95 protein-coding genes, 3 tRNA genes and 2 pseudogenes (2 of these 100 cut by a window edge) are annotated in these 114,062 nt (G+C 71.8%); 40 read left to right on the top strand and 60 right to left on the bottom strand.

Going from position 1 to position 114,062, the window contains the following annotated elements; translation table 11 throughout:
* Positions 1–1,077, top strand: partial view of an alpha/beta hydrolase family protein gene (locus IH26_RS55320; RefSeq protein ID WP_030434215.1) — the 3' portion only. Its footprint begins 33 nt before the window's first position; 1,077 of the gene's 1,110 nt are visible here — the last part of the coding sequence; the start codon falls outside the window, past its left edge; its stop codon occupies positions 1,075–1,077.
* 232 nt (positions 1,078–1,309) lie between these two features.
* On the opposite strand, the gene IH26_RS0101315 is transcribed toward IH26_RS55320, so the two are convergent.
* From IH26_RS0101315 to IH26_RS0101300, 4 genes are all read right to left on the bottom strand, one after another.
* A complete protein-coding gene (locus tag IH26_RS0101315; protein WP_030434214.1) occupies positions 1,310–2,365 on the bottom strand; it encodes a LacI family DNA-binding transcriptional regulator in 1,056 nt (351 codons plus the stop codon).
* 97 nt (positions 2,366–2,462) lie between these two features.
* A complete protein-coding gene (locus tag IH26_RS0101310; RefSeq protein ID WP_034213185.1) occupies positions 2,463–4,631 on the bottom strand; it encodes a carbohydrate-binding module family 20 domain-containing protein in 2,169 nt (722 codons plus the stop codon).
* Positions 4,632–4,787: 156 nt separating this feature from the next.
* Entirely contained in the window at positions 4,788–5,837 is a 1,050-nt protein-coding gene (locus IH26_RS55315; RefSeq protein ID WP_030434212.1) for a CU044_5270 family protein, read from the bottom strand.
* Positions 5,834–6,364, bottom strand: coding sequence for an RNA polymerase sigma factor (locus tag IH26_RS0101300; protein ID WP_030434211.1), 531 nt, complete (start codon positions 6,362–6,364; stop codon positions 5,834–5,836). The genes IH26_RS55315 and IH26_RS0101300 overlap by 4 nt, the downstream gene beginning before the upstream one ends.
* 114 nt (positions 6,365–6,478) lie before the next feature.
* On the opposite strand from IH26_RS0101300, the gene IH26_RS0101295 reads away from it, so the two are divergent.
* Both IH26_RS0101295 and IH26_RS0101290 read left to right on the top strand, forming a co-directional pair.
* Positions 6,479–8,020 carry a GGDEF domain-containing protein gene (locus IH26_RS0101295; protein WP_030434210.1) on the top strand — a complete coding sequence of 514 codons (1,542 nt, stop codon included), beginning with the start codon at positions 6,479–6,481 and terminating at the stop codon, positions 8,018–8,020.
* A gap of 19 nt (positions 8,021–8,039) precedes the next feature.
* Positions 8,040–9,332: an acyltransferase family protein gene (locus IH26_RS0101290; protein ID WP_084598536.1), complete on the top strand. Its 1,293-nt coding sequence runs from the start codon at positions 8,040–8,042 to the stop codon at positions 9,330–9,332.
* Between the two features lie 1,300 nt (positions 9,333–10,632).
* Here IH26_RS0101290 and IH26_RS0101280 read toward each other — a convergent pair.
* Genes IH26_RS0101280 through IH26_RS0101270 form a run of 3 tightly spaced genes read right to left on the bottom strand, consistent with a single transcriptional unit; the run spans position 10,633 to position 13,195 of the window.
* On the bottom strand, positions 10,633–11,298 hold the full coding sequence (locus IH26_RS0101280) for a response regulator (protein WP_030434207.1): 666 nt from the start codon (positions 11,296–11,298) through the stop codon (positions 10,633–10,635).
* Positions 11,295–12,398, bottom strand: a complete 1,104-nt coding sequence (locus IH26_RS0101275; protein WP_030434206.1) for a sensor histidine kinase — start codon at positions 12,396–12,398, stop codon at positions 11,295–11,297. Before IH26_RS0101275 ends, IH26_RS0101280 begins: the two co-directional genes overlap by 4 nt.
* A gap of 11 nt (positions 12,399–12,409) precedes the next feature.
* Positions 12,410–13,195: a DeoR/GlpR family DNA-binding transcription regulator gene (locus IH26_RS0101270; protein ID WP_030434205.1), complete on the bottom strand. Its 786-nt coding sequence runs from the start codon at positions 13,193–13,195 to the stop codon at positions 12,410–12,412.
* Between the two features lie 107 nt (positions 13,196–13,302).
* Here IH26_RS0101270 and melA point away from each other — a divergent pair, with 107 nt between their 5' ends.
* From melA to IH26_RS0101245, 5 genes are all read left to right on the top strand, one after another.
* Positions 13,303–14,595 carry an alpha-glucosidase/alpha-galactosidase gene (gene melA, locus IH26_RS0101265; protein WP_030434204.1) on the top strand — a complete coding sequence of 431 codons (1,293 nt, stop codon included), beginning with the start codon at positions 13,303–13,305 and terminating at the stop codon, positions 14,593–14,595.
* A gap of 82 nt (positions 14,596–14,677) precedes the next feature.
* On the top strand, positions 14,678–15,559 hold the full coding sequence (locus IH26_RS0101260; protein WP_030434203.1) for an SIS domain-containing protein: 882 nt from the start codon (positions 14,678–14,680) through the stop codon (positions 15,557–15,559).
* A gap of 31 nt (positions 15,560–15,590) precedes the next feature.
* Positions 15,591–16,913 (top strand): ABC transporter substrate-binding protein, encoded by a 1,323-nt coding sequence (locus tag IH26_RS0101255; protein ID WP_030434202.1) that lies wholly within the window; start codon positions 15,591–15,593, stop codon positions 16,911–16,913.
* Positions 16,913–17,857: a carbohydrate ABC transporter permease gene (locus IH26_RS0101250; RefSeq protein ID WP_030434201.1), complete on the top strand. Its 945-nt coding sequence runs from the start codon at positions 16,913–16,915 to the stop codon at positions 17,855–17,857. The genes IH26_RS0101255 and IH26_RS0101250 overlap by 1 nt, the downstream gene beginning before the upstream one ends.
* Positions 17,857–18,684 carry a carbohydrate ABC transporter permease gene (locus tag IH26_RS0101245; protein ID WP_030434200.1) on the top strand — a complete coding sequence of 276 codons (828 nt, stop codon included), beginning with the start codon at positions 17,857–17,859 and terminating at the stop codon, positions 18,682–18,684. Before IH26_RS0101250 ends, IH26_RS0101245 begins: the two co-directional genes overlap by 1 nt.
* 24 nt (positions 18,685–18,708) lie before the next feature.
* On the opposite strand, the gene IH26_RS0101240 is transcribed toward IH26_RS0101245, so the two are convergent.
* Entirely contained in the window at positions 18,709–19,614 is a 906-nt protein-coding gene (locus IH26_RS0101240) for a carbohydrate kinase family protein (RefSeq protein ID WP_245664863.1), read from the bottom strand.
* Between the two features lie 192 nt (positions 19,615–19,806).
* On the opposite strand from IH26_RS0101240, the gene IH26_RS0101235 reads away from it, so the two are divergent.
* The 3 genes from IH26_RS0101235 (at position 19,807) to IH26_RS0101225 (ending at position 23,820) form a co-directional block, all read left to right on the top strand.
* Positions 19,807–20,739 carry a 1-phosphofructokinase family hexose kinase gene (locus tag IH26_RS0101235; protein ID WP_030434198.1) on the top strand — a complete coding sequence of 311 codons (933 nt, stop codon included), beginning with the start codon at positions 19,807–19,809 and terminating at the stop codon, positions 20,737–20,739.
* Entirely contained in the window at positions 20,720–21,568 is an 849-nt protein-coding gene (locus IH26_RS0101230) for a class II fructose-bisphosphate aldolase (protein WP_030434197.1), read from the top strand. Before IH26_RS0101235 ends, IH26_RS0101230 begins: the two co-directional genes overlap by 20 nt.
* Positions 21,569–21,642: 74 nt before the next feature.
* Positions 21,643–23,820 carry an ArnT family glycosyltransferase gene (locus tag IH26_RS0101225; RefSeq protein ID WP_030434196.1) on the top strand — a complete coding sequence of 726 codons (2,178 nt, stop codon included), beginning with the start codon at positions 21,643–21,645 and terminating at the stop codon, positions 23,818–23,820.
* 193 nt (positions 23,821–24,013) lie between these two features.
* On the opposite strand, the gene IH26_RS0101220 is transcribed toward IH26_RS0101225, so the two are convergent.
* The 5 genes from IH26_RS0101220 to IH26_RS52920 form a co-directional block, all read right to left on the bottom strand.
* Positions 24,014–25,129: an aminopeptidase P family protein gene (locus tag IH26_RS0101220; RefSeq protein WP_030434195.1), complete on the bottom strand. Its 1,116-nt coding sequence runs from the start codon at positions 25,127–25,129 to the stop codon at positions 24,014–24,016.
* A 95-nt stretch (positions 25,130–25,224) separates the two neighbouring features.
* Positions 25,225–25,494, bottom strand: a complete 270-nt coding sequence (locus IH26_RS0101215) for a YggT family protein (protein ID WP_030434194.1) — start codon at positions 25,492–25,494, stop codon at positions 25,225–25,227.
* An 80-nt stretch (positions 25,495–25,574) separates the two neighbouring features.
* Positions 25,575–26,834 (bottom strand): hypothetical protein, encoded by a 1,260-nt coding sequence (locus IH26_RS0101210; RefSeq protein WP_030434193.1) that lies wholly within the window; start codon positions 26,832–26,834, stop codon positions 25,575–25,577.
* 87 nt (positions 26,835–26,921) lie between these two features.
* Complete coding sequence (locus IH26_RS0101205) at positions 26,922–27,455, bottom strand: SigE family RNA polymerase sigma factor (RefSeq protein WP_034213180.1); 534 nt, start codon at positions 27,453–27,455, stop codon at positions 26,922–26,924.
* Between the two features lie 80 nt (positions 27,456–27,535).
* Complete coding sequence (locus IH26_RS52920; protein ID WP_245664862.1) at positions 27,536–28,516, bottom strand: NAD(P)H-dependent flavin oxidoreductase; 981 nt, start codon at positions 28,514–28,516, stop codon at positions 27,536–27,538.
* Positions 28,517–28,552: 36 nt separating this feature from the next.
* Here IH26_RS52920 and IH26_RS0101195 point away from each other — a divergent pair, with 36 nt between their 5' ends.
* Positions 28,553–29,146 (top strand): hypothetical protein, encoded by a 594-nt coding sequence (locus IH26_RS0101195; RefSeq protein WP_030434191.1) that lies wholly within the window; start codon positions 28,553–28,555, stop codon positions 29,144–29,146.
* 119 nt (positions 29,147–29,265) lie between these two features.
* Here the strand turns inward: IH26_RS0101195 and IH26_RS0101190 are convergent, their stop codons facing one another.
* Together IH26_RS0101190 and IH26_RS0101185 are read right to left on the bottom strand one after the other, a co-directional pair.
* Entirely contained in the window at positions 29,266–32,379 is a 3,114-nt protein-coding gene (locus IH26_RS0101190; protein ID WP_051807196.1) for an ATP-binding protein, read from the bottom strand.
* Between the two features lie 76 nt (positions 32,380–32,455).
* Complete coding sequence (locus IH26_RS0101185) at positions 32,456–35,578, bottom strand: ATP-binding protein (protein ID WP_030434189.1); 3,123 nt, start codon at positions 35,576–35,578, stop codon at positions 32,456–32,458.
* A 221-nt stretch (positions 35,579–35,799) separates the two neighbouring features.
* On the opposite strand from IH26_RS0101185, the gene IH26_RS0101180 reads away from it, so the two are divergent.
* Complete coding sequence (locus IH26_RS0101180) at positions 35,800–37,407, top strand: AfsR/SARP family transcriptional regulator (protein WP_051807194.1); 1,608 nt, start codon at positions 35,800–35,802, stop codon at positions 37,405–37,407.
* On the opposite strand, the gene IH26_RS0101175 is transcribed toward IH26_RS0101180, so the two are convergent.
* The 7 genes from IH26_RS0101175 to IH26_RS55305 all read right to left on the bottom strand — a co-directional run bounded on the left by IH26_RS0101175 (position 37,394) and on the right by IH26_RS55305 (position 45,007).
* Positions 37,394–38,215 (bottom strand): alpha/beta fold hydrolase, encoded by an 822-nt coding sequence (locus tag IH26_RS0101175; protein WP_030434187.1) that lies wholly within the window; start codon positions 38,213–38,215, stop codon positions 37,394–37,396. The genes IH26_RS0101180 and IH26_RS0101175 overlap by 14 nt on opposite strands.
* 48 nt (positions 38,216–38,263) lie before the next feature.
* The gene (locus tag IH26_RS0101170; RefSeq protein ID WP_051807193.1) at positions 38,264–39,049 is read right to left on the bottom strand and encodes a tetratricopeptide repeat protein; all 786 of its coding nucleotides are present in this window, start codon (positions 39,047–39,049) and stop codon (positions 38,264–38,266) included.
* Positions 39,050–39,160: 111 nt separating this feature from the next.
* Complete coding sequence (locus IH26_RS0101165) at positions 39,161–40,396, bottom strand: RNA polymerase sigma factor (RefSeq protein ID WP_030434185.1); 1,236 nt, start codon at positions 40,394–40,396, stop codon at positions 39,161–39,163.
* Between the two features lie 15 nt (positions 40,397–40,411).
* The gene (locus IH26_RS0101160; protein WP_030434184.1) at positions 40,412–40,768 is read right to left on the bottom strand and encodes a YciI family protein; all 357 of its coding nucleotides are present in this window, start codon (positions 40,766–40,768) and stop codon (positions 40,412–40,414) included.
* A 96-nt stretch (positions 40,769–40,864) separates the two neighbouring features.
* Entirely contained in the window at positions 40,865–41,566 is a 702-nt protein-coding gene (locus tag IH26_RS57415; RefSeq protein WP_034213175.1) for a hypothetical protein, read from the bottom strand.
* Positions 41,567–41,610: 44 nt separating this feature from the next.
* On the bottom strand, positions 41,611–41,826 hold the full coding sequence (locus tag IH26_RS0101150) for a hypothetical protein (protein WP_030434182.1): 216 nt from the start codon (positions 41,824–41,826) through the stop codon (positions 41,611–41,613).
* Between the two features lie 16 nt (positions 41,827–41,842).
* The gene (locus IH26_RS55305) at positions 41,843–45,007 is read right to left on the bottom strand and encodes a cyclic nucleotide-binding protein (protein WP_030434181.1); all 3,165 of its coding nucleotides are present in this window, start codon (positions 45,005–45,007) and stop codon (positions 41,843–41,845) included.
* 468 nt (positions 45,008–45,475) lie between these two features.
* Between IH26_RS55305 and IH26_RS0101140 the strand changes: the two genes are divergently transcribed.
* Positions 45,476–45,952, top strand: coding sequence for an RDD family protein (locus tag IH26_RS0101140; protein ID WP_030434180.1), 477 nt, complete (start codon positions 45,476–45,478; stop codon positions 45,950–45,952).
* Positions 45,953–46,035: 83 nt separating this feature from the next.
* Here IH26_RS0101140 and IH26_RS52905 read toward each other — a convergent pair whose 3' ends face one another.
* From IH26_RS52905 to IH26_RS52900, 4 genes are all read right to left on the bottom strand, one after another.
* Positions 46,036–46,851: an ATP-binding cassette domain-containing protein gene (locus IH26_RS52905; protein WP_245664861.1), complete on the bottom strand. Its 816-nt coding sequence runs from the start codon at positions 46,849–46,851 to the stop codon at positions 46,036–46,038.
* Positions 46,852–46,936: 85 nt separating this feature from the next.
* Complete coding sequence (locus tag IH26_RS0101130) at positions 46,937–47,344, bottom strand: GntR family transcriptional regulator (protein WP_030434179.1); 408 nt, start codon at positions 47,342–47,344, stop codon at positions 46,937–46,939.
* Between the two features lie 53 nt (positions 47,345–47,397).
* Positions 47,398–47,781 carry a hypothetical protein gene (locus IH26_RS0101125; RefSeq protein ID WP_030434178.1) on the bottom strand — a complete coding sequence of 128 codons (384 nt, stop codon included), beginning with the start codon at positions 47,779–47,781 and terminating at the stop codon, positions 47,398–47,400.
* Positions 47,778–48,659, bottom strand: coding sequence for an ABC transporter permease subunit (locus IH26_RS52900; RefSeq protein ID WP_034213172.1), 882 nt, complete (start codon positions 48,657–48,659; stop codon positions 47,778–47,780). Before IH26_RS52900 ends, IH26_RS0101125 begins: the two co-directional genes overlap by 4 nt.
* A gap of 176 nt (positions 48,660–48,835) precedes the next feature.
* Here IH26_RS52900 and IH26_RS0101115 point away from each other — a divergent pair, with 176 nt between their 5' ends.
* Positions 48,836–49,609, top strand: a complete 774-nt coding sequence (locus IH26_RS0101115) for a YhjD/YihY/BrkB family envelope integrity protein (RefSeq protein ID WP_342668242.1) — start codon at positions 48,836–48,838, stop codon at positions 49,607–49,609.
* Positions 49,610–50,649: 1,040 nt separating this feature from the next.
* On the opposite strand, the gene IH26_RS0101110 is transcribed toward IH26_RS0101115, so the two are convergent.
* The 4 genes from IH26_RS0101110 to IH26_RS0101095 form a co-directional block, all read right to left on the bottom strand.
* Positions 50,650–51,327: an HNH endonuclease gene (locus tag IH26_RS0101110; RefSeq protein WP_211268540.1), complete on the bottom strand. Its 678-nt coding sequence runs from the start codon at positions 51,325–51,327 to the stop codon at positions 50,650–50,652.
* Between the two features lie 606 nt (positions 51,328–51,933).
* Positions 51,934–52,008, bottom strand: a tRNA-Val gene (locus tag IH26_RS0101105).
* A gap of 13 nt (positions 52,009–52,021) precedes the next feature.
* Positions 52,022–52,092, bottom strand: a tRNA-Cys gene (locus tag IH26_RS0101100).
* 36 nt (positions 52,093–52,128) lie between these two features.
* Positions 52,129–52,201 (bottom strand) — tRNA-Gly (locus IH26_RS0101095).
* A gap of 162 nt (positions 52,202–52,363) precedes the next feature.
* Between IH26_RS0101095 and IH26_RS0101090 the strand changes: the two genes are divergently transcribed.
* Positions 52,364–53,539 carry a GNAT family N-acetyltransferase gene (locus IH26_RS0101090; RefSeq protein WP_030434175.1) on the top strand — a complete coding sequence of 392 codons (1,176 nt, stop codon included), beginning with the start codon at positions 52,364–52,366 and terminating at the stop codon, positions 53,537–53,539.
* A gap of 17 nt (positions 53,540–53,556) precedes the next feature.
* Here IH26_RS0101090 and IH26_RS0101085 read toward each other — a convergent pair whose 3' ends face one another.
* Positions 53,557–54,219 (bottom strand): SanA/YdcF family protein, encoded by a 663-nt coding sequence (locus IH26_RS0101085; protein ID WP_030434174.1) that lies wholly within the window; start codon positions 54,217–54,219, stop codon positions 53,557–53,559.
* A 470-nt stretch (positions 54,220–54,689) separates the two neighbouring features.
* Positions 54,690–55,832 carry an ArsR/SmtB family transcription factor gene (locus tag IH26_RS0101080; protein ID WP_063763627.1) on the bottom strand — a complete coding sequence of 381 codons (1,143 nt, stop codon included), beginning with the start codon at positions 55,830–55,832 and terminating at the stop codon, positions 54,690–54,692.
* 365 nt (positions 55,833–56,197) lie between these two features.
* On the opposite strand from IH26_RS0101080, the gene IH26_RS0101075 reads away from it, so the two are divergent.
* The 3 genes from IH26_RS0101075 to IH26_RS0101065 all read left to right on the top strand — a co-directional run bounded on the left by IH26_RS0101075 (position 56,198) and on the right by IH26_RS0101065 (position 60,220).
* Complete coding sequence (locus IH26_RS0101075) at positions 56,198–57,130, top strand: DUF2332 domain-containing protein (RefSeq protein ID WP_030434172.1); 933 nt, start codon at positions 56,198–56,200, stop codon at positions 57,128–57,130.
* Between the two features lie 81 nt (positions 57,131–57,211).
* A complete protein-coding gene (locus IH26_RS0101070) occupies positions 57,212–58,354 on the top strand; it encodes an oxygenase MpaB family protein (RefSeq protein WP_051807191.1) in 1,143 nt (380 codons plus the stop codon).
* 168 nt (positions 58,355–58,522) lie between these two features.
* Positions 58,523–60,220, top strand: a complete 1,698-nt coding sequence (locus IH26_RS0101065) for a GMC oxidoreductase (RefSeq protein ID WP_030434170.1) — start codon at positions 58,523–58,525, stop codon at positions 60,218–60,220.
* 4 nt (positions 60,221–60,224) lie between these two features.
* Here IH26_RS0101065 and IH26_RS0101060 read toward each other — a convergent pair whose 3' ends face one another.
* Positions 60,225–62,975, bottom strand: coding sequence for an AAA family ATPase (locus tag IH26_RS0101060; RefSeq protein ID WP_051807189.1), 2,751 nt, complete (start codon positions 62,973–62,975; stop codon positions 60,225–60,227).
* A complete protein-coding gene (locus tag IH26_RS0101055) occupies positions 62,972–64,366 on the bottom strand; it encodes a patatin-like phospholipase family protein (protein ID WP_030434168.1) in 1,395 nt (464 codons plus the stop codon). Before IH26_RS0101055 ends, IH26_RS0101060 begins: the two co-directional genes overlap by 4 nt.
* A 158-nt stretch (positions 64,367–64,524) precedes the next feature.
* Between IH26_RS0101055 and IH26_RS0101050 the strand changes: the two genes are divergently transcribed.
* Both IH26_RS0101050 and IH26_RS0101045 read left to right on the top strand, forming a co-directional pair.
* On the top strand, positions 64,525–64,923 hold the full coding sequence (locus IH26_RS0101050; protein ID WP_030434167.1) for a hypothetical protein: 399 nt from the start codon (positions 64,525–64,527) through the stop codon (positions 64,921–64,923).
* A 16-nt stretch (positions 64,924–64,939) separates the two neighbouring features.
* Positions 64,940–65,467 (top strand): adenylate/guanylate cyclase domain-containing protein, encoded by a 528-nt coding sequence (locus tag IH26_RS0101045; protein WP_169789697.1) that lies wholly within the window; start codon positions 64,940–64,942, stop codon positions 65,465–65,467.
* Positions 65,468–65,473: 6 nt separating this feature from the next.
* On the opposite strand, the gene IH26_RS0101040 is transcribed toward IH26_RS0101045, so the two are convergent.
* The 3 genes from IH26_RS0101040 to IH26_RS56965 are packed head-to-tail and all read right to left on the bottom strand — an operon-like array spanning position 65,474 to position 68,626.
* Entirely contained in the window at positions 65,474–67,084 is a 1,611-nt protein-coding gene (locus IH26_RS0101040) for a thiamine pyrophosphate-binding protein (RefSeq protein ID WP_030434165.1), read from the bottom strand.
* 16 nt (positions 67,085–67,100) lie between these two features.
* Positions 67,101–67,874, bottom strand: a complete 774-nt coding sequence (locus IH26_RS0101035) for a cyclase family protein (protein ID WP_030434164.1) — start codon at positions 67,872–67,874, stop codon at positions 67,101–67,103.
* Complete coding sequence (locus IH26_RS56965) at positions 67,874–68,626, bottom strand: alpha/beta fold hydrolase (RefSeq protein ID WP_211268539.1); 753 nt, start codon at positions 68,624–68,626, stop codon at positions 67,874–67,876. Before IH26_RS56965 ends, IH26_RS0101035 begins: the two co-directional genes overlap by 1 nt.
* 78 nt (positions 68,627–68,704) lie before the next feature.
* Between IH26_RS56965 and IH26_RS0101025 the strand changes: the two genes are divergently transcribed.
* From IH26_RS0101025 to IH26_RS0101010, 4 genes are read left to right on the top strand one after another with little or no spacing between them, the layout of a single operon-like run.
* The gene (locus IH26_RS0101025) at positions 68,705–69,499 is read left to right on the top strand and encodes a PaaX family transcriptional regulator (RefSeq protein ID WP_030434163.1); all 795 of its coding nucleotides are present in this window, start codon (positions 68,705–68,707) and stop codon (positions 69,497–69,499) included.
* Positions 69,500–69,548: 49 nt separating this feature from the next.
* Positions 69,549–71,129, top strand: coding sequence for an FAD-dependent monooxygenase (locus IH26_RS0101020; RefSeq protein WP_030434162.1), 1,581 nt, complete (start codon positions 69,549–69,551; stop codon positions 71,127–71,129).
* On the top strand, positions 71,126–73,342 hold the full coding sequence (locus IH26_RS61930) for an acetate--CoA ligase family protein (RefSeq protein WP_030434161.1): 2,217 nt from the start codon (positions 71,126–71,128) through the stop codon (positions 73,340–73,342). The genes IH26_RS0101020 and IH26_RS61930 overlap by 4 nt, the downstream gene beginning before the upstream one ends.
* Complete coding sequence (locus tag IH26_RS0101010; protein ID WP_030434160.1) at positions 73,323–74,972, top strand: (2,3-dihydroxybenzoyl)adenylate synthase; 1,650 nt, start codon at positions 73,323–73,325, stop codon at positions 74,970–74,972. The genes IH26_RS61930 and IH26_RS0101010 overlap by 20 nt, the downstream gene beginning before the upstream one ends.
* Positions 74,973–74,975: 3 nt before the next feature.
* On the opposite strand, the gene IH26_RS59375 is transcribed toward IH26_RS0101010, so the two are convergent.
* Positions 74,976–77,033, bottom strand: coding sequence for a serine/threonine-protein kinase (locus tag IH26_RS59375; RefSeq protein WP_245664860.1), 2,058 nt, complete (start codon positions 77,031–77,033; stop codon positions 74,976–74,978).
* A gap of 160 nt (positions 77,034–77,193) precedes the next feature.
* Here IH26_RS59375 and IH26_RS0101000 point away from each other — a divergent pair, with 160 nt between their 5' ends.
* Positions 77,194–77,409 (top strand): hypothetical protein, encoded by a 216-nt coding sequence (locus IH26_RS0101000; RefSeq protein WP_030434158.1) that lies wholly within the window; start codon positions 77,194–77,196, stop codon positions 77,407–77,409.
* A 45-nt stretch (positions 77,410–77,454) separates the two neighbouring features.
* Here IH26_RS0101000 and IH26_RS0100995 read toward each other — a convergent pair whose 3' ends face one another.
* Genes IH26_RS0100995 through IH26_RS52885 form a run of 3 tightly spaced genes read right to left on the bottom strand, consistent with a single transcriptional unit; the run spans position 77,455 to position 80,522 of the window.
* A complete protein-coding gene (locus tag IH26_RS0100995; RefSeq protein WP_034213290.1) occupies positions 77,455–78,183 on the bottom strand; it encodes an FAD:protein FMN transferase in 729 nt (242 codons plus the stop codon).
* Between the two features lie 32 nt (positions 78,184–78,215).
* Positions 78,216–78,710 (bottom strand): FMN-binding protein, encoded by a 495-nt coding sequence (locus IH26_RS0100990; RefSeq protein ID WP_030434156.1) that lies wholly within the window; start codon positions 78,708–78,710, stop codon positions 78,216–78,218.
* An 18-nt stretch (positions 78,711–78,728) separates the two neighbouring features.
* Positions 78,729–80,522: a ferredoxin reductase family protein gene (locus IH26_RS52885; RefSeq protein ID WP_030434155.1), complete on the bottom strand. Its 1,794-nt coding sequence runs from the start codon at positions 80,520–80,522 to the stop codon at positions 78,729–78,731.
* A 184-nt stretch (positions 80,523–80,706) separates the two neighbouring features.
* On the opposite strand from IH26_RS52885, the gene IH26_RS0100980 reads away from it, so the two are divergent.
* The 4 genes from IH26_RS0100980 (at position 80,707) to IH26_RS52880 (ending at position 85,041) form a co-directional block, all read left to right on the top strand.
* Positions 80,707–81,915 carry a bifunctional cobalt-precorrin-7 (C(5))-methyltransferase/cobalt-precorrin-6B (C(15))-methyltransferase gene (locus IH26_RS0100980; protein ID WP_030434154.1) on the top strand — a complete coding sequence of 403 codons (1,209 nt, stop codon included), beginning with the start codon at positions 80,707–80,709 and terminating at the stop codon, positions 81,913–81,915.
* The gene (gene cobM, locus IH26_RS0100975; RefSeq protein ID WP_245664859.1) at positions 81,870–82,655 is read left to right on the top strand and encodes a precorrin-4 C(11)-methyltransferase; all 786 of its coding nucleotides are present in this window, start codon (positions 81,870–81,872) and stop codon (positions 82,653–82,655) included. Before IH26_RS0100980 ends, cobM begins: the two co-directional genes overlap by 46 nt.
* Positions 82,643–83,380, top strand: coding sequence for a cobalt-precorrin-6A reductase (locus tag IH26_RS0100970; protein WP_030434152.1), 738 nt, complete (start codon positions 82,643–82,645; stop codon positions 83,378–83,380). The genes cobM and IH26_RS0100970 overlap by 13 nt, the downstream gene beginning before the upstream one ends.
* A gap of 155 nt (positions 83,381–83,535) precedes the next feature.
* A complete protein-coding gene (locus IH26_RS52880; RefSeq protein WP_169789696.1) occupies positions 83,536–85,041 on the top strand; it encodes a glycosyltransferase family 39 protein in 1,506 nt (501 codons plus the stop codon).
* Positions 85,042–85,047: 6 nt separating this feature from the next.
* Here IH26_RS52880 and IH26_RS0100960 read toward each other — a convergent pair whose 3' ends face one another.
* From IH26_RS0100960 to IH26_RS0100950, 3 genes are read right to left on the bottom strand one after another with little or no spacing between them, the layout of a single operon-like run.
* The gene (locus IH26_RS0100960; RefSeq protein ID WP_030434151.1) at positions 85,048–86,406 is read right to left on the bottom strand and encodes an MFS transporter; all 1,359 of its coding nucleotides are present in this window, start codon (positions 86,404–86,406) and stop codon (positions 85,048–85,050) included.
* A complete protein-coding gene (locus IH26_RS0100955) occupies positions 86,403–87,770 on the bottom strand; it encodes a glucose-6-phosphate dehydrogenase (protein WP_030434150.1) in 1,368 nt (455 codons plus the stop codon). The genes IH26_RS0100960 and IH26_RS0100955 overlap by 4 nt, the downstream gene beginning before the upstream one ends.
* 29 nt (positions 87,771–87,799) lie before the next feature.
* On the bottom strand, positions 87,800–88,756 hold the full coding sequence (locus tag IH26_RS0100950) for a GlxA family transcriptional regulator (RefSeq protein WP_030434149.1): 957 nt from the start codon (positions 88,754–88,756) through the stop codon (positions 87,800–87,802).
* A gap of 93 nt (positions 88,757–88,849) precedes the next feature.
* On the opposite strand from IH26_RS0100950, the gene IH26_RS63760 reads away from it, so the two are divergent.
* Complete coding sequence (locus IH26_RS63760; protein ID WP_281179671.1) at positions 88,850–88,975, top strand: hypothetical protein; 126 nt, start codon at positions 88,850–88,852, stop codon at positions 88,973–88,975.
* A 20-nt stretch (positions 88,976–88,995) separates the two neighbouring features.
* On the opposite strand, the gene IH26_RS62570 is transcribed toward IH26_RS63760, so the two are convergent.
* The 5 genes from IH26_RS62570 to IH26_RS0100915 form a co-directional block, all read right to left on the bottom strand.
* Complete coding sequence (locus tag IH26_RS62570; RefSeq protein ID WP_245664858.1) at positions 88,996–89,862, bottom strand: STAS domain-containing protein; 867 nt, start codon at positions 89,860–89,862, stop codon at positions 88,996–88,998.
* Between the two features lie 534 nt (positions 89,863–90,396).
* Positions 90,397–90,834 (bottom strand): YdeI/OmpD-associated family protein, encoded by a 438-nt coding sequence (locus tag IH26_RS0100930; protein WP_030434147.1) that lies wholly within the window; start codon positions 90,832–90,834, stop codon positions 90,397–90,399.
* On the bottom strand, positions 90,831–91,778 hold the full coding sequence (ligD, locus tag IH26_RS0100925; RefSeq protein ID WP_030434146.1) for a non-homologous end-joining DNA ligase: 948 nt from the start codon (positions 91,776–91,778) through the stop codon (positions 90,831–90,833). Before ligD ends, IH26_RS0100930 begins: the two co-directional genes overlap by 4 nt.
* A gap of 9 nt (positions 91,779–91,787) precedes the next feature.
* Positions 91,788–93,512 carry an acyl-CoA dehydrogenase gene (locus IH26_RS0100920; RefSeq protein WP_030434145.1) on the bottom strand — a complete coding sequence of 575 codons (1,725 nt, stop codon included), beginning with the start codon at positions 93,510–93,512 and terminating at the stop codon, positions 91,788–91,790.
* Positions 93,513–93,563: 51 nt separating this feature from the next.
* On the bottom strand, positions 93,564–95,342 hold the full coding sequence (locus IH26_RS0100915; RefSeq protein ID WP_030434144.1) for a sensor domain-containing diguanylate cyclase: 1,779 nt from the start codon (positions 95,340–95,342) through the stop codon (positions 93,564–93,566).
* Between the two features lie 378 nt (positions 95,343–95,720).
* Here IH26_RS0100915 and IH26_RS0100910 point away from each other — a divergent pair, with 378 nt between their 5' ends.
* The 3 genes from IH26_RS0100910 to IH26_RS0100900 are packed head-to-tail and all read left to right on the top strand — an operon-like array spanning position 95,721 to position 99,259.
* Entirely contained in the window at positions 95,721–97,304 is a 1,584-nt protein-coding gene (locus tag IH26_RS0100910; protein ID WP_245664857.1) for an alpha/beta hydrolase, read from the top strand.
* A gap of 15 nt (positions 97,305–97,319) precedes the next feature.
* A complete protein-coding gene (locus tag IH26_RS0100905) occupies positions 97,320–98,360 on the top strand; it encodes a YCF48-related protein (protein WP_030434142.1) in 1,041 nt (346 codons plus the stop codon).
* 17 nt (positions 98,361–98,377) lie between these two features.
* On the top strand, positions 98,378–99,259 hold the full coding sequence (locus tag IH26_RS0100900) for a fructose bisphosphate aldolase (RefSeq protein WP_030434141.1): 882 nt from the start codon (positions 98,378–98,380) through the stop codon (positions 99,257–99,259).
* Between the two features lie 38 nt (positions 99,260–99,297).
* Here IH26_RS0100900 and IH26_RS0100895 read toward each other — a convergent pair whose 3' ends face one another.
* Complete coding sequence (locus IH26_RS0100895; RefSeq protein ID WP_030434140.1) at positions 99,298–99,801, bottom strand: hemerythrin domain-containing protein; 504 nt, start codon at positions 99,799–99,801, stop codon at positions 99,298–99,300.
* A gap of 538 nt (positions 99,802–100,339) precedes the next feature.
* On the opposite strand from IH26_RS0100895, the gene IH26_RS0100890 reads away from it, so the two are divergent.
* Together IH26_RS0100890 and IH26_RS52875 are read left to right on the top strand one after the other, a co-directional pair.
* Complete coding sequence (locus tag IH26_RS0100890) at positions 100,340–100,897, top strand: DUF1345 domain-containing protein (protein WP_211268538.1); 558 nt, start codon at positions 100,340–100,342, stop codon at positions 100,895–100,897.
* Positions 100,898–101,189: 292 nt separating this feature from the next.
* Positions 101,190–101,783, top strand: a complete 594-nt coding sequence (locus tag IH26_RS52875) for an MFS transporter (protein WP_051807177.1) — start codon at positions 101,190–101,192, stop codon at positions 101,781–101,783.
* Positions 101,784–101,905: 122 nt separating this feature from the next.
* Here IH26_RS52875 and IH26_RS55290 read toward each other — a convergent pair.
* The 4 genes and pseudogenes from IH26_RS55290 to IH26_RS0100865 all read right to left on the bottom strand — a co-directional run.
* Positions 101,906–102,262: pseudogene (locus IH26_RS55290) on the bottom strand (nuclear transport factor 2 family protein); the annotation flags it as partial.
* Between the two features lie 500 nt (positions 102,263–102,762).
* A complete protein-coding gene (locus IH26_RS0100875) occupies positions 102,763–103,542 on the bottom strand; it encodes an ABC transporter ATP-binding protein (RefSeq protein ID WP_030434137.1) in 780 nt (259 codons plus the stop codon).
* A 14-nt stretch (positions 103,543–103,556) separates the two neighbouring features.
* Positions 103,557–104,324, bottom strand: a complete 768-nt coding sequence (locus IH26_RS0100870) for an ABC transporter permease (RefSeq protein ID WP_030434136.1) — start codon at positions 104,322–104,324, stop codon at positions 103,557–103,559.
* Positions 104,325–104,380: 56 nt separating this feature from the next.
* Complete coding sequence (locus IH26_RS0100865) at positions 104,381–105,403, bottom strand: ABC transporter substrate-binding protein (RefSeq protein ID WP_030434135.1); 1,023 nt, start codon at positions 105,401–105,403, stop codon at positions 104,381–104,383.
* Between the two features lie 215 nt (positions 105,404–105,618).
* On the opposite strand from IH26_RS0100865, the gene IH26_RS0100860 reads away from it, so the two are divergent.
* Both IH26_RS0100860 and IH26_RS0100855 read left to right on the top strand, forming a co-directional pair.
* Positions 105,619–106,530, top strand: coding sequence for a DUF6282 family protein (locus tag IH26_RS0100860; protein WP_030434134.1), 912 nt, complete (start codon positions 105,619–105,621; stop codon positions 106,528–106,530).
* A 109-nt stretch (positions 106,531–106,639) separates the two neighbouring features.
* Positions 106,640–107,719 carry a glycoside hydrolase family 11 protein gene (locus IH26_RS0100855; RefSeq protein ID WP_034213158.1) on the top strand — a complete coding sequence of 360 codons (1,080 nt, stop codon included), beginning with the start codon at positions 106,640–106,642 and terminating at the stop codon, positions 107,717–107,719.
* Positions 107,720–107,866: 147 nt separating this feature from the next.
* On the opposite strand, the gene IH26_RS0100850 is transcribed toward IH26_RS0100855, so the two are convergent.
* A complete protein-coding gene (locus IH26_RS0100850) occupies positions 107,867–108,055 on the bottom strand; it encodes a hypothetical protein (RefSeq protein ID WP_030434132.1) in 189 nt (62 codons plus the stop codon).
* 54 nt (positions 108,056–108,109) lie between these two features.
* Here IH26_RS0100850 and IH26_RS55285 point away from each other — a divergent pair, with 54 nt between their 5' ends.
* A complete protein-coding gene (locus tag IH26_RS55285) occupies positions 108,110–109,645 on the top strand; it encodes an ankyrin repeat domain-containing protein (protein ID WP_051807175.1) in 1,536 nt (511 codons plus the stop codon).
* Positions 109,646–109,693: 48 nt separating this feature from the next.
* Here IH26_RS55285 and IH26_RS62565 read toward each other — a convergent pair whose 3' ends face one another.
* From IH26_RS62565 to IH26_RS0100835, 3 genes and pseudogenes are all read right to left on the bottom strand, one after another.
* Entirely contained in the window at positions 109,694–111,010 is a 1,317-nt protein-coding gene (locus tag IH26_RS62565; RefSeq protein WP_425394356.1) for a phytoene desaturase family protein, read from the bottom strand.
* An 82-nt stretch (positions 111,011–111,092) separates the two neighbouring features.
* A pseudogene (locus IH26_RS64390) lies at positions 111,093–111,254 on the bottom strand (FAD-dependent oxidoreductase); the annotation flags it as partial.
* Between the two features lie 31 nt (positions 111,255–111,285).
* Entirely contained in the window at positions 111,286–111,897 is a 612-nt protein-coding gene (locus tag IH26_RS0100835; RefSeq protein ID WP_030434130.1) for a TetR/AcrR family transcriptional regulator, read from the bottom strand.
* A gap of 70 nt (positions 111,898–111,967) precedes the next feature.
* Here IH26_RS0100835 and IH26_RS0100830 point away from each other — a divergent pair, with 70 nt between their 5' ends.
* Entirely contained in the window at positions 111,968–112,429 is a 462-nt protein-coding gene (locus IH26_RS0100830; RefSeq protein WP_030434129.1) for a DUF2834 domain-containing protein, read from the top strand.
* A gap of 34 nt (positions 112,430–112,463) precedes the next feature.
* Here the strand turns inward: IH26_RS0100830 and IH26_RS0100825 are convergent, their stop codons facing one another.
* Positions 112,464–113,099, bottom strand: coding sequence for a response regulator transcription factor (locus IH26_RS0100825; protein ID WP_030434128.1), 636 nt, complete (start codon positions 113,097–113,099; stop codon positions 112,464–112,466).
* Positions 113,051–114,062: the 3' portion of a sensor histidine kinase gene (locus IH26_RS0100820; protein WP_034213282.1), read on the bottom strand. It continues 275 nt past the right edge of the window; 1,012 of the gene's 1,287 nt are visible here — the last part of the coding sequence; its start codon lies beyond the right edge, outside the window; it ends in the stop codon at positions 113,051–113,053. Before IH26_RS0100820 ends, IH26_RS0100825 begins: the two co-directional genes overlap by 49 nt.

The following is a 114,062-nucleotide window of genomic DNA, read 5'->3' as shown; positions in this document are numbered from 1 at the left end:
CTGGTGGCCGCCCTGCTCGCGGTCGGCGCGGCCCTGGTCGCCCCGGCCGGCCCGGCCTCCGCCGCGTCGATTCCCGGCATGGTGCTGACCTCGGCGACGGCGACCCTGCCGCCGGAACTCACCCCGCTGGCCACCGGCAAGCGCATCACCTACGTGACCACCGACGTCAACGGAAACCTGATCACGGCGACCGGCCTGATCATGACCCCGAAGACCAACAAGGCGAGCCGGGTGGCGGCCTGGGCGCACGGCACGACCGGCCTGGCCGACCAGTGCACGCCCTCGACCAACCAGAACGTCTTCTGGCCCGAGGCGCGCACCGCGATCGCCGCGCTGCTCGGCAAAGGCTTCACGGTCGCCGCGCCCGACTATCCCGGGCTGGGCACGTCGCAGTCGCACCCGTACCTGATCGGTCCCAGCGAGGCGCGCTCGATCATCGACGCCGTCAAGGCCGCCCGCAACCTCGACGGCTACCTCTCCACCAGCTACGTGATCGACGGCCACTCGCAGGGCGGCCAGGGCTCGCTGTTCGCCAACCAGATGGCCACCGCGTACGACGGCAACCTGGTCCTCAAGGGCTCCGCGAGCATCGCCCCGGTCTCCAACGCCGCCACGCTCGCCCCGCTGATCCCCGGCACGCCGAACCAGGGTTACCTGGTCATGGGCCTCTACGGGCTGCAGACGGTGGACTCGTCGTTCAGCGCCAACTCGGCGCTGGCCCCCACGGCGAAGACGAAGACCTCGGTCCTCAACACCGGCTGCCTCAACGAGATCCTGGCCGCCTACCAGAACCTCACCGCATCGCAGCTGCTGGTCGGCGGCGCGCTCCCCGACTCGGTGATCGCCAAGCTGGACCACTGGGACAGCCCCGCCCAGACCACGCCGACCGCGCCCATCCTGCTGATCCAGGGCACGGCCGACGAATCGGTCCCGGCCTTCCTCACCGAGATGCTGGTCGACGAGCTGCACGCCTATTCCCAGCCGGTCACCTACCAGGAGATCGACGGCGCAACCCACGACTCAGCCGTGATCGATTCGGCGGATACGGTCGCTACCTGGCTGGCGGGTCGTTTCTGAATTCACCACCACCCGCACGTACGCGTGGCGAGTCCCACGCGGAACAGCGGCCGCCCCGCCTCTTCAACGCGACCACCTGCATCCCAGGCCGTAGCGCGCGTCTCGCGTGTCTGCGTTCCCCAAGACCTCACGCGAAAGTCGCGTCACGGCCTTGTTTTGCAGGCGATCGCGGGGAGAGGCGGGGGCGGCCGCTGTTCCGCGTGGGAGCCGTGACGCGTACGCCCAGAAGGTTTTAGGCGGCCGGGATGTGGGTGGGCTTGGTCAAGCGCCGGCTGGGGGCGGCTGCGGTTGAGCCGCGGACCACGAGCTCGGCCGGGAAGATGTACTCGGAGCGGGGGGCGGCGTGGCCGTTGATCTCGTCTACCAGGGCTCGGACCGCGGCGTTGCCCATGGCGGCCACCGGCTGACGCAAGGTCGTGAGGGGCGGGTCGGTGAAGGCGATCAAGGGGGAGTCGTCGAAGCCGACCACCGAGAGGTCGCGGGGGACGGTGAGGCCGCGGCGGTGGGCGGCCCGGATCGCGCCGAGGGCCATCAGGTCGGAGCCGCAGACCAGGCCCGTCACCTGGCGGTCGAGCAGCTGGCCGGCGGCCACCTCGCCGCCCTCGACGCCGAACAGGGTCAGCGCGACGAACTCCTCGGGGGAACGGTGATCGTAGCCGGGGACGTGCCGGCGCATCGCGTTGTGGTAGCCCTCGAGCTTGCGCTGGACGGCCCGGAAACGCTCGGGGCCGGAGACGAAACCGATCCGCTCGTGGCCCAGCGCGGCCAGATGCGCGACCGCGGACTCGGCGGACTGTTTGTCGTCGCAGGAGATGAACGGGGCCGCGATGCCCTCGGCGAAGCCGTTGACGAAGACGATCGGCATCGGGCGGTCGATCAGCCGCTGGTAGCGCTCGTGGTCGGCGGTGGTGTCGGCGTGCAGGCCGGCCACGAAGACGATGCCGCTGACCTGGCGGTCGAGAAGCATCTCGAGGTACTCGTCCTCGGTGACGCCGCCGGGGGTCTGGGTGCACAGCACGGGCGTGTAACCGGTCTGGGCGAGAGCGCTCTCGATGATCTGCGCGAAGGCCGGGAAGATCGGATTTTCCAGCTCGGGGACGATCAGGCCGACCAGGCCGGCGCTGCGCTTGTGCAGGCGCTCGGGACGCTCGTAGCCGAGCACGTCGAGCGCGGTGAGAACGGCCTGGCGGGTGTCGGCCGAGACCCCGGGGCGGTCGTTGAGGACGCGCGAAACCGTCGCCTCGCTGACGCCCGCCTGCCGGGCGATATCCGAGAGGCGTGCACGCATGCGGTCACAATAACCCTTCGCCTATGCCGATGCGCTCGGCTGAGCCGCAGGCCACGCCGGTCGTGGCCACAGATGCCACGACCGGCGTGTCGCGCTCCTACTTCCAGGTGTCGCTGGTGCTGTACGCGGAGGAGGTGCCGGTGGAATATGTCCGGTTGCTCCCGGACTCCCAGGTGACGTTCCCGGACGCGTCCTTCTTGATGTACTTGTACTCGAAGCTGGTGCTCTGCGGAACGATCACGAGCCGGCTCCAGGTCGGGTAGGCGGCCGACGAGAGCGGGATCGCCGCCGAGGTGTCCCAGCTGCCGAGGGCGGCGATCGAGCCGACCACGTAGACGTTGGTGCCGGTCGTGGTGGTGGCGGTCTCGTCGAAGGTGACCGAGGTGGCCGACGCGTTGGCGACGTTCCAGCTGTTGTTGCAGGTCACCGCCGCGGTGCCGGTCGTGGTGGTGCGGTTGGCGTTGCTCTCCCAGGTGACGTTGCCGGACGAGTCCTTCTTTATGTACTTGTACTCGATCGCGGTGTTGGCGGGCAGGTTCACCGAGCCGGACCAGATCGGGTAGCCGGCCGAGGAGAGGGCCACCGCGTTTCCGGTGTCCCAGCTGCCGAGGGCGGAGACGTTTCCGACGACGTAGACGTTGGTGCCGGAGGTGGTCGTCGCGTACTCGTTGAAGGTGGCCGCCACGGTGGCGGGGGTGGTCGTGGGGGCCGTGGTCGGCGTGGTCGTCGGGGCCGTCGTCGTCGAGCCGCCGCCGGAGATCGCGTTGACGTCGAGGCCGACCGCGCTGTTCGCCGGGATGGTCACCGAGGCGGTGCCGCCGGAGACCGTCACCGCGGTGCCGGCGCAGCCGGTCGAAGTCGCGCCGCCGGTGATCACGTCGCAGTAGGTGCCGTTGGCCAGGCCGGTGGTGTACGTGGCGGTCGACGCGCTGCCGGAGGCGTTGATCCCGATCCAGCCGAGCGACCCGCGGTGGAACCCGATGATGTTCGCGGCGGTCGCGGTGAAGTCGGCGACCGTGGTGACCGACTGGGTCGCGTTGTGCCAGGCGACCATGCCCTTGATCCCGGTCGACTGGGTCTGGCACTGCCACGCGCCGCTGGTGCAGCTGGTGTCGGTGACGAAGCCGTTGGAGTCGGCCGGCGGGGACTGCCCGGTGCTCGAGGTGGAGAAGGTGAAGCCGTCGTAGATGAACGGCTTGCCGTACGGGTAGGCGAGCAGGAAGTAGTTGGCCAGCGTGTACTTCGTGCCGTCCTGGTACCGCAGGGTGGTGCCGTCCCGCTCGAGGTCGTGGTTGGTGACCATGGCCGCGGTCTGGGCGCTGGTCGCGTCCAGGCTCCAGGACGGGATGCCCGACAGGTTGTTCAGCGTGCCGTTGGCGAACTGCGTCTTGAGGCCGTACGCGTACGAGAAACCAAGCACGTCGCCGTTCGCGGTGAAGGCGGCCGGCTGCAGCTGGCTGTTGGTCGACCCGGTGAAGATCTCCTGCGCGATGTACGGCGTCCTGCCCTCGGCCGTGGTGGTGTTGAGCAGCGCCTTGATCGCGGCGAAGTCGGCCTGCGCGATGTGCTTGGCGGCGTCCACCCGGAAGCCGTCGACGCCGAGCCCGATCAGATCGTTCAGGTACGCGGCGATCTTGGCGCGGACCGTGGTGCTCTGCGTCTTCAGGTCGGAGAGCGAGAGGAGCATGCAGTTCTGCACTTCGGAGACGTCGTTGTAGTCGTCGATGACGCCGTCGGAGTCGTTGCAGTAGCCGTCGCCCGGGTGGTGGAAGTCGTCATAGGTATAAGGCACCGCCGGGTATGTGTAGCCGGTCGGGTTGAAGGTCGAGCCGCCGTACGTGGTGGTCAGGGTGTTGTTGGAGCCGGCCGTGTGGTTGACCACGGCGTCCACATAGACCCGGACGCCGGCGTTGTGGCAGGCGGTGACCATCGCGGAGAACTGCGCCCGGGTGCCGAAGCGGCTGGTCAGGTTGTAGGAGACCGGCTGGTAGACCTCCCACCACGGGTGCGCTCCGCTGTCGCTGGTGGCGAGGCTGACCGACTCGGCCGGCGGGGCGACCTGGACGGCGCCGTATCCGGCCGGGCCGAGCTGCGTGGCGCAGGCGGTGGCGACCGAGTTCCAGTTCCACTCCCACAGGTTGGCGGTCACATCGGAGTTGTTGAGGGTGACGGCGGCGCTCGCGGTCATGGTCTGCGCGGTGAACGCGAACAGCGCGCTCGCCGCCAGCACGACCGCGGCGCCGGCCGCGCGGAGGCTTCGTTTCATGGCGCTCCCTTGGGGACCCTGCTGAGGGGAGGACGGTTACGACGAGGATGCTCGATTGTTTCAAATGCGTCAATAAGTTTCTGAAAGATCTTGCAGAGCCTGTACGTCCCCTGTGGAACCGTCCTGGTGGATACCCCTGGAAGGAGCTTGCAAAGATCACCGCATGGGCGGCGCCTCGTTCGTGTAGCCGGTCGACTCGAACACCTGGTAGCTCAGCAGCGTGTCGCCGTGCCAGGACTCCTGGGCCAGCGCCTGCCCGTCGGCACCGTCCACGATCAGCCGGGTCTCGCTGCCGTTGCGGAGATAGCCGACCGCCGTGCCGGCCCGGCCGTGCTGATCCAGCACCGCGCCGAACAGCCGGACCTCGGGCAGGTCCGCGAGCATCCGATAGGTCGCCGCCCGCACCGCCGGGCGCACCGGGAGTTCGGTGACCAGGGCCTGCCCGGCGACGAACAGCAGATAGTCGGCCGGCCCCTCGGCGGCGGTGTCGAGCCGGGCGAGCAGCCACTTCCGCAACGCCGCCGGGTCGCTCGGCAGCGCGGCCAACTGCTTCATCGTGACCGGGGCACCGGCCAGCCACAGCCCGACGGCGCCGGCCGGCGCCATCTTGACCCCGCGCGGGCCGCCGGCCATCGTGATCACGACGTCGCCCTGCCGCCACTGCCGGGGCGACCCGTCGGCCTTCCAGGCCTCCTCGTCGGCGGCGCCGACCGGTCGCGCGCCGAGCATCCGGGCGACGACGGCCCCCGCGGCGGCCTGCTGGCCGGTGGGCAGCCAGCGCTCCTCGGAGATCTTTCGCAGGATGGCGTACGGACGGGAGGCCGGGCCCACTTCGAGGCGTTCGCCCTGTTCGATGACGATACGCCAGTATCGGCCGTTCGAGCTGTCCTGCGTGGTTTGCTCGGCCGCGGCGAGGAGCAGAGCGCGGGCGGTGGCCGGCGCGGGCGTGCCGGTCCTCGTGCCGGTAGTCGTCCCGGTCGCGGACGGGGTCGAGCCCGGCTCGTTCGTCCGCGCAGCGACGCCCCCGACGATCACCGCACCGGCGACGGCGAGCGCGGTCGCCGCCACGAGCCGGCGACGCGACGCCGGCCGGGCGACCGGCCGTTGCGGGTGGGCCATGATCGAGGCGGGGTCGGGGCGGGTGTCCTCGTTCTCGTCGAGGCGGGCCGGGCGGCTGGACGCCACCATGCGGATCAGGTCGTTCATCGGGTGTGCTCCTGGAGGGGAAGGGTGATCTCGACTTGACGGGCGTCCAGGGCCTCGCGCAATCGCTTGCGGGCCCGATGCAGCCGGACGAAATAGGTGGCCACCGAGCAGCCGACCACCTGGGCGGCCTGCCGGGGCCGCAACCCCTGCCAGGCGACCAGCGTGATCAGCTCACGGTCGTGCTCGGTGAGGGCGCCGAGGGCGGCGAGCACCGCCACCCGCTCGGCCACCCCGTCGGCCGGGTCGTCGCCCGCCTCGGTCACCCAGGCGCGCAGCTCGGCGGCCAGGCTCGCCTGCCGGGCCTCGTCGCGATACCGCTCGCGGATGACATTGCGGGCGACGCCGAGCAGCCACGGCAGCGGCCGCGGCGGCACCACGTCGAGCCGGCGCCACGCCACGAGGAACGTGTCGCCGACGATGTCGTCCGCGAACTGGCGGCCGGCCCGGCTCACCGCGTACGCGTACACCTGGGCCCGGTGCTCGTCGTAGATCGCGGTGAACCTTCGTTCCGGGTCGGATTCGGTCACGTGCTCCTGCTCCTTGGTCCTGGAAGGTACGCCGTCACGAGGTAGTGCGCGGGGGGCCCGGTTTCTTACCGCCGCTTCCTCAGGACCGGCGGCGGGCGGTCGATACGAAGGCTCGTGGACTCACCCGGGCGCCTGCGGCAATGGCCTTCGCTGGGCCGTGACCCGTTGCTGCTCGCTTCGTCGGCCCTGACCCTGGTGGCGGCGGTCCTCTTCGTCGCGCTGGCCGGCCCCTCGGAGACCAGCACGCTCTGGCAGGTCCGTACCTTCTGGGTCGCCCAGCTGCCGCTGGACGCGCTGCTCGCGTACTCGTCGTGGCGGGTCCTGCCGGTCGCCACCGGCGCGACCCGGCGATTCTGGCGGATCCTCGCCGGGGTGGGCTTCCTGTTCCTGACCGGCGACACGACCCAGACCTTCCTGACCTTTTTGTCCCCGCCCGGCACCTGGTCGACGAACGGCGGGATGGTGCAGACCGCGTGCTTCGGCTCCGGCCTGCTGGTGATCGTGGTGGCGATGCTGGTCCATCCCCATCCGGGCCGGTCCGGGCGGGAACGGCTCGCGTTCTGGCTGGACTCCGCGACCGTGCTGGTCGGCGGGGCGGTGATCGCCTGGTGCTTCGCGGTGCAGCCGGGGCAGTCGGACCGGGCCGCCGTGCTCGGGACGCTGGCCGCCGCCGGGGTGGCGATGACCGCCGGGTTCGCCGCGGTCAAGATGATCCTCAGCGGGAACGCGCCGATGCGGAAGTCCGCCGCGATCCCGATGATCACGGCGGCCGCGTTCACCGCGATCGGCCAGTTCGTGGCGCCACCCACGGTCGGTCGCCTGCCGGCCGCGGTCTACCTGATCCGGCTCATGCCGTCGCTGCTGATCGCGCTCGGGCCGCGGATCCAGGAGCTGATCGCCCGCTTCGACCCGGAGCCGTTCGGCGAGCGCCGCCGCAAGCCCTACAGCCTGCTGCCGTACGGCTCGATGGTGATCGCCTTCATCGCCCTGATCGTGGTCATGCCCGGCGGCGTGGACGCCCGGCTGTGGGGCGTGGTGGCCGGGCTCGGCGCGATCTGCCTGCTGGTGGCCGGGCGGCAGTTGGCGGCGTTCCACGACAACAAGGACCTGATCAGCCGGCTCGATTCGACCCTGGCGGAGATGTCCTACCAGGCGCACACCGACGGGCTGACCGCGCTGGCCAACCGCACGCACTTCTACGAGCAGCTGGAGGCCGCGCTGGAGCGTACGTCCGGGGTGTCGGTGTTGCTTGTGGATCTTGACGGCTTCAAGGCGGTGAACGACACGCTCGGCCACGCGGCCGGCGACACGCTGCTGATCTCGGTGGCCGACAAGATGCGGGCGGCGCTGCGGGCCGGCGACGTGGCGGCGCGGCTGGGCGGCGACGAGTTCGCGGTGCTGCTGCGCGACTGCGCCGGCCCGGAGGCGGAGGACACCGCGCGCCGGATCCTCGAGGCCCTCGCGGTACCGGTGGAGATCGACGGGTCGGCGGTGCGGGCGAACGCGAGCATCGGCGCCGCCGCGGCCGAGCCGGGCGAGGGCGCGGGCGCGCTGATCCGGCGGGCGGACGTGGCGATGTACGCGGCCAAGTCGGCGGGCAAGGGCACGTGGAAGCGCTACCACGCGGAGATGGAAGCGCCGCTCCCGATCCCTTGATCGCGGGTACCCTTCCCGGATGCCGCAGCGGAGGATGGCCTGGCTCGACGCGTTGCGGGCCGTCGCGGCCCTGCTCGTCGTCTACGCGCACCTGAGCCACTACCTGCTGCGCGGCGCCCGGGACGTGTCGGCCGAGTGGCTGCACGCCGGGCCCGCCGGGGTGATGCTGTTCTTCCTGGTCAGCGGCTACATCATTCCGGCGTCCCTGGAACGGCACGGCGACCTGCGCCGATTCTGGATCGGCCGGCTGGCCCGGCTCTACCCGCTCTACCTGGTGGTCTGCGCGCTGATGGCGGTGAGCGTGCCGCTGACCGTGGCCGGCGCGGTCGCCCACCTGACGATGCTGCCGCAGTTGCTGGGCGCGCCGCTGCTCACGCCGGTGGTCTGGACGCTCAGCTTCGAGATGGCGTTCTACCTGATCGTGGCGGCCCTCTTCGCCCTGCGCGTGCACAAGGCGAGCGCGGCGGCGGCGATCGCCTTCGCGGTGGCCGGGGTGGCCACCGCTCCCCTGTCGCCGAGCCGCCTGGCCGGCCCGGCCCTGCCCTTCCTGGTGGCGGCGGTGCTGGCGCTCGGCCTGGCCGCGCTGACTGCCCGCCGCCGCCCGGCGGTCCTGACCGGCGCGATCCTGCTGCTGGCGCTGGCGCTCACCCTGCTGCTGGCCGACCAGGACGCGTCGCACGTCTGGGACGGCCTGCTCATCCCGGCCGTGATGTTCACCGGCACCACGATCTACCGAGCCCAGCACGGCCAGATCCCCAGGTGGCATGCCGCCCTGACGATCGCCGTGGTGGCCGCGGCCCTGCTCACCAACTGGTTCGCCGAGCTGGTCGCGCTGCATGCCTTGATCCCCCGATACCTGGCCCGCTCGGTGATCACGCTGACCGTGATCGGCGGCGCCTTCGCGATCGGGCTGGCCTGCCGGAACCGCCGGGTGCCCCGCTTCCTGGCCTGGCTCGGACTGGTCAGCTACTCGATCTACCTGATCCACGTGCCGCTGATCGGGCTGCTGGCGCCCTTACTGACGACGCTCGGCGAACGCTTGCACGGACCGGTCGAACTGCTCGCGGTGGCCGGGTTCCTGGGCCTGCTCCTCGGGCTTTCCTGGTTCGCCCACCGCTTCATCGAGGTGCCGGGGCAGCGCCTTGGCCGCCTGCTGGCCCAGCGCGGCGGTAAGCACCATGACGGCGCCGAGGAACAGCCGGTCGGCCGTGCTGTCGGCGTTGCTGACCAGCCCGAAGGCGCTGTGCGCAACGAGCGCGCCGCAGCAGAGAGCGACGAGGTGGCGCGGGGTCAGCTGCCGGCCGCGCAGTAGCAGCAGCGCGCTCACGGCGATCAGCGCGGCGGCGGCCATCCGGAACAACGGCCACCAACCGTGCCGCTCGGTGTCGTCGAACGGCCAAAGCAGGGCAAGGAAACCCAACGTGGCGACGGCCGCGCCGACCGCGAGGATCGCCGGCCGGGTGGGGGCGGAGCGGGCTGCGGCCGGGCGAGCCGCAGCCCGGCGAGCCGCAACCCAGCGGGCGCCAGCCGAGCGGGCGCCAGCCGAGCGGGGCGTCGGGCGCAGTCGGAGGCGCAGGCCGAGCACCAGGAAGGCGATGGCCAGCGCCGCGACGATCGCTATGGCCAGTGGCGGCATGGTGTAGCCGGGGTCTTCCGAGGGCGGGACGGCGACCCGGATCAGGGCCGCGCCGAGCAGGGCGAGCACCCCGCTCGCGATCAGGCCGCCGCGGCGCAGGTAGGGCCGTGGGCCGTGCCGGCGGAAGAGCAGCTCGACCAGGACGACTGGGATCGTGATGCTGAAGACCGCGTGGTAGACCAGGTTGAGCTCCGTGTAATCCGTGTTCACGCCGAGGAGCCGGGGCGCCCAGCCGGCCGCGCCGTACAGGTGGGGGCTGGTCAGGCTCTGCAGGGCCAGGCCCTCCTCGACCAGGCCGTAGGCGACGCCGAGCAGCAGCAGGTTGAGATGCCCGCCGCCGGTGCGCCGCCACGCCTCGCGCAGGAACAGCGCGCCGCCGGCGTAGACCGGCGCGAAGACCAGCAGCGCCCAGAACATCCGCAGTGGCACCGTGCCCAGCGTCGCCTCGGCGACCACCGGCGCCAGCACGGCCAGCGTCAGCGCGGCCCGCCGGTTGCGCGGCCGCGGGTCGGGCACCCGTGGAAAGGCGGCCCGCATGACCGGCCGGTTGACCGCGACGACCAGCGCGGCGAGCAGCGCCAGCTGACCGGCCTCGAGCGGGCGCAGCCACACCGGATACGCCCCGGCCGCCAGCTGCCAGGCCACCACCACGAACCCGGCCGCCGAGACGAACCGCACCCGGCGATACGCCGTGGACGAGCCGGCCCGCAGCCGACGGATCACCCAGACATACAGAATCGCGACCAGGAAGACCAGGATCTGGTTGGGCCCCAGGGTGGCGGCGTGCGTGACGAGCGTGAGGACCGCGAACGAGACGCCGGCGACGACGCTCGCGACGAGCAGGCCGACGACCAGGCGAATCGCCCTCTGCTGCGGCAGTGACGTGGTCATGCCGAAGACGTTAGGGATCGGGCAAGATCATTACGTCGGACCACGGTCCGATATTCGGCCTCCTACCTGAGGAGGAGCGTCGGGCTCAGGAGGAGGGCCGGGGCCGGACCACCCCGAGGTCGTACGCGAGGACGACGGCCTGCACCCGGTCGCGCACCTCGAGCTTGCGCAGGATCGCCGACACGTGCGTCTTCACCGTCGTCTCGGAGACCACCAGCCGGCCGGCGATCTCGGCGTTCGACGCGCCCCGGGCCATCAGCGTCAGCACCTCGCGCTCCCGCTCGGTGAGCCGGTCGAGGCTGCCCGCGGGCGCGGCCGGCGTCACGTCGGTGACCAGGAACCGGTCGAGCAGCCGGCGGGTCGCGGTCGGGCCGAGCAGCGCGTCCCCGCCGGCCACCACCCGGATCGCCTCGACCAGGTCGGCCGGGCGCACGTCCTTGAGCAGGAAGCCGCTCGCCCCGGCCCGCAGCGCCGCATAGAGCGGCTCCTCCAGGTCGTACGTGGTCAGGATGATCACCTTCGGGGCGTCCGGCGCGGCGGTGAGCCGGGCGGTCGCGGCCACCCCGTCCACGCCGGGCATCCGCACGTCCATCAGCACCACGTCCGGCCGGGTCTGCTCGGCCAGCCGGATCGCCTGCTCGCCGTCGCCCGCCTCGCCGACCACCGCCAGGTCGTCCCGGGACTCGAGAATCATCCGGAACCCGGACCGGACGAGCGCCTGGTCGTCGGCGATCAGCACCTTGATGGTCACGGCCGCTCCCGTAGGGGAAGGCGGGCCTCCACCTCGAACCCGCCACCCGCGCGCGGCCCGGCCGCCAGCGTGCCGCCGAGCAGCCCGGCGCGCTCGCGCATGCCGAGCAGCCCGTGCCCGCCCTCGCGAACGGACCCGCCGCCCGTCCCGTCGTCGCGCACCCGCACACACAACTCCGACTCGTCGATCCGCAGCAACACCTCGGCTGCCGAGGCACGGGCGTGCCGCAGCGTGTTGGTCAGCGCCTCCTGGACTATCCGGTACGCCCCGGCCTGCACGCCCAGCGGCACCTCGCCGGTGCCCTCCCGCCGCAGCGTCACCCGCAGCCCGGAGTCGCCCATCGTGCCGGCGAGCCGTGGCACGTCGTCCAGGGTCGGCTGTGGCGCCGCGTCGTCCTCCGCCTCCTCGCGCACGGTCCGCAGAAACCCGCGGAGCTCGGCGAGCGCCTGCCGGCCCGCCTCCTCGGTGCGCCGCACGGCCGCCCGGGCCTGGGCCGGGTTCGACTCCCAGACGTCGTCGGCGGCGGCCGCCTGCACCACCATCACCGAGACCGTGTGCGAGAGGACGTCGTGCAGGTCGCGGGCGATCCGGGCGCGCTCCTCGAGCACCGCCTGCCGCCGCTCGGCCACCCGCCGCGCGCCGCGCGCCCGGGCCAGCGCGCCCCAGCTCCAGGCCAGCAGCACCGCGCCCAGCCAGAGCCCGGCGAGATCCCAGCGGCCCCGGGCCGCCGCCGGGAGGCACGCGGTGAGCACGGCGAACCCCACCACCCAGAGCGTCTCGCCGGCCGGGCGCAACCAGGCATACGTGCACAGCACCACGAAGGCGATCCCCGGCCCGAAGCCCGGATGGAGCGCCTGCAACCCGGCGCTGATCAACAAGACCGCGACCGTCACCGGGGCCGGCCGGTCGCCGAGCCACCACAGGACCACGCCCTGCGCCAGGATCAGCCCGGCCGCCAGGATCGGCGCCGAACCGCGGACCGCGACCGGCGCGGACGCCGCCGAGCCGTAGACGACGATCGGCGCCGACGCCGCGACCGAGCCGAGGACGAGCAGCACGCGCCATCGCGCCGGCAGGCGAGCCGAGTAGCCGTCCCCCATGACGGCTCACGCTACCCGGCGCGCACCCCGGCCACGATCACCTCGGTGCCGGTGCGGCGGATCGCCTCGACCGCGGCCGGGTCGGCGCTCGCGTCGGTGACCAGCGCCGACACGTCGGTGACCGGGCAGATCCCGGCGAGGCAGACCTTGCCCAGCTTGGAGCCGTCGGCCACCACGATCACCCGGTCGGCGCGGCGGATCATGGTGGCGTTGGTGTTCGCCTCGATCTCGTCGTGCGTGGTGAGGCCGCCGCGGGCGCTGATGCCGTCGACGCCGACCACCGCGACCGCCATGTTGAGGCCCTGCAGCGCCTGGTCGGCGATCGGGCCGACCAGCTCGTACGACTGGGTGCGGGAGACGCCGCCGGTCATGATCAGCTTGAGGCGGGGGCGCAGGGCCAGCTCGGCCGCGATGTTCAGCGCGTTGGTGACCACGGTCAGGTCGACCCGCTCGGCGAGCAGCCGGGCCAGCAGGTGTGTGGTGGTGCCGCCGGTCAGGCCCAGGGTGAGCGGGCCCTTGGGCAGCAGGTCGAAGACGGTCTTGGCGACCAGCGCCTTCTCCTCGCGGTGCTGGCCGACCCGGTAGCGGACCGGCAGCTCGTAGGCGACGTCGACGGCGACCGCGCCCCCATGCGTACGGGAAAGCAGCCGTTGATCTTCGAGTACCTGCAGGTCGCGGCGGATGGTGGCGGGCGAGACGGCGAACTCGTCGGCGAGGTGGCCGGCGTCGACCGAGCCGTGGCTGGCGACCCGCTCGAGGATGGCCGACACCCGGTCGGCCCGGCGCAGTGAGCTCATGGGCCCCTCTTCCGGCAATGATCAAACGAGCAGTCAATGTAGTTCGTTTTCAAGCGATACACCAGTTGGTATTGCGCGTTGTTGGCGAGCACGCCAAGAATCCGCCCATGACCGTGATCGCCTTCCTGGGCGCCGGCAGCGTGGTGTTCACCCGCGAACTGCTGGCCGACATCCTCTCCTTCGACGAGTTGCGCGACGTCACCCTGTCCCTGCACGACATCGACCCCGAGCGGCTGGAGACGGCGTCGGCGATCGCCCGTCGCACCGCCGACCAGCTCGGGTGCAAGCCGGCGATAAGGACCAGCCTCGACCGGCGGACCTCGCTCGAGGGCGCCGACTTCGTGATCAACTCGATCCAGGTCGGGATGTATCCGGCGACCGTGCGCGACTTCGAGATCCCGGCCAAGTACGGCCTGCGTCAGACGATCGCCGACACACTCGGCGTCGGTGGCGTCTTCCGCGCTCTTCGGACATTTCCGGTATTGGATGGCATAGCGCGAGATATGCAGGAGGTCTGCCCGGAGGCTTGGCTTCTCAACTACACGAACCCCATGGCCATGAACATCGCATACCTGGCAAAAAGGGCGCCAAGCCTCAAGGCCGTCGGCCTCTGCCATTCCGTATTCTGGACCGTGCACGACCTCGCCGAGCTGCTGGACGTACCGCTGGGCGAGATCGACTATCTCGGCGCGGGCGTCAACCATCAGGCCTGGCTGCTCCGCTTCGAGCACCACGGCGAGTCGCTCTACCCCCGGCTGGACGCGCTGCTGGAGAAGGACCCCGAGCTGCGCCGGCGCGTCCGGATGGACATGTACCGGCGGCTGGGCTACTTCCCCACCGAGACCAGCGAGCACTCCTCCGAGTACCTCCCCTGGTACCTGCACCACGACGAGGAGATCGCCCGGCTGCGCATCCCGGTCGGGGACTACCTCCAGATCAGCGCCGACAATGTGGCGGAATACGAGAAAACGCGCGCTTCCCTCCAACGGGGCGAGCCCCTCGATCTGACCCGAGCGGCCACCGAGTACGCGCCGCAGGTCATCCACAGCATCGTCACCGGCACGATGCGGCGGATCCACGCGAACGTCCCCAACCACGGCCTGATCAGCAACCTCCCCGAGGGCTACGCCGTCGAGGTGCCGGCCGTCGTCGACCGGCTCGGCGTCCGCCCGGAGCGGGTCGGTGCGCTGCCCACCCAGTGTGCGGCGCTGAACCGGAGCTTCGTCAGCGTCGGCCAGTTGACCGTGCAGGCGGCGCTCACCGGGGACAAGCGGATGGTCCGGCAGGCCGCGATGGTCGACCCGAACACGGCCGCGACGCTGACCGTGGACCAGATCTGGGAGCTGTGCGACGAACTCACCGCCGCGCACGGGGACTTGATGCCCGACAGCCTCAGGTAGACAAGATAGAACGCACACTCTGGATTGTTCGTTTGATGCGCACATCTTGTGGATCGATCACAAACGAGCATAATCCTCGGACATGAATGACACCGCGGCCGAGATTGCCAGCCAGCCGGACGTCTGGCTGCAGAGCCTGGCCCTGACCGACCAGGCGCAGCACGAGCTGATCGCTCCCGGCGAGCGGATGCTCGTGCTCGGCTGCGGCACCAGCTGGTTCGTCGCGCAGGCCATCGCCGAGCTCCGGGAGGAGGCCGGCTTCGGGGAGACCGACGCGGTCTGCGCCTCGGAGTTCCGCCCCCGCCGGCATTACGACCGGATCGTCGCGGTCACCCGCTCGGGCACCTCCACCGAGGTGCTCGAGGCGCTGCGGCGGGTCCCGGCCGCGACCCGCACGGTCGCGATCACCGCGGTGCGCGGCGAGCCGGTCGACGACCTGACCGACACGCGGCTCGTGCTGGACTTCGCCGACGAGCGCAGCGTGGTGCAGACCCGTTTCCCGACGACGGTGCTGGCGCTGGCCCGGCACGCCTTCGGACACGACATCGCGGCCGTGGTCAAGGACGGCCGGCGGGCGTTGGAAGCGGACCTGCCGGCCGACCCGGCCGACATCGACCACCTCGTCTACCTCGGCACCGGCTGGACCTACGGACTGGCCAACGAGGCCGCGCTGAAGGTGCGCGAAGCGGCCCAGGCCTACTCCGAGTCGTACCCGGCCAAGGACTTCCGGCACGGCCCGGTCGCGGTCTGCGGGCCGCGCTCGCTGGTCTGGTCGCTCGGCGACACCGACCCGGACCTGGACGACGTGGCCCGGTCGGCCGGCGCCACGGCGTACCGCGATGAACTGGATCCGCTTGCTCAGCTAGTGCTCGCCCAACGTTTCGCGCTGGCGTCGGCCGCCCACCGCGGTCTCGACCCCGACCAGCCCCGACTGCTCACCCGATCCGTCGTCCTCGCCTCCTGAGCCCACCCAGACGAACATCGAGGTGCCCCTGATGACTGACAACCTTCGGCGACGCCGGGTGTTCCGGCTGATAGCGGGCGGCCTCGGCGCCGCACTCACGCTCTCCGCCTGCATGGGCGGGACGACCGAAAGCGGCAAGGACGCCGCCGCGGGCTACGACCCGAAGGCGAACGTCGAGATCACCTGGTGGACCGGCCAGCCCGACGAGCAGGAGAAGGTGGCCGAGCAGTTGGCCGCCGAGTACCACACCGCACACCCGAACGTGACCATCAAGGTCTCGTCCGGGGCGCCGACCACCGACGACCTGATCACCAAGCTGTCGGCGGGCTTCACCGGCGGCAGCTACCCCGACATCTCGTACGCCTACGGCAACTGGGCCGGTGATCTCGGCGCCAGTGGCAAGACGCAGGACCTCACCTCGTACGTCAATGATCCGTCCTTCAAATGGACCGAGATCCCGGCCGCCGCTCGCGAGGTGGCGACGGCGAACGGCAAGGTCATCGGGATCCCGGCGCTGGTCGACAACCTCGCGCTGATCTACAACAAGAAGCTCTTCGACCAGGCCGGGCAGGCCTATCCGACGGATAGTTGGTCCTGGGACGACTTCCGGGCCGCCGCCAAGAAACTGACCAACACCGCGACCAAGACGTACGGGACGGCCTACTCGGTATCCGGCAGCGAGGACACCACCTGGCACCTGTGGCCGATGCTCTGGCAGCACGGCGGCAAGATCCTGGACGGCACGAAGCCGGCCTTCAACTCGGACGCCGGGGTGGCCGCGCTCGAGACGCTGCGCCAGATGGCGGTCGACGACAAGTCGATGTACCTCGACCAGACCGACGAGAAGTACGGCCCGCTCTTCAACAGCGGGCACATCGCGATGATGCTCTCCGGGCCGTGGTCCCTGCTGGACATCAAGGCCGCCAAGCTGGACTACGGCGTGGTCGACCTGCCCGGCTACAACGGCGACCACCAGACCGTCTCCGGGCCGGACCTGTGGGTGCTGTTCAACCACGACGACGTGAACCGGGCCGGCGCCTCCCGCGACTTCGTGAAGTGGCTGACCAGCACCGAGATCGATCCGAAGTGGAACCTCGCGGTGGGCAACCTTCCCCTGCGTACGAGTGAGAAGGACACGCCCGAGTTCGCCACCTACGTCAAGGAGTACCCGGGCGGCCAGAAGTTCTTCGACAACCTGGCCAACGCCAAGCAGGCCCGGCCCACGCTGCCCGGCTACGACGAGCTGTCGCACAACGTCGGCGACGCAATCGCCAAGGTGCTGCAGGGGCAGGCGCAGCCCAAGGCCGCGCTGGACGAGGCGGCGAAGAAGTCGGCCACCGCCGTGGGCAACTGATGGCGACCACGTTCGCGGTCACCCCGCGTACCCACGCGAAGCCCGTCTCCGCACAGCGCGGCCCCCGCGGCCGCGCTGTGCGGCGGAGCCTCACCGGCTGGGCCTTCGTCGGACCGGCCACCGTGATCGTGGTCGGGCTGTCGATCTTCCCGGCGGTCTGGGCGTTCTTCATCTCCCGGGCCAAGTGGAACGGCATCTCCCCGGGCGTGCCGGTGGGCTGGCGCAACTACCAGCAGCTGGTCCAGGACCCGGACATGATCGCGGCGACCCAGCACACGCTGATCCTCACGGCGATCTTCGTGCCCGGCTCGATCGCCCTCGGCATTCTCATCGCGGTCGCGCTCAACCAGCGGATCCGGCTGATCGGCTTCTACCGCACGTGCATCTTCGTGCCCTACGTGGCGTCGGCCGCGGCCACCGGCATCCTGGCCGGCTTCGTCTTCAACCCGCAGTTCGGCGCGGCCAACGACATCCTGCGCCACCTCGGCCTGCCGCAGCAGCAGTTCCTGGAGAGCCGGCACCAGGCGCTCTACATCATCTGCCTGATCCTGCTCTGGGGCGAGGTCGGCTTCACCACGGTGATCTACCTGGCCGCGCTGCAGGACATCCCGCGCGAGTTGGTCGAGGCGGCGACCATGGACGGCGCCTCGAAGTGGAAGGTGTTCCGCCACGTCACGCTGCCCGAGCTGCGGCCGGTCACGGTCTTCGTGGCGGTCTGGCAGACGATCACCGCGATGCAGCTGTTCGACCTGGTCTACACGACCACCCGCGGCGGGCCGCTGAACAGCACGCAGACGATCGTCTACTACATCTACGAGCTGGCCTTCCAGACCCAGAGATTGGGGTACGGGGCGGCGGCCGCCTACTTCCTGTTCATCGCCACGATGATCCTCAGCCTCGGCGTGATCCTGTACGGGCGCCGGCGCGGCTCGGAGGTGTTCTGATGCGTCGTTCCTGGCGGCTCCCGTTCAGCCCCTGGCACCTGCTCCTCATGCCGCTGGCGCTGATCTTCGTGCTGCCGCTCGTGCAGATGGTGCTCACCTCGTTCATGAGCAGCGCCGAGATCAACCAGTTCCCGCCCCGGCTGATCCCGACCAGCCTCCACCTGGAGGGCTACCGGCACCTGTTCGCCGAGACCAAGGCGCTGCGCTGGTTCCTCAACACGGTGATCGTCTCGGGCATCGCGGTCGTCGCGCACCTCGTGCTCTGCTCGATGGCCGGGTACGGGTTCGCCCGGCTCAAGTTCGCCGGCCGCGGGCTCGCGTTCGTGCTGATCCTGGCGACCGTGATGATCCCGATCCAGCTGCTGATGATCCCGACCTACCTGATGTTCGCCCGGATCGGGATAGTGGACACGCTCGCGGCGGCGTTCGTGCCGTGGCTGGCGTCGGCGTTCGGCATCTTCCTGATGCGGCAGTTCTTCCTCGGGCTGCCGGTCGAGCTCGAGGAGGCGGCGCTGATCGACGGGTGCGGGCGGTGGCGTACGTTCCGCAGCATCGTCCTGCCGCTGGCCAAGCCGGCGCTGACCACGCTCGCCATCATCACGCTGCTGTGGAGCTGGAACGACCTGCTGTGGCCGCTGGTGGCGATCTCGGACGACACGAAGTTCACGCTGCAGGTGGGGCTGGCGAACTTCCAGGGCATGCGGCGGACCGAGTGGTCGCAGCTGATGGCCGGCAACGTGCTGGCCACCATGCCGCTGATCCTCGCGTTCCTGTTCGCCCAGAAGAAGTTCATCGCGACGATGACCTTCACGGGCATCAAAGGCTGATCGGGAGCAAAGGGTGACCGGGCGTCAAAGGCTGATGTCGTCCAGCGTGGCCTGAGCCGCCGTGCCGCCGGCGGCCCGGGTGCTCAGCGAGCCGGCGATCGCGGCCCAGCGGATCGCCTCCGCCATCGGGCGGCCGCCGAGCCGGGCGGCGAGGAAGCCGGCGTTGAAGCTGTCCCCGGCGCCGGTGGTGTCCACGACCTCCACCGTCCGGCCGGGCGCCGCGCAGGTGCCGCCCGGCCACCAGGCCCGCGCGCCCTCCGCGCCGTTCTTCATCACGACCGTCGTGCCCTGTTTGACCAGTTCGGCCGCGGCCTCGTCCGTTTTGTCCCTCTCGGTAATCGCTCGTAGCTCGTTCGCGTTGGGGAGGAAGACGTCGGTGTGCGCCAGGATCTCGTCGATCGACTCCCACTTCTCGGCCGGATCCCAGTTCGTGTCGAGCGAGGTGGTCAGCCCGATTTCGCGGGCTCGGGCGAAAATTCCGGCAAGTCCGGCGGCCAGGGCCGGCTGGAGATACAGCGACGAGACGTGTAGGTGCCCGGCGCGCCGCAGCAACACGTCGGTGACGTCGTCCGGCCGCAGCGCCGGGATCGTGCCGGGCAGCGTCAGGATCCCCCGGTCGTCCTTTTCGGACAAAATGACGCTTATCCCGGTCGGCGCGCCCCGGCCGTCGGCGGCCAGCAGCGTGACCTCCCGCCGCTTCAGTTCGTCCCGTACGACCCGGCCGAACACGTCGTCGCCCACCGCCGCGAACAGCGCCGTCCGCAGCCCGAGCCGCGCGCACCCAGCCGCCGTGATCCCCGCCGAGCCGCCCAGCACCAGCTCGGCCGCGGTCAGCAGCTGCTCGGCCTGCCCGAACCGCGGGCGCACGTCGCCGCGCAGCAGTAGGTCGGGATTGGCGTCCCCGATCACCAGAACGTCGAACTCGGCCACCGCCGCCTCCACTGTCCATATGAACAATCCGAGAGCACCATACGCGCATGATCGGCTATTGACACGTGCGCGTTCGATCAGATCCAATCGACATCGACGCGATCGAGCCCAGCCGGTATCCAGCCCGGCAGTCCGGTTCGCCAGGGCCGGAGGCCGGCCCGAGGCGGGGCAGATCCCTTTCGGAGCCCCGGCATGATCGTCACCGTCACCCTGAATCCGGCCCTCGACCTCACCTACGCCGTCGACGCCCTGGTGCCGCACGGCACGCACCGGGTCGCCGCGGTCGCCGAACGCCCCGGCGGCAAGGGCCTCAACGTCGCGCGCGTCCTGCACGCCCTGGGCGAGCCGGTCCTCGCCACCGGCCTGCTCGGCGGCCCCACCGGCGATCGCGTCGCGTCTCTGCTCACCGCCGAGGGGGTGCGCTCCAGCTTCGTGCGGATGGTGGGCGAGACCCGGCGCACGGTTGCGGTGGTCGACGGAGCCGATGCCACCGGCTTCTGGGAGCCCGGGCCGACGGTGACGCCGGGCGAGTGGTCGCTCTTCGTCGCCGAGTTCCGCGAGCTGCTGGGCCCGGCCACGGTGGTCACCCTGAGCGGTTCCCTTCCGCCAGGCGTCCCGATTGACGCGTACGCGTCATTGATCGCCCTCGCCTCCGCGGCGAACGTCCCGACCCTGCTCGACACCAGCGGCCCGGCCCTGCTCGCCGGCCTGCGCGCCACCCCGTCACTGGCCAAGCCGAACATCGACGAGCTGACCGGCGTGCTCTCCCGGCAACCCGGCCCGCAGGGGCTGGCCGACGCGGTCCGCGCCGTCGCCGCCGGGCCGGTCGTCGTCTCCCGGGGGCCGGCCGGGCTCATCGCCATCGCCGGCGACGAGGTGTGGGAGTGCGCGCCGCCGGTGCCCATCGAGGGGAACCCGACCGGCGCCGGCGATGCCTGCGTCGCCGCCCTGGCCCGGGGCCTGCGCGACCGCACGCCCTGGCCCGACCTTCTGCCCGACGCCGTCGCGCTCTCGGCGGCAGCGGTGGCCGCGCCCGAGGCAGGCGCCTTCGACCCCGGCATCTACCGGCAGACCCGGCCCACCGTCACCCCCGCAGGAGGAAACCATGCTCGCGCCCACCGGTGATCTGGTCTGCGCCGCGCATGCCGCGCGGGGCGCGGTCGGCGCCTTCAACGTCATCACGATCGAGCACGCCGAGGCGATCGTGGCCGGGGCCGAGGAGGCCGGGCTGCCGGTGATCCTGCAGGTCAGCGAGAACGCGGTGCGTTTCCACCACGGTCGGCTCGCGCCGATCGCGGCCGCCGCGCGCAGCCTCGCGGAGGGGGCGGCGGTGCCGGTCGGGCTACATCTCGACCACGTGGAGTCGGACGAGTTGCTGGGCCAGGCGGCGGCGAACGGGTTCGGGTCGGTCATGTATGACGCGTCCCGCCTGCCGTATGCCGAGAACGTGGCCGCCACCGCCGCCGCCGTGCGCCGGTGCCGGGCGGCGGGGCTGTGGGTGGAGAGCGAGCTGGGCGAGATCGGCGGCAAGGGCGGGGCGCACGCGAAGGGGACGCGCACCGATCCGGACGAGGCGGCCGCCTACGTGGCCGCGACCGGGGTGGACGCGCTGGCCGTCGCGGTCGGCTCGGCGCACGCGATGACCACCCGCAGCGCGCGGCTCGACCACGACCTGATCGCCCGGCTCGCCGCCGCGGTGCCGGTGCCGCTGGTGTTGCACGGGTCGTCGGGGGTGCCGGACGAGGAGCTGAGCGAGGCGGTACGCGGCGGGATGGCGAAGATCAACATTGGCACGGCCCTGAACACGGCGTTCACCGGGACGGTCCGCTCGGCGCTCGGCGACCAGCCCGATCTGGTCGATCCACGGCGGTATCTGGCGTCGGCCCGGACGGCGATGGCGGAGACCGTGACGGCCGCGTTACGGATCCTCAAATCGGGTGTAATCCCCGCGTAACCTCAAGAAAGATCTACAGCCTGCGCACAGGTTCTCCTTAGAGTCCGCGTAGCACTTTTCGCCACAGTTGCCGCATGACGTTGACGCTCGACCCTGCCTCGGCGCTGGACTCACCCTCCGCCGCGCCCCGGCGTCGCTCCTGGCTCGGCGATCCGGCGTGGGCCCGCCCCGCGTACTGGGTGCTGCTGGCCGCGACCGCGGTGCTCTACCTGTGGAACCTGTCCGCCTCCGGGTGGGCCAACGAGTTCTATGCCGCCTCGGCGCAGGCCGGCTCCCAGTCGTGGAAGGCGTTGCTGTTCGCCTCGCTCGACGCCGGCAACGCCATCACGGTCGACAAGCCGCCCGCGGCGATGTGGGTGATGGGCTTGTCCATGCGGCTGTTCGGGGTGAACAGCTGGGCGCTGCTGGCTCCGCAGGCGCTGATGGGCGTGGCCAGCGTCGCGCTGCTGTATGCGGCCGTGCGCCGGTGGTTCGGGCCGGTGGCCGGGCTGCTCGCCGGGGCCACCCTGGCGGTCACGCCGGTGGCGGTGCTGATGTTCCGGTTCGACAACCCGGACGCGCTGCTGGTGCTGTTGATGACGGCGGCGGCGTACGCGACGGTCCGGGCGGTCGAGAAGGGCTCGTGGAAGTGGCTCGCGCTCTGTGGCGTGCTGCTGGGCTTCGGCTTCCTCACCAAGATGATGCAGGCGTTCCTGGTGCTGCCCGGGTTCGCGCTGGTCTACCTGGTGGCGGCGCCGATCGGGCTCTGGCGGCGGATGCGTGACCTGCTGATCGCGGGGGCCGCGCTGGTCGTGTCGGGCGGCTGGTTCGTGCTGCTCGTGTCGCTGTGGCCGGCGTCGTCGCGGCCGTACATCGCGGGCTCGACGAACAACACGCTCTGGGAGCTGGCGATCGGCTACAACGGTCTCGGCCGGATCTTCGGCGGCAGCGGCAACCCGGGCGGCAACGGCGGCGGCCCCGGCGGCGGTGGCGGGGGTGGTGGCGGTGGCGGCATGTTCGGCGGCACGACCGGCATCACCCGGATGTTCGGCGACTCGTTCGGGCTCGAGATCTCCTGGCTGCTGCCGGCCGCGCTGGTCGCCCTGGTCGCCCTTCTCGTGGGTACGGCGCGGGCGCCGCGCACCGACCGCACGCGGGCCGCGGCCATCCTCTGGGGTGCCTGGACCGTGGTCACCGCGTTGACCTTCAGCTACATGAGCGGGATCGCGCACCCGTACTACTCGGTCGCGCTGGCGCCGGGGATCGCCGCGCTGGTCGGGATCGGGGCGACGGTGCTGTGGAGATGGCGGTCGCACCTCCTGGCCCGGGTGGGGCTGGCGGCGATGGTCGCGGTCACCGCGTGGTGGGACCACGAGCTGCTCGGCCGGGTGTCGTGGGCGCCGGCGCTGCGGTGGTTCGTGCTGGTCGGCGGCCTGATCGCGGCGGCGGCGCTGCTGGTGCCGGGGTCGCTGCTGCGCCGGGCCGGCGTGGTGGCGGTGGCAGCGCTCGCGGTGGTGACCACCGGGGCGGCCGGCGCGGCGTGGGGCGTCGGGACGGCGGGGACGCCGCACAACGGATCCATCCCGACGTCCGGACCGGCCGGGGTGTCGACCGGCGGGTTCGGCGGCGGCCCGGGCGGATTCCCCGGCGGGGGCTTCCGCGATCGCGGCAACAACGGGGGCGGGTTCCCCGGCGGCGGCTTCCCGGGCGGCGGCAACCTCCCGGGCGGCACCACCGGAAGCCAGAACGGCGGGACCGGACAGAACGGCGGCACGGGCCAGACCGGACCGGCCGAGCCGAACGGCGGCACGGGCCAGACCGGGCAGAACGGGCCGAACAGCGGGACCAGTCAGGGCGGCGGGACTGGGCAGAACGGCGGCGGGGGCTTCCCCGGCGGCCGGATGGGTGGCGGCGGCGGTTTCGGGGGCGGCCAGGCCAACTCCGAGGTGGTGGCGCTGCTGAAGGCGACCACCGGCCGCTGGGCGGCGGCCACGAACGGCTCGATGCAGGCGGCGCCGCTGCAGCTGTCGAGTGGCCGCCCGGTCATGGCGATCGGCGGCTTCACCGGTAGCGACCCGTCCCCCACGCTCGCCGAGTTCCAGGCGTACGTGAAGGCCGGCGAGGTCCACTACTACATCGGTGGCGGTGGTGGAGGCGGCGGCTTCGGCCGCGGCGGCGGATCGATCAGCTCGTGGGTCGAGCAGAACTTCACCGCGACCACGGTCGGCGGCAGCACGATCTACGACCTGACCAAGCCGAAGACCACCGGCTGACGCACGGTCCGGAACGGCCGCCGATCCACGTGACCGGCGGCCGTTTTCGCGCGGCGGGTCCGGTTCTTGGAGGGAGGTCTTGGGCCGGTTACAGCCCGGCGGCCGCAGTCGGGGCGTAAGCCACGACGGCGTTGGGCACTCGATCGGGGACTTGGCGTAAATCCCGTATCATATGGTCTTCTGCATTTGGTAGTTAAGCGACCATTCCGAGGCCATGGTCGGTGTTGTTGAGACGGCGGCCGCCATCAGCCGTCACCGTGACGATGTCCTCGATGCGGACGCCGAATTTGCCGGGTAGGTAGATGCCGGGCTCGATCGAGAAGCACATGCCGGGCACGAGCTGCTGATGCTCGCCGGCGACCAGGTAGGGCGGCTCGTGGGTGGTCACGCCGATGCCGTGGCCGGTGCGGTGGATGAAGTACTCGCCGTAGCCGGCCTCGCGGATCATCTGGCGGGCCACCCAGTCGATCTCCTGGCAGGCGATGCCGGGGCGGACCGCCTCGAACGCGGCCTGCTGGGCCTCGCGGACGATGGCGTGGATCTCGCGGACCTCGTCGGAGGGCTCGCCGACGGTGACCGTGCGGGTGGTGTCGGAGCCGTAGCCGTCGAGCAGGCCGCCGAAGTCGAGGACCACCGCGTCGCCCTCCTCGATCACGCGGCGGCCGGCCTCGTGGTGCGGGTTGGCGCCGTTCGGGCCGGAGCCGACGACGGTGAAGTCGACCTGTTCGTGGCCGAACTTGCGGAGCAGCGCGGCCAAGTCGGCGGCCACCTCGGTCTCCCGGCGGCCGGCGAAGCGCGCGCCGAGGATCTCGCCGTAGGCGGCGTCGGCCGCGGCACCGGCGGCGGCCAGGCGGGCGAGTTCGTGCTCGTCCTTGATCGCGCGGAGCATCGGCTGGCAGACCGAGAGCGCCTCGTACGCCGTGCCGGGCAGCGCCTTCTGCAGCCCGAGCAGGTGCATCGCCCAGGTGGAGTCGGAGATCCCGTACCGTCCGTCGGGGCGCAGCAGAGGCGCGACCGCCTGGTAGGGGTCGCTGCCGTCGGCCCAGTCGACAAGGGTCAGGGCCGGCGCGCCCACGGCGGCCGCGGCGTCGGGCCGTTCGAGCGCGGGCACCACCAGGGTCGGCGGCCGGTCGGGGGTGAGCACCAGCAGGGTGAGGCGCTCGGTCACGGCGGTCGGCCGGTACGCGGTGAGCCAGGACAGGTCGGGCCCGATACCGACGAGGATGCCGGAGAGGCCGGCGGCCGTGGCAGCGTCGACCGCCCGACGCATCCGGGCCGCGTAGTCGTCGGTGGTGAACGGTGCGGACATGTAGCCAGTATCCCGGCCGGAGACGCGAACGCGCCTCATCCGCCGAGGGGGATGAGGCGCGGCGCGTGCCGACAGAGCCTGTTGAAGGGCCCGCGTCAGATAAAGGAGCGGAGCAGGACGATCGCGAAGAACACGACGATGAAGGCCAGGTCGAAGGAGGCGCCGCCGACCCGCAGCGGCGGGATGACCCGCCGGACCGGCGCGAGGATCGGCTCGGTGACCGCGGTGACGCCCCGGGTCAGCCGATATCGCACCGACCCGGCCGTGGACGGGCCGGCCAGCACGACGGACCAGTCGAGCACCGCGCGAGCGACCAGCAACAGTTGCAGCAGGAGCAGGACCAGGCTGACGAGGGCGAGCATCATTCCTCCAGTTACCGAACGGGGTAGCTGCTACTACTGTGCGTCGGATTTCTGTGGAATCGCTGAGCACGCCCTGTGCGGCCCTATTGGCAGTGCCAGACGACCGCGCGGATGGTGTCCGAGGCGTCGTCGGACTGGCCGGCGATCACCTTGCCGTCGTCACTGATCGTGTTGGCGATCGTGGAGAGGGTGCCCGCCTGATGGTTGGCCACCTCGGGCAGCACGATCTTGTTGCCGCCCGCGACGTACGTGGCCCGGCCGTTGATGATGCCGGTCGCCCAGCCCTGCGCGTTCACGGCGTCGACCATGTCGTCCCAGCCGCGGGTGTCGGACTGCACCTCGCCGGTGCGGACGTTCCACCGGACCGGCGACACCTTTCCGCCGCCGGCTCGGGACTGCAGGGAGGCGGCGGTGGCATCGGCCACCCCCGTCGCCCAGCCGTTGCGGATGCTCATGACCCGCGCGCTCGCCGCGGGCTTCCCGTTGATCATGGGCAGCGGCAGGGCGCGGTGGGTGCCGTCGGCGAACCAGACATACGGCACCTTGAGGTCGAGGCTGCCCACCACGGTCCCGTCCTCGTCGATGTCGCTGGCCGCGGAACTCTTGGTGCCCGCCGGCACCGGCAGCAGGATCGGCGCGGCGTGCGCCGACGGCCAGGCCACCGCGTGGTCGCCGGCCACGCCGACGATCGCGCCGGCTCCGTTGATCGCGTTCGCCGAGCCGCTGGTCACGCCCTTCAGTTGCACAATCTTGCCGCCGGTGTACGCGAACGGGACCGAGACGCTGTCGCCGGTCTTGGTCGGCAGGTAGCTCCAGCCGACCGCCTCGCCCTTGGCGTTGACATCCACCAGGTCCTCTTCGAGGTCGCCGGGGAGCATCACCTTCGTCGCGGCGCCGGCGTGCCAGATGACCGCCTGGTAGCCGCCCTTCGGGTAGGAGCGGCCGACGAACCAGCTGCCGGTCGGGTCGCCGCCGACGACGATCGCCATGGCCACGCCGTCGGGCACCGGGAGTTTCTCGATCGTGCAGCTGCTCGGCGGGATCGCCGCCGGGGGAACCCAGTCCTTGGTGCCCGGGATCGTGTAGTCGCCCTTGGCCGGGGCACCTGAATGGGACGGCGAGGCGGCCACGGCCGTGGTCCGCTTCGGGCCCGCGCCGTGCTGCCCCACCGCCACGGCCACCCCCGCCACCACGAGCGTGGTCACCGCCGCCACGCCCGCATAGCCCACCCCCCGGCGCACCCGCCGCTTCCGCCCGGCGGTGATGGCCCGCGTTATGTCCACGGTCGACGGCGTCGGCGGCTCGGGGTCGAGCGACCGGAGCAGGTCGATCTCGGTTGGCATTGTCGTCTCCTCATCCTCGGCCCTGTCTCACGGCCCGGTCTCACCACCGGGCCGCGGACTCGATATCTGTGCTCTCGATATCTGTGCTCACGACCCCCGCCGGCCGGGCACGGCATCCGCGGTGAAATCCGCGAAGTCGTGCTCGCCGAGCAGGCGGCGCAGCGTGGCAAGCCCGCGAGAGGTCTGGCTCTTGACCGTGCCGGCGGTGCAGCCGAGCATGGCCGCGACCTCCTCCACCGACAGGTCGTAGTAGAACCGCAGCACCAGAACGGCCTGCTGACGGCGGGGCACGCGGCGCAGGGCCGCGCGCACCACCTGACGGTCCTCGCTGCCGCCGTCGAAGAACGGCGGCGGCTCGGGCATCTCGCGAAACAGGCGGACCCGGGCCCAGGCCAGCCGTTTCTCGTCCAGGAACGTCCGGACCAGCATCGTGCGCACATACGCGTCGAGGTTGTCGGCGGCTCTCGCCCGCCGCCACTTCACGTACAGCGTCGTGATGGTCTGCTGCACCAGATCGTCGGCGCGATGTGCGTCGCTGGTGAGGAGATACGCCAGGCGCCGCAGCGCGGGAATCCGCGCCGAGACGTAGTCGACGTAATCCTCTTCCGAACCGTCCGGCATCGCCCGTCCCTCCGTTGGGTTTGTCCACCCCTGAGACGGGGTCGGGCGGCGGTCCGGTTGTCAGCTACGGCAGAAGATCTTCAACCAGGGTGGCGACCGGCCCGGGACGAGCCGAGGCGAAGCCCGTGCCCGCCCACAGGTGTAGCGCGCTCTGGTCGCCGCGCGGCCGCCGCGGCCCGGATCGGCGCGGTCAGATGGTGGATCGCCGGATAGCCGACCGGCGCCACCGCCGAATACTCGTCGATGAACCGGTTCCGCAGCCCGCGCGCCGGCTGCCCGGTGAAGGCCCTGGTCACCACCGTCTCCCGATAGTCGCCGGAGAGCAGCGCGGCCCGGTGCGGCGCCCGGGTGCCGGCCTCGTCCGCGAGCAGGAAGGAGGTGCCGCACTGCACCGCCGCCGCGCCCGCGTCGAGCAGGTCGCGCACGTCGGCGGCCGAGGTGACGCCGCCGGCCGCGACGATCGGCAGATCGGTGACGGCGCGCACCGCGGCCAGCACCCCGGCCGCCGTGGACGTGCCGCGATAGCCGAGCGGGTCGAAGGTGGAGGAGTGCGCGCCGGCGGTGCCGCCCTGGGCGATCAGCGCGTCGGGGCCGGCGGCCAGCGCCTGGCGGGCCTCCTCGGCGGAGGTCACGGTGATCAGCACCGCGGAGCCGGCCGCGCGCAGGGCCCGCACCGACCGCGGGCCGGGCACCCCGAAGGTGAAGCTGACCAGCGGAATCCCGTACGCAACAGCGATTTGGATCTTGTCTTCGAAATGGTCGTCGTCGTCGAGGCGCAGCGGTGGCAGGTCGACCTCGTAGCGATCCGCCTCGGGCTGAAGCAGCCGCCGGTAGCGCTCGAGCGGCTCCAGGTCGGCGGGGGCCGGCCGGGGGACGAAGATGTTGAGCCCGTGCGGCACTCCCCCGAGCGCCCGCAGCTCCTCCTCGACCGCCGCCGGCGTCTGGTAACCGGCCGCGAGGAAGCCCAGCGCGCCGGCCCGCGCGGACGCAGTGACCAGCGACGACGTCGAAGGACCGCCGGCCATCGGCGCGACGATCACCGGACGCAGGAGGTCTCGCATCCCCCGACCCTATCCAGGCTCGGATAGGGTCGGTCCATGCCCGAGCCCGAGCAGTACCGGGTCGATCTGGCGTACCGGCTGGCGAGCCTGGCCGGGCGCAGCGCCGGCACGCAGAGCAAGACGTGGTTCTTCGACCTGGCGGCGCCCGACTGGGCGGAGTTGCTGCACCGCGTCTTCTACGACGCCAACGTGGGCCTGCGCCGGCGCGAGCCGAACGACGAGAACTGGCTGGCGCTGGACGACTACCAGGTCAGCCCGGTGTCGGTCGACACGATGCTGGCCTGGGACGGTGAGGCCACCGCCGAGAAGGCCGCCGCGCATCTGCCGTGGATCCTCTCCTCCGGCGCGGTGACCTGGGAATACACGTCGTGCTATCGGGTCGACGAGGCCGGCGGCTACGACGGGATGACCGGGAACGACTTCTCGGAGCTGGTGCTCTACCGGGCCATGGCCGCCGGCCGGGTCACCGACGAGCAGGCCCGGGAGTTCCTGACCAAGCTGTACCCGGGCAACGGCGACTCGGTCTTCGCCGACCGGCGGGACCGGATGGCGAACCTGGTCACGGTGCGCCCGACCAGCGCCTTCCGGCGGGCGCCGGGCAGCCGGCCGTACGCGTCGGGACCGGTCTAGCGGGCTGACCTTGCCGGATCGGCCCGAACGCGTCCGTGCCACGGCATCTGCTGGACCGCCCGCAAACACCCCGACCGGTATCAGCGAACGATCCTCAGCCAAACCGCCGGCGGTCCGCGTCACCGCCGATCCAGCTCGGCCAGGAACAGCTCGGCTCGCCGCGCGAAGAGGTGCGCCTCACGGTCGGTGGACAACGCTCTGGCTCGCTCGGCGACGGCCCGTACGCCGGCAACCGGCTCCCCGCGGGCGTGCCGCAGCCGCGCCCGCAAGAGAAGGAGCAGACCCTCCGGGTACCGCTGACCGCAAGTCTCGAGGAAATAGTCCGCCCGATCGAGGGCGGTGGCGGCTTCCTCCGTCGCCCCGGACGCCAGCCGCATCTCGCCGAGCAGGCCGTACCACGTGGCAACGCACGAACGTGGCGGATCCAGGAGGTTCGTCGTGATGATCCGTTCGGCCTCGGCCGCGGCGTCCTCCGGGTCGTCGCCGGTCATCGCGGACGCCCAGCATCGGGCCAGCCGTTGGTAGGTGCCGAGGAAGACGAAGGAGAAGTCGGGATCGGCCGCGATGCCCCGCTGCGCCGCGCGCAGGGCTCGCATCGGGTCCCCGGCGATCGACGCGATCCTCGCCCCGAAGGTGGCCCACACCGTGATCATGTACGGGTCCTCGCCGGCCCGGTTTTCGAGTACGTCCAGGAGAACCTGTGCCCCGTCGAGGTCGCCGTGCAACGCGGTGAGCTCGGCAACCATCCCGGTCATCAGCAACTGCAGGTCGTGCCGCACCGGGTCCGCCTCGCGCCGGCCGAAATCGAGGACCATGGCCTTGGATCGGCTCAGGTAGCGGAACGATTCCCCGATGTTTCCTATGTCCCACTGGTGGATGCCCCAGGCCTGCAGCCCGCAGGCCCGTACGAACGGGTCGGCGGAAGCCTCCGCCAGCTCGAGCAGCCGGCGCGCCAGCGGGCCGCTACGGTCCAGCTCGATTGCCTGGGCGTGGGCCGCCCAGCGTGAGTAGAGGAAGCCGGCCGCCTCCACCTCGCGGCCCAGGAGGCGGGCCAGGTGCTCGGCACGTTCGAGCAGTTCCAGCGACGAGAAGCCGTACATGGACCGCATGCCCACCACCGCGGTCAGCTGAGCCAGGGCCGTCAGCTCCAGCTCGTTCAGCCCCGCCGTTCGTGCCACTTGCGCGGCCGAGCGCAGGTGGCGCTCGGCCGCCTCGAGCGCGGACTTGGTCGCCGCGTGGCGCCCGGCTCGGACGAGCACGGCGGCTGTCCGGGCGGGGTCGGCGAGTGGGCCGGACGACCACAGGTGGTAGGCCAGACGCTCGGGGACGGACTCGTCCTGGGAGCCGGTTTCCTCGATCGCGTCGGCGATGCGCAGATGCAGCTGGCTCGCCAGGGTGGGCGGCGTGGCCTCGGAGACCGACTCACGGACCAGGTCGTGCGCGAAGCGTACGGAGAACGGAGACTCCGGCACGGGCTCCAGCAAACCCAGGTCCTTCACGGGCTGGAGGCGGCCGAGGCAGCTCGCCAGGTCGAGGCCGGTGACGCGGATGAGCATGCTCAGCTCGACGGTCCGGCCGATGAGCGCGGCGATCCGAAGCAGGCGTACGGCGTTGTCGTCCAGGCCGGCCATGCGGTCGCGGACGACGTCGCGCACGGTTGCCGGCACCCCGGTGTGGGTCACGGCGTCGTCGATGTTCGCGGGGCCACCCGTCAACAGGCGGGACAGTTCCTGCACGAAGAAGGGATTGCCGGCGGTACGGGCGTGGATACGGCGAGTGGCGTCGGGACCGGGCTCCTGGCCGGTTTCCCGTCGGACCAGCTCGGCCACCTGGTGGGGAGCGAGCGGGCCGAGGCGGATGCGGCGATGGCCGGGTGCCCGGCTGGCGGCGGCAAGCGTACGGGAAAGTCCCGAGCCGGGCGTGGGGGCGCGGTCCCGGAACGCTCCCATGATCACGGTGGCCTGGGGCAACCGGCCCGCCAGATGTCCGAACAGTTCCAGCGAGGTGGCGTCGGCCCACTGCAGGTCGTCGATGATCAATAGCAGCGGCCGCAGTTCGGAGCCCTCGCCGATGACGGCGACAACTCTTTCGAAGAGGCGGAAGCGGAGACCGTTGTCGGGCAGCACCGGCGCGGCGAGGACGTCGCCGCGCGGTTCGAACAGCCGGCCGAGCTCGCCGGCCAGCCACTTCTCCCGGGCGCGCGTGGGCAGCAGGTCGAGGATCGAGCGGATCATCTGTACCCACGGCCACATCGAGGGCGTTCCGGCGCCGTCCAGGCACCGGCCCCAGACGACGTTTGCGCCGCGCCGGCCGGCCTCGGCGGCTGCCTCCTCGAGCAGGCGGGTCTTGCCGACGCCGGGTTCACCCTCGACGATGCCGAGCGCCATTCCACCGGTGAGCCCGGCTTGCATGGTGTGGCGGAGTTCCGCGAGTTCCTCGACGCGGCCGATCAGCCGCTCCGCTGTCCGCGGCGGCTCGACGCCCGCCGGAGCCTGCGTCAGCACCTGCCGGTGTGCGGCCGCCAATGCCGGGCTGGGGCCCACGCCGAGCTCCGCCGCGAGCCGGTCGCGGACTTTCCGCACCATGGAGAGGGCTTCCGCCTGGCGTCCCGCGGCGCCGAGCACTCTGATGAGGGCGGCCTGGACAGGCTCGTGCACGGGCGCCATCGACGCGGCGAGTTGCAACGCCGGCAGTACTTCCCCGGGCCGGTGTTCCGACCCGGCGAGCTCCGCGGCATCGGCACACGCGTCGTAGAACTCCGCGTCGAGGGCGGCGAAGACAGCCATCGCCGCCGGTCCATGGTGCAGCCCGGCGGCCGCCGGTCCGACCCAGAGGTTCAGCGCTCGCAGGTAATGATCGAGTGCTTCGCCGTGGTGACCGCGGGCGTGGTTGACCTTGGCCGCCGCGATGCCGTTCCGGAAGGCGAGCAGATCGAGCATGCCGGGGTGGGCGGTGAACACGTAGCTGTTGCCCCGGCGATGCAGGTAGGAGCCGGCGTCGCGGGACGTCAGCTGGGGTTCGAACAGTCGGCGCAGGGCTCCGACGTGCTTCTGGATGATGTTGAGAGCGGTGGCGGGGGGCTCGTCGTCCCAGATGAGCTCGGTCAGCTCGGTGGTGCTGATCGGCCGGCCTTCGTGGGCCAGGAGGAGGGCGAGGAGGTAGGCCTGCTGGCGGGGGCCCTGGTCGAGCTCGACCGCGCCTCGCCAGAGCCGTAGCGGACCGAGGATCTGCATACGCAACGAACGATCGTCGGCCGGCGTGCCCACTCCTACGACCCCCGAACGCACCACTGTCACCGTTGCCGCGAGTCTACGATCCACGACCTGTCTCGTTTTCGGCGCGCTGGCTGAACAACAGGGCCTCGCGCTGTACGGACAGGATTCGCGTCCGCTCGGCGGCGGCCCGTACGAGCTCGGCCGGCCGGCCGCGAGCCGTCAGCAACCGCGTGCGTAGCAGGAGGATGAGGCCCTCGGCGTAGCGCTGCCCGTAACGGTTCAGCGCCCACTCGGCCCGATCGAGGGCCTCCTCCGCCTCATCCAGCGCGCCGGCCGTCAGGCGCATCTCGGCCAACGCCCCGTACCAGGTCACCATGCAAGAGCGCGGCGGGTCGAGCAGGCTTTCCGTGATGCGGCCTTCGATCTCGGCGGCCGCGCTCTCCGGATCCCGGCCGAGCAGGGCCCGCGCCCAGCAGCGGGCCAGTCTCTGGTAGGTGCCGAGGAACTCGAAGTGGAGATCGGGGTCGGCGGCGATGCCCCGTTCGGCCGCGGTCAGCGCCCATTCCGGATCACCGGCCAGGGTGGCCGAAAGGGACACGAAGGTAGCCCAGAAGGTGACCGCGTACGGGTCGTTCCCGGCGTCCGCTTCCATCTCCGCGAACAGTGCCCTGGCCTCCGGCACGTCGCCATGAAGGGTCGTCATCAACCCGAGCATCCCGGCCGAGAGCAATTTCAGGTCGCGCAGCAGCGGCGCGTGCTCCAGCCGGACGGAACCGTCCGACGTCGCCTCTGTGGACATCCTCAGGTATCGCAGGGCCTCGCCGATGTCGCCGATCTCCCATTGGTGTACGCCCCACGCGAGCCAGCCGTACCCGCGTACGACGGCGTTGGCCGACGCCTCGCCCCGCTCGCGCAACCGGCCCGCCAGCCGCCCGCTCGCCTGGATCTGGACGCCCTGTGAGTACCCGGTCCAGCGGGTGAACAGGAAACTCGTCGCCTCCAGTTCCCGGCCGAGGCTGCGGGCGAGTTCTTCGGACCGTTCCAGGATGTCGGGCGGGGCGCCGAGATACCCCGTCTGCATCCCGAGCACCATGGTGAGTTGCGACAGCGCGGCGAGCTCACCCTCGGCCAGGCCGGCCGATCGCGCCACCGAGACCGCCGCTCGCAGGTGCCGCTCGCCGGCATCGAACGCGAACTTGACCGCTGCGCTCCGGCCCGCACGTACGAGGGCAGCCGCGGTACGGGCGGGGTCGGCGAGCGGCCCCGCTTCCCACAGGTGATGGGCGAGTCGCTCGGCGACGGGCTCACCGAACGGTTGGTTGTTCCCCATGGCGTCCGCGATCCGTAGGTGGATCGCCGGGGTGTTCTGCGGCGGTGTGGTCCGCACGACCGACTCGCGCACCAGGTCGTGAGCGAACCGTACCGAGAAGGGGTTGCCGGGCATCGGCCCGATCAGTCCGAGTTCCTCGACCGGTTCCAGTCCGCGCAGGCAGGCCCGGGCCTCCAGCCCGGCGACCCGCGCCAGCAGGCCGACATCCACCTCCCGGCCGATCAGCGCCGCGATCTGCAGCAGCCGGCGGGTGTTGCGGTCGAGCTCCGCCATCCGGTCCTGGACGACGTCGCGGACGGCGGACGGCAGGCCCGTCCGTACCGCCTCTTCACCGTCGAAGGCAGTGTCGCCGGCCGTGAGCAGGCGCGACAGCTCGCGTACGAAGAACGGGTTACCCCCGGTCCGGGCCCGGATGTCGTGCGAGACGACGGAAGTCGGCATCCGTCCGGTCACTCGGTGCACGAGCTGCGTGACCTCGTCCTGGCCGAGAGGTCCGAGGCGGATGCGACGATGGCCGGCTACCCTGCTCACCCGGGCCAGCATCCGGGTGAGCTCCGACCCGGGAACCGGAGCGTGGGTGCGGAACGCGCCGACCAGCGCCACACCGGCGGCCAGCCGGCCGCCGAGGTGGCCGAACAGATCCAGCGAGGCATGATCCGCCCATTGGAGGTCGTCCAGGACCAGCAGCAGGCGGCCATGGGAAGCCGCGTCCGCAACGATGTCGGCCACCCGCTCGAACAGTTGGAACTGAGTTCCGCTGTCCGGTTGCACCGGCGTGTCCAGGTCGGCGTCGTTGCCGGTGACCAGCCGGCCGAGTTCGCCGGCGAGCCACTCGCTCCGAGCGTCGGCGGGCAGACGGTCGAGGAGCGAGCCGACCGCTTGCACCCACGGCCACATCGCGGGGGTGCCGTCACCCTCCAGACATTGACCCCAGACCACCAGCGCACCGCGCTCTTCCGCCTCCGCCGCGGTCTCCTCGAGCAGGCGAGTCTTGCCCACCCCGGGCTCTCCCTCCACCAGGATCAGCCCGGTCCCGCCGGCGAGAGCCCTCGCCACCCCACGGCGCAGTACCGTCAGTTCCTCGGTCCGGCCCACAATGGCGCCCGCCGGCAGGAGGGTCCTGCCGAGGGTCCACCGGTGCGCGGCTCGCAGCGCCGGACCGGGGTCGACACCGAATCCCTCGGCCAGCCGCACGCCGACGACATCCAACAGCGATCGGGCTTCGGCCTGGTTACCGGCCGCGCTCAGGGCCGAGACCAGGGCGGCCTGGACGGGCTCGTGCAGCGGAGCCATCGAAGCGGCCAGGCGCAACTGGCGCAGGACGCGTTGCGGCCGGCCGAGCGACACCGAAAGATCGGCCGCCGCCACACAGGCGGTGAAGAACTCGTCGTCGAGCGCGGCGAAGACATGCTTCGCGGACGAGCCGTGGTTGAGCGGGTCGCCCGCGGGACCTCGCCACAGCGCCAGGGCATCCGCATAGCAATCGAGCGACTCTTCGCGGTCCTGTCCGGCAAGGGCGGCCCGGGCCGAACCGGTGAGATTCCGGAACGCGACGAGATCCACCACGTCGGCGCCGGCCGCCAAAAGGTATCCGTTGCCGTGGAGTCGCAGGTACGAGCCGCCGTCCCGGTGGAGGAGATCGGGCTCGAGGAGCCGCCGCAAGGCGCCGACATGCTTCTGGATGATGTTGACCGCGCTCGACGGTGCGTCCTGCGGCCAGAGCACATCGATCAACTCATCCACGCTGACCGGCTGACCCGTCCGCGCCAGCAGAACGGCAAGCAGGAGAGCCTGCTGGCGCGGGCCGGGATCGAGCTCGACACCGCCGCGCCGGACTTGCAGCGGTCCGAGGATCCGCAGCGACGGCGCAACGACCGACGCCGCCATCGCGCAACCACCTCCGGAGCCGACCAAGCCGTGGCCTCCAGCGTCCGCTGGAGTCGAAGACAGTGCAAGTGACGAAGTCAGTGCGATTGCAGTGATCGTTCAGTGGAGTCGGACAGACTCGGCACAGCATCGACCCAGGATGGGAGTCGAACGTGCCCGCCTCGGTAGTAGCACTTCATCCCCCGCGGCCGCCCCAACCGGCTTCCGGCCAGGGCCCGCGGTTGCAGATCCTCGGTTCTCTGCGGCTCTGGCAGGACGGGGTCGAGCAGGAGATCGGTCCGCCGCAGCAGGCGTACGTGCTGGCGCTCCTGCTCGCCCGCGCCGGCCGGCCGGTGACCACCGATGACCTGATCGACCTGGTGTGGGGCGAGGACGCGCCGTACAGCGCGCTCAACATCCTGCACAAGTACGTCGGCACGCTGCGGCGGCTGCTCGAGCCGGCCCTCTCTCCCCGCGAGACGGGCTCGTACCTCATCCGGCGCGGCAACGGCTATCAGATCGCCGTCGGGCCGGACGAACTGGACCTGGCGCGCTTCCGCATGCTGGTCCGGGCCGCGCATACCAGCCGGGCCGCGGGGCGCCCGCACGACGCGCTCGACCAGTACGTCGACGCGCTCCGGCTGTGGAACGGTTCCACCGCGGACGCGCTCATGCGGGGATCGGCCGCGATGTCGATCGCCGCCGCGCTGGACGGCGAGTTCTACGCCGCGTGCGGTTCGGCGGCCGGCCTCGCCGCCGCGCTGCGCCAGCCGGACCGGGTGCTGCCCGCACTGCGGCTGGCCGGCGGGATGGCGCCGTTGCACGAGCAGGTGCAGGCCAGTCTCATCACCACCCTGGCCGCGGACGGGCAGCAGGCGGAGGCACTCGCGGCGTTCCGGGTGGTCCGGGACCGGCTTGCCGACGATCTCGGCATCGACCCCGGCCAGGCGCTCCGGGAGGCGCATCGGCGTGTTCTCGATCCCGCGTACGGGATGCAACCCGTCCCCGGCGAGGACGACCGGGCCGGCCGCCCGGTCGCCGTGCCGCCGGCGCTGGTGACCCGGCCGGCCCAGCTTCCGCCTGACCTGCCGACCTTCGCCGGCCGCGCGAACGAGCTCGCCACGCTCACCGGTCTGCTCGCCGAGGTGCGGGCGAGCCCGCTCATCGTCGGCCTGGACGGCATGGGCGGTGTCGGGAAGTCGGCGCTCGCCACCCATTTCGCCCACCTCGTCGCCGACGAGTTCGCCGACGGGCAGCTCCACCTCGACCTCCGCGGACGGGCGGCCGGCGAGGGCAGCCTCCCGGTCGAAGAGGCACTGCGCGCGCTGCTCACCTCGCTCGGCATGCCCGAATCCCGGGTCCCGGCGACGGTCGAGGGTCGCATCGGCGCGTATCGGAGCCTGATCGCGGGCCGGCGGATCCTGCTGCTGCTCGACGACGCGCGGGACGTCGCCCAGGTACGCCCGCTGCTGCCGAGCTCGGCGCGGTCGATGGTGCTCGTGTCCAGCCGGTCACCGCTGATCGGCCTGGCCGCGCTGGACGGGGCCGACCTGATGCACATCGAGCTGCCGGACGCGGCCTCGGCCCGGGCGCTGTTCCGCCGGCGGCTCGAACGGTCGCCGAACCGGTCCACCGCCGACCTCGCGGCGGAGGCCGAGGTCGTCGACGAGATCGTCGAGTTGTGCGGGCGGTTCCCCCTGGCACTGGCCATCCTGGCCGCCCGGCTGAGCGCCCGGCCGCGGCTGTCGCTGGCCGCGGTCGCCGCCGAGCTACGTCACGGCCTGCGGAGTTCCCCTCCAGCGGGCCCCGCTGAAGGGGCCCGCTGGTTCCGGCCGGTCAGGACCGGATGAAGGCCAGCAGGTCGGCGTTGATCACGTCGGCGTGCGTGGTCGGCATCCCGTGCGGGAAGCCCGGGTAGGTCTTGAGCGTGCCGTTGGCGACCAGCTCGGCCGACCGCGGCGCGGTGGTCTCGGGATTGACGATCTGGTCGTCCTCGCCGTGCAGGACCAGCACCGGGACGCTGATCTTCTTGAGGTCCTCGGTGAAGTCCTCGCAGAAGGCGGCGATCTCGTCGTGCTGGGCGATCGCCGCGCCGGACATGGCCTGGCGCCACCAGTTGTCGATCACCGCCTCGGAGACGGTGGCATCCGGCCGGTTGAAGCCGTAGAACGGGCCGGACGCTATGCCCCGGTAGAAGTCGGCCCGGTGGCCGGCGACCTGGGCCCGCCAGCCGTCGAAGACGCTCTTGGGCGCGCCGTCGGGCCGGCCCTCGGCCGCCATCACGTACGGCGGCACCGCGCTGATCAGTACCACCTTGGCCACCCGGCTCTCGCCGTGCCGGGCGACGTAGCGGGCCACCTCACCGCCGCCGGCCGAGTGCCCGACGTGCACGGCGTCGCGCAGGTCGAGGTGCGCGGTCAGTGCGGCCAGGTCGTCGGCGTAGTGGTCCATGTCGTGCCCGCCATCCACCTGCGCGGAGCGGCCGTGCCCGCGCCGATCGTGCGCGATGACCCGGTACCCGTGGCCGAGGAAGAACATCATCTGGGCGTCCCAGTCGTCGGCCGTCAACGGCCACCCGTGACTGAAGACGATCGGCCGGCCGGTCCCCCAGTCCTTGTAGAAGATCTCCGTGCCGTCCGTGGTCGTGATCGTAGCCATGTCCGCCTTCACCCCTCGACGAAGGAAATGCCGCTGTCCCGCATGAAGCTAGGCGGACGCAGTTGACGAGCAGTGAACGTCCCACTCGAGCCCGAACGCCCCGGTCTCGTCCAGGACCGCGCCCGACGCGTACGCATGCGCGAAGTCCGCCTCGCCCAGGGCGGCCACGGCGGCGGTACGCGCGGCCGCCAGCTCCGCCGCGTCGTCCGGGTCGGGCACCTGCCCGATCGCGGCATAGGCGCGATCGGTGAAGCCGATCATGCGAGCAGCCGTGCGGTGGTCACCCTCGGCCGTCGCCAGGGCTGCCGCCGCGACCCCGAGGTACGGCACGAAGTCGCGGTAGCAGTTGCGGAACACCCGGTCCCGGCCCTCGGCGAAAAGCTGCCGGGCCCGGTCGAGATGGCCGAGGCGCAGCTCGGTGAAGGCCAGGTTGTGGTACTCCGCGTTCCCCAGCTCGGGCTGCCCGAGCTGATCGTTCAGCGCAATGCTGGCCAGGTAGCGGGTACGTGCCTCGGCGTGGTCGCCGGACAGCCGGGCCACCGCGGCCAGCACGTGCCGCGGGCGCTCCTCCAGCCGCCGGTCGCCCGACCGCACCGCGACCTCCAGGGCCGCGGAGGCGAGCTCCTCCGCCTGCGCCAGGTCGCCGGCGCGCAGGGCTACGCGCGCCAGGGCGTACAGGCTTTCGACCTCGCCGGCGGGTTCGCCGGCCGCCCGGGCCCGCTCGATCTCGGTTCGCGCCATGCGGGTCGCTGCCGATTCGTCGCCGCTGCGGAAGGCCGCGCGGATCTCCGCCGCGAACGCCTCCGGTCGCGCGTCGTCCCGCTCGACGGTCATTCGCTTACTGCGCGAGGCACTGGAACTGCTCCTCGGTGAGGACACCATCGTCGGCTGTGGCCATGGCGGCAGGTTAGGGCGCATCACTGTACGACTTGTGAATCGGCGGGACTAGCCCTCGCGCAAGCGCCGTCGCAGGAACGCCTGTTCCGGGCCGTTGCCGGCGAGTTCCAGCGCCTGCCGGTACGCGTCCGCCGCCTCCGCCGTGCGGCCCAGCCGGCGCAGCAGGTCGCCGCGGGCGGCGGGCAGCAGGTGGTAGCCGGCCAGGCGCCGGTCCGCCGCCAGGGCGTCCAGCAGCGCGAGCCCGGTCTCGGGGCCGTCGACCATGGCGACCGCCACCGCCCGGTTGAGCTCGACCAGCGGCGAGGGCGCGACCGTGCGGAGGACGTCGTACAGGGCGACGATCTGCGGCCAGTCGGTGGTCGCGACGGTCGCCGCCTCGTCGTGCACGGCCGCGATGGCCGCCTGCAGCGCGTACGGGCCGGGCCGGCCGCCGGTCAGCGCCTCGACCACGAGCCGGCGCCCCTCCTCGATCTTGCCGGCGTCCCACCGCGCCCGGTCCTGGTCGTCGAGCAGCACCAGGTCGCCGCGGACGTCCACCCGGGCGGCCCGGCGGGCGTCGACGAGCAGCATGAGCGCCAGGAGCCCGGCCACCTCGCGCTCCCGGGGCATGAGGCGGTGCAGGATCCGGGCCAGCCGCACCGCCTCGTCGACCAGTTCGGGCCGCATCAAGGCGAGGCCGGCGGTCGCGGCGTACCCCTCGGTGAAGATCAGATAAATCACGCGGAGCACCGCCGGGAGCCGCTCGGGCAGTTCGTGCGCCCGGGGGACGCGGAACGGGATCCGCGCCTCGCGGATCTTGCGCTTCGCCCGCACCAGCCGCTGGGCCATCGTGGCGTTCGGGGTGAGGAAGGCGCGGGCGACCTCCGGCGTGCTGAGGCCGCCGAGGCAGTTCAGGGTCAGCGCGGTCTGCGCCTCGAGCGCCAGCGCCGGGTGGCAGCAGGTGAAGAAGAGGTGCAATCGCTCGTCCGGCAACTCGTCCGGGTCGAGGGCGGGCGCCGGTGGCTCGTACCGGTCCGCCTCCACCTGCAGCAGGGCCAGCTTCGCGGCCAGCACCCGGTCCCGGCGTAACAGGTCGACCGCCCGGTGGCGGGCCGTGGTGAGCAGCCACGCCGCCGGGCGATCGGGCACCCCGTCCCGCGGCCACCGTTGCAACGCGGCGGCCACGGCGTCCGCGGCGACCTCCTCGGCCAGGTCGAGATCCCCGAGGGTACGGACGAGCGTGGCCAGCAGGCGCCCCCACTCCTCGCGGAAGACCGCCTCGACCGAGTCGGCCGCCGTACCCATCGGTGACCCCCGGCCTCAGGACTCGGTGTTGAACTCCATGATCGGCCGCACCTCGACCGACCCGTACTTCGCGCCCGGGCACTTCGCCGCCCAGTCGATCGCCGCGTCCAGGTCGGGCACGTCGACCACGTAGTAGCCGCCGAGGACCTCCCGGGTCTCGGCGAACGGCCCGTCGGTGACCACGCGCTCGCCGTCCTTGACCCGTACGGTCGTCGCGGTCCTGCTGTCCTGCAGGGCGTCGCCGCCGGTGCTGGCGCCGGCCTGGGTGAGCGCGTTGGTGTACGCCCAGTACTCGTTCATCACCTGCTCGGCCTCGGCCGGGTCGGGCGCGGCGGTGGGCTCCTCGCTGTAGATCAGCAACAGGTAACGCATGTTGGTCTCCCTCACGTCGGGTGGCCGCCGATCGGCCGCTTCCAGACTGACGACGATCGGGCTCGGCGATATCGACAGTTCCGCCGAGAAATTTTTCTAGCGGTCCTGGTGCCACACCGTACGGTCGAGCCAGCCGTCGCCGTTGTCGTCGTACATCCGCTTCTCGAAGACGCCGTTGTCGTCCTTGTCGTAGTCGGCGTAGTCGACGAGCCCGTCGCCGTTGGTGTCGTGCCCGACGAAATCGGCGTGCCCGTCGTGGTTCACGTCGACGAGGATCTCGACGCCGTGCCCCTTCGTACCGATGAAGGTCGCCTTGTCCCAGTGCCCGTCGCCGTCGGCGTCGATGTGCGGGTGGTAGCCCTTCGGCGGCGCGAGTTCCTCGGCGCCCTTGATCGCCTCGGCGAGCCCGCGCGGGGCGGGCGCGTCGCCGAGCCCGCTGCTGCCCCCGGGGGCGTCGCCGAGCCCGCTCTTGGGCGCGTCGCCCAGCCCGCTGTGCTCGACCGGCTGCCACGGCTGGCTCACCGAGCCGCCGCCGGCGCCGCCGGACGAGCCGCCCGACAGGGTGTGCCCGAGGTCGGCGAACGCCGAGAACAAACCCATGGTGCTCGATTTGTTCGTCCGGGTCTCCACCGTCGCCAGGCCGCCGCCGGAGTCGGGCGAGGCCTGGCTGCGCAGCAGCTCGACCTCGTCGGCGGCCAGCCGGTAGCCGGACAACGCCGCCGCCGGATCGGCCGCCAGCACGGCCGCGAACGAGGGCTCGTTGAGCAGGCGCTCCAGCACCGTATCGAAGTCGCTCATGACGGCCAGGCTAGAAGGCCGCGTCGAATCCGGGTATCCGACCGTCAGTCGAGTTCCGGCATCGCCACCGGCTGGGGCCGCGGCCGGCAGCTACCGCACTGCACGGCGTCCTCCACGACCAGGGCCTCCGCCCGGCCGCGCGCCTCCGACCGGATCACCTGCAGCAGGTACGGCCCGAAGCGCGCGTGATCCTCGCAGACCCCGCGGCCGCAGAAGCGACAGGACGCCCGCGCCGCCTTGGCGCAAAACCAGCAGAGCACTTTTCTCCTTTGAAGATCAGGTGATGATCGTCGGCGACGGCGAGACGGTCGGTGAGGTCGAGCGGGACGGCGACGATGACGGCGAGGGCGACGTCGACGGCGAGGTCGACGGGGACGCCGACGGTGAAGGCGAGGGCGAGCTCGAGGTCGTCGGTGGAACGGTCGTGGGCGTCGGCGTGGTGGTCGGCGGGCGGGTGGTGGTCGGCGGCGCCGTCGTGGTCACCGGGTTCGGCTGAGTGGTTCGGCGCGGCTGAGGAATCGTAGTCGGCACCGTGGCGGGCGGAACACTCACCGACGGGGTGCCCTCGGTCGACGGAACCGACGACGGCTGCTGGCTCGCCGACTCGCTCGGCCCGGCCGCCGGCGGTGTGACCACGACACCGTCGCCGCAGGTCAGGCCGCGGGACGTGGCATTGACCGGCACGCCGGCCACGGCTACGGATCCGGTGGACACGATCACCGCGCCCGGGTCGATGGCGTACCAGGCCTCGCCGGTGTTCTTGACATCGCCGGCATCGCCGGTGGGGCGGCGCACGTCCAGCGACAACGGCCGGTACGCCCCGCTGGTGCTGGTGGTGTCGGCCAGCAGGCGGCCGGAGTCGATGCCGAGGGTGCCGTGCGGGGCGCGTTCGCGGCCCGTGCCGGTCCAGAGCGCGCCCACGTTGGTCCGGGAATCGGCGCAGAGCACGATCGTGGACCCGCCCGAGAACGTCAGCCGCCCGGTGGACCGGGCCGGCACCTCGATCGACGCGCCCTCGCCGACGTAGCGCCGGCCGCCCTCGGCGAGCCTGGTCGTGGCGCCGCCGCCGACGATGGTGAGCGGGCCCCGGTCGGCCGTGACCAGCACCCGGTCGGTGGCCATCTCGGCCCAGACCGGGCCGGGCGCGAAGTTGGCCACGGTGAGCAGCAACGCGAGCAGCAGCAGGAGCAGGACGAGCCACCACATGCGGCGCTCGAACCAGCGGTCCACGTCCGGGTCCTCGGTGCCGTCGGGCGGCCCGGGCGGCACGGCGAGCGGCGGATAGACGCCGGCGCCGTGCACGCCGGAGGCCGTGACGGCCCGACCGGCCGGCCGCGGTGGGCCGGCCTTGACCAGGCTCGTCGCCCCGACCAGCGGCGGCAGGTCGGACGCGTCGGGAATCACCCAGAGCCGGACCGGCGTACGGGCCTCGGCCACCTCGCCGGGGTCGCCGTCGCCGACCGGGCCGATCAGGGTGCCGCGGCGCAGCTCGACGCCGTCCGGCATGGCGACGACTCCCGACTCGACGACGACCGCGTGGGTGGGCCCGGGCAGGATGACCGGCGCGCCCGGCTCCAGGTCGACGGGGTGCGCCCCGCCGATCAGCGCCAGCAGCTCGTCCTGCTCCAGCTCGGCCAGCGCGGGCGTGTCGGCGAACAGCGCCTCGGCCTCGCCGCGGTCGGTCGGCGGCGGCCCGGGCAGCGGCCCGATCACGGTCGCCGCCGTCGCGGCCGGCACGGTCAGCAGCGTGGTGCCGGCGGTGTGCCAGTTCAGCCGGGTGGGGCGGCCGGTCAGCGCGTTCGCCAGGCCGACCACGCCGCCGGGACCGACGTGGTGCCGGATGAGGCCGCCGGGATCGCCCGCCCGGCGGGCCTGCATGGCGCCGTCGACGACGACGTACACGGTCTGCTGGGGTCCGCCCGCGATGACCAGCTGGCGGCCGCTCGGCGGGCGCAGCCAGTGGGCCTGGGCGGCAAGGCCGGCCAGCGCCGGCTCGGGCAGGCCGCCCAGGTCGGAGGCGCGCAATGCGGCCAGCCGGCGCGGGGCGTCGGCCTCGCGGGCGCGTTCGGCGGAGCGCTCACGGAAGCGCCGCCACCACCGCGCCAGCCGGCCCGCGAGCAGGTAGAGGAGAGGTGCGCCGAGCCCGGCCAGGATGACCAGGAGCAGCGCCTGACCGCCGACACCGTTGTGCCAGAGGCCGGTGATCAATCCTTGGACGCGGTCGGCCCAGATCCGGTAGGCGAGGTTCGCGGCGATGGCCAGCCACAGCACGGCCAATACCCCGTACAGCGCAACGATTTTGCCCTCGACATCGAGGCCCGACCAAGCCGGCGGCCGGCGACGCAGCCGGCTGGTCACCCAGGAGATTCCGCGGGCCCGGAGATTCGGGATCTCCAGCCAGTCCATCAGCAGGTAGTAGCCGTCGAGCGCGAGGAACGGGTTCAGGTTGAACAGCCCGTTCAGATACCAGGCGAAGGAGAGTTTGAAGGCCAGCGGGCCGATCGCCGGGAACGCCAGGCCGGCCAGCTGCATCAGGCCGGCCAGCACCGCGCCGGTCAGCGGGCCGGCGGCGGTGACCAGGATCCGGGCCCGCCGGCCGGCCATCCAGACGTCGGTGGTGTCCACGAAGACCGACGGGATGCCGAAGTAGACCAGAAGGCCGGCGGAGGGCACCTCGCGGCCCGCGTGCTTGGTGGCCAGCGCGTGCCCGAGCTCGTGGCAGGCCAGCGCGAAGACGTTGAGCAGCAACAGCACGACCGCGCCGAGCAGGTACGAGCCGTGGGTCAGGAAGACCGCCTGGCTGCCCCGCCACCAGGTGGCCACGAAGATGCCGAAGCCGAGCACCGCGACGACCGACAGCACGATGGCGACGGCCTTGGCGAAGAAGATCCGGCCGACTGTCCGATAGAGGACCGAGACGAAGCCGTCGATGTCGACGACCATCATCCGGCGCCCGCGGACGGCCGCGAGCAGCCCGCTGCCGACCCGCTCGGGCAAAGCCTTGCGCTGCAACTGCTGCAGCGGCCGGAAGGCGTCGACCGGCAACTCGTCGAGCATCCGGTTGCCGGCCAGATCGGCCACGACCCGGCGGACCTGGTCGGGGGCGAGCCGGCCGGAGAGCCGGGCGAACTCGGCGACCAGCCGGGCCACCGTCTGCGTGCCGTCCATCATCAGGGCGAGCTGCCACTCCTGCGGAGTGAGCCGCAGATAGCAGGCGCGGCCGCCGTCGTCCGGCGAGCGGAGCATGACGTACGTGGAGCCGCGCACGCTGGTCAGCTCCGCCTGCTCGATGCCGGCACGCAGCGCCGGCCGGGCGCGGGCCGGGTTGAGCCGGTCGACGACCGCGCCCCACAGGCCGGGGTCGGCCGGGCCGAGAGGCTCACCCGGCGCACGCCCGGCCAGGGCCTCCCAGACACTGATCCGGGTCTCGACGTAGGTCACTCGGCACGGCCTTCCACTCGCGTTGGCGAATGGAGAGTAGGCGTTTCCACCGCTCAAGCGCGAGCCTCGAGGCTTGTCTCTCCCCCGGTCGCTCCCCCGGCGTCACTTCGCGGAGCCCAGGAATTTTAAAAGTCTGATGAAGCTGTACGAGGTCGGAAGTGTCTAGACTGCTTCAGCTTCTGATGAGCGTGTCGCCCAACCGGGTGGGCACCAGACCATGCCGCACCTGCCCGAAATGGACAAAATATGAGCAGCCAAGATCCTTACGGCCGGCCGCCCGGCGACGAGCCGGTTCCTCCGCCGCCTCCCTATGGTGCTCCGCCGCCGGGTGCCGGCTACCCGCCGCCGGGGCAGGGTTACCCGCCGCCCGGGCAGGGTTACCCGCCGCCCGGGCAGGGTTACCCGCCGCCGGGGCCCGGTTATCCACCGCCGGGGCAGGGTTACCCGCCGCCGGGTGGCGCGCCGGGAATGCCGCCGAATGCGGTGGGGCAGCCGGGCAGCCTGCTCGACCGGTTCGTGGCGCGTTTCATCGACGGCGTCATCGTCGGCGTCGTCAGCGTCGTCATCAACACCGTGCTCGCGATCATCTCGAACTCCTGGCTCCTCACCGGCTTCGTCTCCGCGGTGTTGACGGCGGCCATCTATCTCGGCTACTTCGCCTACTTCGAGTCCAGCCGCGGCCAGACGGTCGGCAAGATGGTGATGAAGCTCAAGGTGTTCGGCCCCGACCACGTCAGCAACCCGACGATGGAGCAGGCCATCCGCCGGAACGTCTGGACGGCGTTCGGCATCGCCGGCGTCATTCCGATCGTCGGCAGCCTGCTCGGCGGCCTGGCCGAGCTGGCGGCGGTCATCCTGATCGCCATCAACATCAACAGCGACCCCCAGCGCCAGCATTGGTTCGACAAGTTCGCCGGCGGCACCCAGGTCATCAAGATCGGCTGACCGCCGGCCGGCCCATGCTCGAGGCCGGCTTCCGCCTTTCGCTCGAGCATGGGCCGGCCGTGGTCGTCAGCGCGGCGGGGATGTCAACGCGAAGCTGCCGACGCGCCGGCACCGAGCCGGTGCGGGCCGGGCAGCGCGGCGGCCGCCGGTGCGCGAAGGTAGGTCAGCACGAGCTCCTCCAGACCGACGGGCTGCGCCTGCCATCCTCGCGGCGGTGCCACCTCCCGCCCGCGCCGTCGCACCAGCAGACGGGTCTGCGCCGGCGCGGCATAGCGGGCGACCACCTGCAGCCGGTCGGCGACCTCGACCGCCTCGCCGGTCGGTCCGCTCAGCAGCTGGTGCTCGGCGAGCAGGTCGTCGACGGCACCGGCGACCTGGACGTGGCCCGCGCTGAGCACGACGAGGTCGTCGCAGACCCGTTCGATCTCGGCGACGACGTGCGACGAGAAGATGACCGACATGCCCTCCTCCGCCACGGCGCTCATCAGCATGCCGAGAAAGTCGTGGCGAGCCAGCGGGTCCAACCGGGCGAGCGGTTCGTCGAGGACCAGCAACCGAGGCCGCTTGGCGAGGGCGAGCGCCAGCGCCAGCTGCGCCTGCTGGCCGCCGGAGAGGCGGCCGACTCGCCGGTCCAGGGGGATCTCCCGTTCGCGCAGTCGGCGGTACGCGGCGGCGGCATCCCACCGGCGGTTCAGCCTGCCGGTCAGCCGGACGATCTCGGCGACCCGCAGGCCGGTGTACAGCGGAGCGTCCTGCGCGACGAAACCCACCTCGGGCAGCACGGCGGCCGGCGGCCGGCCGAGCACCTCCACCCGCCCGCTGCTGGCCGCGGTCAACCCCACGGCCAGGTGCAGCAGCGTCGTCTTGCCCGCGGCGTTCCGCCCGATCAGCGCGGTCACCGGCCGGCGGGTACCGCCAGCGTGCACTCCCGCAGCGCCCACTGGCGGCCGTAGCGCTTGCCGAGGCGGAATGACTCGATCGCGTTCATGCCACGCCTCGCCGGCCGTTGGGCGGTGCCGCGGAACCGCGCTCGTGCAGCGCGTCGTCGACCAACGCGAGGATGCCGACGTCGTCCAGCCCGGCCTGCTCGGCGCTGCGCAGCCAGCGGTCCAGCGACCGGCGCAGGGCCGAGCGTTCCGGGGCCGCGATCGGCGCCACCGTGCCGGCGACGAACGTGCCGACCCCCGGCCGGCCCGCGGCGAGGCCACGGCGCTCCAGCTCCCGGTATGCCTTCAGCACGGTGTTGGGATTGATCGCCAGGTCGGCGACGAGATCCTTGACGCGCGGCAGCTGGTCGCCGTGCTTGAGGTAGCCCAGTCGTAGCGCCTGCTCGACCTGCTGGACGAGCTGCAGGTAGGTCGGAACGCCGGAGCGCTGGTCGAGCCGCAGCACGACCGGCGACACCCGGTCGGCGCCCGGCAGGTTGCTGCCATCACAGTCGCAAGCTAACCGGGCTCATCGGCACCGTCCAGGCGACCGCCCGGTGCCTGGGGGCCCGCACCATCGCGAAGGAACAGCTCCGCCGCGGTCGGCGCCGGCGGGGTCGCCGCGGAGGACACCACCGTCCAAAGCTTCGTCAGCAGTGTGTCGAGCCGCCGCTGACCCGCCGGCGACTGCTCGATGATCACCGGCCGGACCGGCGGCTCCGCCCGGAAGACCAACCGCACGGGTGCGTCCACGCCACGTCGCTCGAGCACCGCCGAAGCCTCTCGACGGACCGCGGTGAACGAGGTGCCCGTCCGGTCGGCCTGCCAGCGCACGCCACCTTCCTGCGACTGGTGCAGCAGGCTCGCCACGACCTGCTCCGCCGCGTCCGGTTCGCCGGTCATCGCCGGCGCGCCAGCCGGACGGTCGCCAGGACCAGCACCGCGCCGACGCCGAGCGCGATCGCGGCCTGCGCGAGCTGGAGCTGCCAGTACCGGCCGGCGGCCTGATAGCTGACCCAGTAGGTGTACCGGTGCTCGGCGAGCCACGGCCCCGGGTCCTTGCCGGCCCCGGCCCGCGCGATGTCGTCCCACAGCGAGCTGACCTCCGATCCGTTCAGCCGCCCGCCATCCGGGCCGACGTACCAACCACGCAACAGCCACGCACCGGCCAGTCGCGGACCTGCCGCCCGGTCGGCCGCGGTGTTCAGCGTGCCCAGGCCGGTACCGCTGGGGGCGGACGACATCGACCTCGCGCCGACGCCGAGCAGCGCGCTGTGCAGCCACCACAGGTCGACCGCCGCGACGGCGCCCAGCACCGCGGCGGCGAGCCCCATCGCCTCGACGGTACGCCCGACGAGCAGGCCGATCAGCGTGCCGGCCGCCACGGCGCACAGCGTCCAGGCGGGCAGCGTGACGGCCGAGTCGTTGAACGGCCCGCTCTGCCACCGGCTGCTGAGCCCGACGGCCTCCAGCGGCTGCGCATACCAGGCGGCGAGGCCGCCGAGCCCGGCGCTGAGCAGCACCGCCGTACCGCCGAGGACGGCAAGCTTGCCGAGCAGCCAACGGCGACGCCCCACCCCCTGGGTCCAGGCGAAGCGGAACGTGCCGGACTCCAGCTCCCGGGCGAGCAGCGGGGCACCGACGAAGACGCCGAGCAGCACGGGCAGCACCAGCAGCGCGGCGTCGGCCGCGCTGAGGCCGCCGGTCGCGGCGCCCATGGCGTCGAGCAGCCGCGGACAGTCGCCGGTCGGCCGGGCCGAGTCGCAGCCGGCGGCCAGCACTTCCCGGTAGGAACAGACCCCGCCGCACGATGTCGATCGCCTGAGTGCCGATGGAACCGGTCGATCCGAGCAGAACGAGGTCACGCTTGCGCCTGTCTTCCCGGACGCGACCGGGGTATAGGGAGGCGGTGGGTCGGCTTTGGCGAGCGGTGTTCGGACCGCTACAGGGACGCGACGTGGCGCTGCGGGCAGCGGCGGTCACCTTCTACGGCGGCATCGCGGTGGTGCCAATCGCGCTGCTGGCGATCTGGGCGACCGGCCGGCTCGCCGGCGCCGACCGGGTGCGGCGGCTGACCGGGCACACCATCGCGGCGCTGCCCTCCGCCATCGGCGCGCCGCGGGCGCTGGCCGAGCTGATCGAGGCGGGGCTGCATCTGACACCGACCTTCGCGCTGGCCAGTCTGCTACCGGCGACGCTTTACGGCGAGGGACTGCGCCGCGCCTTCGTCTCGCTGCGCGAGCCGGACGCCAAGGACGTCGCAGTGGGCTGGAAGGGCCGGTTGCTCTGGCTGCCGCCGCTGGCGGCCGCGCCGGCGCTGCTGCTTGCGATGTTTCTCGCGCTTCCAGGGACAAGTTCCTACTGGGTACGCGGCGGGTGGTCCGCCGTGCTGGCCGTGGTGCTCTCGTTCCTGGCCTGCTGGCTGGTGCTGACGCCGGTGGTGATCTGGGTGTACCGCTACGTCGCCCCGGGCCGCCCGCACTGGCCGGCCACGGTGCTGGTCGGCTCGTTCACGGCCGCCAACCTGTCCGGTTTCCTGCACGGCTTCGTGCTGTTCTGCTCGCTGCCGCTCGACCTGGGCGCCCCGTTCGGCGGCTTCACCGAGATCGGCGGCATGGTCGCGGTCGGCCTGTGGCTCTACCTGCTGCACGTGGTCCTGCTGGCCGGTTACGCCGCGATATGGAGCCTGACCGCCCGCCTCACTCCTGGTCCAGCAAGTCAGCCGGATTGACCGTGAACGGGACCGGTTCTGTCATGGCGAACGTCCCGCCCGCCGCCGCGGCGACGATCGGGCGACACTCTCCGTCGACGAGGTTTGTGCAGGACGATGGCGGGAATGCCGTTACGAAAATCGATGCGCATGAAGTACGGAACAGCGGCAGCGGCATACCTCCCGCGGGCGGTCGATCAGATCCTTCCGCCAAGCTGAAACACGAACTACGCCCCCGACGACCATCGATCCGCTCCGATGGGCTTACCATTCGGCGCCGCAACGGTCGCAGATCGTCGAGAAGTCCGTGACAGGCGTTCGCTGGCAGATCACGCAGACATGGCCACCGCAGTGGTAACAGGTCATCGAGGCGCTGTCGGCGAGGTCCAAGACTCTGCCGGGATTGGCCTGGTGAATTGCTTTCTCCCTCGACTCACAGCCGTCATGGCAGCGCCCGTCCGGGCCGGCTGGCTTCTGCGGCGGATACACCGTGGTCCGCGTCGGCCGAGGCGTGCACCGCCCGCATCCGCGCGGGTGCTGGCCGTGAGGACAGCACCGCGCCGGCGGGAGGTCCGAGCTGTTGTCCGGGCGTAGGTATTCGGCGGGGCCTTCGGCTGGCCAGAGCCGGTATGCGCAGTTGTAGCAGTTGGTGTGCATGTGCCAGTTGAGCGTCGCCCTGGTCACGGTGGCCGTAGCGGGGATCAACGCACCGCACACCGTCTTGATGCCGTCTCGGGTGACGTGCAACCTGCCGTTTCTTCAACCGCGCGATCGCCATAGGCGTGCGCGTCGCTCCGGCCGCCGTTGTGGTGCCCTCGTTCATACCGGGCACCGTACGGGCAGGGTCTGACGAAATCCGGATACCACCGAAGGCTATTACCGCGATTGAGTGACACCCCGCAGATGCCGCTACTGGACAGGCCGTCACGACGGCGGCCAGGGCCGCCGTCGTGGATCGCTATGAGTTGGCCTCAAGCCGTCGAGGACCAGCTCATCGCGAACGGGCACGCCTGGCCGAACGGCGACCCCCGTCACGGGCAATCGATGTCACCCAGGTCTGGTCAGTCGCCCTTCGCCATTGCATGCGCGAAGTAGCTGTCCGGCCCAAACCCGCTGTCGTCGTCGATCCCGCGCGCTTCGTAGTCGTCGTCCTCGTCCCTCTCGAAAACTTCGTCCCACATCTCCGCCCAGGAGTACCCGGGAAAGTCGCTCCGGCTGTAGCCGTAGTCGGCGAGTTCCTCCAGTAGCCGCTCTTTGCGCTCCTTGCGGAGTGTCCTTTCATTCCCGGCCCAATGCTCATGGTCGTCGCACATCAGTACCGGTTCATCCGGATCCACCCGACGCTTTTTGAGGTCTTTGAGCACCTGTTGCTGTTCCGGGCTTGCCGGCATCATGCGGAGTTCGGTCTTCTTGCGATGGCAGGGCGCGCACAGCAGCTGCAGGTTGACCGGATCCGGAGAGTCGCCCTCGATATGGTCGATCTCCTCACCCGGGCCGCCGCAGCTGCGACACCGCCCCTGATCCCGGTCCCACACCAGCTGACGAGTTCGGCTGGAGAGCTGGCGCGCCCGCGTGGCGTAGCCGCCGGCAAGAAGGTGCGCAAGTCTGGTCCGCAACGCATAGCGGACGTCGGGTCGGTCAATGCGACCGTCGCGAACGATGCCGCGCCAGTACCGGATCGTCTCGGCGGTCTGCCGGCACAGTTCGGAGCAGAACAATCGTTCGATCTGCTCCGGCAACGGCCGAAGGCAGTTCGCACAGTGATCGGGAAGGAGGTGTCGTGGGGCCGTGTCTGATGTGTGACGGCGAGCTGCGGTGTACGACTCACCGGTAAGTGCCATCCGGTCTCGTGCGTCCCTTTTTGCCCGTCGGTTCGCGGTCATGCCTGTCTCCAAGCGGACTGGATCCCACGACTCCAGTCGCATGCTCGAAGGCACGACGGAAGTCCAACTGCACGAGTCGGAGACCCTTGTCCTTCGCGCCGGTTCGTCGTGGGCGAGGCCGGCTTGGAGGCGGGCAGGTGCCGCTGCCGGAGGTCAGCGTAACGCCGGCTCCCCGTCCTGCCTAGCTTGGTCACCGAAGAGGTCACCGTTGCCCCAGATGTCTACAACGCGCACGTCGGCGTCGAACTGGCCGCCGCCGGTTGTCGGCAGACACCGCGGGTCTCACCCAGGCGTCGTGACTGGATCGTGGCACGAACTACCGGTCTCAGGCGCCTCTGGAGACGGCGAAGCCACGTAGTTCGACATTGAAGTGGCCTTGTAGACCGACCGGCCATGAGCAAGCCGTAACTCATACCGAACACACAAACACCCCGGAGATGATCTCTGCCGGGGTGTTTTGCCTGGTGGGCGATACTGGGATCGAACCAGTGACCTCTTCCGTGTCAAGGAAGCGCGCTCCCGCTGCGCCAATCGCCCTTGGCTTTCGCCGAGGTGGAGACGGGATTTGAACCCGTGTACACGGCTTTGCAGGCCGTTGCCTCGCCTCTCGGCCACTCCACCGAGGCGGCCCCGCACTAACCTGTGAAGGCCTCTCCGAGCGGACGACGGGATTCGAACCCGCGACCCTCACCTTGGCAAGGTGATGCGCTACCAGCTGCGCTACGTCCGCTTGTCTCCCGGAGGGCGTTGCACTCCCCGGCGACGGATGAAACCTTAGCCTGTCGCCGGGCGGCTTGCCAAACCGGGGTCCCTCGGCGAGTCGCGCCGGAGGTTATCCACAGGCCGAGAAACTCCCGAGCGGGCCGGGAGTCCGGCGGTGTTGGATGGCTCCATGAACTTCCGGCAGATCACGGCGGCGGAGCGCACCGCGACGATGTTCCCGCTGCAGGCGTATGCGTTCATGCCGTCACCGTGGACGGCGGAGGACGAGGAGGCCTACCGCGGGCGGATGCGGTTCTTCGAGACGACCCTGACGCTCATCGCCGAGGAGGACGGCCAGGCCCTGGCCGGCGTCGCCGCGCTCCGGATGCGGCAGAACGTTCGCGGCCTGGTGCACGACATGGCGGGCGTGGCGTCGGTCTCGTCGCATCCGATGGCGCGGCGCCGCGGGCTGGTGCGTGAGCTGCTGGAACGGCTGCTGCGGCAGACCCGGGAGGAGGGTTGTGCCGTGAGCGCGCTCTACCCCTTCCGCCCGAGCTTCTACGCGCGGTTCGGGTTCGTCGGCGTGCCACGGCATCGCACGGCGACCTTCACCCCGGAGGGGCTGGCCCATCTGCTGCGGGCCGATTTGCCGGGCGAGGTCGAGCGGCTGTCGATGAGCGACGGCTTCGCCGCGTGGCAGGGGCTGCAGCAGCAGCTTCTCACCCGGCGGCACGGGTTCGCGGTCTTCGACGACGTGCGGTCCGCCGAGTTCCGGGAGGACGAGTATTGGGTCGCCGTGGCCCGGTCCGGCGGCGAGGTGGTGGGCGCGGTGCGCTACCAGGTGGATCGTCACGGCGGCGACCTGATCGCCTCCCACCTGCTCTGCGCCGGGTCGCTCGGGCGGGCGCTGCTCCTGCAGTTCTTCGCCCGGCACGTCGACCAGGTGGCCCAGATCGTCGTGCGGCTCAGCACCGACGAGGTGCCCGAGCTCTGGGGCACCGACATGCAGGTGTCGACCGAGGGCAGCGTCGCCAATCCGACGGAGAATGCGCCGATGGTGCGCGTGCTCGACGTCGAGGCGCTGGCCGGCACGCCGGTGGGGCCGGGCGCGATCACGATCGAGATCCCCGACGAGCTGATCGGCGGGGTCTGGCAGCTGGAATCGGCCGGCGGCGCCCTGACGGTCGCCAAGGGCAGTGCACCGTCGGTCACCCTGAGCGCGGCGGGCTTCAGCGCGCTTGTGTACGGGGTGCTCGACCCGGTGGAGGTCGTCGCCCGCGGGCTGGGCTCGGTCCCGGCGGCGGCGATCCCCACTTTGTCCACGATGTTTCCCCGCGAGATGCCCTATCTCGTGGCCGACTTCTGACCGGAGGTGATGACGAGTCAGCCCTGTAGTGCTTGCTGCACGGCCGGGTCCCGGGGAGACGGGATCGCGGGCGGCCGGTTGCGGATGGCGTCCCAGACGGCCTTGCCGCTGGCGAAGTAGTCGCGGACGGATTTCTCGACCAGCAGCGTGGCCGGGCAGTGGCAGCGGGCGATCACGCCCTCGGCGTGGATGCCCACGTACCGGCACAGGGTCACGGCGCGGTTGACGTGGAAGGACTGGGTGACGACCAGAGCGCGGGTGACGCCGTAGACGTCGCGGGCGCGGATGCAGGTGTCGTAGGTGTCGAGGCCGTAGGGGTCGGTGACGATGCGGCGGGCGTCCACGCCGAGCGTGGTCAGGTAGGCGGCCATGGCGGCGGGTTCGTCGCCGGAGCCGCCGTTGCTGTCGCCGGAGACCAGGATCACCCGGGCCTTGCCGGCCTTGACCAGGGCGGCCGCGGTTTCCAGGCGGCCGGCCAGGCGCGGGGACGGCCGGCCGCCGACGGTCACCTCGGTGCCGAGGACGATCGCCACGTCGGCCGTGGGTGCGTCGGCCTCGGTGTGGATGTGGCCGCGGGCGGCGAGCACGGTCCAGGCCCAGGGTGCACTGACGACGAGGAGCGCGGCGATCGCGGCCGCGGCGACCAGGAGTACGCGGCGGCGCCGCCGGACGAGCCTCATGATGCCGCGAGCCTAACCAGCCGCCGCCAACCCGCCCGGTACGGCGGCCGCCTGCAAAACGGACGCGGGCAGGCAGACGCGGCACGGCAAGCGCGGGCACGGGCGCCGCAAAGGCGGGCACGGCAAGCGCGGGCACGGCAAGCGCGGGCACGGCAAGCGCGGGCACGGCAAGCGCGGGCACGGCAAGCGCGGGCACAGGCACGGCAAGCGCGAGCACGGGCACGGCAAGCGCGAGCACGGGCACGGCAAGCGCGAGCACGAGCACGAGCACAGGAAGCGCGGGCACGAGCACGGCAAGCGCGGGCACGAGCACAGGAAGCGCGGGCACGAGCACGGCAAGCGCGAGCACGAGCACAGGAAGCGCGGGCACGAGCACAGGAAGCGCGGGCACGAGCACGGCAAGCGCGGGCACGGGCACGGCAAGCGCGGGCGGGCGAAATGCCCGCGTCACGCACGGCCGCTGCTGAGAGTCAGGCCGACGGGCGGCTGACCTTGGCCGCGCGGGCCGAGCGGGGAGTCGACGCGGAGGCTGAGGCGGGAGCTGGTGCCTCGGCGGGAGCTGAGTGCGGGGCGGGAGCTGAGTGCGGGGCGGGAGCTGAGTGCAGGGCGGGAGCTGGGTGCGGGGCGGGAGCTGGGGCCGGAGCAGGCGCCGGGCGGTCGCCGAGCAGAGCTGAACCCAAGGGCGTGAGCGTGTGCAGCACCGCCTTGCCCACGCGACTCGTCTGGATCAGCCGGGCCTCCCGCAGCACCGCCGTGTGCTGGCTGACCGAGGCTGGGCTCACCCCGACCCTGCGGGCCAGCTCCGACGTGGTACTCCCGTCGCGGATCGACTCCAGGACCGACGTTCGGGTCTGGCCGATCAACGCGGCCACCGACCCGCCGTTCACACCGGGCCCGGCGGCCCAGAAGACGGCCGGATCGCGTTCGACCGGGTAGACCAGCACCGGCGGGAGCGTGGGGTCGCGCAGCACGTCGGGCGAGCCCCACGAGAAGTAGGACGGGACCAGCACCAGGCCTCGGCCGTCCAGCTCGATCGTCTGCTCGAACGGGGTATCCGCCTCCAGCACCGGCGAGCTCCAGCGCATCATCGGGCGGAAACTCTCCAGCAGACCCTCGACGCCGTGCTCCAGCAGGGCCCGGGCTCGGCGGGCCCGGTCCGCCTCGACGTTGGCCTGGGCCTCCGGCCAGAACGGCGCCACCGCGACCTCGTAGTGCGACCGCATCGCCGCGGCGACCCGATCGAGCACCGCCTCGTCGCCCTCGACCGGGCGGCGCATCCACCACGGTGCGGGCTCCCCCGGACGGGCCGGCTCGGTCATCTCCTGCCGGAGCCGGGTGGCCGACGTGGAGAGGATCGCGTAGGACGGATCTTGCCGGCCCTCCGCCGGGGTGCGGAAGTCGGGGTAGTACGCCCCGCGGACCAGCGGCAACAGGATGTCCAGGTCGGCCCGGCGGGTGTTGCGGATGACCTGCTCGCGCCACGAACCGGAGATCGGCGTCTGGCCGGTTCGCATCAGCCGGACCACGCTGAAGACGGTCTCCCACATCGGGTCCGGATCGCCGGCCATGCGGACGCGGCCGATGTCGTCCGGCGTGAAGATGACGCGCAGCACGTCGGCCCCTCCGGATTACCTTGCAGTAGGGCAAGCATATCCGGGCATGACACGGCCACCCACTCCGACAAAGCGGGCTGAAAACGTATTAACAGGCGCCGAGCCGCCGCCGCACGCGCCCCGCTGGGACGATCCCCCGTCGTTTCAACCGCCACGGCGGCGTGCACGCCCGGTGGCCGGCTCGACCCAACGACGATCGCGGCAACCTCGGCCGCGCTCAAGACGTTTAACGTCTCGCTGAATAGTGACTACTATATCCATCCCGGTTCATGCCCGGACGACGCCAATGTCCGGAAAAAGAGGCTCCCCAGAACGTCAGCGCCGCGGAGGCCGAAAACGTCACACCCGCCCGGCATCATGGAGCCATGTCGACCGCCACGATCTACGCCGAGTTCGCGGCCCGCGAGTGTCATGACGTCTCCCCCGCGTACGAAAGCCTCTCGATCGCCGTTGCTCGCGACCGCGAGATGATCGCCCGCCTGGAGACCCTGCCGCCCGCGAAGCGTCAGCCGAACCTGCTGTTCGCGGCCGTGCGGTTCCTCGACGGCCCGGTCACCGACCCGGGCGCATTCCTCGGCTTCGCCACCGAGCGCTGGCCGGAGGTCGCCGCCGAGATGCTGGTGCGGGCCACCCAGACCAACGAGGTCGGCCGCTGCGCGCTGCTGCTGCCGGTGCTCGCCGAGCTGCCGCAACCGCTCGCGCTGCTCGAGGTCGGCGCCTCGGCCGGCCTCAATCTCTTCCTCGATCGTTATTCCTACCAATATTCGGACGAACGCCTGGGGACCGGCGAACCGCTGCTGGAGTGCACGCTGACCGGCCGCGAGGCGCCCACCCGGCGGCCCGAGGTGGTCTGGCGGGCCGGCCTCGACCTGCACCCGCGCGACGTCACCGACCCGGCCGACCGCCGCTGGCTCGAGTCGCTGATCTGGCCCGAGCACGACCACCGCCGCGAACGCCTCACCGCCGCCGCGCGGGTCGCCGCCGCCGACCCCCCGCTGCTGCTCGCCGGCGACCTGGTCGACGACCTGCCCGCGCTGGCCGCGCAGGCACCCGGGCACGCCACGCTCGTCGTCTTCCACACCTCGGTGCTCTACCAGGTGCCGGATCGGCCTCGTAAGACCTTCGTCGATCTCGTACGCAGTCTGCCCGGTCATTGGGTCGCCGTGGAGAAACCCGACATTCTGCCGTACGACGACCTGCCGAACCCGCCGGACGAGACCCTGCACAACGTGCTGGCCCTGGACGGCCGGCCGCTCGCCTGGTGCCGCCCACACGGCCAGGGCATGGTCTGGTTCTAGACGCGGCCGCGCGGTTCCAGGGTGAGCTGGCCCGGATGCTGCGGGAAGTCGTCGACGAGGGTGGCTGATTATGGTGGGCTCATGCCAAGCCGATTCGGCGCCGACCGGGAGTGGGGTGAGCGTGCCGCCCGGATGTTGCGGCTGGTCGCGGGGCGGGGCGCGGAACCGACCGAGGACGAGCTGGCGGCGCTGCGGGCCGGGCTCATGCGGCGGGACGAACCGGTCGCCGCGCTGCTGAGGGCGGTCGGGATCAAGGAGCTGCGCCGGGGCGAGGCGCCGGAGGTGCGGGCCTTCGTCGAGAGCCTGCACGATCGGCCGGCGTGGGTGGACGATCGGCTGCTCGAACGTGGCGCGCGGGCCTGCCGGTCGTACGGCATGGACGCCGGCCTGGTGCTGGCCTACGGTTCGCTGCTCGGCGGGTATCGCACGGCCGCGGCGCTCGAGCCGCTGGTGCGCACCGCGCGGCTCACCGGCGGCGAGACGCTGCGCCGGATCCAGGAGACGACGACCTGGTGGCGGGCGGTGACCGCGCCCGGCGGCCTGGCGCCCGGCGGCGAGGGCTTCCGGCTGACCCTGCACGTACGGTTCATGCACGCGATGGTCAACGCCCAGTTGGAGGCGGACCCGTCCTGGGAGTGGGCCGAGCGCGGCGTGCCGGTCAACCAGTACGACCAGGCTTCCACCCTGGGCGTGTTCAGCACCAGCTTCCTGCTCCACCTGCGCCTTCTGGGGGTACGCGTGAGCAGGGCCGACGCCCGCGCGGTGATGCACCTCTGGTCCTATGTGGGCTGGCTGCTGGGCGTGGACGACGACTGGCTGCCGCACGACGAACGCCGCGGGCGCCGGTTGCTGTACCACTTCCTGGCCTACGACCCACCGCCCGACCGGAACAGCGTGGGGCTGGCGTACGCGCTGATCCACATGTACGACGACGTGCCCGGCTGGCGCGCCCGCTACGAACGGGAGCGGGCCCTGTCGGTCGGCTCCTGGCTGCTCGGCCCGGGGGCGATGAGCGATCTGGGCTTGCCGTACCGTCCGCCGTGGTACGGCCTCGCCCGGGTGGCGGCGAATCTCGTGATCAGCCAGGGGCTCGGCCGGCTGCCCGGCGGCCGCTCGATGCTGCTCGCCCGCGCGGAACGCCAGGCCCGGGCCCAGTTCGCCCGCTGGGGCGAAGACCTGTCACCTCCCGGACGAATCGGCGACCTGGGCCGGGCTCCTCAGTAAACTTTGCTGGTCGCGCGGCTCGCATCCGTCAGACCCCTAGGGACTCGGCGGGGGCGGACGCACTGCTTAATGGGAATCCCTCGTTCCCTGGAGCATGCCTTGCCACCCCGGTTTGCGCCGAGGTTCCTTGACAGCGACGGACACGGGAACCGTGGGGGTAACAGAGTCATGAACAGCCAGGTCAAATTCGACACGATCGTCATCGGCTCCGGGTTCGGGGGGTCGGTGATGACGTACCGGCTCAGCCACGCCGGGGAGGCGGTGTGCCTGCTGGAGCGCGGCAAGGCCTACCCGCCGGGGTCGTTCGAGCGCAGTCCGGCGGGGCTCGGGCGGGCCGTCTGGAGTCCGGACGAGCACCGGCACGGGCTCTTCGACATCTGGACCTTCCGCGGGGTCGACGCCGTGGTCTCCAGCGGACTCGGCGGGGGCTCGCTGATCTACGCGAACGTGCTGCTCCGCAAGCCGCCCGACTGGTTCGTGCACAGCTCGAACGGCGGGGAGGACTGGCCGATCAGCTACCGCGAGCTGCTGCCGCATTACCAGAGCGTCGAGCGGATCATGGGGGTCACCGCGTACCCGCACAACGAGCCGGACTACGCGATTCCGAAGGTGACCGCGTTCCGGCAGGCCGTCAACGAGTCGGAGCTGCACTGGGTGCCGGCGCGGCTGGCGGTCAGCTTCGCCAACGGGTACACGACCGCGCACCCGGGTGCGCCGATCACGGCGCCCAGCTTCGGCAACGTCCACGATCGGCCGGGGCGGCCGCCGACCGTGCGGCTCACCTGCCGGTTGTGCGGGGAGTGCGACATCGGCTGCAACTACGGCAGCAAGAACTCGCTGGATCACACGTACCTGTCGCTGGCCCGGGACAAGGCCGACATCCGGGTGCTCTCCGAGGTCCGGGACATCGTGTACGAGGACGGCGAGTACGTCGTGCGGTACGTGCAGCACCACCTCGAGGGCGACGCCGCGCCGACGCCGCGGGAGGTCCGGGCCCGGCGGGTGGTGCTCGCCGCCGGCGCGCTCGGCTCGACCTACCTCCTGCTGCGCAACGCCGGGAACCTGCCGGGTCTGGTCCGGCCCCAGCCGGACGGGCCGCTGGGCACCCGGTTCTCCGGGAACGGGGACTTCCTGGCGCTCGCGCTGCGGGCCAAGGGGGCGGACGGCAAGCCGCTGGCGCTGGACGCCGACCGCGGGCCCGTCGTCACGGGCGCGGCCGAGGTTCCGCTCGACCCTCGGGATCCGCGGGCGCGCGGCTACTACATCGAGGACGGCGGCTATCCGGCGTTCGTCGACTGGCTCACCGAGAGCGCCGGAATAGGCCTCCCCGGGCGTACGGTCAAGTTTGCTTTCAAAAGGTTTTTGGCGTGGGCGCTCGGCAACCCGGACGCGCGGATCGGCGCCGACTTCGCCGACCTGATCGGGCCGGGCACGCTGACCTCCAGTTCGCTGCCGCTGCTCGGGATGGGGCGCGACGTGCCGGACGGCACGATGTACCTGCGCGGGCGGAACAACGAATACCTCGGCGTCAACTGGAACCGGCGGTCGTCCCGCGACTACCACCGGGGCATGCGGGACGCGCTGCGGCAGATCAGCGACCGGCTCGGCGCGACCTATCGGGACACCCCACAGTGGCGGTACCTGCGGCGGATCACCACGGTGCACCCGCTCGGCGGCGTGCCGATGGGCCGGGACCCGGAGCACGGCGTGGTCGACCGGTTCGGCCAGGCCTTCGGGCGGGACGGGCTGTTCGTGGTGGACGGCTCGGCGATGCCGGGCGCGGTCGGGCCGAATCCGAGCCTGACCATCGCCGCGTTCGCCGACTGGTCGGCGGAGGCGATCATCGCCGGGGAAACGCGGCGCTGACGAGTCACTGGGTGAGGATCTGCCGGGCGAGCTCGGTCCGTGACCGGACCCCGATCTTCCGGTAGATCCGGCTCAGGTGGAACTCGACGGTCTTCTCGCTGAGGAAGAGCTTGCGGGCCGTCTCCCGGTTGCTCAGCCCGCCGGCCACCGACATCGCGATCTGCAGCTCCTGCGGGGTCAGCTGGGCGACCAGCCCCTCGGCCGTGGGCACCACCCGCTCGCCGGCGGCGCGCAGCTCCTGCTTGGCGCGGCTGGTCCAGACACCGGCGTCCATCCGGGTGAAGGCGTCGAACGCGGCCCGCAGATGCCGGCGCGCCTCGACCCGGCGGCCGGAGCGGCGCAGCCGTTCGCCGTAGCAGAGCGCGGTGCGGGCCCGGGCCAGCGCGTTCGGGGCCGCGTCGTGCATCCGGTACGCCGCCGCGAACAGCTCGTCGTACTCCTCGGCCGCGTCGAGCCCCCGGCAGCGCATCGCCAGCGCCGCCACGGCCGGGAACTCGTCCTGCCGGCTCAGCGTGCCGACCTGCTCGGCCAGCTCGGGCGCGAGCGGCCGCCCGGCCCGCAGATACGCCTCGACCAGGTCGAACGCGGTCGGCCGGCCCAGCATGATCGGCCCGGTCTCGCGCAGACCGGCCCGGTTGACCGGCTCCAGCTGGTCGATCGCCTCCTGGTAGCGGCCCAGGCTCAGGGCCAGCAGCCCGAGCGAGTCCTGGATGGTGGCCGGGTACTCGATCTCCAGCCGCCGGGCGGTCTCGGTCACCCGGGCCAGCAGGTCGAGGCACTCCTCCTCCCGGCCGCGCATGGCCGCGACGTAGGCCAGGCAGCCGCCGTTTAAGTACCGCCACAGGTGCTCGCCGGTCTCGTCGGCGATCTCCACCGCCTCCGCGGCCTGGGCGCTCGCCACGCTGAACCGGCCGGTGCGGGCGCGCACGTACGACCAGCCGTAGAGCACGCACGGCAGCAGGCCGAGCGCGACGCTGCGCCGGGCCTCGTCCTCGACGTGCCGCAGCAGCGCCTCGGCCCGCTCGACCTGCCCGGTCCAGAGCAGGGCGAGCGCGGCGAAGACGGCGTACTCGGGGTCGACCGTGGCGAGGTTGGACTCCGCGATGGCGGCCGCGTTGTCCAGCACCCGGCTGCTCTCCGAGGTGGGGGTCAGGTGGAAGAGGGCCATGCCGAGGATCAACTGCGAGATGAGGTCGGCCGAGCTGCCCGGTGGCGGCACCCGGTCACAGGCCCGGCGTGCCATGTCCAGCGACTCCAGCACGCGGCCGGCCATCAACGCGGCGAAGGCCGCCTCGGCGAGCAGGGAGGTCGCCTCGACCGGGTCGAGCCGGTCGAGCAGCTCGGAGCCCTGGGCGAGCATGGTCACCGCCTGGCGGACCTGGCCGTGGAACAGATGGATGCGGCCGAGCGTGTGGAACAGTTCGGCGCGCAGTTGGGTATCGGTGGCGATGCCGAGGGCGACCTCCAGATGCTGCATGGCCGCCTCGGCCTGCCCGGCGACCCGGGCGTTCTCGGCCGCGCCGCGCAGCCGGCCGGCCCGTGCCTCGGCCCCCTCGGTGAGCGCGGCCGCCCGGGCGAGCGCGGCCGCGGCGGCCGCGTATCCGCCGCGGCGCCGGGCGTTCGCGGCCGCGGCCTCCAGCGCGTGCGCCGCCTCCTCGTCCCGGCCGGTCGCGGCGTGCGCCAGGTGCCAGGCCCGCCGGTCGGCGTCCTCGGGACCGTCCAGCGCGCCGGCGATCGCGCGATGGGCCGCCCGGCGCTCGGCGTCGGTGGTCAGCGCGAACACGGTGGACGGGATCAGCGGGTGCCGGAACTGCACGCGGGCGTCGTCCACCCGGATCAGGCCGGCCTTCTCCGCCTGGTCGAACACGTCGTCCCGCTCGCCGAGCTCGGCCGCCGCGCGCAGCAGGACCCGCAGGTCGGCGGCCGGTTCGGCGGCGGCCACCAGCAGGCCGACCCGGGCCGCGTCGCCCAGCGCCCGGACCCGCTCGGCGAACAGCTCCTCCGCCGCCAGGCCGGCCGGCAGCGGCTCGGGCACCGGCACCGTGCCGGCCCGCTGGGCGGCGCTGAGCTGGGCCGCGACCTCGCGCAGCGCGAGCGGGTTGCCGCCGGTCTGCCGGGCCAGCTGCTCGACCACCGGCGCGATCGCCGGGGTGCCGGCCTCGTCGAGCAACCGGGCGACGTCGCCGACGATCAGCCCGCCGAGGTTGATGACCTGGAACGGGCGTACGTCCAAAGACGTGCGGGCCTCGGAGCGCTCGGCCATGATCAGGCCGACCGGGTCCGCCTGCAGCCGGCGCGCGGTGAACGACAGCGCCTCGACCGTGGGCACGTCCAGCCAGTGCAGGTCGTCGACGCAGATCAGCATCGGCTGCCGGGCGGACGCGGTGGTGATCAGGCCGAACGTCGCCGCGTACGTGGCGAAGCGGTTCTCCGGCGCACCGGGCGCGAGCGCCAGCGCGGCCTTGAGCGCTGCCTGCTGGCCCTCGGGCATGCCCGGCAGTAACTCCAGCAGCGGCTGGAGCAGCGCGTGCAGCCCGGCGAACGGCAGGTCGGTCTCGGTCGGCGTGCCGGTGACCGAGAGGACCAGCATGCCGGTGGCCTGCCGGCGGGCGAACTGGGTCAGCGAGGTCTTGCCGATCCCGGGCTCGCCCCGGATCACCAGCACCTGGCTGCGGCGCTCCTCCCGGACCGTCTCCAGCAGGCGCAGGACGGCTCGGCACTCGATGGCCCGCCCGACGAGCCCCGAGGTGGTCATCGCCGGGCCAGCGCGTCTCGGGTGGCGACGTAACCCATCCGGCCGAGCAGCCGGGCGACCGCGAACCGGGCCCGCCACGGCAGCGGGCGATCACCTACTCGCCGCGAGTCGCCCGGCTCGTACGCCTCGTAGGCGGCCCGGGTGGCCTTGTCGGCGGCGTCGGAGGGCAGGCCGTACCGCTCCAGCGGGCGCTGGTCGAGCCAGGCGAGCACCGATGAGTAACCGAGGTCGAAGTCGCTCTGCCGCAGGTCACGGTCGAGCAGCCCGCCGAAGCGGAACAGGAAGTTCCCGGCGACGGCCCCGCCCACCAGATCGGGCGAGATCAGCTCGATCGGCACCTCGCGGCGCGACACCACGCCGGCCGCCCGGGCCAGCGCGCCGCCGATGTCGCCGGTGGGGGCGCCGCCCAGTTCGGAGACCGCCCGCCCGAGCGCGGCCCGGACCTGTTCGCGGCTGTGCTCGTCCAGCCCTTCGAGGTGGCGGGCGAGCACCTCCACGGCTCGGCAGCGCTCGTTGACCTCCTGGGACTCCCGGACGTCGTCGAGGACGGACTGGGCATCCATGATCTGCACGCTCCGGCGCAGCGTCGCGAGCCAGGTCGGCGGGGTGGCCGGGTCGGCCCAGTCGCGCCCGGCGGAGACCGCGACCGGGAGTGGATCGAGGACGACGTGGACCCGACGATCCGCGGGCCGGGCCCTCGCCAGGTGCATGGTGCGGCCGAGCGGCTTGCGCTTGAGGAGGCTGCCATCGGCGTACCAGAAAGCCTTGGTCCCGGGGAAGTTTTCGACCGCCCCGTCCGGGGAGCGGGTGAGCAGCCGGGGCAGGAAGCCGACCGGATTGGCGGCCGACGCCAGGACCAGCTCGATCATCGGCACGCCCGAGGGGGTGTCGAACCGGACGCCGCCGGGCCCCGGTTCCGCGGTGAAGTCACCCCAGTCCAGGTACGTGACGATCGGCTCGTCGCCGGCCGCGGTGCGGTAGGCGAGCCCGCGCAGGTTGGTCAGCGCCACCGAGACCTCGATCGGCACCGACTGCCGGTGACCGGTCGGCCGGCCCGGGGCGTGCAGGAACGTCTCGGCCAGGCGTTGCAGGGCCGCGCCGGAGAGCGGCGCCCGGCCGGGCCCGGCCCGCAGGAGCGCGGGCAGCGACGCCTCCTCGACCCAGGCGCGCCGGAGCAGATCCACCGGGTCGAGCCCCTCGAGCAGCGCCCGGACGACGAGCACGCTGGTCAGCGCGCCGGCCGAGGAGGCGCCGATCAGGTCGACGCAGACCTGCGGCTCGTCGCCCTCGCACAGGTCGCCGACCGCAACGACGAGCGCGGCCAGGGCGCCTGCCTCGAAGGCGCCCAACGCCACGCCACCGGGAAGGGTCAGCGCCAGCTGGATCGTCATGGCACATCGACTCTCGCAACTCGACCGGATCCGGACAACACGACTGTCGGCATTCCGCAAGGGATTCCCCGGAACAAGCGTTAGGGAAAGCCCGGAAGCCCTGGTGGCGGCACCGGCCGGAGAGTGAGAGGCACTTACCGCACTCGAAGGGAGTTGCCATGCCGGGCAACCAGGACGCCAACATCAAGCTGCTGTACGTCGTCGACGAGAACTCCTTCTTCACGGCCGACACGGTGACCGCCGGCGCCGCGTTCGACGTGATCGCCAACGTCGAGATCGGCAAGGACCTGATGGAGGTCGTCTCCAAGGAGAACCTCTTCGTCTCGGTCGTCAACCTCAGCCGGTCCACCGTGCTCCAGCAGCAGTCGCTGGAGAACGTGCTCATCCCGGTCGACAACCCCGACCCGCTGAACCAGGAACTGCGGATCAAGGTGAGCGGCGGCTGGGCGGCGAACGAGGGCGACGTCCTCGAGGCGATCGCGACGTACAAGGTCACCGCCGGGGTCTTCACCGACTACTCGTCGGCCCGCAGCGGCACCGTCGTGGTGTCGGTCTGACTGTCCGATGCTCGCCATGGCCGAGGACGGTTCCTTCCGGCGGCACGTCGCCGTGCTGTTCGTCGACATCACCGGATTCACCCGGCTCGTCGAGTCCGTGCCGCCGGAGGAGGTCTACCGGACCGTACGCCCGGTGCTGGACGAGCTCAGCCGGGTCGTCCAGCGGCACGGCGGCGAGATCCAGCAGGTTCTCGGTGACGGCTTCATGGCCGTCTTCGGCCTGCGTACCGCCGGCGACGAGGTGGGCAGCGCGGTGCGGGCGGCGCTCGCCACGCTCCAGGTCTCGGCCGACATGCCGGTGCACGCCGGCGTCGAATGCGGCGAGGTGCTGGTGACGCCCTCCTGGGAGCCGGGCCGGTTCGCGGTGTGGGGCCGGGTCGTCAACATCGGCAAACGGCTCTGCGACCTGGCCGCGGCCGGCGAGTTGCAGCTCGGGCCGATGGCGTTCGGCCGGGTCGCCGAGCAGGTCGGCGCGGCAACGCCGGCCTGCGTGACGCTGACGGGCACAGCCGACGCGATCGTCGCTCATCGCGTCGTCGCCTGATGCCTTTCAGTGGCCGCGGAACGCCTCCTCCAGCCACCAGGAGGGGCGGGTCGCGGAGACCTTGGCGTCGACCACCATCGGGACCGAGCGAGGCCCGGCCGACCACTTGCGCACCGGGGCCAGGTCGGCCGGGTCGCGGACGGTCACCGCCTCGCAGCCGTAGCCGCGGGCGATCGCGGCGAGGTCGGTCTCCGGGAAGACGACGGTGTCGAGCGGGTGGCCGGCCGGGCCGAAGTGGTGGACCTCCGCGCCGTACGCGTTGTCGTTGTAGACCACGATCAGCATGCCGAGGCCGAGCCGGCGGATCGTCTCCAGCTCGGCGATCGCCATCAGGAAGCCGCCGTCGCCGCAGGCCGCGATCGGGAGCCGGCCGGGCGAGGCGAGCGCGGCGCCGAGCGCGGTGGCCAGGCCGAGGCCGATCGACTGGAACGCCTGGGTGAAGCAGAAGCCGCGATGGTCGGGGACGGACAGGAACATCGACGGGTAGCCCATGAAGTTGCCGGAATCCACGGCGATCACCCGCTCGGCCGGGAGGATCCCGTCCAGCGCGATCGTGAACGTGCGCGGATCGATGTGCTCGTCGTCACCGTCGTCCGCGTACGGGACGTCGCGCCAGCGCCCCTCGGCGGCCAGCCGCGCCCGGATCGGCGGCACGCGATAACCGGTCCGGGTCGCGCCGCTGAGCAGCGCGCGGGCGCACTCGGCCACGTCGCCGACGATGCCCAGGTCGACCCGGTGGTGGGCGCCGAGCGCGTCGGGGTCCAGGTCCACCTGTACCACGGTGGCGGCCGAGGAGATCAGGCCGCCGTGCCGGGTGGTCCACATGTTCAGCGAGGAACCCCACGCGACCACGGCGTCGGCCGCGGTGATCAGCTCGGCCGCGACCGGGGTGGCGAAGCCGCCGGAGACGTCCAGGCTCCACGGGTCGCCGGCGAACAGGCCCTTGGCCACGGCCGAGGTGGCGAGCAGGGCGCCGCACTCGGCGGCCAGGTCGGTGAGCTCGGCGCGGGCGTGCAGCGCGCCGCGGCCGGCGATGAAGACCGGGCGCTCGGCCTCGGCAAGCAGCTCGACCACTTCGGACAAATCCGTTTTGTCGGGCAGAATGCGATCGAACGTCGGGGGCGCGCTGAGTAAGGCCGGCGCGGCCTGCACCTCCAAAGGCAAATTCAGGACGACCGTACGCCGTTCCGCTACCGCCACCTGCCAGGCGCCGGCGGTGTCCTCGACGGCGGTATCGGCGCCGCGGACCCGGCGGCTGGTCGCGCCCACGGCGATGGCCAGCGCCTCCTGGTCCACGCGGAAGTTCGAGCGCGGGGCGGTGGCCTCGGCGGCCAGAACGATCATGGGGGTACGGCTCTTGGCGGCCTCGGCTATCCCGGTCATCGCGTTGGTCAGGCCGCAGCCCTGGTGGACGGTGACTATGCCGGGGCGGCCGCTGACCCGGGCGTACGCGTCGGCGGCGACGGCCGCACCCGCCTCGTGCCGGGTGGCGACGAAGCGGGCGCCGGCCGCCACGAGTGCGTTGGTCACGTGGAAGTTGCCGCTGCCGACCACGCCGAACACCCGGTCGGCGCCGAGACCGGCCAGCGTTGTGCCGACCACCTCGGCGACGTTCATCGTTCGACGCTCTTGTTCATCGTTCGACCAGGGCCAGCACTCGGGTGGGGCTGCCCGAGCCGCCGACGATCGGCAGCGGGGCGGCGATCACGACCGCGCCGGTCGGCGGGAGCAGGCGCAGGTTCTGCAGCTGGGTCAGGCCGTACTTGCCGGCGCCCAGCACGAAGGAGTGGCACGGGAAGGGCGGGTCGAACGAGTGGGCGGCGCCCGCGTCGGTGCCGACCGTCTCGACGCCCACGCCGATCACCGGCGCCTCCTCGGCCAGCCACCTGGCGGCCTCGACCGAGATGCCCGGGGTGTGCGGGCCGGTCTCGTCGGCGTTGAGGAAGGCCTGCTGGTCGGCGGAGCGGGCGTCCCATCCCGTACGCAGCAACAGCCAACCGCCCGCCGGAAGCGGCCCGTGCGACCGCTCCCAATCGCGGAGGTCGTCGACCGTGAGCAGGTAGTCGTGATCGGACGCCACCCGATCCGACACGTCCACCACGACGGCCGGCGCGACCAGCCGCTGGGGTCGGATCTGCGAGACGTCGTCGCCGTCCTTCGCGGTCACCCAGTGGATCGGCGCGTCCAGGTGGGTGCCGGTGTGCTCGCCGGTGTGGATGTTGTTCCAGTACCAGGCCGGCCCCCGGTCGTCGTACCGGCTGATCTCCTCGAGCCCGAAGGTGATCGTGTCGGCGAACGGCGGGGGCAGCTTGAGGATCGGGGTCTCGCTGGAGAGCGGGGCGGTGAGATCGACGACCTCGATCGTCCCGGCGCTGATTCCGGACACCAGTTCCGACAGAACGCCCATCAGGCGAGCCTAGAGCGCTTCGGCCGGCGGTCAAGCCTTGACGAGCGCGGCGGCCAGCTCGGCCGGCCGGGTGAACTGGGCCTCGTGGCTGCCGGGCGCCTCGATGACCGGCACGTCGCCCAGGCGCTCGGGGAAGCGCGGCGTCCAGCCGTACTCGCCGGGCGGCAGCGAGATGTCCTCGGCGCCGACCACGTAGCTGGCCGGCACGCCGAGCGCCGCCGGGTCGATCGGCTTGACGGTCTCGGTGAAGTACTGCATCGGCTGCGGGTCAGCAGGCCGTGCACGAGGCGCTGCAGGCCCTCCTCCGCGTCCTGCATGAAGGCCGCGGTGAACACCTCGTACGGGAAGAGCACGCTGTTGTTGCCCGAAGCCGCGGCGACCTGGGTGAACATCTCGGCGTAGTGCGGCGGGACCTCGCCCATCAGCGGGACCCCCTCGGCCGGGACGAAGGCGCTCCAGTAGACCAGCTTGCGCAGCCGCGGGGCGAGCCGGTGCGCCGCGCCGGTCATCGGGTAGCCGCCCCAGCTGTGCGCCACCATCGTGACGTCGGCCAGGTCGTGCCGCTCGACCAGGGCGACGATGTAGTCGGCGACATCGTCCAGACTGTGCCGCCGGGGGTCGTCGCCGTCGGCGAGACCGGGCAGGGTGGGGGTGAGCACCTGGTGACCGGCGGCCCGCAGCTGCTCGGCGACCGGCCGCCAGCTCCAGCCGCCGTGGCAGGCACCGGTGATGAGTACGAAGGTTTCCGGCATGACTCCTCCTTGTCCGAGGATCCTCATGATGAGACTATTGGATGACGGTCGTCAAGGATATGAAACGTTGAGGTTTTGATGAAGGCACGGTCGCTGGTTTTCGACCTGTTCGGCGACTATCTGCGCTATCGCGGCGGCGAGGTGCGGCTACGCACGCTGACCACCCTGATGGAGAGCTTCGACGTGCCCGAGGCGACGGTCCGGGTGGTCGCCACCCGGCTGCGCAAGGAGGGCTGGCTCGAGGCCCGGCGGGACGGCCGGGAGACCGTGTACGCCCTCACCGACCAGGCGTGGAAGCTGCTCGACGAGGGGCGCACCCGCATCTTCGCCCGGGCCACCGGGCCGTGGGACGGGCAGTGGCGGATGGTCGTCTACTCGGTGCCGGAGACCGAGCGCGCCCTGCGCGAGCAGCTGCGCAAGCGGCTGACCTGGCTCGGCTTCGGGCCGCTGGCGTCGGGGGTGTGGCTCAGCCCGCACGACCGGGCCGGCGAGGTGCGGGCGAGCTTCGCCGACCGGCCGGCCGTCCGGATCGACACGTTCAACGCCCGCTCGGAGGGGCTCGCCGCGGACCGCGACATGGCCGCACGGGCCTGGGACCTGGCCACCCTCGACAAGGACTACGCCGAACTGCTCCGGCGGTACGAGCCGCGGCTCGCCGGGTACCGCGCGGGCGAGCCGACCGGGCGGCGGGCGCTGGTGGAGCGGATCGGGCTGATCCACGACTACCGCCTGTTCCCGTTCCGCGATCCCGACCTGCCCCCGGAACTGCTGCCGGACGGCTGGTCGGGCCGGGCCGCGCACGAGATGTTCCTGCAGGTGCATGGGCTGCTGCGGGCTCCGGCGGAGGCGTACGTGGACGAGGTCTTGACTTAGATGTTTCAGATTCTGGACGGTCGTAGTATGAGTGTTATACGTTGAGGGCATGCGCATCGCGGTAGCAGGCGGCGGGCCGGGCGGCCTGTTCTTCGCCACGCTCATTCGGCAAGCGGACCCGTCGGTCGAGGTGACCGTGTTCGAACGCAACCGGGCCGACGACGCGTTCGGCTTCGGGGTGGTCTTCTCCGACCGCACGCTGGCCGGCATCCACGAGGCCGACCCGGTTCTGCGCGAGGCGCTGTCCACGTACGGCCGGCGTTGGGACGACATCGAGGTCCGGCTCAAGGGCGAGCGGATCCGCTGCGGCGGCAACGGGATGGCCGCGATCGCCCGGCGCACGCTGCTGCGGCTGATGCAGGCCCGGGCCGGCGAGATGGGCGCCGAGCTGCGCTTCCGCACCGAGGTCGGCCTCGACGACCTGGCCGGCTACGACCTCGTGGTGGCCGCCGACGGCGCCGGCTCACGGATCCGGGAGCGGCTCGCCGCCGGGCTGGGCTCGACCGTGCGGACGGCCTCCGCCAAGTTCATCTGGTTCGGCACCGACTACCTCTTCGACGGGCTCACCTTCCTGCACGAGCGCGGCCCGGATGGGGTCTTCGCGGTGCACGGATATCCGATCAGCCCCGACACCAGCACGTTCATCGTGGAGTGCGACGAGCCGTCGTGGCGGGCGGCCGGGCTGGACGCCTTCGACGTCACGCAGCCGCCCGGGCCGAGCGACCTGGCCAGCAAGGCGTACCTGGAAAAGCTCTTCGCCGACCACATCGACGGGCACCAGCTGCTGGTGAACAACTCGCGCTGGGGCAGCTTCCGCACCCGGCGTACGCAGCGCTGGCACGCCTTCGAGCCGATGCCGGTCGCGCTGCTGGGCGACGCGGTGCACACCGCGCACTTCTCGGTCGGGTCCGGCACGAAGATGGCGATGGAGGACGCGATCGCGCTCAGTGCGGCGCTCGTCGAGCACGGGTACGACCTGCCGGCGGCGCTGCGGGCGTACGAGGCGGCCGCCCAGCCCTCGGTCGACGCCATCCAGGACGCGGCCCGGCCCAGCCTCTGCTGGTGGGAGCGGTTCGGCCAGTACCACGACGCGTTCGAGCCGTGGCAGTTCGCGTACCACTTCCTGTCCCGCAGCATCACCGACGCCCGGCTGGCCCGGCGGGCGCCCGGCTTCGTCCGCGCCACGCACGAGCGGTGGCGCGCGGTCCACGGGGCCGAGCCGCTCGCCAGCCCGGTGACGGTGGCCGGCTGGCAGGTGCGCGGCCGCACCGTGGCGGTCACCCGGCAGGGCGCGTACGCGGAGGCCGAACTGCCCGGCGCCGAGTTGGCGCTGCTGCCGGAGCCGCCGGCCGGACGGGCCTATTGGGGCGCGTGGCTGGAGGCGCCGGGCGACGAGTCCGGGCTCGCCGACGCCGAGGAGACGCTGGCCCGGCTGGTCGCCTCCGGCCCGGCCCTGGTGGCGGTGCACGGCGGCACCCCGATCACGCGATCGCTGCTCACCGAGCAGGTCCGGTTGCGGCACCGGCTGCCCGCGCTGCTGGTCGACGACGACCTGGACCGCGACCGGGCGATCACCGCGGTGCTGTCCGGCCGGACCGACCTCGTCGCGTCCTCGAGGGTGTCCGCATGACCGCCGTGCTGTCCACCACCTGTTCGCTCGACTCGCTCTTCGCGCCGCGCGGGGTGGCGGTGATCGGGGCGTCCCGGAGCCCGGCGAAGCTCGGCGCGGCGCTGGCCCGCTCGCTGCGCGGATTTCCCGGCTACGTCGCGCTGGTCAACGCCCGCGACGCCGGCCCCGGGATGCACACCTCGGTCCGGGACGCCGCCGGGCAGGGCCCGATCGACCTCGCGATGATCTGCCTGCCCGCCGCGGCCTGCGCGACCGCGCTCGCCGAGGCCGCCGCGGCCGGCGCCCGCGCGGCGATCGTCTACGGCGGCGGGTTCGCCGAGGCCGGCCCCGACGGCGTACGCCACCAGCGCGAACTCGCCGCCGTCGCGGCCGAGACCGGCATCCGGCTGCTCGGGCCGAACACGTCCGGCTTCCTCGCCCCGCACCACGGGCTCACCGCCAGCTTCGTCCCCGGCGCCGGCGCGGTGCCCGCCGGCCGGGTCGCCGTGGTCGCCGCCAGCGGGGGCGTCAACCACACGCTCGCGTTCCTGCTGACCGAGGCGGGGCACGGGGTCAGTCTCGCGGTGGGGCTGGGCAACGGCGTCGATGTCACAGCCGCGGACGTGCTCGACCACCTCGGCGGCCGGCCGGACACCCGTGCGGTGGCGCTGCACGTCGAGTCGGTTCCCGATGGGCGGCGGCTGGTCGAGGCGGTGGCCCGGCTGGTGCCCGCCGTGCCGGTCGTGGCGCTCGTGGTCGGGCGCAACGAGGTGGGCGCGTTTGCGGCCTCGCACACCGGGGCCCTCGCGACCTCGTGGCGGACCACCCGGGCGGCGCTGGCGCAGGCGGGGGCGGTGCTGGTCGGCGACGAGCGGGAGCTGGTGGACGCGGTGACGGCGCTGTCGCTGACGCGGCTGCGGCCGGCGGCGGATCCGGGCGTGGGGGTGGTGACCGCGCAAGCCGGGCCGGGGCTGTTGCTGCTGGACGAGCTGCGCGGGCGGGAGGCGCGGGTGCCGGAGCTCACCGAGGGGACACGGGAGGAGCTCGGTCGGTTGTTGCCGCCGCTCACGTATCAGCGGAATCCGGTCGACACCGGGCGGCCGGGGGCGGGGTTCGACCGGGTGTTGGCGGCGGTCGGGGCGGATCCGGGGGTCGATGTGACGGCGGCGTTTGCCATTGCCGAGCCGGACGCGTTCGATCTCGTCGCGGCGGTCGAGGCGGGGGGCGGTTTGCCGCTGGTGGTCGGGACCAGCGGGGTGGGGGCTGAGGTTGCCGCTGTCCGGAGGGGGCTGCTCGATCTTGGGGTGCCGGTCGCGGGGGATCCCTCGGGGGTGGCGGCCATGATCGGGGCGCTGGTCGGCGATGCTCGGTCCCGGTTCCGGGCGTTGCATCGTGATCTGCCGGCCCGCCGCGAGCAGTCCCTGCGAGCGGGCCAATTGCCCGCGCCGGCCGGCCAAAAATCGCCCGCGCCGGCCCGCCACGAACCGCCCCCGCCCGGTTGGGTGGGGCCCAGTGAAGCAGCCGGGTCTGACAGTTTTCCGCCGTCGTCCACAGGCGACCCGATCGGCCCCGGCCCGTGGGACGAGGACCAGGCCAAGACCCTCCTCGACCAGCGCGGCATCCCCACGATGCCCCGGCGCGCCTGCACCACCCGCGCCGACGCCCACCAGGCCCTGGCCGACCTGCCCACCCCCGTGGCGGTCAAACTCCTCGACGCGGCCGTCCTGCACAAAACCGAAATCGGCGGCGTACGCCTCAACGTATCCACGCCGGACCAACTGGACGAAGCCCTCGACGCCCTCGAGGCCGCCGGCGCTCGCCGTTTCCTGGTCGAATCCATGGCCCCGCCCGGCGTCGACCTCGTCGTCGGCGCCCGCCACGACCCGGTCTTCGGCCCCGTGGTGCTCTGCGGCCTGGGCGGCACCGCCGCCGAGGCGCTCGCCGACGTGGCGCTGCGGCTCGCACCGCTGACCCTCGCGGAGGCCGCCGCCATGCCCCGCGAGCTGGCCGCCCGGGCGCTGCTCGACGGCTGGCGGGGCGGCCCGATCCTCGACCCGGAATCGTTCGCCGCCGTGCTGGTCGCGCTCGGCGACCTGCTGCACGCCAACCCCCAGCTCACCGAGATCGAGATCAACCCGCTGCGACTGACCGGCCGGGGGCTGTTCGCCCTGGACGCCGTCGCCGTCTCCATCGCGAACGACCCGGAGGTGCCCGTTGGCCACGCCGATCAGTGACGGCATCGTTCCCTGGCCCGGCCCGGAGGTCGCCCGCTACGTGGCGGCCGGGTACTGGGCCGGGCAGCCGCTCGGCGACCTGCTGCGCGCCGCCGCCGACCGGACCCCGGAGGCGCTCGCCCTGGTCGACGGCGGGCTGCGGTTCACGTACGCCGACCTGCTCGACCGGATCGACGCCGCCGCCGGCCGCCTGCTCGACCTCGGCCTGTCCGGCGGCGACCGGATCGTGGTCCAGCTGGCCAACGGGTGGGAGTTCGTGGTCCTCACCGGCGCCTGCCTGCGGGCCGGCATCGTGCCGGTGATGGCCCTGCCCGGGCACCGCCGTACCGAGCTGGCCTACCTGGCCGCCCATGCCGAGGCGGCCGCGATCGCCGTGCCCGACCGGCTGCGGGACTTCGACCATCAGCGGCTCGGGCACGAGCTGGCCGAGGTCGTGCCGGGGCCGTGGACCGTGCTGGTCGCCGGCGACGACGTCGCGCCGGGCAGCGTCGACCTGCGGGCGGTCTGTGCGCCCGCCGACGACCCGGCGGCGGCCCGGGCTCGCCTGGACGCGGCCCGGCCGGGCAGCCGCGACGTGGCCGTGTTCCTGCTTTCCGGCGGCACCACCGGTCTCCCGAAGCTGATCGCCCGTACCCATGACGACTACGCGTACAACGCGCGGGCCAGCGCCGAGGTCAGCGGCGTCGACGCCGGGACGGTCTACCTGGTCACCCTGCCGGCCGGGCACAACTTCCCGCTCGCCTGCCCGGGGATCCTCGGCATGCTGCTGGCCGGCGGGACGGTCGTCATGCTGCCCTCGCCCGAGCCGGCGCGGGCGTTCGCCACCATCGCCGCGGAGCGGGTGACGCACACCGCCGTGGTGCCGGCGGTCGCCGGGCGCTGGCTGGAACACGCCGCCGAGCACGGCGCGAGCGAGCTGAGCACCCTGCGCGTGCTGCAGGTGGGCGGGGCGCGCCTCGCCGACGAGCTGGCCCGCCGGGTCGGCCCGGTGCTGGGCGCGCGGCTGCAGCAGGTCTTCGGGATGGCGGAGGGGCTGCTCAACTACACCCGGCTCGACGACCCCGACGAGGTCGTCTGCACCACGCAGGGCCGTCCGATGTGTCCGGACGACGAGGTACGCCTCGTCGACGAGTTCGATCGGGACATGCCGCCGGGCGAGCCCGGCTCGCTGCTGACCCGGGGGCCGTACACGCCGCGCGGCTACTACCGGGCGCCCGAGCAGAACGCGCGGGCGTTCACCGCGGACGGCTGGTACCGCAGTGGTGACATCTGCCGGCGTACGGCCGATGGGAATTTGATCGTCGAAGGCCGCGACAAGGACATGATCAATCGGGCCGGCGAGAAGATCTCGGCCGAGGAGGTCGAGAACCTGGTCTACCAGCTGCCCGGCATCAGCCAGGTGGCCGCGGTGGCGATGCCGGACCCCAAGCTGGGCGAGCGGGTGTGCGTGTACGTGGTGCCGCAGCCCGGCCACCGCGTGACCCTCGACCAGATCCGGGCCGGCCTGGAGCGGATGGAGATCGCCCGCTTCAAGCTGCCCGAGCGGCTGGTCGTCGTCGACGAGCTGCCGAGCACCAAGGTCGGCAAGGTGGACAAGAAGGCGCTGCGGGCCGACATCGCCGCGCGCTGACGCTCAGGGGGTGTACACCTCGGCCAGCTTGGTCGCCACGCCGCCGTCGGCGGTGACCGTGGCCAGGCCCTGCGGGTTGGTCTTCAACCACTGGGCGAACGCGGCCGGCTTGATCGGGCAGGTCCCGCCGCCGGTCATCGAGCCGATGCAGGTGCCTTCGCCCTTCGGGTCGTCGTACGTGGTCAGGGCCGGCCGGTTCACCGCCGGCACGGTGACCGTCAGGTGGCTCTCGACGATGGTGTATTCCTGCTCGCACCGCCCGTCGGTCTGCTTGATCTTGAAAAGCTTGCAGTAGTCGGGACCGGACAGCAGCAGCACCGGCTGGGCCACCACGACATGCGCGATCGGATCGTACGACTGGAGCTTGACCACCGACGAGGCCCGGCCGCTGCCCAGCAGATCGGGAAAGCGGGCCGGCGTGTCCACGGCCGGCGACCGGAGCTCGGCGTTGGCGAAGGCGGCGCCGGCGTCCCCGCTGTGCGCGTCGTTGATCGCGCCGAGCCGCACCTGCCCGCCGGCCAGCAGCGGGTCGGTGAGCGGCAGGCTCAGCACGGCCGCGCCGTCGACGGTCACCCGGGCCGTGCCGTCGTGGACGACGATGCCCGCCCGGTGGGTCTGCCCGGGCGCGAACGCCGTCGAGGCGACCTTCTGCTCCCCGGTGACGTCGTCCTGGTCGTCCAGCCCGAGCCGGATCTCCGCCGGGCAGAAGGACGCCCGGTAGCCGCTCTGGTCGACGACCCGGAACCAGATCACCGCGCAGGCGCCCGGGGTGACCACGGTGGCGTCGACCGCGATCGTCTGGTCGCCGGCGAACGTGGCGGTGGGGCCGGTGCAGCTGTAGACGCTCGACAGATGGGTGGTCGCCACCAGGCGCCCGCCGTCGAAGGCGCACCAGCCGGCGGCGTTGTCGCTGGGCCGGCTGTCCTTCCATTGGGCGCGGCGATCCAGCCGGTCGATCAAAGACGGGCCCTGGACGCGTGCCTTGACCGCGGTGGTGGGCAGGGCGCCGGACGGGCTCGCGGCCGGCGCCGGCGAACTGGCCAGCAGCCGGTGGCCGGGTCCGTGGGCGAACAGCAGGCCGCCGACCGCCAGCGCCACGACGCCGGCGAGGGCGGCCGCGAGGCGACCGGCCCGGCGGCGGGGCACGACATCGGTGCGTACGCGCTCGGGCCGCAGCCGTCCGGTGTGCGCGGCCGCCTCCGCCGCCTGAAGCAGCTCGGGCCGCTGGGCCAGCGCCCCGCCGGACTCCGTGGCCAGCAACTGGTCCAGCAGGTCGTGCGCGGTCGGCCGGGCATCCGGGTCCTTGGCCAGGGCCCGGCCGACCAGATCGCGCAGCGGCCCGTCGAGGCCGGCCAGGTCGGGCGGCTGGGTCAGGATGCGGGCCGCGGTGGCGGCCGGCGAGTCGGCCCGGAACGGCGTACGCCCGGTGGCCGCGTAGGCCACCACCACGCCCCAGGCGAAGATGTCGGCGGCCGGCCCGGCCAGCCGGTCGGTCTCGCCGTCGAACCGCTCCGGCGCCATGTACGCGACCGTGCCCACCATCTGGTCGGTACGGGTGTGCCGGCTGGTCGCCTCCAGCGCGCGGGCGATACCGAAGTCGATCACCTTGGGCGTACCGAGCGAGAAGAGCACGTTCTGCGGCTTGAGGTCGCGGTGGATCACCCCGGCGCCGTGGATGGCCGCCAGCGCGGTGGCCACGCCGACCGCGACGCTGTGCAGGGTGCCGCCGGACAGCCGGCCCTGCTCCTTGATCACCTCTTGCAGGCTCGGCCCGTCGACGTACTCGACGACGAGGTAGGGCGTCTCGTGGTCGAGATCGGCGTCGAGCACCGCGGCGGTGCAGAACCCGGGCACCTCCCGGGCCCGGTTGACCTCGCTGCGGAACCGGCCGCGAAACTCCTGGTCCCACGCGAGCTCGGCCCGGATCACCTTCACCGCGACGAGCCGGCCGTCGGGCGCGCGACCCAGGAAGACGGCGCCCATGCCGCCCTCCCCCAGCCGCCCGACCAGCTCGTAGTCGCCGAGCCGCCGGGGGTCGTTCGGCCACAGTGCACGAGTCACGCGCAGCACCCTACCGGCCGTGTCACCGAGCATCGCCGGCCCGAGCCGACGGCATGCACGAGAGCGAAACAGACCGTTAACGAGACGCATCGGTCAAGTCGCTCCTGGTGACGTCATCCTGAGTTGACCGGCGCCGTTCCAGCCGAGGGGAGAGGCACGCATGACGCCCGAGACAGACCTTTCCGCGTACGTCGTGAAGCTGCTCGACGAGCACATCGACGCCATGCAGCGCCTGCGTGCCGAGATGCGGATGCGCGCGACCACCCGGCCGGGCGCACGCTATGTCCTAGCCCTCGACGGCATCCGCGCCGCGCAGGAGTTCAGCGGCCGCCTCCTGGCCGCGGTCCCACCCTCCCCGACTCAGACGGCCGGGTAATCGTCGGTTCAGCAGCACGCAGGTCGCCGAGAGCGCGAAAGATGGCTAGACCGCGGCCGGGAGGTTGGCCGAGCTGAAGGCGCGGCCGTCGTCGGTGACCACCGCCGACTCGTAGCCGTCGGTGGCTATCTTGGCGAGCCATTTCAGGCCGGGCTCGCCCATGGCCAGGGCCGCCGTGGCGTAGGCGTCGGCCAGCGACAGATCCGGGCCGACCACGGTGACCGAGCGCAGGCCCTGGGCCGGCTTGCCGGTGCGCGGGTTGATGACGTGGTCGCCGCGCTCGTACGTGCCGGAGGTGGCGATCGCCCCGTCGGTCAGGGCCAGCACCCAGCTCAGCTTGTCGGCCTCCCACGGGTGGCGGATGCCGACCCGCCACGGGCCGCCGTCGGGGTGGTGGCCGCGCATGCGGATGTCGCCGCCGGCGTTGATGTAGTGGTTGGTCGAACCGGCGGCGGCCAGGCGGGCCGAGGCCACCTCGACCGACCAGCCCTTCACGTAGCCGGAGGGGTCGAGCGGGCCCCCGGCGTACGCGTCGAAGTAGCCGTCGGTGGCCCGCCAGAGGTCGGCGCACGCGTTGAGGACGTGGCGCAGGTCCTCCGACGCGTCAGCCGCCGTGAGCTCGCCGCGGCGCAGGCGCATGACCTCGCTCTCCGGCTGGTACGTGGAGAAGCGGGCGTCGACCTCGTGCAGCCAGCGGCACACGTCGGCGATCAACTCACCCAGCCGGGCCGCGGGGAGGTCGTCGGCCAGCTCGATGCTGACGGCCGTACCCATGACCTGCTCGACGTGGCGCACAAGCAGGAACCCTACGCCTTGGCCGAATCCAACGCCGCTTGCAAGCTCTCCTGGTACGACTGGCTGGTGTAGGTGGCCCCGGAGACGGCCGCGACCTTCGCGCTCTGCGCCTGCAGCGTCTCCTGCTTGAGCTTCGGGACCGCGACCGGGTTGATCGTGGCGCTGTTGCCGGTGGTCGGGTAGGTCGCGTCGACCGCGGTGATCTTCCCGTTCGCGATCTTCAGGGTGACCTGGACCGTCCCGTACGGATTGGTCGCGCCCTTGCCCTTGAACGTGCCGTCCTTCAGGCCGCTCTTGTTCTTCTCGGGTTCGGTCGTCTTCTTCCCGGCGCCGCCGGCGGTACCGGCCGGCTTCTTGGCGGTGGCCTCGGGGGCCGGGTTGTCCACCAGGCTGGTCGAGGGCGGCGCGGCGGCGGGCGCCGACGGCGGCTGGACGCTCAGGCGCACGCCCACGATCAGGGCGGCGCCGGTCAGCGTGCCGACTGCCGCTGCGGTACTACGTCGCATCTCTCCTCCGAAGAAAGATCAGAACTCGAACGGGTCGAGGTGAAGCTGGCTGTCGGGGACGTCGAGCTCACGCAGCGTGCCGACGGCGGCCTCCACCAGCCCGGGCGGCCCGCAGAGGTAGACGTCCCGGCGGGACACGTCCGGCACCAGCCCGAGCAGGCCGTTGGGGGTGAAGAGCCGGCGCGGCCCGGGATCGTTGCGCGACCCGACGATGTAGCGGACCCACGCGTCCCGCCGCTCGGCCAGCTCCTCCAGTTCGCCGCGGAAGACCAGCTCGTCCGGCCGGGACGCCCGGTAGATCACGATGGTGTCCGGCGGCATGTCCTCGAGCAGCGCGCGGACCGGCGCGATGCCGCTGCCGCCGGCGATCAGCAGGGCGCGGCGGCGGGTCCGCCGCTGGGCCGTGAACGTGCCGAACGGGCCCGCGGCCCACACCGGCGTGCCCGGCTTCATCTGGGCCAGCCGCTGGGTGTGGCCGCCGACCGCGGTCACGGTCAGCCGCAGCCACTCCGAGTTCGGCGCCGCGGAGAGCGAGAACGGGTGCGACTGCCACCAGCCGTTGCGGGTCAGGAAGCGCCACCGCATGAACTGGCCGGCCTGGGCCGGGAGCTTCTGCAGCTTCTTGCCGTCGATGTAGATGGAGAACGTGTTGGCGGCGCCCTCGGCGACGACCTCGGCGACCTCGAAGCGGTGCCGGGCGTTCAGCCAGAGCGGCTCGACCAGCCGGCCCCAGACCAGCGCCGAGATGACCAGCGCGGTGAGCGCCGGCCAGAACACCGAGGCGAACTTGCCGCTCAGGTCCGCGCCGGTGGCGACCTGGTGGCCGTAGCCGAGCAGCAGGACCAGGTAGCCGGTGAGGTGGATCAGGTGCCAGAGTTCGTACGGCAGCTTGTTCCGCGCGGCCCGGATCGAGATCAGGCTGATCACGACCAGGATGATCGTCGCGGCGACCGCCTTGAGCATGTCCGGGAACGTGGTCACGATCGTCCAGGCCTGGTCGACCACCTTCGCCTTGGCGGTCAGCGCGTAGCCGTACGTGATGAAGACGATGTGCGCGAGCACCCCGACCACCAGGGTGGTGCCCAGCCAGCGGTGCCAGCGCAGCAGGTCGCGCGCGCCCACCCACTCCTCGAGCCAGGAGACCCGGCTCATCATCAGCAACTGGATGAACAGGATGTAGCCGGAGATCAGGCCGGTGATCCGCCCGGCCGCGAGCATCGCGGTGGCGGTGTCGTTGATCGCGCCGGCCTGGGTGTCGAAGAGCCAGAGCGAGACGCTGGTGGCCAGCCCGGAGAAGAACAGCAGGATGGTGAGCAGGCGGTTGCCGCTGACCGCCTCGGCCGGCGGCCGGTCGTCCGGGATCGGCGGCTGGGCCGGGCCGGTGGCCTTCCAGCCACTCGGGTCGGTCTGCGATTCGACCAGGATGTCGCTGCGCCGGTAGGGGTCCTCCGCCTGGCGCCGGTAGGGGTCCTCCGCCTGCCGGTAGGGCTCGTCGTCGTCGATGTAGGTGTCCCAGGTCGGCGACCGGCGGTCGTCGATCTCGGGAACCTCGCGTACGTCCGAGGCGCGATCGTCGTAGTCGTCCGTCCAGGGGTCGGCCGGGGCGGGCATCTGCGGCTCCGACAACCGCGAGTGCCGCGACTCCTCGTACTGGGCGTGCTGTTCGATCGGCGAGTCGTCGTACCGGTCGTCGTACCGGGGCGCGTCCTCGTACCGGGAGGTGGCCGATTTGTCCGGCCGGAGCGCCGCGAAGAACGAGGCGTCGTCGTCCTCGTCCGGCGCGAAGCGCTGTTCACGAGAGGTCTGGAACATCGGCGGTCCTTGCGCCATCGTCCTTCACCCGTCCAGCAGTCGTCTCACGGCGTCGGCCACCCCCTGCGGCCGGCGTGACGACCCGGTCTCGGGGAGCCGTCTGGATGAGATACGCAGCGGACGCGAGCATCGCTCAACCGGATCCGGAATTTCTCGGCCGCGGCCGCCGCGATACCGTCGCGCGATGCGCGCCGAAAATGTCGCCCCAATATGGCCAGACCTGGTCACGGTGGTCGGCGTGGGCGCCGGCGGGTGGTCGGGCCTTTCCCGTACGGGCCGGGGCACCGTCGAAGCCGCCGACGTCCTGTTCGGCAGCGCCCGGCAGTTGGCGCTGGTCCCGGCCTCGGTGGCGGCCGAGCGGGTGACCTGGCCGACACCGCTGCTGCCGGCGCTGCCCGGCCTGCTCGACGCCCATCGGGGGCGCCGGATCTGCGTGCTGGCCAGCGGCGATCCGATGTTCCACGGGATCGGCGCGACGCTCGTGCGGGTGTTGGGAGCCGATCGCGTACGGGTGGAACCGCACCCCTCCGCCGCCTCGCTCGCCGCCGCCCGGATGGGCTGGCCGCTGGCCGACACCGAGGTCGTCAGCCTGGTCACCGCCCCGGTCGACGCGGTCCGGCGGCTGATCAATCCGGGCCGGCGGTTCCTGGTGCTCTCCCGGGACGCGTCGACGCCCGCGCTGGTGGCCGGCGTGCTGATCGGGGCCGGCTACGACCTGGGTAAAATCACCGTTTTGTCCCAACTGGGTGGCCCGGACGAGTGCGTCACCACCGACCTGGCGGCCGCCGACCCGCTCAACGTGGTCGCGGTCGAGTGCGGGGACGGCCCCGCCACGGCCGTCGTCCCCGGCCTGCCCGACTCGGCGTACGAAACGGATGGTCAACTCACCAAGCGCGAGGTCCGCGCGGTGACCCTGGCCGCCCTCGCGCCGACCCCCGGCGCCCTGCTGTGGGACGTCGGCGGCGGCTCGGGCAGCATCGGGATCGAGTGGATGCGCAGCCATCCCGCCTGCCGCGCGTACACGATCGAGTCCTCCCCCGCCCGCTGCGCGACCATCCGGACGAACGCCGCACTGCTCGGCGTGCCCGGTCTGTCCGTCGTCGAGGGCCGAGCGCCCGGCGCCCTGACCGGCCTGCCCATCCCCGACGCGGTCTTCATCGGCGGCGGGCTGACCGCCGAGGGCGTGCTCGACGCCTGCCTGGCGGCCCTGCGCCCGGGCGGCCGGCTGGTCGCGAACGCGGTGACCGTCGAGTCCGAGGCGGTGGTGGCGGCGGCGTACGCGAAGCTCGGCGGGGAGCTGACCCGCCTCACCGTCAGTCGCGGGTCGCCGGTCGGCGGCTTCACGGGGTGGAGGACGATGATGCCGGTGACGATCTGGTCGGTGACTACGTGACGGTCCACTTCATCGGGGCCGGCCCGGGCGCCGCCGATCTGATCACCGTGCGCGGCCAGCGCCTGATCGCCTCCTCCCCGGTCTGCCTGTACGCGGGCAGCCTCGTCCCGGTCGAGCTGCTCGACGCATGCCCGCCCGGCTGCCGCAAGGTCGACACCGCCGGCCTGAACCTCGACGAGATCATCGCCCTGCTGGCCGAGGCGCACGCCGAGGGCCTGCACGTGGCCCGCCTGCACTCCGGCGACCCCTCGGTCTTCAGCGCGGTCGCCGAGCAGATGCGCCGCCTGACCTCCCTGCACATTCCGTACGAGGTGGTGCCGGGCGTGCCGGCGTTCGCGGCCGCGGCCGCGGCCCTGGGCCGGGAGCTGACCGTCCCCGAGGTCGCCCAGACGGTGATCCTCACCCGCACGGCGGAGCGGGCGACGGCGATGCCCCCGGGCGAGGACCTGGCGACGCTGTCGGCCAGCCGGTCGACGATGGTGCTGCACCTGGCCGTCCAGCGCATCGAGGCGGTGGTCGCCGACCTGATCCCGGCGTACGGCCCGGACTGCCCGGCGGCGGTGGTCGCGTTCGCGTCCCGCCCCGACGAGGTGGTCCTGCGGGGGACGCTGGCGGACATCGCCGCCCGGGTGAAGGAGGCCGACATCCGCCGCACCGCGGTGATCGTGGTCGGCCCGGCCCTGACCGCGGCCCAGTTCCCCGACAGCCACCTGTACTCCACGACCCGATGCCGCCCCTGACCGTTCTGATCCTCGGCGGCACCACCGAGGGGCGCGCGCTGGCGGCCGCGCTCCGCACGTACCGGGTGATCAGCTCGCTGGCCGGCCGCACCCGGGAACCGCTGCTTCCGGCGGGCGAGGTGCGGATCGGCGGCTTCGGCGGGGTCGACGGCCTGGCCGACTACCTGCGGGCCGAGCGGGTGGACATCCTGGTCGACGCCACCCACCCGTTCGCCGAGCGGATCAGCGCCAACGCGGCCGCCGCCACCGCCGCCACCGGCGTGCCGCTGCTGGTCCTGCGCCGGCCCGGCTGGACCGAGCGGCCCGGCGACGACTGGCGCCGGGTGCCCAGCCTGGAAGCCGCCGCCGCGCTCCTCCCCCACCTGGGCCGGCGGGTCTTCCTGACCACCGGCCGCCAGGGCCTGGCCGCCTTCGCCGGCACCGGCGAGTGCTGGTTCCTGGCCCGCTCGGTCGAGCCGCCGGCCCCGCCCCTGCCGCCGCACCTCGAGGTCCTGCTGGATCGCGGCCCGTTCACCGTCGACGGCGAACTCCGCCTGCTCCGCGACCACCGCATCGACGTCCTGGTCAGCAAGGACAGCGGCGGCGCCGACGCCAAACTGACCGCCGCCCGCCGGCAGGGCATCCCGGTCGTGCTGATCGACCGCCCACCACGCCCGCCCGCCGCGACGATGGTCAACTCGGTCGAGTCATGCATTAGCATGATCAGCCAAATCGGGGGCACATAGAGAAACGCGAGCTGACAGCCATTCACGGGGACAAGCGCGCCACTCGCCGCGCCGTACTGCTGACAATTCTGATAGGTGCCGCGGCCGTCATCCGGTTCGTTCTGCTCGCCCACGAGTGGCCGGCGAGCAACAGCGACGAGGGCACCATGGGCCTGATGGCGATGCACATCGCCGAGGGCCGCGACTTTCCGGACTTCATGTACGGCCAGTCGTACATGGGCTCGGCGGAGTCCTATCTGGCCGCGGCGGTGTTCCGGGTGTCCGGCCCGTCGCTGGTCGCGTTGCGGGTTCCGATGGTGCTGCTGTTCCTGGTCTTCCTGCTGACGATGTACGTCCTGGCGCGCCGGCTGCACGGCACCGGGGTGGCGCTGGTCTCCGTCGGCCTGCTGGCGCTGGGCTCGCGGGAGGTCTACGGCTACGAGTCGGTGACCGAGGGCGCGATTCCGGAGACGCTGCTGGCCGGCACCATTCTGTTGCTGCTCGGCCACCGGCTGCTGGAAACGGCCGACCGCGGCGCGGACTCCGCCCGGCGGTGGCTGCTGGCCGGCTGGGGCCTGACGGCCACCCTCGGGTTGTGGAGCACCATGCTGGTCGCGCCGTTCGTGCTCACCTCGGGAGTCCTGGTCTGGCTGGCCCACCGGAGGCTCGAGGGCCGCGCGCCCCGGGGCGGCGGGTGGGCCCTGACGGCCGGGCTGCTGGTCGGCGCGCTGCCGTGGCTGGCGCATGACCTGACCCGGCCGTTCGGCGACAGCTCGCTGGCCACGCTGGCCGATCTGTACGTCCACGGCGGCACCGGCCTCGGCAGCGGCCAGTCCACCGGGTTGGTGAGTCAGGTGACCAACACGCTGACCATCAGCCTGGCCTACATCACCGGCGGGTCGGCGATCGCGCACCCCCGATCGGCGCCGGCGTGGCCGCTCGCCTTCGACGGGGGCTGGCTGCCGCCCGCCGCCAACGCCATCACCACGGTGTGGGGCCTGGCCGTCGTCCTGCTCTGGGCCGCCGGGCTGATCGGCACGCTGCGGACGCTGCGTGACCGGCGACCACAGGCGTGGCGGCCGCAGTCGTACGGCCGGCTCGCGATGCTGGTCAGCGCCGGCCTCGCCACGGTCGCCTTCGCGGCGAGCCCGACGGCGGGCGTCGCGCCCGCGAACAACGTCCGCTACCTGGTCGGCGTCCTGGTCGCCACGCCGGCCCTGATCGCGCCGCTACGGTCGCTCTTCCCCCCTCCCGTGCGCGCGGTCACCCTCGGACTGGTCATCATCACGCTCGCCTTCGGCACCGTCCAGGCGTTTCGAGACGCGAGCCACAGCCCGGGCGAGGCCGCCAGCCGGCAGTTGATCCGAGCCCTGCAGCGTAACGGGATCAGCCACATCTATGGCGGCTACATGGACTGCGACCGGTTGACCTTCATCAGCCGCGAACAGATCACGTGCGCCGTCCTGTTCGAGGGACCGAGAGACAGCCTCACTCCCGGATTCGACCGCTATCTGCCGTATCGGGCCGAGGTCGCGGCCGACCCCAAGGCGGCCTATGTGTTCCGCTCCGGCGATCCGCGGAACGAGACCCTGGCCCGCTCGACCTGCCGGTGGCAGAGCCACTGGCAGCTGCTCGGCTACGAGATCTGGCAGCCGGCCGAGCCCTGCGGGGTAACCACCTGAGGTTGGTCAGGAGGCGGGTGCGCCGCCGAGCCGGCGCAGCGACCGGTCGCCCAGCACCACCACGAGCAGCAGGCCGGCGACCACGATCAGGAAGACGGCCAGCCCGTGCAGGCCGGCGGTGTCCGCGCCGTGCCGGAAGAACACGCCCGTCGCCGCGGCCGAGACCATCGCGCCCAGGTAGGAGAACGTCCGCAGCAGGCCGGCCGAGGCACCCATCCGCTCCGGGTCGGCCTGGAAGTAGACCGCGTTCTGGTTGGCCAGGCTGTTCAGGCCCTGCGGCAGGCCGCAGATGACCGAGATGAGCACCGGGATCCAGAGTGGGCTCCCCGCGGTGAGCAGCAGCATCAGCGCGCAGGCGACGACCTGGCTGACCGCGCCGACCAGCAGCTTGCCGCGGAACTCGGCGCGCCGGCCGGTGATGGTGGCGACCCCGATCGAGACCAGCGACATCGGCAGCAGGATCAGGCCGGCGTTCCGGGCGCTCAGGCCGCGGCCCGCCTCGAGCCACTGCGTGAAGCCGTAGAGGTACGCGTAGGCGACGGTCTGCGCGAACAGGGAGCGGAGGTACGTGGCGATCAGCGGTGCGTTGCCGGCGAACACCCGTACGTCCAGAAAGGGGTCGGGGTAGCGCAGTTCGCGGCGGACGAAGCCGGCCCCGAGCACGGCGGTGACCACCGGCAGCCACAGGTGGCCCGGCGACGGGCTCATCAGGAACAGCATCAGGCTGGTCAGGGCCCCGGCGAACAGGCCGATGCCCAGGTGGTCGAGCCGGTGCTCGAACTCGGCCAGGTCGTCGGCCCGGGGCAGCAGGATCGCCCCGAGCACCAGGCAGACCAGGGCGAGCGGGATGTTCACCGCGAACAGCGCCCGCCAGCCGGCCGCGCCGATCAGCAGGCCGCCGACGGTCGGGCCGATCACCACGATGGTCTGCGCCGAGACCGACAGCGCGGTGAGCAGGCCGCCCGGCTTCTCGATGCCGGAGCGGCGGATCAGGTACATCGCCGCCGGGTAGCCGGCGCAGGTGCCGAAGCCGAGCAGCACCCGCGCCAGGATCAGGAACCCGAGCGAGGGGGCCAGTGTGCCGATCACCCCGGCCACCCCGACCAGGGCGGCGCCGGCCAGGTAGAGCCGGCGGGCACCGTACCGGTCGATCAGCCGCCCGACGACCGGCTGGCCGGTGGCGGTGGCCAGGTAGAGCGCCGAGACCAGCCACGCCGTGCGGGCCGGCACGGCGTGGAAGGTGACCCCGATCGGCACCAGCGCAACGGCCAGCATCGACGAGTTGACCGGGTTCAGGATGGCGCCGAGGACCAGCGGGACGATCGGCGGGCGGTCGAGGACCTTGGTGGGTACGCCGGCGGTCACTGCCCCAGCAGCCAGCGGTGCGGCGCGGCGAGCTTCCGGGCCTTCGCCGGCCCCCACGAGCCGGGCTCATAGGTGATCGGCCGGGGCGGCGACTCCAGCAGCGGCGTGACCGCCTTCCAGGCCGCCGACAAGCCGTCCGGGCGGGTGAAGAGCGCGCGGTCCCCTTCCAGCACGTCGTGGATCAAGCGGGCGTACGCCGGCAGCGGATCCGCCTCCGGGAGTTGCGCCAGCGGCAGCCCCACCGAGGCGCGCTCCAGGTTCTCCGCGATGCCGGGCTTCTTCGCGAGCAGCGCCAGGTCCACCTCGCCGTCCCCGGCCAGCGAGAACGAGAGCACGTTGGCCTGCGGCGGCAGCCTCTTGAAGGGCGCCGACGGCGTCCGCAGGACGAGGCTGACCTGCTGCTCGCTGGCGGCCAGCCGCTTGCCCGTACGCAGCAGGAAGGGCACACCCCGCCAGCGCGGCGAGTCGATCCAGAGCTTGGCCGCCACGAACGTGTCGGTGCGCGAGCCCTTGGCCACGCCCTTGATGTCCCGGTAGCCGGCGAACTGGCCGAGCACCACCTCGGCCGGGTCGATCGGGCGGAACCGGCGGATCACCGTCTCCCGCGCCGCCTGCAGGTCGGCCGCCCCGAGCGACGGCGGCGGCTCCATCGCCACCTCGGCCGCCACCTGGAAGAGGTGGGTGACCAGCATGTCGAGCACCGCGCCGGTGGCGTCGTAGAACACCGCGCGGTTCGCCACGTCGAGCGTCTCCGGCACGTCGATCTGCACGCTCTCCACGTGCTCCCGGCTCCAGATCGCGGCGAGCGCCTGGTTGGCGAAGCGCATCGCGTGCAGCTGCTGGGTCGCCTCCTTGCCCAGGAAGTGGTCGATCCGGTAGACCTGCGACTCGTCCAGCACCGCGTGCACCTGCCGGTTGAGCGTCCGGAAGCCGGCCGGCGAGAGGCCGAACGGCTTCTCGTAGACCACCCGGGCGCCCTTGGCCAGCCCGTGCACGCCGAGCGCCTTGGTGATCTCCGGGAACGCCACCGGTGGGATCGCCAGGTAGTGCACCAGTTGCGCGTCCCGGCCGACCGCCGTGCGCGCCTCCTCGATCACGTCGAGCAGGCTGCCGGGCGAGTCGGAGTCGAACCCGCCGCCGGCGAACCGCAGCCGCTTCGCGAAGTCGTCCCACCCCGCCGATGGCGAGCCGACGACCTTCCGTACGTGCGCCCGGAAGTTTTCATGCGAGACGTCGCCGCGGCCGTTACCGACCAGGATCCAGTCCTTGGGGAGCAGGCCCTCGCCCGCGAGGGTCCAGAACGCCGGCAGCACCATCCTGGCGGCCAGATCGCCGGTGGCGCCGAAGAGCACGAACACGGTCATGCCCGCCAGTTTCCCTCGCCGGGAGCGGCTCACACCGGGTGTGACCGGAACGTCCCGCGATACGCCTGCGGGGTGGTGCTCAGCCGCTGGGTGAAGTGGTGCCGCAGGGTGGCCGCGCTGCCGAAGCCGGCCCGCTCGGCGATCGTGTCCACCCCGAGGTCGGAATCCTCCAGCAGGCGGCGGGCGAGCAGCAGCCGCTGGTTGGTGAGCCAGTCGTGCGGGGTCGCGCCGGTCTCGTTCCGGAACTTGCGGGCGAACGTGCGCGGCGCCATGTGCGCCAGCTCGGCCATGGTCTCGACGCTGTGCGCGTGGTCCAGGGTCGCGATGACGTGGGTCAGCACCGGCTGCAGCGTCTCGCACTGCACCGGCTGCAGCGGGGTCTCGATGAACTGCGCCTGGCCCCCGTCCCGATGCGGCGGCACCACCATCCGCCGGGCGAGCATCGTGGCGACCGCGGTGCCGTGCTCCTGGCGTACGAGATGAAGCCCGGCATCCACGCTCGCCGCCGTGCCCGCGCTGGTCAGGATCTTCCCGTCCTGCACGTAGAGCACATCCGGATCAACCTTGGCGTCCGGATAGCGCCGGGACAGGTCGCCGGTGTGCCGCCAGTGCGTGGTGCAGCGGCGCCCGTCGAGCAGGCCGGCCTCGCCCAGCGCGAACGCGCCGGTGCAGACGCTCATCACCCAGGCGCCCCGCTCGTGCGCCCGGCGCAGCGCGCCGATCACGGCCGGCTCCACCGCATAGCCGGTGTGGTAATACGGCGCGACGGCGACCAGGTCGGCCGCCTCGACCCGGGACAGGTCGTCCTTGACCGTGATGTCGAAGCCGGCGTGGGTGGGCACCGGGCCGCCGTCGACCGAGCAGACGGCGAAGTCGTAGCCGGGCAGGCCCTCCGGCGTGCGGTCGTATCCGAACAGCTCACAGAGCACGCCCAGCTCGAAGACGGCCACCTCGGGAAGGGCGATCACGGCCACGTTGCGCAGCATGTGACGCAGCCTACTGCGGGTTGGCAGGATTTTGAAGGTGTATGGCATCTCTGCCACTGTCGACCATGGGCGATGGCGAGAAGACTCTGCGTCATGGCTATCGGATATCTGGTCTTCTTCCTGCTCATCACCCTCGCATCGATCGCCGGCAAGGTCGCCGACACGCTCGACAGCGCCGACTGGAAACCCACCGATGGCGGGTTCCGGCACACCACCTAGTCATCGATCCGACCACCGATTCAGGCGGCCGCGTGCCGGCGGGACTCGACCCGGCCCACGGCCGCCCGCAACAGCGGCGCGCGGCGCGGATTCGCCCGGGCGTTCGGCGAGTCCGGCCCGTGCCGCCGCAGCATGTCGGCCAGCCGCTCGTCGAACTCCAGCACCAGCCCGTTCGGCCCGACGGTCTGATCGGCGTAGGTCAACGCGTCGGCGACGGCGGAGTCCTCCCGCGGGAACTCCGCCAGCCGCCCGGCCAGCCCCCGCACCTCCGCGACGCACACCGCCTCGGAGTGATGGGCGACCAGGCACGCGACCCGGTCCGGCCAGCCCAGCGCACGCAGGTGCAACGCCCCGTCCAGCGGGTGGAAGCCGGTCTCCCGCACCCGGTCGGCGTACCCGATGTCGTGCAGCCAGGCCGCCGCCACCAGCGCCGCGGCGTCCGCCTCCCCCGGCAGCGCGACCTCGTCGGCCCGCGCGGCCACGCCGGCCGTGTGCCGCCACCGCTCCGGCAGCCCGGCAAGCAACGTCTGCGCCAGCCGCCGCGCGTCCCGCACCAGCGACGGCCCGTGCACGTGCCGCAGCCGTCCCCGCGACACCCCCGCCGCGACCAGTTCGTCGGCCAGCCTGGTCGAGCAGTGATCGACGAACACCAGCACCTGCTGATCGTCACCGAGCAGGCAGGCCGCGGCCAGCACGCCCAGGTTCAGCGGATCGAGTTCCTCGACATCGGCCAGGTCCAGGACCAGCCGCGCCGGCCGGGTATGCCGGATGACCTCCACCAGCGCGTGCCGCAACTCTCCGGTGACGTCGGCGTTGACGTGCCCGTGCGGCCGGATGACGACACTGCCATCCGGCCGGGAAGTGACATCGACCCGCTCGGCGGCCATCGGTTCACCTTCCGTTACCCGAAACTTTCCGAGTCGTAAAGGCTAGGGGTCGTTGTGCGGCCGGTCGAGACCCACCCGCAAAAGTTCACCTTCAACCCCAAAATCACTTGGACGTACGCCGGACGACCCGACAACCGCACGGACCGTGAACCCCGCCTCCGGCGGCTGGCGCACGCGAGCCAGGCGTTGGTCACGCCCGCGAGGCGACCGCCGGGCCGAGATCGGTGGTCGCGCTCAGCGGGGCTGGTCAGACGCCGGCCATCGCCAGGGTGCGGGTGGTCACCGAGTCGCGCCAGCGGGACGCCTCCGCCGCGATGGCGGTCGTGGCCGGGTCGCGGCGCACCTGCAGGACCGTGCGGCTCGTGGGCGCGCTTGGCCCTGGTCGACGGCGCCCGGGCCGTCCTGTTCGGCAATGACCGGGAGCACAGCTCCACCGCCGCGGCCGACCCGCCGCTCGACCTGCTGACCGGCGCCCCCGACGGGCTGCCGTGGCACGACCTGCCGACCCCCGCCGAACGCGATGAGGTACGCGAGCTAACGGCGCAGCATCTCGATCGCCTTGGCGACCCGGCGGGCGCGGGTCTCCGGCGCCTTCGCCGAGTTGATCGCCTCGACGTGCTCGCGCTGGTGGGTGTACGCCAGCTTCTGCCATTTCGCCAGCAACGCCGGCTCTTCCGCCAGCGCGGCCGTCAGGTCCGCCGGCGTCTCCACCACCCGCGAGGCGGTGTCCAGCTCGACGTCCAGGTCGTACACCTGACCGCCCTCGACCCCGGCCGCCGCCCGGCGCTCGGCGCTGACCCCCAGCCAGTACGAGCCGCCCATCCTGGCGATCGACGAGCGGAAGGTGAAGCCGTTCAGGGTGACCGCGACCTTGGGCCGGCCGCCGCCGCCCAGCTCGGTCACCGCCTCGTCGGGGATCTGGAAGCCGGTGGCGTTGCCGCCGCTGCGCTGCAGTTCCAGGGTGAGCCTCATGCCTCGTCCTCCGTGACGTCGAGGCCGTCCCGGTCGGCCCACTCGAGCAGTGTCTCCAGCGAGAACGCCTCGTCGTCGATCGTGGCGTGCAGGTCGCCGAGCTTGGCGAACCGGTCGGGCACCGTCTTGATGGTGAAGTCGCGCGGGTCGACCTCCGGGATCTCGGACCAGTCGATCGGGGTGGAGACGGTCGCCGCCGGCACGCCGCGCACCGAGTAGGCGCTGGCGATCGTGTGGTCGCGGGCGTTCTGGTTGTAGTCGACGAACAGCTTCGCCGGGTCGCGGTCCTTGCGCCACCAGGTCGTGGTCACGTCGTCCGGCGCGCGCCGCTCGACCTCGCGGGCGAAGGCCAGCGCCGCCCGCCGTACCTCGCCGAACGGCCAGTCCGGCCGGATCCGCACGTAGATGTGCAGGCCATGGCCGCCGGAGGTCTTCGGGTATCCGGTGATGCCCAGCGAGGAGAGGACCTCGTGCGCCACCCCGGCGACCCGCCGCACCCGGTCGAACGGGCAGTCCGGCATCGGGTCGAGGTCGATCCGCCATTCGTCGGGTTGCTCGGTGTTCGCCCGCCGGGAGTTCCAGGGGTGGAACTCGACGGTCGACATCTGCACCGCCCAGATCACGTCGGCGAGCTTGGTGACGCACAGCTCGTCGGCGTGCCGGTTGTACCGCGGGAACTTCACCCGGACCGTCTCCAGCCAGGGCGGCGCGCCGTTCGGCACCCGTTTCTGGTGCACCTTCTCGCCGGCCAGGCCGTCCGGGAAGCGGTGCAGCATGCACGGCCGCTCGCGCAGCGCCCGGACGATGCCGTCGCCCACCGCGAGGTAGTAGTTGACCAGGTCGAGCTTGGTCAGGCCGAGGTCGGGGAAGTAGACCCGCGCCGGGTTGGAGACGCGGACCTGGTAATCGCCGACCTCGACCTCGGTCGCCGGAGAAGCCGCCATGGGCTCAACTTAACCCAGCCAGGCGTCCTGGAGATCGACCAACAGGGTGTCCCGGGAGTCCAGCAGATCGAACAGCGGCCCGGTCCGGGGCAGCTCGTGGGTGATGAAGTAGCGGGCGGCGAGCCGCTTCCCCTCGTAGAAGTCGCCCGATTTGTCGGAAATAACGGAAATTTGCGATAGCCATAGCCAGGCGATCACCAAATGGCCGGCGGCATCGAGGTAAGCGGTCGCGTTCGCGAGCGCGACCGTCGGATCGCCGCCGGCCCAGAGCTTCGCCGTGGTGCGCGCCAGGCGGTCGGCCGCGGCCAGCACCGGCTCGCCGAGATCCGGAGGCGCGGCCGCGGCCGTCGCACGGATCTTCCCGAGGAGCAGCGCCAGGCCCGCGCCGTCGCGCATGACGACCTTGCGGCCGAGCAGGTCGAGCGCCTGGATGCCGTCGGTGCCCTCGTGGATCGAGTTGAGCCGGTTGTCCCGGTAGAACTGCTCGACCGGGTACTCCCGGGTGTAGCCGTACCCGCCGTGGATCTGGATCGCATGGTCGTCGGCCAGCCGGCACCACTGCGACGGCCACGCCTTCACGATCGGCGTGAGCACGTCGAGCAGCAGATCGTTCTCCGCCGACGGCTCGTCCAGCAGCTTCGAGGCGAAGAGCACCAGGGCAAGACCGCCTTCCACGTACGTCTTGGAAGCCAGCAGCATCCGCCGTACGTCGGGATGGTCGATGATCGGCACCGGCGGCGCCAGCGGGTCCTTGGCGGCGACCGGCCCGCCCTGCAGGCGCTCGCGGGCGTAGGCGAGAGCGTGCAGGTACCCGGTGTAGCCCAGGGCGACCGCGCTCGCGCCCACCCCGATCCGCGCCTCGTTCATCATCATGAACATGTAGGCGAGGCCCTTGCCCTCCTCGCCGACCAGGTAGCCGGTCGCCTCCTCGAAGGAGAGCACGGCGTTGGTGGTGCCGCGGTAGCCCATCTTGTGGTTGAGCCCGGCCAGCGCCACGCCGTTCCGCTCGCCGACCGTGCCGTCCGGCCCGACCAAGTGCTTGGGCACGATGAACAGCGACAGGCCCTTGACTCCGGCGGGCGCGCCGGCCACCCGGGCGAGCACCAGGTGCACGATCGTCTCGCTCAGCTCGTGATCGCCGCCGGAGATCCACATCTTGCCGCCGGTCACCCGATAAGTGCCGTCGCCGGCCGGCGTCGCCCGGGTCAGCACGTCGCTCAGCGACGATCCGGCCTGCGGCTCGGAGAGGCACATCGTGCCGGTGAACCGGCCGGCCAGCATCGGCTTCACGTACGTCTCGATCTGCTCGGGCGTCCCGTGCGTGGCCAGCAGGTGGGCGTTCGCCATGGTCAGCATCGGGTACGACGAGGTGCCCACGTTCGCCGCCTGGATCCACATGAAGCAGGCCCGCGTCACCACTGTCGGCAGCTGCATGCCGCCGAGCTCCTCGTCCATCGGCGCGGCGATCAGCCCGGCCTCGTTGAACGCCTTCATCGCGGCGGCCACCTCGGGGATGATGTGCACCCGCTCGCCGTCGAAGCTCGGCTCCTCGACGTCGCTGCGGCGGTTGTGCGGGGCGAAGTCCCGCTCGGCGATTCGCGCGGAGAGGTCGAGGAACGCGTCGAAGGTCTCCCGCGAGTGCTCGGCGAACCGCTCGCGCGCGGTCAGCGCCTCGACGTCGAGCCACTCGTACAGAAGAAATTCGAGGTCACGCCGGGAGAAGATCCGGGACACGCGGTCACCGCCGTTCGCGAGTTCGGTACAGGGACCTCCAGTGTGCCCGGCTCACGGCTCCGCGCGGTGCCGCCCGGCCCGGACCGTGGACCGGGACTTCTTGATCGTGTACATGGCGTGGTCGGCGGCGCGCAGGGCCTCGTCCGGGTCGCAGGAGAGCGGCGCCAGGTGCACGCCCACGCTGGCGCCGATGCGTACCTCGTTCCCGTCGATCAGGAACGGGGACTCGGCCGCGGCCCGGATACGGGCGGCCATCGCCTCGGTGTCGGCCGGGTCGTGGATGCCCGGCATGAGCACCACGAATTCGTCGCCGCCGACCCGGGACAGCACGTCGTTCTCCCGTACGCAGGAACTCAGCCGATGAGCCACCTGGCGCAACAGTTCGTCGCCGGCCTCGTGGCCGTGGGCGTCGTTGACCGGCTTGAACCCGTCCAGGTCGACGAAGAGCACCGCCACGGCGTCGTCGCGCAGCGACGCGTCCAGCGCGTCCTGCATCCGGCGCCGGTTGGGCAGCCCGGTGAGCGCGTCGTGCGACGCCTCGTGGGCCAGTTGCTCCTGGAAGGCGCGGGTGTCCGAGACGTCCCGGGCGTTGATCACCACGCCGTTCAGCGCCGGGTTGTGCATCTGGTTGGAGGCGGTGAACTCGAACCAGCGGTACTCGCCGTGCGCCGGGCGGACCCGGCACTGCAGCCGCACCACCGCGTCCCGCTCGCCCATCAGGTTCGAGAAGTGGTGCAGCATGTACGGCCGGTCGTCCGGGTGCACGATCTCGAAGACGGTGGTGCCGGTCAGCCGGCCGGCCTCGAAGCCGAGAACGGACGCCGCGCTCGGGCTCGAGTACGCGATCCGCCCCTGCTCGTCGAGCACCGTCACCAGGTCCGGAGCGTGCTGGAAGAGGGCCTGGAAGCGGGCGTCGTTGCGGCGGCGCTGCAGCACCGTGCGGTAGCCGAGGGCGAAGATCGCGGTGATGCCGATCAGGATGATCGCCAGCAGCGTCATGTTCAGCGTCTGGCTCTTCGCGTGCACCGCGCCGTCGAACGACGACTTGGTCTGCAGCCGCACGTACGCCCAGCCGCCGGGCAGCTGGCCGACCACCATCGCGATCATCGGGGTGCCGCCGCTGTCGTACTCGACGAACGAGCCGCTGCGCGGGGTCGTGGCGATCGCCGCGCGGATCGCCGGATCGACCTTCCTGCCGAGGTTGGCCGCGTTGTCGGTGGCGCCGATCGTGCCGGTCGAGTCGACGATGCTGGTGGAGTGGGTGGTGTCGCGGAGCGTCGTCAGATACTTCTGCAGGGCGGTGGTGGCCACCGCGTTCAGGCCGATCAGCAGGCCGGCCGGGGCGCCGTCCCGCTCGATCGGCACGGCCACGGCCTGCAGGGCGACGCCGTTCACGGTCATCACCGAGGAGAAGCCGGGCTGCCCGGCGGCGAGCTGGGTGCGCAGCGGCGTCCAGCCGGCGTCGGTGCTCGGCGGGATGCCGTCGGTGCGGCTGCTGCTCAGCACGTTGCCGCCGAGGTCGGTGATCAGCGCCCCGTACGCGAAGGTCGAGCTCTTGGCCACGAGCGTGGTGAGCACCTGCCGATCGGCGGCGCTGCCGCGGCTCACCTGCAACGCATGGTCGACCGGGACGTCGGCGAGCTCGGCGGCCGAGATCAGCTGAAGCTGGCGGGTAAGCGAGCCGTTGTTGACGGCGAGCGCCTGCGAGTCGGCCCGGTGCACGGCGTCGGCCGCGCGCAGCGCCGAGCGGTTCACCAGGATGCCGATGGTGCCCGCGGCCGCCAGCAACAGCACGCTGACCACCACGGCTAGCCAGTTGCGCAGCCGCATGACGCCCCCTTCCTCCGCTTGTCATCGGCACCGCGGCGGAAAGCTGAATGAAAAAGCCGGCCCTAGGGGTGATCCCCCGTCTTCCCCGGTCAAGCCGCCAGATGTCCCGCTATGAGCGATTTATATGCGTGCGGTGCGCGCCGGTGTGGCACAAGATGGAGGAGGGACGCCGGACCGTAGTTGTGGCGTCGCGGGGATCGACGATCGGCTGGGGGACCGCCTATGCGCAGGCTGGTGGTGTCGGCGCTACCGGACACATCCGCGCCGCGACGCGGTTTCCTTCCCGCGCCGCGGCGCAGTCCCGAGAATCCGGAAAACCAGGCCCCGGTCGCCAGGGCCGCGCCGCCACGCCGCCGGGTGATGCGCTGCGGTCTGAGCGTGACCGGTTTCGGCCTGTCGGCAGTGTTCTACTGCCTCTCCTTCACCCCCTCGCTGCTCCCCCGGCCGTGGCTGCTGCAGGGCGTGGTCGCCGGGCTGACCGCCGCGATGGGGTACGCGGCCGGCACCGCGATCGGCGCGATCGTGCGCCTCAGGTGGTGGCCGAGCCGCCGGGTCGAGATGATCGCCTGGCGGCTGCTGTTCGCCCTGGTTCCGCTCCTGATCCTGGTCTTCCTCTGGCTGGGCACCCGGTGGCAGCGTGATCTGCGCGTACGACTGGGAATGGAACCGCAGCAGGAGTACGACGCGATGCGCACCGTCGGGGTCAGCCTGCTCACCTTCGGCCTGCTGCTGCTCACCGCGCGGCTGCTGCGGCTCGGCGCGCACGGCATCGCCCGCCTGCTGATCCGCGTGGTCCCCGAGTCGGCGGCGTACTGCGCCGGCTTCCTGGTGATCACCCTGCTCAGCTACGGCGCGTTCGACGGCATCCTGGTCGACAACCTGTACACCACCGCCGACCGGTCCGCCGCGATCACCGACAGCGGCACCGGTCGCGGAGTGGTGCGGCCGGCGTCCTCGCTGCGCTCCGGCGGCCCGGGCTCGCTGGTCAGCTGGGACTCGCTCGGCCGGCAGGGCCGCAACTTCGTCACCAAGGCGCCCAGCCAGGCGCAGATCACGGCGTTCACCGGCAGGCCGGCGACCGAACCGATCCGCCTGTACGCCGGGCTCCAGTCGAACGGCGACGTGCGGCAACGGGCCGCCACGGTGGTCCGCGAGATGGACCGCACCGGCGCGTTCGACCGGGCGGTGATCGCCGTCCTCACCCCGACCGGCACCGGCTGGGTGGACAACGACGTGCCCAGCTCCCTCGAGTACATGTACGGCGGCGACACCGCGCTGGTTTCGATGCAGTATTCGTACCTGCCCAGCGCGCTCTCCTTCCTGTTCGGCCGCTCGCAGGTGGTCGACGCCGCGTCGGCGCTGATCACGGCGGTGCGCGACCGCTGGGCCGCGATGCCGCCGGACCACCGGCCCAAGCTGCTGATCTTCGGGGAGAGCCTCGGCACGTACGGGACGGAGAAGACCTTCGGCTCGGCGGAGAAGATGGTGGCCGGCGCCGACGGCATCCTCCTCGAGGGCCCGACCTTCGCGAACCCGATCCACCAACAGCTCACCGAGGACCGCGCGCCCGGCAGCCCGGTCTGGGACCCGTCGTATCCGGAGCTCCCGATCGAGTTCGCCTCCCGGGCGGCCGAGTTGCGTGAGCTGACCGGCCCGCGGCCCAAGGTCGTCTACATGCAGAACTCGTCCGACCCGGTGGTCTGGGCCGGGGTGGGCCTGCTCTGGCACCGGCCGGACTGGCTGCGCGGCCGGCGCGGGCCGGATGTCACCCCGGCGATGCACTGGTACCCCGGGATCACGTTCTGGCAGACCACGGTCGACCTGATGTTCGCGAACAAGGCGCCGGTCGGGCACGGGCACACCTACAAGTCCGGGACGGTCGACGGCTGGGCGGCCGTGGCCGCGCCGCCGGGCTGGACCACCGCCGACACCGTACGGCTGCGTGCCCTGCTCGATCGATAGGCGTAGTTTCCGGGAATGATGTTGCACCGAAAGTTGTCGATCGTGATCGCCGGGGTGGCCGTGCTCGCCGCCACCGCCGGCTTCACCGGGCACGGACCGCACTGGCAGCTCTCCGAGACCGGCGCGCCCACCGTGCGGTTCCGCGGGCTCGCCCCGGTCAGCGGCGAGGTCGCCTGGGTGGCCGGCACCGCCGGGACCGTCCTGCGCACCGTCGACGGCGGCCGCAGCTGGTCCTCGGTCGGCCCGCCCGACGCCGCCGCGCTGCAGTTCCGCGACATCGAGGCGGTCGACGCCCGCACCGCGGTGGCGCTCACCATCGGGAACGGCACCGACTCCCGCATCTACCGGACCTCGGACGGCGGTCGCAGCTGGACGACGGCGTTCACCAACCAGGACCCGAACGCGTTCTACGACTGCATGACCTTCCTCGACCGGCGGCACGGCCTGGCGCTCTCCGACCCGGTCGACGGCAAGTTCCGCATCCTGGCCACCAGCGACGGCGGCCGGAGCTGGGCGGTGCGGCCCACCGCCGGGATGCCGGCCGCGCTCGACGGCGAGTTCGCCTTCGCGGCCAGCGGGACCTGCCTGGTGTCCTCGGGCGGCCAGGCGTTCTTCGCCTCCGGCGGCGGCTCCTCGTCCCGGGTCTTCTCCTCCGCGGACGGCGGTTACCACTGGTCGGTGACCTCGACGCCGATCCCGAGCGGGCCGAGCGCGGGAATCTACAGCCTGGCCTACCGCGACCCGGCGCACGGCCTGGCCGTGGGCGGCGACTACGCGACGCCCGCCGCGGCCCCGTCCGGCGCGGCCTACCTGCGCGGGCACACCTGGACGGTTGCCCGCACGGTTCCCGGGGAATACCGCTCGGGTGCGGCGTGGATCGGCCGCGGCCCGCTGGCCCTCGCCGTCGGCCCGACCGGTAGCGATCTGAGCGTCGACGGCGGTAGAAACTGGAAGAGCTTCGACACGGGCAGTTTCGACGCGGTGCTCTGCGCCGGCGACGGGTCCTGCTGGGCCTCCGGCGAGCAGGGCCGCGTCGCACGACTGTCCTGGCACTGACCATTACGGGAGGGCTTATGGACCAGGACCAGCGGTCGAAGATCGCACACGGCACCGGCTTCTTCGCCGCCCTGGACCAGAGCGGCGGAAGCACCCCCAAAGCCCTTTCCCTGTACGGCGTGGACTCCTTCGCCGACGAGGGCGAGATGTTCGACCTGATGCACGAGTTCCGTGCCCGGATCATCACCTCGTCCTCGTTCGACGGCACCCGCATCCTCGGCGCGATCCTCTTCGAACAGACCATGGACCGCGACATTTCCGGCATCCCGTCGCCGCAGTACCTCTGGGAACGCAAGAACGTCGTGCCCTTCGTCAAGGTCGACGAGGGCCTGGCCGACGAGTCCGACGGCGTACGCCTGATGAAGCCGTTCACCCGGCTGGACGGCCTGCTCGCCCGGGCCGTCGCCCGGCGCGTCTTCGGCACGAAGATGCGCTCGTTCGTGGCCTCCGCCTCCCGTACCGGCATCGCGGCCGTCATCGACCAGCAGTTCGCGTACGCCGGGCAGATCCTCGACGCCGGCCTGGTGCCGATCCTCGAGCCCGAGGTCGACATCCACAGTCCCACCAAGCTGGAGGCCGAGGTGCTCCTCAAACAGGGCCTCCTCGACCGCCTGGCCGACCTGCCACCCGACCGCCAGGTGATGCTGAAACTCTCCATCCCCTCGGTCGACGACTTCTACGCCGACGTGATCGGCCACCCCCGGGTGCTGCGCGTGGTCGCCCTCTCCGGCGGCTACAGCCGGCAGGAGGCGGACGAGTTGCTGGCCCGCAACCACGGGCTGATCGCGAGCTTCTCCCGCGCCCTCGTCCAAGACCTCCGCCACAACCAGTCCGACGCCGACTTCAACCACACCCTCGACGACGCCATCGGCGAGATCTACCAGGCCTCCCTCACCTGACCACCGCACACCGAGCGATGCCGGAACGCCTCGTCTGACTAGCTGTTCTCCTCGATGTATTCGGCCGGGTCCTTGTCGGCGAACGACAAGCCCTTGCCCTGTGGGTGTTCCCCGAAGAAGCGCAGCCAGCGCGCCCCGAGCTCGAGGCGCAATTCCCGGCTCGCGTGCTTGCGGAAGTCGGGGAGAACCTCGTCCTCTTCCTCGGCCAGATGCTCACTGTTCTCGGTGCGTGCTTTCCATACGCCCGTCCACCAGGCGTCCGAACCCACCGGATGCCTACCCGCCTCCTCGATCCCCTCCCGGATCTTGTTGTGATCGCGGATCGCGTCGTCGGTCTCCGCCTCGGCGTCGTCGCCGCCCGCGTCCTTCAGCAGGTGCGGGTAGAGGATCTCCTCCTCCGCATCGGCATGGATGTCGAGATGCAAAGCAAGCGGCGTCCAGATCGCCTCCAGTTCCGCCGGCGATCGAGCGTCGTCCAACCGAGCGAATCCGACTCGGAACCGGTGATGATCGTCAAGGATCAGCGCGGTGATGTCATCCATGACAAGCACGCTAAGCCTCGGCGCCGGCCGACGCCCGCCGACAAGCTGGAACTGTGGACAAACGCTGAGACTCACCCGGTGTCCCCCACCTACGGACCGCGGCTGTCCGCGCGGCCCGTGCCGGCGAAGGTGTGGTCAGGACTTGAAGGCGTCCTTGATGTTCTCGCCTGCCTGCTTCAGTTTCGAGCTGGCCTGAGGTACCCAACGCAGCGCGGATCACTCCATCATTCCTTGCCGCGGCGGCCACCAGGGGCGTCGTCAGAGCAACGGCTCCAGGTACGGGAGAACGGCGCGATCCGGCGCCTGCCGAACGGCCAGGGGGTGAGCATCATCCCGGCGGAGTCGCGGGGCGCCGTCGTCCTGGACGCGCCGTCCACGCCTACTACGGATGGCGTGTACGGTCACCGATCAGATTCGTTCCGAGACAGTTGGAGAGCAGGCTATGCCATCAGACACGGCGCGTCGCCGACCGGGCAGGGCTCGTGCGCAGCTCGCCGTCAGTGCGGGGATCGGGCTGGTCGTCGGGGTGGTCGTGTGGGTGCTGACGGCGAACGTGCTCGGCCCGCTGGCCGGGTGGGACGCCGCCGCCGCGACATACGTGACCTGGGCATGGATCTTGATGAGCGGTGCCGACGCCGAGCAGACGGCCCGTCTGGCCGTACGGGAGGATCCGGGCCGTGCGGTCGTCGATGTCATCCTGCTCAGCGCCAGCGTGGCGAGCATCGTCGCGGTCGCCGCGGTCATCATCGCCGGTGGCAGCCACAGCACGGTGGATCCCATCCTCGCTGCCGCGTTCGGCGCGTCGAGTTTGCTGTTGACCTGGGTGTTGATCCATACCGTCTTCACCACCCGATATGCGCGGCTGTACTACACCGGCACCGACGGGGGCATCGACTTCAATCAGGAGCAGCCGCCCTCGTACCTGGATTTCGCCTATCTGGCGTTCACCATCGGCATGACCTACCAGGTATCCGACACCGACCTGAAAACGCCGGCCATCCGTCACACCGCGCTCAGGCACGGCCTGTTGTCCTACCTGTTCGGCGCGATCATCATCGCCGCCACCATCAACCTTTTGTCCGGACTGGCCAAATAGCGGCCTTCCGCAATACGGGGATCATCTCTGTGTGCTTCCGAGCTAAATAGGGCGCGAAGGCGGCAGGCCGCCAAGGCCGAGATCCGTCGCCCCGGCTACCCGGCTACCTGGCTATGGCCCGCCGGCCGGCCGCGACGGTGACCGGGATGCCCGTCGCAACGGTGATCAAGGCGGTCAGTCGGGCCTGCTCCGCGGCGACCCGCCTGATGGACTACCGCAACCCGGTGATCACGGTGGGTGTGCTCGCGCCGCTGCTCGCCGGCGACGCCCCGGCGTCGGCGAGCACACCCGGATGGCGCTGGTCTTCGGCGCGGTCACGCTGGTCGCAATGCTGGCCGGGATCGCCGGCGTCGCCCGTCTCAACCGGGCGGCGCCGGGTGCCCGGGCCGAGCGCGGGCACCCCGGCGGTCTGCTGGTGGCGCTGCGGGACCGGCAGTTCCGGGCGCTGACCGCGTCCTACCTGACCGTGGCCATCACGATGAATCTGGTGCTGGCCGCGAAGCCGTACTTCGCCCGGTACGAGCTGGGCCACCCGGAGGACACTTCGCTGCTCGTCGGCGCGTTCATGGCGCCGGCGGTGCTGACCATCCCGGTGTGGGTGCGGGCGGCCCGTCGGCGCGGCGAGCGCGGGCAGCTACACCGGCGTGTGGACCACCGCGAGGCCACCGGCGGAGCGGTCGGTCCGTACCTGTTCTCGGCGTGCCTGGCGGTCGGGGGCTTCACGGCGAGCGGCGCCGGCGGGACGGTCGCCCAGTCCGCCGGCGCGCTGGCCGCGGTGCGATACGGCTTCACGCTGGTGCCGGCGACGCTCATGGCCCTCGCTGTCCTCCCGCAAACTCGCTACACGCTGGATCGCGGCGCGCACGACGAGGCGATGAGCCGCTGACGCTTCGTCCGGCCAAATCCTGGACAGGGAATCAGTTGAGCGCGCCCACCGATCTCAGCCCGGTGGTCGCTCGCGGCTGGCGGTCAGCCCGGTCATCTCGGCGCGCGGGCGTCACTCCGGCCTCAGCTGAGCGCGGCGACCAGCGCGGAGAGGCGGCCGAAGACGCGGGCCTGGGCGAGGTGGTCGGCGTAGTCGCGGGATTCGACGATGTGGCCGTCGCGTACTCGCGTGACGAACAGGCACGGGATCGCGAACGATTCCCCGCGCGCCTCGCCCACATAGCTGAACTCGTAGATGACCACCTCCGGGTCGGCGGTCTCATGGACGTGCCCGACCGGCTCGAAGCGGTCGACGCCGGTGATCCGGGCCGCGGCGAAGTGGTCTCGCAGCTGCGCCCGGCTCGTCAATGGAACGTCCCCGATCGGCGCGAACGGGTGCCGGACATCGGTGTGTTCGGCGTAGCGGGCGACGAGGCTTTCGACCTGCGCTCGCCGTTCACCTTCGTCCGCCTGCTGGGATCACGTCGAGGTCTGCTGGGCGTTGCTGGCCGTCGGCGCCGACCCCGGCCTGCGCGAGGACGGCGGGCGGGGCCGCACCGCCGCCGAGTGGGCTGAGTTGCGCAGGCGGGTCGCCTCGCGGGGGTGAGCACATGAACCTCGTCCGGGCGCCATCCACACCAACAGCACATTCGGCGTGCGCGGCGCGACGCGCGATCTAGCAGCGCAACCGTTCGCCATGAACAGGAAATCTCCACCCTCGCGCAGGCCCCCAGCCGATGCGCCCGGAATAACGGAAATATCCAGGCAGCTGGCCCGCGGCGGGGCCGCCGGTGGCGTGGGCAGCTTCGGGGTCGGCGGTGTTGGTTGGGGTGACCACCGATCTCAGCCCGGCGGTCGCCTCGCGGGCGTGACCACCGACTGGCTCGCGCTGCGGCGCCGGGTTCGCGGCACCTGCGGTTGTCGAGCCGTCGAGCGTACGGTCACCTGGTTTTGGAAGTTGGTAGGTGTTCGTCGTTGAGCAACAGGGAATGCAGCTCGGCCGACACGCCCGCCACCTGTTCCAGGTGGGCGTTGTGGCCGAAGGTGCGCGGCCGCGGAATCGGAATCTCCACCAACTGACGCAGCCGGCCCGGGCCGGAGCTCAGCACCGCGACCCGGTCCGCCAGCAGGACGGCCTCCTGGATCGAGTGGGTGACGAAGACGATGGTCGTGCCCAGGTCCATGTGGATGCGCTGCAGCTCGACCGCCAGCTCCTCGCGGGTCAGCGCGTCCAGGGCCGAGAACGGCTCGTCCATCAGCATGACCTTCGGGCTCTGGATCAGCGCCCGGCACAGGGCGACCCGCTGCTGCATGCCGCCGCTGAGTTCGTGGGGCAGGCGCTTGGCGAAGGCGGTCAGGCCGGTCATCTCCAGGAGGTGGTCGGCGCGGGGGCGGTGCTCCGACCTGCGCCAGCCGAAGATCTCGACGGGGAGCATGACGTTGTCCTGGACCGTGCGCCACGGGAGCAGGGCCGGCTTCTGGAAGACCATCGCCACGTCGCGGCGCGGGTCTCGGACCGGCGAACCGTCGACGGTGACCGTGCCGGCGGTGGGCTTCAGGAGGCCGGCGACCATGCGGAGCAGGGTGGACTTGCCGCAGCCGGAGCGGCCGATCACGGTGAGGAACTCGCCCTCGCCGATGGTGAGGCTGAGGTCGCGGATCGCCTCGACCGGGCCGGAGCGGCCCTTGAACGTCTGTGACACGCCGTCGATCGTGATCATCATGAGCCCCTTGGTCAGGAGGAGAGCGAACGAGCCCACGGGACCAGCAGCCGTTCGAGGCCGGCCACCAGGTAGAACAGGATCACGCCGAGCACGGCGAGCAGGACCAGCGCGGCGAAGGCGAGCGCCGTGTCGCTGCTCTGGCTCGATCCGGCGATGACCGAGCCGAGGCCCTGGTCGGGGTTGACCACCTCGCCGATCACGGCGCCGATGATGGCGAGCGGGGTCGCGACCTTGAGACCCACGAAGACCTGCGGGAGCGCCCAGGTCAGCCGCACCTTCACGAAGGTCTGCCACCAGCTGGCCTTCAGCGAGCGGGCCAGCTCGTGCAGGTCGGCGGGGGTGGAGGAGAGCCCGGCCATGGTGGAGACGATCACCGGGAAGAAGCTGACCAGGACCACCATCACGATCTTCGGCTCGTCGCCGAAGCCCAGCCAGACCAGCAGCAGCGGGGCGAGTGCGACCTTGGGGATCGCGTTGACCGCGGCCAGGACCGGCATCGCCATCCGCTCGACCGTGCGGGAGGCGGCCAGCATGACGGCGATGACCAGGCCGGCGGCCACCGCGATGGCGAATCCGATGAGGACCCGCTGGACGGTGACCCAGGACTGGTCGAGCAGGTACTGCGGGGTCTTCCGGAACGTCTCGACCACGTCGGCCGGCGACGGCACGAAGAAGGGGTCGAGGTGGAACACCACGCAGGCCAGCCACCACAGCGCGATCGCGACGATCACGCCGAGCGTGGGCAGGACGGCGTTGCTCCATACCCGCGAGTCGCTCATCTGTTGCTCCGTCCGGAGTGGGCGCGGGGCGGAATGTTACCCGCCCCGCGCGCCGGTCAGCTCGACGCCTTGATGAAGCTGAAGTCGACGACCTTGTCCGGGGTGAGGCCGGCCGGGATCAGGCCGTTGCCCTGCAGGACGGCGATGCTGCGGGCGACCCGCTCCTGGTCCAGGTGGCCGAGCGGGGCGCCGTTCGGCGGCGACACGTACGGCTTCATCGCGTTGATCTCACCGACGGCCGCCGGGATCGCCGCGGTCGGCTCGTCCTTGTTCATGATCTGGGCCGCCTCGTCGGGGTGGTCGATCGTGTACTGCAGGCCCTTCATGATCGCGTCGGTGAACTTCTGCACCTCGTCCCGGTCGCTCGCGATGACGTCGTCCCGGGCGATGATCGCGTTGCCGAACAGGTCGGCCAGGTACTGGCTGTACGGCAGCACCACGACCTGCTTCTTGGAGACCGTCTCGAGCGCCTTCTTGGAGAGCAGGAAGGTGGACAGGGCGTCGACCTTGCGCTGCGCCATCAGCGAGTTGAGCGCGGTGGTCTGCGCGCCCTGGATCTTCACCGACTTCGGGTCTAGGCCGGCCAGCTTCGCGTACGCCGGGAAGAGCAGCTCGCTCACCGAGCCGGTGGCCGTCCCGACGGTCTTGCCGCTCAGGTCGGCCGGCTTGGTGATGCCGGTGTCCGCGGTGGTCATGATGGACACCAGGGACTGCTGGTGGACCGCGGCGATCGCCCGCCAGTTGGTGAACGCGCCCTTGCCGGCCTGGATCTCGGCGCCGGTGAAGTCGAGCGCGGCGAAATCGGCCTGCTTGCCCTTGATCAGGCCGAGGATCTGGGCGTTGCCGGCGCCCTTCTGGATGGTGACGTCGAGACCGGCGTCCTTGAAGTAGCCCTTCTCCTTCGCCACCCAGACGAACGAGTCGCGGCCGACCGCGCCGAACGCCGTCACGTAGGTGACCTTCTTCAGCGCGCCGGTGCCCCCGCTGCCCTCGCTGTCGTCCGAACTCGAGCATGCGCTCGCCGTGACGAGCACCGTGGCCAGCAGCGTCGCCGCCAGCACCCGAGTGCCTCTGAACATCCCATGCCTCCTGAAATCGCCCGCGTCGGGTCGAGATCGTAGAGCAGGCGGGTTGCCGTGTCATGACGGTCATTTCCCCGCAAAAGGGCCGTCGTATACTGCCGTTTGGCGTCCGAAATGGACATCTATGCAGGTCAACGCGTGGTTGACTTCGGCGGCAGCGGCAACAATGCTGTGCACAAGATTGTGAGCAATCCGCTACGAAAGGATCCGCCATCAGTCACCCCGTCCCGTCCGATGCCGCACGCTCGCTGGTTTCGGGGGCCTACGACACGCATGTCCACATTGCTCCGGACGTGATGGAGCGCCGCATCGACGACCTATCTCTGGCCGCACGTTTCGCCCAAGTCGGACTTGCCGGATTTGTATTGAAATCTCATTACGTAACGACCGCGGAAAGAGCGGCGGTCGTGCGGAAGGCGGTGCCGGGGGTCGACGTCCTCGGGGCGATCACGCTGAACGGCTCGATGGGCGGGATGAACCCGGCGGCCGTGGAGATCGCCGGTCGGCTCGGCGCCCGGATCGTCTGGATGCCCACGGTGGACTCCCGCAACCAGCGCTCGTCGACCGCCGCCGACCTGCCGGGCAGCAAGCCGGCGATGTGGGGCGCACTGCAGGCCGATCTGCACGCCCAGGGCATCGTGCCGGACGTCGTCGAGGTGGTCTCCGGAGACGGCACGGTCCTGGAGGACGTCCGGAAGGTCCTCCGGGTGATCGCCAAGCACGACATGGTGCTCGCGACCGGCCATCTCTCCGCTCCCGAGATCCTCGCCGTGGTCAGGGACGCGCGCGCCCTCGGCGTCCGTCGCGTCGTCGTGACGCACCCCGAGTTCACCTCGCAGCGCCTCACCGTCGCGCAGCAGCGCGAGTTGGCGGCCGAGGGAGCGCTGCTCGAGCGGTGCTTCACCACGCCGTACACGGGAAAGGTCTCCTGGTCCGATCTTTTCGACAACATCCGCGCCGTCGGGGTCGAACACTCGATCCTCTCCAGCGACCTCGGCCAGCCCTTCAATCCGCCGGTCGAGGACGGGATCGCGCTCTTCGCCGACAGGCTCCTCGAGGCGGGTTTCAAGGAGGACGAGGTGCGGGTGATGGCCGTCGACAACTCCCGCCTGATCAGTCTCTGACGCTCCGAAAGTTTCGGTCCGACCCCGGAAGTTGTTGACAGCCGGTGGGGTCGGCCCAATACTGCATCCATCCATCGATGAACTTCGTCACGAGGAAGGATGCACGCTCGTGGAATCCACCGCTCCCCGGCTGCGTCGCACCCGCATCAGGCTGCTCATCAGCGTCGCCAGCGCCGTCCTGCTGGCCGCCACCTCGGTCGTCGTCGCCGGCACCGCGAACGCCGAGGCCGACCGCACGATCACGTCCAACACCACCGGCACCCACAACGGCTACTTCTTCTCGTACTGGAAGGACACCGGCAACGTCACCATGACGCTGGGCGCCGGCGGCAGCTACAGCGTCCAGTGGAGCAACATGAACAACATGGTGGTCGGCAAGGGCTGGAACCCCGGCTCCACCCACACCGTGAACTACTCGGGCACGTTCAGCCCGAACGGCAACGGCTACCTCTCGCTGTACGGCTGGACCACCAACCCGCTGATCGAGTACTACATCGTCGAGAACTTCGGCAGCTACAACCCCAGCTCCGGCGCCACCCGGCTGGGCTCGGTCACCACCGACGGCAGCACCTACGACATCTACCGCACGCAGCGCGTCAACCAGCCGTCGATCATCGGCACGGCCACGTTCTACCAGTACTGGAGCGTCCGCCAGCAGCACCGCAGCAGCGGCACGATCACGACGGCGAACCACTTCAACGCGTGGAAGAACCTCGGCCTCAACCTCGGCACGTTCAACTACCAGATCCTCGCCACCGAGGGCTACCAGAGCAGCGGCAGCTCGAACGTCACGGTCAGCGAGGGATCATCGTCCACCACCACCCCGCCGACCACGCCCGCGACCACGCCCCCGACGACGTCTCCGGGTGGCGGCACCAGCGCGTGCAAGGTGACCAACGCGGTGAGTGCCTGGAACACCGGCCTGACCGACAACATCACCATCGCCAACACCGGCTCGTCCCCGATCAACGGCTGGAACCTCAAGTTCAACCTGGCATCCGGCCAGACCATCACCTCCGGCTGGAATGCGACGTACTCGCCGACCAGTGGCGCGGTAACGGCCACGAACGTCAGCTACAACGGCTCGATACCCCCGGGCGGCTCGACATCGATCGGCTTCCAGGCGACGCACAACGGCAACAGCGCGGCCCCCACCGGCTTCACCCTCAACGGCGCAGCCTGCAGTTGACCCGTCCCCACCGGTTGCCGGGCCAGCCCCCACTGGTCCGGCACGCCGGTTTTCTCACGCTCTTTCAAAACCAGGCGACCGTACGCTCGACGGCTCCACAACCGCGGGTGCCGCGAACCCGGCGCCGCGACGCGAGCCAGTCGGTGGTCACGCCCGCGAGGCGACCGCCGGGCTGAGATCGGTGGTCACCCTTTTCTCGTGCTTGCCGACGCGGGGGTGGCCCGGCACGAGATCCTCGCCGGCCTGAGGATCGGCTAGGCTGGTGGCGGCCGCCAGGAGGCCACCGGTCCGCGGGAATGGGCTCAGCCCACCTGGGGTGTGCACCATGGTCACCATCGTTCTCCTTTCGGCCTGACGCAGCGGACCGCAGGCAGACGAGAGGAGATCGTCGTGCCGACCCTGGCCATGCCTGACCGTCCCGACCTTGACAGCTTCCGCCGGCAGGCCCGTTCCCTCCAGCGAGCCCTCCGGGCCGGCGACGCCGGCGCGGTCGCGCGGCTGGCCCGCCACTACCCCGGTGGGCTGCCTGACGACCTCGGTGGCCTGCCGCTTGCCGCCGCGCAGCTGGTCGTCGCCCGCGAGTACGGGTTCGCCAGCTGGCCGCGGCTCCGGCGATATCTCGCAACGGTGGCCGAACACGGCTGGGAAACCGGGCTCGGCGCGGTTTCGGCGGCCGATCCCGCGGACGAGTTCTGCCGCCTCGCCTGCCTGACGTACAGCCGCGAGGACGGGCCGGCTCGCTGGGCCGAGGCCCGGCGACTGATCGCCGGGCATCCCGATGTGACCACGGAGCACATCTGGGCCGCCGCGGCGGCCGCCCGGCCGGACGACGTCGCTCGGCTGCTCGCCGCGCGGCCGCGGCGGGCGACCGAGCGAGGTGGCCCGTTCCGCTGGCGACCCCTGTTCTACCTCGTCTACTCGCGTCTCGACCCGGCCGTCCCGGCCGAGCGTGTGCTCGCGGTCGCCCGGCACCTGCTCGCCGCCGGCGCCGACCCGAACGAGGGCTACCTCTTCGATGCGCTGCCGTCACCGTTCACGCTGCTGACCGGCGTGTTCGGCCTCGGCGAGTTGGGCCCGCGGCGCCAGCCCCGCCACCCGCACTGGCAGGCGTTGGGCCGGCTGCTGCTGGACGCCGGTGCCGACCCCAACGATGCACAGGCCCTGTACAACAGGATGTTCACGCCGGATGACGGGCACCTCGAGCTGCTCTTCGCCTACGGTCTCGGCACCCGCGACGGCGGCCCGTGGCACACCCGGATCCCCGACTTGGACACCCCCGCGCGGATGCTGCGGACCCAGCTGCGCTGGGCGGTCGAGCACCGCCAACCCGGCCGGGTACGGCTGCTGGTCGAGCACGGTGTCGACTTCCGCTCACCCTTCGAGGGCGACGGGCCCGCGTGGGCCCCCGGCGACGGCCGCACGCCGGTTGAGCTGGCCGGGCTCACCGGCGACACCGAGATCACCAGTTACCTCGTCGGCCAAGGTGCCGCGCCGCCCGGTCCCGACCCGGTACGGGAGCTGATCGCGGCGGCGTTCCGCGCCGACCGTCGCGCCCTGGACCTCGTTCGCGCCGAACATCCCGGCGCCGTGGCCCGGGCCCGCCGCACCCGCCCCGGGCTCATGGTTTGGGCCGCCACCCAGGCGCCGGTCGAGACGATCACGCTGCTCGCGGAACTCGGCTTCGACGTCAATGCGTACGGGCGCGGCGACGCGCCGGTCGAGGAGCCCTGGGAGACCGCGCTGCACCACAGCGCCGCGAGCGGCGACCTCGCGCGCACCCGTCGTCTCCTGGACCTGGGGGCCGACCCGAACCTGCGCGACCAGCGCTTCGACGCGACTCCGCTGGGCTGGGCCAAGCACTTCCATCAGGCCGCGACCACCGCCCTGCTCGAGCCTCTCACCGCGACTCCGGCCGGCGAGCGCTGACCTGTCCGATCCGGACGCCAACCGTTCGCTGCTCCGGTGGACGGCCGGTCACCGTCTGGCGAGTGCGGCTTGGGCGGCGTTGTAGCCGGGGATGAAGGTGATGCCGGGGCCGCCGTGGCAGCCGGCGCTGCCCAGGTAGAGGCCGTCGATGCCGAGGGGCTGTCCGGGGTAGCCGGTGGGGCCGGGGCGGTTGGGGCCGATCTGCTCGGGGTGGATCAGGCCGTGGCAGTAGTCGCCGCCCGGGGCTCCGAACATCGTGCTCATGTGCCGGGGTGTGAACGTGGTGTGCTTGGTGATGAGGCCGGCGAAGTTCGGCGCCAGGCGGGTGATCTTTTCGATCACCCGCCGGCCCATCTCGGCCTTCAGCTTCGCGTAGTCGGCGTGGTCCGTCTCGACGGGGAACCAGAGGGCGAAGGCCGACGCCGCGTGCTTGCCGGGCGGGGCCAGGCCGGGATCCTGCGCCGAGGGGATCTGGAAGGCGACGGCCGGGTCGGCCGGTACCACGCCCCGGCGGCAGTCCTCCCACTGCCGCTGGAGTTCCTCGGGCGTGCTGAACAGGCCGATGGCGGCCTGCATCGACGGGTCGTTGAGCAGCTCGTACGGCGCCGCGAACTCGGGGGCCCCGTCGAGCGCGAAGTGCATCTGCACGTAGCTGCCGCGGTGGTCGGTCGTGGCGAACCGGTCGCGGACCTCGGAGTCGACCGCGCTCGGGGTGACCAGCCGGGTCATCGTCAGGTCGGGGGCGAGGCAGGAGACCACGACGGGGGCATCGGCGGTGGATCCGTGGGCGGCGGTCACTCCGGTCACCCGGCCGCCCTCGACGCGGATCTCGGTGACCTCGCTACGGAGCCGCAACTCGCCGCCCGCGGCGGTGAACTGCTCGCGCAGGTGGGTGGTGAGCGACCCGATGCCGCCGCGCAGCTTCTTCATCAGCGTGGTGTTCTCGTCGGGCAGGGCCAGGCCGAAGGCCAGGGCGGCGGCGCTGCCCGGGGTCGCGGGGCCCCGGTAGGTGGCGTTGACGGCCAGGAAGGCGAGCATTCCGCGCAGCGCGCCGTGCCTGTCCCGGTCCGGCAGGTACCGGTCCAGCACGTCGGTGACCGAGCCGAAGAGCAGGTCGCTGATGCTGGCGCGTTCGGACTCGCTGGTCGCGCAGGCGTACATCTCGTCCAATGTCTTCGGGGGGCGCCCGGCCTCGAACCTGCCCAGCGCGCGGGCCGGCGCCTGGCTCCACGCCACCAGCTGGGCGAGCCCGGCGACGGCCTCGCCGCCGTGCACCTCGTCGAGGTGCATCATCAGCCGCAGCGGATCGGTGTAGTAGACGACCGGGGGGGTCGCCGATGCCGCGGGTGGAGACCGACATGACATCCAGGTCGATGGTGGGCAGTTTGTCGAGGCCGAGCTCCTGGCTCACCGTCGCGGAGGTCGGGAACTGCACCGAGCCGGCGATCTCGAACCGGTAGCCGTCGAACAGCTCGACGGTGGAGGCCATGCCGCCCGCATACCGCTTGGCCTCCAGCAACAGCGTGCGCAAGCCCGCCCGCTGCAGCAGGACGGCCGCGGTGAGCCCGTTGTGTCCAGCGCCGATGACGATCGCGTCGTAGTCCGCCATGGCTCAGGCTGACACGGGCCGGTGAGTTTCGTCAATAATGACGGAATGGGCCGGCGACGGCACCGTCCTCGACGGCGGAGAGCGCGGCGTGGCAGAGTCGCGCCAGCTCGGCCAGCGAGCGGTCGGCGCCCAGCATCCAGAACTCCATCGCGCCGAAGACGGCGGCGGCGATGCACCGCGCGGTCACCGTCACCGCCAGCGACCGGCCTGGCTCGACGCCCGCGCGCAGCCCCAGCCGTTCCGCGACGGCCGCCGCGAAATCGGCCTCGACCCGGCGCATGTGCGCCACGATCCGCCCGGGGTCGAGCGCCTCGGCGCGCAGCGCGGCGATCTGCGTGATGGCCTCCACGTCGTACGGGAAGGCGAAGATGGCCACCCGCACCGACTCGACGATCGGCTCGTCGGCCGGGCGCGCCGCCAGCGCCCGGCGGAACCAGTGCAGGCCCGCGTCGTAGTCGGCGAACAGCAGCTCGTGCTTGGAGGTGAAGTGCCGGTAGAAGGTCCGCAGGGTGACCCCGGCGTCGGCGGCGATCTGCTCGGCGGACGTCGCTTCCACGCCCTGGGCGAGGAAGCGGAGCACCGCCGCCCGCCGCAGCGCCTCGCGCGTGCGCGTGCTACGCGCGGTGTGTGCCGGCCGGACCATACGGCCGACTATAGCCGCCCTAGTTTCGACAATATTGACATAACCCGACCGGCTGGGACACCCTGGCGGCATGGTGTCGCTCATCGTGCATGCGATGCTCGGCGTGGTCGTCGTCTGGCTCATCGTCGCCGGCAACCGGGCGATCTTCCGGCGCCCCGCGACCGGGCCGCCGGTCTCCCCTTTGGAGGGCGCCTACTACCTGGCGGGCGTCGCCTCCGTCCTGATCGGCTGGTACTTCAACATCAAATTCGTGAGGGAGTACGCGCACGGTCACGCCAACCCGCTCTGGGGCGACGGGAGCTGGGCGCAGTACATCAGGCTCATGTACGTCAACCCGGCCGCCGGCTCGGCCGGGCAGGACTACACGATCGCCAACGTGATTCTGCTGCCGCTGTTCACCATCGTCGACGGCCGGCGGCGCGGCATCGCCCGCCCCTGGCTCTACTTCATCGCCAGCCTGTTCACCAGCTTCGCCTTCGCGTGGGCCTTCTACCTGGCCACGGCCGAGCGCCAGCGCCGCCACCAACACTGACGCCGCGACGGGCCCCGGCAGCCCACCGGCAAGGTCAGGCGTTCAGGTAGGCGAGGACGGCCAGCACCCGGCGGTTGTCGTCGTCCGAGGGCGGCAGGCCGAGCTTGGTGAAGATGTTGTTGATGTGCTTGCTGACCGCCTTCTCGGTCACGAACAGCCGGCCGGCGATCGCCGCGTTCGAGCGCCCCGCCGCCATCTCGCCCAGCACCTCCCGCTCCCGCACGGTCAGCACGTCCAGCGGGCGGCTGCGGTCGAGCAGCCGGGCCACCACCTCCGGGTCCATCACCGTCCCGCCGCCCGCCACCTGGTGCACCGCGTCGACGAACTGGGCCACATTGGACACCCGGTCCTTCAGCAGGTAGCCGACCCCGCCGACCCGGTCGCCGAGCAGCTCCCGCGCGTACAGCGGCTCCACGTGCTGGGAAAGCACCAGGATCGGCATGCCGGGCACCTCGGTCCGCGCCGCGATCGCCGCCTGCAGGCCCTCGTCGGTGAAGGTCGGCGGGAGCCGCACGTCCACGACCGCCACGTCCGGTTTCCGCTCGAGCAGCGTCGGCAGCAGCATGGGCCCGTTGTCGACCGTCGCCACGACCTCGAAGTCGAACGCCTCCAGCAGCCGGGTCAATCCGTCCCGGAGGAGAGCATGGTCCTCGGCGATGACAACGCGCACGGCAGCTCCATGGTCACGATGGTCGGCCCGTCCGGCGGACTGGTCAGCGTCATCGTGCCATCGAATGCGGCCAGGCGGCGCTCGATGCCGCGCAGCCCGGTGCCCCGGGACGGGTCGGCGCCGCCGTGCCCGTCGTCGCCGACCTCCATCAGCAGGCGGTCGTCGGTGCGCTTGATACTCACGTACGCGAAGGTCGCCCCGCTGTGCACGGTCGCGTTCGACAGCGCCTCCGCGATCGCGAAATAGGCCGCCGACTCGACCGGCGTGTCGAGCCGCCCGGACAGGTCCGAGTCGACGCTCGTCGGGATCCGCAGGTTCAGCGCGAGCGCCCGGACCGCGCCGTCCAGCCCCCGCTCGGCCAGCACCGGCGGGTGGATGCCGCGCACCAGGTGCCGCAGCTCGACCAGGGCCGTGCTGCTCGCCTCGCGCGCCTCGGCCAGCAGCTGCCGGGCCGCCGCCGGGTCGCGGTCGACCATCTCCTCGGCCAGCCCGATCGTCATGCCCAGCGAGACGAGCCTCGCCTGGGCGCCGTCGTGCAGGTCGCGCTCTATCCGGCGCAGCTCGGCCGCCTGTGCGTCGACCGTGTCGGCCCGGGTGACGGTCAGCTGGGTGACCCGCAGGCGCAGCTCGGCGTTGCGGGTCGGGCCGAGCAGCAGCTGCGCGAAGAGCGCGTCGGCCCGGCGCAGGTAGGGCGCCGCGGCCAGCCCGATGGCCAGGATCAGCGCGCCCTGCGGCAACGAGAGGAAGCCCTCGCTGACGCTGGTGATCGGCCAGGTGACGCCGTACCCGTACCAGCCGGTGCCCAGCCAGATCCACAGGGGAATCAGCAGGATGCCCTGCAGGCCGTAGAGCGGGATCGCCAGCGAGCCGAGGCCGAGCACCAGCCCGACGATCGCCCCGGGCAGCAGCCAGGCGAGGTCGCGCCAGGTGGCCGGGTCGCTGATGACCCAGCGGAACGGGCGC

Source organism: Actinoplanes subtropicus, from assembly GCF_000721705.1.
Lineage (GTDB): Bacteria > Actinomycetota > Actinomycetes > Mycobacteriales > Micromonosporaceae > Actinoplanes > Actinoplanes subtropicus.
The sequence above is the reverse complement of the archived record's forward strand: the minus strand, read 5'-3'. Positions and strand labels throughout refer to the sequence as shown.

Excerpts from the sequence above, each read along its gene's own strand:
- IH26_RS0101315 (WP_030434214.1), bottom strand. The coding sequence starts at position 2,365 with ATGCGTGCACGCCTCTCGGATATCGCCCGGCAGGCGGGCGTCAGCGAG.
- IH26_RS0101310 (WP_034213185.1), bottom strand. The coding sequence starts at position 4,631 with ATGAAACGAAGCCTCCGCGCGGCCGGCGCCGCGGTCGTGCTGGCGGCG.
- IH26_RS55315 (WP_030434212.1), bottom strand. The coding sequence starts at position 5,837 with ATGAACGACCTGATCCGCATGGTGGCGTCCAGCCGCCCGGCCCGCCTC.
- IH26_RS0101290 (WP_084598536.1), top strand. The coding sequence starts at position 8,040 with ATGCCGCAGCGGAGGATGGCCTGGCTCGACGCGTTGCGGGCCGTCGCG.
- IH26_RS0101275 (WP_030434206.1), bottom strand. The coding sequence starts at position 12,398 with ATGGGGGACGGCTACTCGGCTCGCCTGCCGGCGCGATGGCGCGTGCTG.
- IH26_RS0101270 (WP_030434205.1), bottom strand. The coding sequence starts at position 13,195 with ATGAGCTCACTGCGCCGGGCCGACCGGGTGTCGGCCATCCTCGAGCGG.
- melA (WP_030434204.1), top strand. The coding sequence starts at position 13,303 with ATGACCGTGATCGCCTTCCTGGGCGCCGGCAGCGTGGTGTTCACCCGC.
- IH26_RS0101260 (WP_030434203.1), top strand. The coding sequence starts at position 14,678 with ATGAATGACACCGCGGCCGAGATTGCCAGCCAGCCGGACGTCTGGCTG.
- IH26_RS0101255 (WP_030434202.1), top strand. The coding sequence starts at position 15,591 with ATGACTGACAACCTTCGGCGACGCCGGGTGTTCCGGCTGATAGCGGGC.
- IH26_RS0101250 (WP_030434201.1), top strand. The coding sequence starts at position 16,913 with ATGGCGACCACGTTCGCGGTCACCCCGCGTACCCACGCGAAGCCCGTC.
- IH26_RS0101245 (WP_030434200.1), top strand. The coding sequence starts at position 17,857 with ATGCGTCGTTCCTGGCGGCTCCCGTTCAGCCCCTGGCACCTGCTCCTC.
- IH26_RS0101235 (WP_030434198.1), top strand. The coding sequence starts at position 19,807 with ATGATCGTCACCGTCACCCTGAATCCGGCCCTCGACCTCACCTACGCC.
- IH26_RS0101230 (WP_030434197.1), top strand. The coding sequence starts at position 20,720 with ATGCTCGCGCCCACCGGTGATCTGGTCTGCGCCGCGCATGCCGCGCGG.
- IH26_RS0101225 (WP_030434196.1), top strand. The coding sequence starts at position 21,643 with ATGACGTTGACGCTCGACCCTGCCTCGGCGCTGGACTCACCCTCCGCC.
- IH26_RS0101220 (WP_030434195.1), bottom strand. The coding sequence starts at position 25,129 with ATGTCCGCACCGTTCACCACCGACGACTACGCGGCCCGGATGCGTCGG.
- IH26_RS0101215 (WP_030434194.1), bottom strand. The coding sequence starts at position 25,494 with ATGATGCTCGCCCTCGTCAGCCTGGTCCTGCTCCTGCTGCAACTGTTG.
- IH26_RS0101210 (WP_030434193.1), bottom strand. The coding sequence starts at position 26,834 with ATGCCAACCGAGATCGACCTGCTCCGGTCGCTCGACCCCGAGCCGCCG.
- IH26_RS0101205 (WP_034213180.1), bottom strand. The coding sequence starts at position 27,455 with ATGCCGGACGGTTCGGAAGAGGATTACGTCGACTACGTCTCGGCGCGG.
- IH26_RS52920 (WP_245664862.1), bottom strand. The coding sequence starts at position 28,516 with ATGCGAGACCTCCTGCGTCCGGTGATCGTCGCGCCGATGGCCGGCGGT.
- IH26_RS0101195 (WP_030434191.1), top strand. The coding sequence starts at position 28,553 with ATGCCCGAGCCCGAGCAGTACCGGGTCGATCTGGCGTACCGGCTGGCG.
- IH26_RS0101190 (WP_051807196.1), bottom strand. The coding sequence starts at position 32,379 with ATGCAGATCCTCGGTCCGCTACGGCTCTGGCGAGGCGCGGTCGAGCTC.
- IH26_RS0101185 (WP_030434189.1), bottom strand. The coding sequence starts at position 35,578 with ATGGCGGCGTCGGTCGTTGCGCCGTCGCTGCGGATCCTCGGACCGCTG.
- IH26_RS0101175 (WP_030434187.1), bottom strand. The coding sequence starts at position 38,215 with ATGGCTACGATCACGACCACGGACGGCACGGAGATCTTCTACAAGGAC.
- IH26_RS0101170 (WP_051807193.1), bottom strand. The coding sequence starts at position 39,049 with ATGACCGTCGAGCGGGACGACGCGCGACCGGAGGCGTTCGCGGCGGAG.
- IH26_RS0101165 (WP_030434185.1), bottom strand. The coding sequence starts at position 40,396 with ATGGGTACGGCGGCCGACTCGGTCGAGGCGGTCTTCCGCGAGGAGTGG.
- IH26_RS0101160 (WP_030434184.1), bottom strand. The coding sequence starts at position 40,768 with ATGCGTTACCTGTTGCTGATCTACAGCGAGGAGCCCACCGCCGCGCCC.
- IH26_RS57415 (WP_034213175.1), bottom strand. The coding sequence starts at position 41,566 with ATGAGCGACTTCGATACGGTGCTGGAGCGCCTGCTCAACGAGCCCTCG.
- IH26_RS0101140 (WP_030434180.1), top strand. The coding sequence starts at position 45,476 with ATGCCGCCGAATGCGGTGGGGCAGCCGGGCAGCCTGCTCGACCGGTTC.
- IH26_RS0101125 (WP_030434178.1), bottom strand. The coding sequence starts at position 47,781 with ATGACCGGCGAACCGGACGCGGCGGAGCAGGTCGTGGCGAGCCTGCTG.
- IH26_RS0101090 (WP_030434175.1), top strand. The coding sequence starts at position 52,364 with ATGAACTTCCGGCAGATCACGGCGGCGGAGCGCACCGCGACGATGTTC.
- IH26_RS0101085 (WP_030434174.1), bottom strand. The coding sequence starts at position 54,219 with ATGAGGCTCGTCCGGCGGCGCCGCCGCGTACTCCTGGTCGCCGCGGCC.
- IH26_RS0101075 (WP_030434172.1), top strand. The coding sequence starts at position 56,198 with ATGTCGACCGCCACGATCTACGCCGAGTTCGCGGCCCGCGAGTGTCAT.
- IH26_RS0101070 (WP_051807191.1), top strand. The coding sequence starts at position 57,212 with ATGCCAAGCCGATTCGGCGCCGACCGGGAGTGGGGTGAGCGTGCCGCC.
- IH26_RS0101065 (WP_030434170.1), top strand. The coding sequence starts at position 58,523 with ATGAACAGCCAGGTCAAATTCGACACGATCGTCATCGGCTCCGGGTTC.
- IH26_RS0101060 (WP_051807189.1), bottom strand. The coding sequence starts at position 62,975 with ATGACCACCTCGGGGCTCGTCGGGCGGGCCATCGAGTGCCGAGCCGTC.
- IH26_RS0101055 (WP_030434168.1), bottom strand. The coding sequence starts at position 64,366 with ATGACGATCCAGCTGGCGCTGACCCTTCCCGGTGGCGTGGCGTTGGGC.
- IH26_RS0101050 (WP_030434167.1), top strand. The coding sequence starts at position 64,525 with ATGCCGGGCAACCAGGACGCCAACATCAAGCTGCTGTACGTCGTCGAC.
- IH26_RS0101045 (WP_169789697.1), top strand. The coding sequence starts at position 64,940 with ATGGCCGAGGACGGTTCCTTCCGGCGGCACGTCGCCGTGCTGTTCGTC.
- IH26_RS0101040 (WP_030434165.1), bottom strand. The coding sequence starts at position 67,084 with ATGAACGTCGCCGAGGTGGTCGGCACAACGCTGGCCGGTCTCGGCGCC.
- IH26_RS0101035 (WP_030434164.1), bottom strand. The coding sequence starts at position 67,874 with ATGGGCGTTCTGTCGGAACTGGTGTCCGGAATCAGCGCCGGGACGATC.
- IH26_RS56965 (WP_211268539.1), bottom strand. The coding sequence starts at position 68,626 with ATGCCGGAAACCTTCGTACTCATCACCGGTGCCTGCCACGGCGGCTGG.
- IH26_RS0101025 (WP_030434163.1), top strand. The coding sequence starts at position 68,705 with ATGAAGGCACGGTCGCTGGTTTTCGACCTGTTCGGCGACTATCTGCGC.
- IH26_RS0101020 (WP_030434162.1), top strand. The coding sequence starts at position 69,549 with ATGCGCATCGCGGTAGCAGGCGGCGGGCCGGGCGGCCTGTTCTTCGCC.
- IH26_RS61930 (WP_030434161.1), top strand. The coding sequence starts at position 71,126 with ATGACCGCCGTGCTGTCCACCACCTGTTCGCTCGACTCGCTCTTCGCG.
- IH26_RS0101000 (WP_030434158.1), top strand. The coding sequence starts at position 77,194 with ATGACGCCCGAGACAGACCTTTCCGCGTACGTCGTGAAGCTGCTCGAC.
- IH26_RS0100995 (WP_034213290.1), bottom strand. The coding sequence starts at position 78,183 with ATGGGTACGGCCGTCAGCATCGAGCTGGCCGACGACCTCCCCGCGGCC.
- IH26_RS0100990 (WP_030434156.1), bottom strand. The coding sequence starts at position 78,710 with ATGCGACGTAGTACCGCAGCGGCAGTCGGCACGCTGACCGGCGCCGCC.
- IH26_RS52885 (WP_030434155.1), bottom strand. The coding sequence starts at position 80,522 with ATGTTCCAGACCTCTCGTGAACAGCGCTTCGCGCCGGACGAGGACGAC.
- IH26_RS0100980 (WP_030434154.1), top strand. The coding sequence starts at position 80,707 with ATGCGCGCCGAAAATGTCGCCCCAATATGGCCAGACCTGGTCACGGTG.
- IH26_RS0100970 (WP_030434152.1), top strand. The coding sequence starts at position 82,643 with ATGCCGCCCCTGACCGTTCTGATCCTCGGCGGCACCACCGAGGGGCGC.
- IH26_RS52880 (WP_169789696.1), top strand. The coding sequence starts at position 83,536 with ATGGCGATGCACATCGCCGAGGGCCGCGACTTTCCGGACTTCATGTAC.
- IH26_RS0100955 (WP_030434150.1), bottom strand. The coding sequence starts at position 87,770 with ATGACCGTGTTCGTGCTCTTCGGCGCCACCGGCGATCTGGCCGCCAGG.
- IH26_RS0100950 (WP_030434149.1), bottom strand. The coding sequence starts at position 88,756 with ATGCTGCGCAACGTGGCCGTGATCGCCCTTCCCGAGGTGGCCGTCTTC.
- IH26_RS63760 (WP_281179671.1), top strand. The coding sequence starts at position 88,850 with ATGGCTATCGGATATCTGGTCTTCTTCCTGCTCATCACCCTCGCATCG.
- IH26_RS62570 (WP_245664858.1), bottom strand. The coding sequence starts at position 89,862 with ATGGCCGCCGAGCGGGTCGATGTCACTTCCCGGCCGGATGGCAGTGTC.
- IH26_RS0100930 (WP_030434147.1), bottom strand. The coding sequence starts at position 90,834 with ATGAGGCTCACCCTGGAACTGCAGCGCAGCGGCGGCAACGCCACCGGC.
- ligD (WP_030434146.1), bottom strand. The coding sequence starts at position 91,778 with ATGGCGGCTTCTCCGGCGACCGAGGTCGAGGTCGGCGATTACCAGGTC.
- IH26_RS0100915 (WP_030434144.1), bottom strand. The coding sequence starts at position 95,342 with ATGCGGCTGCGCAACTGGCTAGCCGTGGTGGTCAGCGTGCTGTTGCTG.
- IH26_RS0100905 (WP_030434142.1), top strand. The coding sequence starts at position 97,320 with ATGATGTTGCACCGAAAGTTGTCGATCGTGATCGCCGGGGTGGCCGTG.
- IH26_RS0100900 (WP_030434141.1), top strand. The coding sequence starts at position 98,378 with ATGGACCAGGACCAGCGGTCGAAGATCGCACACGGCACCGGCTTCTTC.
- IH26_RS0100895 (WP_030434140.1), bottom strand. The coding sequence starts at position 99,801 with ATGGATGACATCACCGCGCTGATCCTTGACGATCATCACCGGTTCCGA.
- IH26_RS52875 (WP_051807177.1), top strand. The coding sequence starts at position 101,190 with ATGGCGCTGGTCTTCGGCGCGGTCACGCTGGTCGCAATGCTGGCCGGG.
- IH26_RS0100875 (WP_030434137.1), bottom strand. The coding sequence starts at position 103,542 with ATGATCACGATCGACGGCGTGTCACAGACGTTCAAGGGCCGCTCCGGC.
- IH26_RS0100870 (WP_030434136.1), bottom strand. The coding sequence starts at position 104,324 with ATGAGCGACTCGCGGGTATGGAGCAACGCCGTCCTGCCCACGCTCGGC.
- IH26_RS0100865 (WP_030434135.1), bottom strand. The coding sequence starts at position 105,403 with ATGTTCAGAGGCACTCGGGTGCTGGCGGCGACGCTGCTGGCCACGGTG.
- IH26_RS0100850 (WP_030434132.1), bottom strand. The coding sequence starts at position 108,055 with ATGGTGACCATGGTGCACACCCCAGGTGGGCTGAGCCCATTCCCGCGG.
- IH26_RS62565 (WP_425394356.1), bottom strand. The coding sequence starts at position 111,010 with ATGTCATGTCGGTCTCCACCCGCGGCATCGGCGACCCCCCCGGTCGTC.
- IH26_RS0100835 (WP_030434130.1), bottom strand. The coding sequence starts at position 111,897 with ATGGTCCGGCCGGCACACACCGCGCGTAGCACGCGCACGCGCGAGGCG.
- IH26_RS0100830 (WP_030434129.1), top strand. The coding sequence starts at position 111,968 with ATGGTGTCGCTCATCGTGCATGCGATGCTCGGCGTGGTCGTCGTCTGG.